Origin of the sequence: Paraburkholderia kirstenboschensis (assembly GCF_904848585.1) — a bacterium.
Lineage (GTDB): Bacteria > Pseudomonadota > Gammaproteobacteria > Burkholderiales > Burkholderiaceae > Paraburkholderia > Paraburkholderia kirstenboschensis.
Genome location: NZ_CAJHCR010000012.1, coordinates 1 through 115343 on the forward strand (window position 1 = coordinate 1; position 115343 = coordinate 115343).

Here is a 115343-nt window from a genome sequence, read left to right on the forward strand (position 1 = left end):
TTCCCATCCCGAACAGGACCGTGAAACGACTCCACGCCGATGATAGTGCGGATTGCCCGTGTGAAAGTAGGTAATCGTCAGGCTCCCCAGCAGCATCAGAAACCCCACCCCACAAAGGGTGGGGTTTCTGCGTTTACGCGCGGACAAAACCCCGGCACACCGGCGGCAGGAACAGGCCGGGTTCAGTCGGGGCCTGGTCAAGGCCCAGGCCCAGGCCCAGGCCACATATCACCCCTTACTACCTGCCGGTCCGCAGCGCGTTCGCGTACCCCGTCAACTCCAGATAAGCTCGCCCGAGATCAGCGCCATCGCGGCTCACCCGCGCAGCGCCTTCCCAGTACACCGCGCCGGTAGACTGCCGCGAGTCCAGTTCCTGGTCGTCCATCAGCGGATCGAGCTGCCATGTCAGTGCGCCGGTTCGCACTGTCATCGACACAGGGTACGACGCGTTCGTGCGCGGTGAGCGCCACGTGCGACGAGGCGTAAAGTCGACTTCGCTCGGAGGGAACGTCGTGACTCGTCCGTCGCGATCTCTCAATGCAGCATGCGCCCACATCGCATGTCCGTCGCGGCTGCGCACCTTGAAGGCCATCAGAGCCGAACCGTCGGAGAGATTCGCGCCCAGCCAGTCCCATCCCACGGCATTCGCGTCGAGCAACGTGCTCGACCACTCATGATCGAGCCATGCAACGCCCGTCACGGCAGTGTCGCCTTGCGACGAATCGCTTTTGGCGCCCGGTCGCCTCACGCTGCCCGACACGCGCAATTGCGGCTCGCTATAGTAGTAACTGGCCTGTTCCGGCCGCGGACCTTTGCGTGAGTAGCCATGTTCGCCCTGAATCAAAGGCGCCTGCGTCGGCGTTAGCTCGAGATGCAACGCGAACTCGCCGGCATCGGCGGTGACATCGTAGCGGCCATCGGCGGCACGAACGATTTTCCACGCGTCGAGCCTGACGTCGGTATTCGCGGGCTTCGCATAGGCGAGGCCGAGTCCCTCGCGGCCAATCCGCTGATCGTGCACGAGGTGGCCGAGTGCAGGATCGCTCAACGCGGCATGCGCGATGATCAATTGAGAAGGCGCGAAAGCACTCGGATCGGCGGCATCGTGTCCCGTTGCAGAACGGAAGAATGTGATCTGAAAACCGAGCGGCCGATTATCGGGCGTAGTCAGCCAGCCGGTTGCGTACCACCACTCGGTGCGAAAATCGGCGTGAGCGCCGGTGTCCATCGGCAGCACGATTGAATGGTCTTTCGTGACAACGGCGAATTCCGGCGCTGCCGCAAAGACCGGGTTGGCTGACAAAGCGAACGCGCCGGCAACGAACCAGTGCGAGACCCTCGGGCGTGTCCGCTGAAAACGCGCGGCCGAAACCCCAACCCCCGTTTTCGCCCGACACATCGAATGAGGCGCCAATAGCCGCCACAAAGCTCGCATCACCAGTCCTCCTTGACCGCGCGCACGGCATCCACGGAAACGGCGCCGCGTCCCGCAATCACGGCTGTCGAACACGATGACGCGAGCATCACCAACGCAACTGTGGCCAGCATCGTCCACGGAACATGCAGCGACATGCTCCAGTGAAACGACTGCGGATTGACGACGAATACAAGAATCAGACTGATCGCGAAGCCGAGAACGAAGCCCATTGCGATACCGCACGCGGTGAGCATGCCGCCTTCGAGTGCGAGGATCGCGAGGATTTGCGAGCGCGTCACCCCGACGTGCCGCAGCATGCCGAACTCGCGAGCGCGTGCGAGCGTCTGCGCCGAAAATGTCGCGGCCACGCCGAACAATCCAATGACGATGGCGACCGCCTCCAGAAGATACGTGACCGCAAAGCTCCGGTCGAATATCACGAGCGTGCGCGCGCGAATGGCGCCCGGTTGCGACACGTCCAACGTCGCGCCAAAGGGCAGTGCACGCAATCCGGCTATCACGCGCTCAATGCTCGAACCTCGTTCGACGGTCACCGCGACATCGGTAGCGCCCGTGTCGGCGGTGAGGCGACGGTAGTCGGCAAGCCGTATCTGGATCGCGCCGGTCTGCCGCACGTAATCGCGCCATACGCCGGCCACCACGAACACGTGTGCGCGCTCGCCGAGCGGCAAGCGGATACGCTGTCCGAGCTTGTAACCATATAGATCCACCATTGCTTCGGACACCCAAACAGGTGTTTCGTCGCTTCGCAGATCGCGAGGCGATAGCACAGGTCCCGTCATTTGCAGATTTGCGCCCGGATCGGTTGCGTCGATCTCTCGTGCGAGTATCGCGAGGTCCGGACGCGCCGGGTCGAGCGTGATATGTGAAGTGCGTGCGAACGCCGCCCTTGCAATGCCCGGCACGGCTGCAAGCCGCGTCTGCTCAGCAGGGCTCAAGCCGCCCGTGTCGCCGTTTTCCGCGACGCGCACATAAAGATCGGCCGATAGCAGATGAACCAGCCAGTCCTCGACGGACACGCGGAAGCTGGCCACCATGATCGCCATTGCCACGATCAGCGCGAAACTCGACAACACTCCGCCCATTGCAATCGACGCATGACCCGGCGCATTCGCGAGACGGGCGAGCGCAAGCGTACTGGCCGCACCGGCCCGTGAGCGCGCTGCGAACCACCGGCTCGCTACGCCGAATATGAAAGCGGTGACGCGCGGCATCAATGCAATTCCGCCGATCAGCAGCAGTGCGACGGCCAGATAACCGCCAATCGGCGCGTCGAACCATGGCGGCGCTTGCGTGAGAAGCGCGGCGATCACGAGGCACAGCAGGGCGGGCCACGGCGTGGCGAGCCGCGCGAGCGCGCCTTCTTCGGCACCGGCCTTGAGTGCGGAAGCGGGCCGTGCACGCGCCGCTTCCAGTGCGGGCGCAAGGCTGCCGAGAACCGCCACGGCGATGCCGAGCGTCAGGAAAATCGCGCTTGCGATCGGTTCGAAGCCGACCTGCGGCTGCACGCCGGGAAAGTAGCCGCCGCCGAGATCGCTGCCGAAAAAACGCAACGCGCCGGCAGCGAGTGCATAACCGAGCGCGAGGCCGCATAGCGAACCGAGCAAGCCGAGCAACGCACCTTCCAGCAGAATCTGACGCAACAGTTGGCCGCGTGTCAGTCCGAGCACACGCAGCATCGCAAACTGCGCGCGACGGCGCACCACACTCAATGCCTGCGTCGAAAACACGAGGAACGCCCCGGTGAAAAGCGCGACCAGCGCGAGCACGTTCATGTTGATTCGATAGGCGCGCGAGAGCCGGTCTGTGCGGCTCTCGACGTCGCGCGGTTCGGCGACGACCCATTGGCTCCCCAACTCTCGTTGCAGATCTTGTTTGAAGCGCTCGCGGTCGACGCCGCGCTCGAGCTGCACGTCGACGCGCGAAAGCTTGCCGACCTTGCCGAACTTCCACTGAACCGCGGCAATATCCATGATCGCAAGCCGTTGACCCGGCCTCGTTCTCACGATGCCGCCGGCTGCCCGCAAATGCACGATCGACGTGCCGCTTTGCAACGCCACGTCATCGCCCGTTTTGACGTGCAGCCATTGTTGCGCCGCGGTGGAGAGAAACACGGTGTCGGAGGCGAGCGCGTCGAACGGCCGTTCGGCGGACGGCACACCGATCAGATCCGGCGCAATACGGCTTGCCCTGAACACGTCGATGCCGAGAACAGGCAAAGCCGCGTTCTGGCCCGGCACCGTGACGTCCAGCGCGAGAACGGGACTCGCGAGCGCGACACCCTTTTGCGCGGCGAGGCGCGGATAGATCGACTCGTCGAGTAGAGGCTGAGCGCCGCGCACCTGGAGATCGGCCTGGCCGGAGAGGCTGCGCGCCGCAGCGGAGAACTCGTTGAAGGCCGCGCTGTTGATCAGTTGCACAGCGTAGCCGAGGGCCACCCCCAGCGCGATGGTTGTAATCGCAACGAGCGCGCGTGCCCGATGACTGCGCCATTCGGCGCCCAGCAGCCAGCGCGCAAGAGTGCGATGTCCGCGTGTGGCTGCGGGCCGGTGCGAGTCAGCGGGCGTCATCGGTTGAACGGGCTGTGGTTCGCGGGTCGTGTTGCACCCGTGAAGGCGCCGACGCTTCCGATGCGGCATGCAAGCCGCCATCGCTGAGAATCATGATGCGGTCGGCGACGGCGGCAGCGGCCTCCGAGTGCGTCACCATCATCGTGGCCGCGCCGGTCGCCTTGCTTTGCGCGCGAAAGAGTGCGAGCACGCCGTGTGCGGTATCGGGATCGAGGTTGCCCGTCGGTTCGTCGGCGAGGATCAGAGTAGGGTGATGTACCAGGGCCCGCGCTATCGCAACGCGTTGCAACTCGCCGCCCGACAGTTGCCGCGGAAAGTCGTCACCGCGGCCTTCGAGTCCGACTGCGGCGAGCATGTCGAGCGCTGCGGAAGTCGGCAACTCGTTTAGCAGCAGTGGCAGCGCGACGTTCTGCGCAAGCGTCAAATGCGGCAGCACGTGAAAGGCCTGAAATACAAAGCCAAGTTTCTGCCGACGTAATCGCGTCGCGGCATTGTCGTCGAGACGCGACACGGCATGGCCGCCGATCATCACATCGCCGCTGTCCGCCTGATCGAGACCGGCGATCAGATTGAGCAGCGTGGATTTGCCCACGCCTGAGTCGCCCATGATCGCGACGAACTCCCCGGGCGCAAGCGTGAAATCGAGGTTTGCAAGCACGACGCGGCCGGCGCCGTAGGTCTTGCTAAGCCCGCGGCATTCGAGTGCGGGAACGACACCTTCATGAGAAAACACCATGCATGGTCCGGAGAATGAGGTCGACGCGGCGGCATCCGCTCGCTGAACGCGCGGCCTTTGATGTGTTGACCGCCGAAGTATATTCGGCTTCTGTAAGGTGCGTCGGCGCATCGGCACTTCGTGTGAAGCCAGCGTCCGGCGAAGGTTTTCCCGGCACGGCACCTCGTTTCGCGACTGCACCCGCACAAAAAATATTTCTGTCCAATACAGCGCCGGTTGCAGTTCCGTACTCGAAAAACCGGCGTGCGGCGCTGTCCGGCGCATCTTCTATGCCTCGTATGAGGATCTCTCAATCGCGCGCGTTATGAACTTCACGTAAATAGTCGCAAAAAGCGCGCTTTTCCGGGCAATGCGCAGAGCAGTGAACGATCAACGCGCCGTTTGTGCAAGTGCACATTTTCTCGTCGTCCGCAAGCGTCGCGGCGGTAACGACTCATTGTCTAGGGCGTTGGCGCAATGTTGCGCTGCAAAAGTATTCTTATCTTGGTAATCTCCCACCTCGTCGTTCGACTGCGGGTAAACGTGAAGTCGACCGAAGTCTTCTCACGTAGTCCGGCTGGCCCTAAGCCCTACATATTCGTTTCAATGCTTTCTAAACAGAAAGTATTGGTGCGGCGTTTTGTACTTCAAGTTTCCGACAGCGCACATGCCATTGCCTCTTCTTAGCCTACTTATCTGGATCCCTATTGTTGCCGGCCTCGTAGTTTTGCGAGCCGGGTCGGACACGGCACGCGGCCGCACGCGGTGGCTCGCATTGATCGGCGCGGTTGCGGGCTTCGTACCGGTGATTCCGCTGGTGGCGAATTTCCGCAACGAAGCGACGTCGATGCAATTTGTCGAGAACGTCAGATGGTCGCCGACTTTCGATATCGCGTGGCACGTGGGCGTCGACGGCATTTCGCTGTGGCTCGTCGCATTGACCGCGCTGACGACGATCATCATCGTGGTCGCGTCGTGGGAGTCGATTACCGAGCGCACTGCACAGTACTTCGGCGCATTCCTGATGTTGTCGGGTTTCATGCAGGGCGTGTTTACGTCGCTCGACGGCATGATGTTCTTCGTCTCGTTCGAAGCAACGTTGATTCCGCTTTATTTGCTGATCGGCACATGGGGGCACTCCAATCGCTCATATGCCGCAGTGAAGTTCTTTTTCGTGTCGTTCCTTGGCTCGCTGATGATGCTGATGTCGATGCTGTATCTGTACAGTCAGACGCACAGTTTCGACCTCGCGCTGTGGCGGGAAACGCGCCTCGGCACAATGCCGCAAGTACTGATCTTTCTCGGCTTTCTCGCGGCATTCGGCGTGAAGGTGCCGATGTGGCCGCTGCATACATGGTTGCCCGACGTTCACCTCGACGGCCCCACTGGCGCGGCCGTTATGATCGGCATGCTCAAGATCGGCGGCTACGGCCTGCTGCGCTTCGCATTGCCGATTGCACCGCAGGCAAGCCACTTTTTCGCGCCGATGATGATTACGCTCTCGCTCGTCGCGGTGATCTATTCGAGTCTTCTCGCGCTCGTGCAGACCGACATGCGCCGCCTGCTCGCGTATTCGACGGTGGCCCACATGGGCCTCGTCACGCTCGGTCTGTTCGTCTTCAACCGCATCGGTCAGGCCGGCGCGATCGTGCAGATGCTGTCGTACGGCGTAGTGTCCGGTGCGATGCTCTTGTGCACGGGCATGCTCTACGATCGCACGAAAACGGCTTCGATTGCCGAGTACGGCGGCGTCGCCAACACCATGCCGCGGTTCGCCGCTTTCGTGATGTTGTTTTCGATGGCCAATATCGGCCTGCCGGGTACGTCGGGTTTCGTCGGCGAATTCATGGTGCTGATGGGCGCGATTCGCTTTAACTTCTGGATCGGCGCGATGGCGGCGTCGACGCTGATTCTGAGCGCGGCCTACACGTTGTGGATGTATAAGCGCGTGATTTTTGGTGCGATTGCGAATGCGCGAGTCGCCAGCCTCAAGGATGTCGGCAAGCGCGAATTCGTGTTGCTTGGCGCGATGGCGCTGCTGGTGCTCGCGATCGGACTGGATCCCAAGCCTTTCACCGATGCCATCGACCCGTCGGTCGGTACGCTGCTGGCGCAGTCGGAGCGCTCCACGCGTCCGGAACCGACGCCCCGCGATGGCGGCGAACACCTGCAAGCGGCTGCGCCCGCAGCGGTTGTTGCTGTGACGCGTACGCCAGGGTGATAGGCCAGTGTGAGTGCCGGAATAGACGATTCCAGTTCGGCAAAATGCGCGCACAATAGGCGCCAGATGCCGCATATGCCGCATATGCAGCGTATGCGGCAATGCCGAACTGAGCGCGAATCGCGCTTTTCATGCAGTCACACAAAGGAGAGCCCATGAGTCAGCAGAATGCGGTGGAGTATTCCGCAGCGTCGCCCGAAGTCAAAGCCGTGTACGACGATATCAAGGAGACGCGTCAGGTCGACGACGTCAACAACTTCTGGAAGTACATCGCGCAGCATCCGCCGACTCTCGCGCGCACGTGGGACAGCCTGAAAGAAGTGATGGCGCCCGGCGCGCTCGATCCGTTAATGAAAGAACTGCTCTACGTGGCCGTGAGCGCGACGAACAACTGCGGCTATTGCGTTGCGAGTCACACGGCCGCCGCTCGTCGTGCGGGTATGACCGACGAGATGTTTGGCGAACTGCTCGCAGTAGTTGGCATGGCTAATGAAACGAACCGGCTCGCGGTGGGATACCGCGTGCCGATCGACGCAGCATTCGAGTAGGCGGAGTCACGCCTCGACGCGCCACGAGGCAAGCAAACCGGGCAAGTCGTTCATGTCCCTAAACACCTGAGCCACGCCGACTGCCTGCAATGCGGCTGCGCTACTATGCCCGAACTCATCGGGACAATAGCCGAACACCGTCGCGCCGGCTGCTACGCCGGCAGTCGCGCCCGTCACCGTGTCTTCGACAATCGCGCAGTGCGCCGGGTCCACATCCAGCGCCGCCGCCGCGGCGAGATACACATCGGGGAACGGCTTGCTGCGCGGTGTTTCGTGACCGCTGAAGATACGCCCCTCGAAGCAGTCCAGAATCCTCGCCTTGGTCAATTGCAATTCGACCTTGATCCGGTCCGCACCGGACGCAACGGCAATTTGTCCGTTCAACGTTGCGTGAAGCGAGCGTACCGCTGTCGCGGCGCCCGGGATCGCCGTCAGTTCCTGTTCGAGCGCTGCGTTGCGGCGCGCGCGAAATTGCATCAGCCAGTCGGTCGTGATGGCAACGCCAGTGCGCGCTTCGATGAGCGGCGCTTCGTCCTTCACCGCCTTGCCGACGAAAATACGCATCGTCTCTTCAATGCTCAAGTGCCAGCCCAGCTCGCCGAGCATCTCGGTGAGTACGCGGTTGGTGATTGGCTCCGAGTCGACGAGCACGCCGTCGCAGTCGAAAAGTACGGCGTGAAAGGGGAAATCGGCCATCGGGAAGAGTTGGGAAGAGATCGCGGAACGGGAGAGCATACAACAACGCGCCGCGTGGCGCTGCGCGCTTGCGTGAACACGCGCAGCGCAAAGAGTCACGATCCCCCGGCGTCGAACCCATCGCTCAACGTCTTCATGAACGCAATAATGTCCTGAATATCCTGATCGGTCATTGCGGGCTGATCTCCGGGTTTGCGATCGAACGGCGCGTCGGAAGCATCTACGTTCGCGTGGAACTGCGGCGGCAGATCGTTGTACTTTTGCACCTTGCCCGATGCATCGCGCGGATAGATCTTTTCCGGCGACGTATTACGCAGATTGTAGAAGTCCATCACCTGCTTCAGGTCGTGGTACACGCCGTTGTGGAAGAACACCTTGCGGTTCGCGACATTGCGCAACGTCGGCGTGAGGAACATGCCGCAATACTGCGTCTGTTTCGCGAGATCGTCGCGAAACGGCCCGCATACCCCCATGTCGAAGAACCTCGGATCCTTATTCGCGGGAATGGCTGGATTGCGCGGCACACCCAGCGCTTCGTATTGTGTATCGGTAAACACCGGCGGCAGACCGTCCTTGCTCGGCTGACTCAGGTGACAGCCCGCGCAGTTCGCTTTGTCCTTGTCGTTGAACAATTGCAGGCCGTGGAGTTCGGCATGCGTGAGGCGGGCTTTGCCTTCCAGCCAGTAGTCATACTTGCTCGTGAACGCGTGGAATGACGGATCTTCGATCTGATAACGCCCCACCGCGAACATTGCCTCCGAGATCAGCAGGCTCGGATTGCCGACAATGGCCGGCCCGAACATCTGCTTGAACTGGTCGATGTACTTCGTCTGCAGCAGCTTGTGCGCGACGTCTTGCGGCGTCTTGTTGGCCATTTCGACGGGATTCGTCAGCGGACCGATTGCCTGGTCCTGCAAAGTATCGGCGCGGCCGTCCCAGAAGAGGCCGCCTTGCGGCACCATCGCCGGAGCGGCAGGAGTAGCGAGAGCGGTCTTTTGCGCGCGCTCCACGCCGGCTGCCTGCGAAGCGAGTTGCGTCAGGTCCACCGGCACATCCGTGTCGCCCTGATCGGGGCCGATGCTGAACGGCGCCTGACGATACAGATACGTGAGCGATGGCGGCGGACGATAACCCGCTTCGCTCATATGCGCGCCGCCGAGCTGAACGGGAAACGCATTATCCGGCGCGTAGGAATTCTTCGGCGAGTGGCACGACGCGCAAGACTGTGTGCCGGATGCCGACAATGACTGATCGAAAAAGATCTCCTTGCCGAGCAGCGCCACCGCGCTCAATGGCGCACGCGCCGGACGCAAGAGACGCACCGGTCGAGGGTTCGTGCCGGTGATCTGTTCGACGATCGCGCCGACCGCGGCCGGCATGCGCTCAGGATTAACAAGTGCATACGCGCCGAGCGCGACGGCCGCAATGACGATGCAGGCGGCGCTTCGTGCAAGCACCCTGAGCGCTGAGCGGCGGGTGAGAACGGGACCCGGTTCGCCGCCAGCGGGAAGAGTCGGCGGCAGGGCGGCGTCTGAAGCTTGGTTCATGGCGGTCGTGACAATAGTTCTTCGGATGCGATAAAAAAGGCGAATCGAGCCAGCACATAAGCACTGGCTCGACCCCGACTACGCTTTGCTGCAAGCCGTGCCCTGCGTCACGCCACCGCGTTCGTCAGCGATGCGCGAAAGACACTCGCGCATCGCATGAACGCCGGCTGCTCGATGGCGGGTTTTTGCACGGCTCTTGACCAAATCCTCGTCAGATTGCCGGCGCTTCCGCCAGTTTCGTACCGAGGTTCTGGTCCAGATACAGCGGCGCATTGTTGCCCGAGCCCGAGAAGTCGAACATGTTCATGATGCTGCCCGCAGTGGCATCGAACGAACCGCCGCCAATGCGTTGACCGCTGAGCCAGTTATCCTCGATGAACTTCACGACCGATGCTTGAGTGATCGGCGTGTCGTCGACGAAATTGGCCTTCGCCCACGGCGACACCACGATAAACGGCGTGCGCGTACCCGGACCGCAACGGCCGTTCACCGCGCCGCCGTTCACGCCCTGCGGCTGCACTGCGCCTGCTGCCGTGCACTGGCCGGCTGCGCTCAGGTTGTCGCTGCCCGCCACCGTCTTGCCGCCTGCCGATTGCGGCGTCGTCGAGTCGAACGACGAACTCGTAGGCGCCTTGTAGCGATGGTCGTACCAGCCGTCCGAATCGTCATAGGCGATGATCACGGCGGTGTTCTTCCAGTCAGGCTGCTGCTGCAGGAAGTTGATCACCTTCGTGACGAAAGCCTGTTCGTCGATCGGGTCCGAGTTGCCCGGATGGCCGTCCTGGACCGCCGGCGCCTTCAGGAAGCTGACCGACGGATAGTTGCCCGCCTTCACCGCGGCAAAGAAGTCGTCGGTGTCGTACTGGTGATGAACCGGCGTTGCGGTGTTGTCGAGCGGATCGGCCGCGCCGATCACGGCCGTCGACGACGGACGCGTATGCGCAAAGTTCGCCGTGCTCGCGTAGTACTGGAACCACGCGTGATGCTGAACGTAGTCGGTCTTCGTCGCGTTGAGCACCTGCGAGAAGGTCGAGCGAGCGCAGCCCGTTGTGCCGTTCGCGTTGACCGTCTGCAGATTGAAGCCGCCCATGAAGCCGCCCCACGTGATGTTCTTCGCGTTGAGCAGGTCGCCGATGTTCTTGTTGTTCGACGACATCGTGCCCGTCACCGTGCTGCCCGCCGCGCTCGTGCAGACGTCGCCGGTCGGGTCGAGGTCGCCGACCATCGTGAAGCCGCCGGCCGAATCCGGAATCGCGTTGCCCGAGGTGCCGCCCGAAACGATCACGCCGTTGTTCTGGCCGGAAACGACTGCAAGCGCGCCCGGCGTCGACGGACCATACGTGTCGGTGTACGCGTTCTGGTTCATCGCGAAGTGCTGCGCGTAGTTCCACAGCGCAGTGACGGTGTTGCCGTCGAAGTAGCCGAGCACCTGGCCCTTGGTCGCGAATGCCCCGGTGCTGCCGGCTATCGTCGAACCGGCTGCGGTGAAGAGCGGGAACGAATCCATCGCGCCGTTGTTATAGGCGAGCTGTTCGGCGGCGTACGCGTGGTTTTGACTCGACGTGTTCGCCTGCGAGCGGTCGAGGCGGAACGGCAACAGATCCGCTGCGGGCAGACCGAGCCCGGCGATGGTCACGAGACCGACCGTGCGGCCTGCCGTATTCGGCGACGTAGGTAGCGCATTGGGATTGGTCGCGATCAGGTTGTTGCTCGCGAGGTTATTGACCGTCGGCGTGCCTGCGGCCGCCGTGAATTGCGGTTCGCCCACCGGATTCGACGCTTGCGGATAAGTCGCGAAGTAGTGATCGAACGAGACGTTCTCGCCGAAGATCACGACGACGTGCTTGATCGGCGTGGCGGTGGCAACGGCATCCTGTGCCGACACTGACGGTGCCGGCGATGAGGCCGGACTGGTGCTGTGGTTGCCGCAAGCGGCGAGCGTCAGCAGCGCGGCAAAAGGAATAGGTAAGAGGGTTCTGCGGAACATGTGACTGGCTCCAGATTCGACTTCGCCATTCAGCGCTTCCATTAATGTACGTGTGGAGTTCGCTGGGGATAGTGTTTATTGGAAATGATGCGGCGCTTGTCGATGCTGCACGCTGCGGCAACCACAAGCTGCGCGCATTGAAGCATTCGATGATTAAGATTTAAGGGCGCGCATATTACGTTGGCTCTCGGCCACCATTCATTTTGGTAACCGTTGCTGTCGTTGTGCTGACGGTTGCACGGCGCGCGGCGGCCCCGAGCGCTGTTCGCCCACGGCGACGCGGCACGATGGATGCTGCACCATCCAGACGTAGTTCGCCGGACAGGCCTCCTCAAAGGTGCGCTGCCGTAGGTGCGCTGCCGTGATCCCGTAATCTCTTTTCGAGGATTCGCCATGACTGTGAAGCTCAAACCGGTCGGTCAGCAGGTCATCGTCATTACCGGGGCGACGAGCGGCATTGGCCTTGCTACTGCGCGTCTTGCCGCGAGCAAAGGAGCGCGGCTCATGCTGGTCGCTCGCGACGAGGAAGCGCTGACCGCCCTCTCCAGACAACTTGGCGACCAGGGCGCGCTCGTCGACTATACCGTTGCCGACGTGAGCAATGCCGAGCAATTGCAGGCTGCCGCCGACAAGGCCATTGCGCGCTTCGGCGGCTTCGACACGTGGGTCAACAACGCCGGCGCGTCGATCTTCGGCCGTTGCGCCGACGTGCCCATCGACGAGCAGAAAGAGTTGTTCGAGACGAACTTCTGGGGCGTCGTGCAGGGGTCGATGATTGCGCTCGCACACCTGAGGCAGCGCGGCGGTGCGCTGATCAATCTGGGCAGCGAACTGTCGGACATCGCGCTGCCGCTGCAGGCCGCGTATGTCGCGTCCAAACACGCAGTGAAGGGTTATACCGACGCATTGCGCATGGAACTGCTGGAGGAACGCGCGCCGGTTTCAGTTACGCTGATCAAGCCGTCGGGCATTCATACGCAGTTTGTCGAGCATGCACGCAATCATCTCGACGTGCAGCCAAAACTGCCGGCGCCGGTCTATGCACCGGACATCGTCGCCAAGGCTATTCTGCATGCCGCCGCTACGCCGGTGCGCGATTTGTATGTCGGCGGCGCATCGGCGGCAATGGTCACGTTCGCGCGGCGGGCGCCCAATCTGTATGACCGCGTGATGGGCCGTCTTGGCATATTGTCGCAACGGACCCAGGAGCCGCCGCACACGGCAGCCGGCAATAGCGGCGGCGATGGCGCATTGCGTGAGCGTTCCGAACAGAAGCGCCGGGTGTTGGAGTCGAGCCTGTACACGCAGGCGTCGATGTATCCGCGGCAGACCGCATTGCTCGCCGCGGGCGCAGCCGCGGTGTGGATGCTCGCGCGTTATGCGCGGTCGTCGCATGGGGGACGCGTGTAGCCGATGGGCCGCGCGTGTGGTTCACTTACCAGGACAAAGGGTAGCGCCTCATAGGTGAAGCAGTGCGAGAGCAGTGCAGGGCGCAACCCTTCGTCGTCCGATGCAATCAGGCGTAATGCCACTGAACAACTCGGGCGATCAGCCTCCGCCGCCGCTCGGAACGCCTATCGTGAGCTTGTTCGACACGGACTTCACGCCAGCGACGCTTTTTGCCACGTCCTCGGCCTGCGGAATCTGAGCGCCGTCAGGCACCGATCCTGTTAGCGTCACTGCGCCGCCGCGCGCCCGCACGAACACGTTCGACACGTCGAAGCCCTGCGCTTTTGCCAACGCCTTGCGCACGTCGAGACCGAGCTTGCGGTCCGTCTTTTTCACCGCTTTTGTGCGCGCAGTCGTGGAGTCCGTCATGTCGGACGGCGCCGCATCGCTCGATTGCGCATACGCACTCGATGCAGTTGCCAGACACAATGCGATGCCGAGCGTCTTCAAAAGATTGACTGTTTTCACGTTTTCTCCATCCTTGAAAAAGTTAATGTCGCTTCGTTGCATGCAAAATAATATGCGCCTGTGAGCGGTGTTCTTCTCACCGGGAGCATCCTGTCTTGTAGAAACGCGATGCCGTGGCGCTCCCGGCGCGCTTAAACAATAGTTCAGCATGCGCGCTCATGCTGGAAAAACTGGCGGTGGCGCGAAACGGCATGCTCCGGCCTGGGGATGCCCTCCGGTCTATGCGTGCGTTTCTTTGCGGTCGTCGCGGTTGTCAAACGCGGTCATTCCGTGTCGAGAAAGATCTGCACTGGCAGGCATCAGTGCGTCATACGCAGTTTGGCATTAAGCTCTCAACGGGCGAAGCGTGCGTGACATTGCGCGATCCGCCAAAGAACGATGAGTCGCAAATAACCTTGAATGCACTTGCCAACTTGAGAGGGAGTCAGCCATGAAGCGCGTTGCCATCAAACAGATCATGCTCGGCCTTGCGGTTACCGCGATGGTCGCGGCCGGCATGCCACTCGCCGCCGCGCAAACCACGACCGACACAGACGCACAGACCGCGCAGCCCGGTGTTGCCAGCGCCGCCAAGCCGACCAAGGCCGAGCGTAAAGAGGCACGCAAACAGGCTCGCGCGAAGAAGAATGCGGAGCTCAAGAAGCTGGAGGACGCAGGCTATCAGCCGTCGCGGAACGACCCGAACTATCCGACCGATCTGCAAAATGCGCAGAAGAAGGCGGGCATCGGCACAGGCGCGAGCCAGTAGGCATTAACCCGTAATCCGGGCCGCCGGGCAGCGTGACTTTGATGCAGCCCGGCGCAATGCTTTTTCAAACGGCGCGCGTGGCGCTCTGCAATGATCGCTGCAAGTCCGCTGTTGGAACACGGCCTCTCGTTGCCAGTGTCCGCTGCGCCGAAACCGCGAGCGCCAATCATCGCGTGGACTCTCGTTTCGGCTGACGAATAGCACGCGAATAACCGTTTGAAAAGGTCGTTATTGCGCAGTGGCACCGGCGCATCTGATCGTCCCGCAGCGTATTTTCTGCTTCGCAAACCCTTCATTTGGCTTGGAGCGACATCTTCGCCCAACGCCTCTAGCCTCGGCGAAACCCTTACCCATAAAGGCTTCGACGGCGGCGAAACAGCGCCCATGCGACACGGGTGTCGTATTTCCACATGTGGTTGTCGCAAATAGTCGGCTAGGCGTACTTTTTTCTGGCAACTATGTATGGACAGCGCGGACGACGTCCGCTCACAGCTTTGCATGGGACCAGCGTAAGTGTTTTGCACTATCTCTGGCCGACATAGGAGAGCATTCAATGAATTCCCCCAAGGTCGTGGTCGAAGGGCTGTGCAAGGTATTCGGCACCAACCCGAAACAGGCGCTCGGCATGCTGGCGGGCGGCGCGACGAAAGAAGAAGTCTTTGCGCGAACCGGTCAGATCGTCGGCGTTCACAACGTATCGTTCGAAGTCAAGGAAGGCGAGATCTTCGTGCTAATGGGGCTTTCCGGCTCCGGCAAGTCGACGCTCATTCGCCTGATCAACCGGCTCGTGGAACCGTCGGCGGGCAAGGTGCTGATCGATGGGCGCGACGTGGCCAGCGTGCCGCGCGCCGAATTGACCGCGCTGCGCCGCAAGGACATGAGCATGGTCTTCCAGTCGTTTGCGCTGATGCCGCAACGCACTGTGCTGTCGAACGCAGCCTTTGGACTCGAAGTGGCGGGCGTTAGCCGCAAGGAACGCGAAGCGCGCGCGATGACCGTGCTCGAGCAGGTCGGCCTCGCGCCGTTCGCGGCGAAGCTGCCCGCGCAACTGTCGGGAGGGATGCAGCAGCGCGTCGGTCTTGCGCGGGCGCTCGCAGTCAACCCGTCGTTGATGATCATGGACGAAGCGTTCTCCGCGCTCGATCCGTTAAAGCGCAAGGAAATGCAGAACGTGCTGCTCGATCTGCAACGCGAGCAGCAGCGCACGATCCTGTTCGTGTCGCACGATCTTGAAGAAGCCATGCGCATCGGCACACGCATCGCGATCATGGAAGGTGGCAAGGTGGTGCAGATCGGCACGCCGCAGGAAATCATCACGAATCCCGCTGACGATTACGTGCGCGCTTTCTTCGAAGGCATCGACACCAGCCGTTATCTGACGGCCGGCGATCTGATGCAGACCGATGCCGTGCCGCTGATGCATTCGCATTCGCCGCAGATCGACGTGTCCAGTGTGGCCGCCACGTTGAACGGCAGCGCCGACTATGCGTTCGTGCTCGACAGCGAACGCAAGATTCGCGGCTTCGTGTGTCGCGACGAAACAGGCAGCGCGTCGGCGAAACTCAACTACGTCGAGTGCATTCGACGCACCACACCGCTAGACGATGTGGTCGAACGCGTGGTCGCGAGCCGCGCGCCTTTGCCGGTCGTCGAAGCAGACGGCTCCTACTGTGGTTCGGTCAACAAGACGAACGTGTTGAACGTTCTCACGCGCCATCGAGGTTCCCATGTCTGAAATCATTCCACTTGGCGCCTGGGTCGATCACGGCGTTCACTATCTGCTCGACCACGACGCAAAGACTTTCGATTCCATCGGCAAAGTCATCGAGGGTTTTGCGGCGCTGATCGAACAAGGTCTGCAAGCCGTTCCCATGTGGGCGCTGATGGCGTTCTTTGTCGGCATCGGATTGTGGCGGGTTGGCTGGCGTTTCGCGCTCTTCACCTTGCTTGCGATGCTGCTGATCTACGGCACCGGGTTCTGGGATCAGATGGTGATCACGCTCGGCCTCACGTTGTCGTCCACGTTGATCAGTCTCTTGCTCGGCGTACCTCTTGGCATCTGGACTGCCAAAAGCCGCACCGTCGAAATGATCGTGCGTCCGGTGCTCGACCTGATGCAGACCATGCCCGCCTTCGTCTATCTGATTCCGGCCGCGATGCTGTTCGGCCTCGGCCGCGTGCCCGGCATTCTTTCCACGGTGATCTTCGCAATGCCGCCCGCGGTGCGTCTCACGTCGCTCGGCATCAAGCACGTGAATCGCGAGATCGTCGAAGCGGGGCAGGCGTTCGGCTGCACGCCGTGGCAATTGCTCTACAAGGTGCAGTTTCCGAATGCGCTGCCGTCGATCATGACGGGCGTGAATCAGACCATCATGATGGCGCTGTCGATGGTGATCATCGCGTCGATGGTCGGCGCGGGCGGTCTCGGCAACGACGTGCTCGCCAGTATTCAGCGGCTCGACATCGGGCTCGGCTTCGAAAGCGGACTCTCGGTCGTGATGCTCGCGATCATTCTGGACCGCATCACGGAGAGCTTTGGCCGCTCGCCGGGCATGGCGCGCGCGCCGCTTCTCTCGGGCTTGCGCAGTCTGATGAAGGTGCGCCGGGCGCCGGCGGCGCAGCACAGCTGAGCCGCCCATGAAGCGCGACGCGATCACCCAGGTCGAGGCCCCTTCAGATTCGCCGCTTTCCCGGCTCGCGCACGTCGGCTTTCTGACGCTGCCAAACTTTTCGATGATCGCGTTCACGAGCGCGGTCGAAGTGCTGCGCATGGCCAACTATGTGGGCCGCGCGGAGCACTACAGGTGGTCTGTAATCACGCCAGACGGCGAACCGGCGCGGGCGAGCAACGGTATTACGGTGAAGCCCACCACGACGCTCGCGCAAGCCGGCATGCCCGACGTGCTGATCGTCTGCGCGGGCTGGCATGTGCGCGATTACGTCAACGAAACGGTGATCGGCCTGCTGCGCGACGTGGCGGCTGAGGGCGTACCGCTCGGCGGCATTTGCACGGGACCGTATGCGCTACTAGCAGCCGGGCTGCTCGACGGCTATCGCTGCACTGTGCATTGGGAAGACATGTCGCCGCTGCACAAGAGTTACCCAGATGTGCGTTTCGCCGACGAGCTCTTCGTGATCGACCGCGACCGCATGACCTGCACGGGCGGCACCGCGCCGCTCGATCTGATGCTGAAACTGGTTGCCATGCGGCTCGGTCATCCGGTCGCGGCGCAGGTGTCCGAGCAGTTCATCGTGGAAAGGATACGAGGCTCGACGGATTATCAGCATATTCCCGTCGACGCCCGTGTCGGTTTCTCGCGCGCCGAACTGATAGAGGTCGTGCGATTGATGGAGGCGAATATCGAAGAGCCCTTATCGCTCGACGAACTAGCGCGGCTCGTGCGTCTGTCGCAACGCCATTTGCAGCGCATGTTCAAGATGTTCCTGAGCGTATCGCCGACGCACTATTACCTGACGCTGCGCCTGCGGCGCGCGCGTGAACTGCTGCGCAACACCGACGCTTCCATCGCGCGCGTCACGGCCGTTTGCGGGTTTCATTCGCCGTGCCATTTCAGCAAGGCGTACCGCGCGCAATTCGGTCACGCACCGAGCGTCGAGCGGCGGCTGTCGGCGTAGGACGTTTGTGCTTCGAGTTCGGTGGCGTGCGTTCGCGCATGCTTCGATGCGCAACAGGCAGTGTCGAAGAACTTCGCGGAATAAACCAGTCAAGCATTCAATCACCCTGAGGAAACGCCATGAAACGTTTGTGGGCTGCGTCGTTGTGCGTGCTGTCTGTGTCGTCTGTTCCTTCGGCATTCGCCGCCGAACCTGCTACATGCCGCGCCGTCCGCTTCGCCGACGTCGGTTGGACCGATATCGCCGCTACGACAGGGCTTGCATCGACGGTGCTCGAAGGACTCGGCTACAAGCCGACCAAGACGATCGCCTCTGTGCCGATCACCTTTGCCGGTGTGAAGAGCAAGCAGATCGACGTATTCCTCGGCTACTGGTCGCCGACCATGGACCCGATGATCGACCCGTTCAAAAAGGCCGGTCAGCTGAGCGTGCTGCCTACGCCGAACCTGACAGGCGCAAAGTACACGCTTGCGGTGCCGGACTACGCGTATCAGGCGGGTATCAAAACGTTTACCGACATCGCGAAGAACTACGACAAGCTCGGCGGCAAGATCTATGGCATCGAGCCGGGTAACGACGGCAATGCTTTGATCAAGAAGATGATCGACAGCAATCAGTACGGGCTCGGCAAGTTCAAGCTCGTGGAGTCGAGCGAGGCGGGCATGCTCGTCGAGGTGAACCGTGCGATCCGCGACAAGAAGCCGATTGTGTTCCTCGGCTGGGAACCGCATCCGATGAACGTGCAGATGAAGATCGATTACCTGTCCGGCGGCGACGACGTATTCGGTCCGAACTACGGCGAAGCCAAGGTCATGACGGTCACGCCGACCGATTACTCGACGCGTTGCCCGAACGTCGCGAAACTCGTGTCGAACCTGCATTTCACGACCGACATCGAGAACCACGTGATGCTGCCGATCATGAACAAAACGGACCCCAACAAGGCTGCGCGCGAGTGGTTGAAGGCGAATCCGGCAGTGCTCGACCAGTGGCTCGCGGGCGTGAAGACGTTCGACGGCAAGGATGGTTTGCCGGCAGTGAAGGCGTATGTAGCAGGGAAGTGATATCTGCGTTTCGCGCCGCGTAAAGCGGCGCGGAAACTTGTGTTGCGCGGTTTCAGGCTGTCAATCAAGGGCTAAAATCAAACGGCATCGACAAAGAGCCTTGAATCAGGGCCTCAAATCGCCTGCGCCCGCCCCGGAAACGTCTCATCAAAATCCGCACCGTATTCAGCTTCGGCCGCCGTGCCGCGCTGCTCGCGATACATCATCGGCGGTAAGCCAAATTGCTTGCGGAATTCGCGGCCCAGATGCGACGCATCGGAAAAGCCGCAACTCGATGCAATGTCGGCCACGGTCTTGTCCGAACTGGTCAACAGCCAGGCAGCCGTGCGCAGGCGCACCTGCTTCGCATAAGCCTGCGGCGCCTTGCCGGTTTGTGCCTTGAAAAGCCTTTCCAATTGACGCGGCGACAGGTCGAGCTTGCGTGCGAGTTCATCGAGTGAAAGCGAACGTCCCACGTGCTGTTCCATCAGCAGAATCGCGCGCTTCACTTTCGGGTGCGCTGCAGGCGCGAGTCCCGGTGGATGCGGCTGCGGCGCGTTGCCTTTCTGCATGTCGTCCACGAGCAGAATGCGCAGTGCTTTTTGCACCGTTGCGGTTTCGAAGTGGCGCAGAAGAATGGCTGCGGCCACATCGATGGAAGCCCGCCCGCCTGAACACGTAATGCGCCGGCGATCGATCACGAACAGCCGGTCCGCCACCAGCGCCTCTTCATTCACAGACGGAAAGCGCTCGATGAAATCCCAGTAGTGAAACCAGCTCACGCAAATGCGATGACCGTCGAGCACGCCCGCGCGCATCAGCGAGAACACGCCGGTACACATGCCGACGAGCGTTGCATCGGTCGCCGCGGCGCGGCGTATGAACGCAAGCGTCGCGTCGTTCGCGGCCGGTCCCGAATGCAGCAGGCCGCCCACCACGACGACGTAATCGAATGGCTCGGCGTTGTCGAAGGTTTCCCACGGCGTGATCTGGATCCCGCAACTCGCGCGTACCGGAGCAAGGGTTTCCCCTATCACGCTCCATGAACAGCGCACGGGCTTGCTGAAGTCGCCTTCGTCCGCGGATAGACGCAACAGGTCGACGAACCCCGAAAACGCCGTCAGCGTGAAGTTCGGCAGCAGGATGATGCCAAAGCGGATGCGCTGCTTCGGCGTGCCGTCGATAGATTGAAGGGGAAGCGGTTCAGCGGAGTTCATGCATGCAGCCAGAGCGGAAAAGGTTTGAGTCAAGCATAGCACCGGGATTCATCGCGGCATTGATCACTAGTGCCGTCAGCATCGCGAGCCGCAAGGTCGGCGCCTGTCGCAAATGCGTCAGAAGCCTTCGTAAATACGCCGTGGCGCTTGGCGGGCAGTGCGCTTGACGCCACTATCCCACTGTCATGCCGTTTTTATTCTATCGGTCCAATTTGACGTGCGGTGCAATAGGGCCTGTTTCGAGGTAAATCCCGCAACCCAGGCATTGCAACGCACAAGGCACGCCATGAACGTCAGCGTATTCGATCTGTTCAAGATCGGTATCGGCCCCTCCAGCTCGCACACCGTCGGGCCGATGATCGCTGCTTGCCGCTTCGCGTCGCATATCGAAGACGCAAACCTGCTTGCCTTCGTGCGCCGCGTGAAGGTCGAACTGTTCGGCTCGCTCGGCGCGACCGGCAAGGGCCATGGCACGGACAAAGCGGTGCTGCTCGGCCTGGAAGGCAATCTTCCCGAACTGATCGATCCAGACACGATCGAGCCGCGTTTGCAGGCGATTCGCGAGACGAAGCAACTCGCGCTGCTCGGCAAGCATCCGGTTAAATTCGACGAGCGCGAGCATCTTGGCTTTTTCCGCAAGCTGATGCCGGGTGCGCCCGGCTCGGGCATCGTGCATCCGAACGGCATGCGTTTTCAGGCATTCGACGAGTACGGGCAACTGCTGGTTGAAAAAGAGTATTACTCGATTGGCGGCGGCTTCGTCGTGAATCGGGAGGGTGATCGCGTGAACGGCGTACGTGCCGGCGCCGAGGTGCCGTATCCGTTTCGCACCGGCGACGATCTGATGCGCGTGTGCCGCGAAACGGGCCTGTCGATCGCGCAGGTGACGCTGCGCAACGAATGCGCGGCGCGCTCCGAACAGGAAGTGCGCGAAGGCCTGCTCGCGATCTGGCGCGCGATGTCGGCTTGCGTCGAACGCGGTTGCAAGGTGCGCGGCGAATTACCAGGACCCATGCATGTGAAGCGCCGCGCTGCGGACCTGTGTGGGCAATTGCGCTCGCGCTCGGAGGAGTCGCTGCGCGATCCGCTTTCCATGCTCGACTGGATCAACCTGTACGCGATGGCCGTGAACGAAGAGAACGCGGCAGGCGGGCGCGTCGTGACCGCCCCGACCAACGGCGCGGCCGGTGTGATTCCGGCTGTGCTGCACTACTACGTGAAGTTCATGCATGCATCGAATGACGAAGGCATCGTCAACTTCCTGCTGACCGCTGCGGCTATCGGCATTATCTATAAGGAAACGGCGTCGATTTCCGGCGCCGAAGTGGGCTGCCAGGGCGAAGTGGGCGTGGCCTGCTCGATGGCCGCCGCGGCGCTCGCCGCCGTGATGGGCGGCACGCCGACGCAAGTCGAAAACGCCGCGGAAATCGGCATGGAACACAACCTCGGCATGACCTGCGATCCCGTCGGCGGGCTCGTGCAGATTCCGTGTATCGAGCGCAATGCGATGGGCGCGATCAAGGCGCTGAACGCCGCGCGCATGGCGATGAAGGGCGACGGCCAGCACTACGTATCGCTCGACAATGTGATCAAGACGATGCGCGAGACCGGCGCGGACATGAAGACGAAATACAAGGAGACGTCGCGCGGCGGATTGGCCGTGAACGTCATCGAGTGCTGAACAACGCTCTATTCAGGACGTTGTGAAGCACCACGCATCAAGCACCAAAAGTACCGACAGCACCGACAGCACCGACAGCACCCACAAGGACCAACGATGAGCCGCTATTCGATATTCAGCCTCTTGCGCAACGGGATGTCGTATCACGAGAACTGGGAACGACAGTGGAAGAGTCCCGAGCCCAAACGCGAGTACGACGTGGTGATCGTCGGCGGCGGCGGACACGGTCTCGCCACCGCGTATTACCTCGCAAAAGAACATGGCGTGCGCAATATCGCCGTGCTCGAAAAAGGCTGGATCGGCGGCGGTAACACGGCGCGCAACACGACCATCGTCCGCTCGAATTATCTGTGGGACGAGTCGGCCGCGCTCTACGAAAAGGCCATGAAACTGTGGGAAGGTCTCTCGCAGGATCTGAATTACAACGTGATGTTCAGCCAGCGCGGCGTGATGAATCTCGCGCACACGTTGCAGGACGTGCGCGACACCGAGCGGCGCGTGAATGCGAACCGGCTGAACGGTGTGGACGCCGAATTCCTCACACCCGCGCAGATCAAGGAACTCGAGCCGACCATCAATCTGAATAGCCGCTACCCGGTGCTGGGCGCGTCGATTCAGCGGCGCGGCGGCGTCGCGCGTCACGATGCGGTGGCCTGGGGCTTCGCGCGCGGCGCGGACCAGGCCGGCGTCGACATCGTGCAAAACTGCCAGGTAACCGGCATTCGCCGTAACGGCAGCCAGGTGACGGGCGTGGATACGACGAAGGGTTTCATCAAGGCGAAGAAAGTCGCAGTCGTGGCGGCGGGCAATACGTCCACGCTCGCCGACATGGCCGGCGTGCGCCTGCCGCTCGAAAGCCATCCGTTGCAGGCGCTGGTGTCCGAGCCGATCAAGCCGGTGGTGAACACGGTGGTGATGTCGAACGCCGTGCACGCGTATATCAGCCAGTCCGACAAGGGCGATCTGGTGATTGGCGCGGGCGTGGACCAGTACACGGGTTTCGGGCAGCGCGGCAGCTTCCAGATTATCGAAGGCACGCTCGAAGCCATCGTCGAAATGTTCCCGGTGTTTTCGCGCGTACGCATGAACCGGCAGTGGGGCGGCATCGTGGACGTCTCGCCGGACGCATGCCCGATCATCAGCAAGACCGACGTGAAGGGGCTCTATTTCAATTGCGGCTGGGGCACGGGCGGCTTCAAGGCGACCCCCGGTTCCGGTTGGGCCTATGCGTACACCATCGCGAAAGACGAGCCGCATGAACTGAACGCGCCTTTCTCGCTGGATCGTTTCTACACCGGCCATCTCATCGACGAACACGGCGCCGCCGCCGTCGCCCACTAACGCACTAGAGCTGGATAGAGAGACAAACATGCTGATGATCGAATGCCCCTGGTGCGGGCCACGCGCCGAAACCGAATTTTCTTGCGGCGGCGAAGCGGACATTGCGCGTCCGCTCGATACCGAGAAGCTCACCGACAAGGAGTGGGGCGACTACCTGTTCATGCGCAAGAATCCGCGCGGCGTGCATCGTGAGCAATGGATGCATACGCAAGGCTGCCGCCGCTGGTTCAAGGCGCAGCGCGATACGGTGAGCTACGAGATCCAGGGCTATGAGACGTTCGACCGTCCGCTGCTCAAGATGGACAGCAACGACGGCCAGGCACAAGAGGGCAAGACGCAATGAGCCAGAAAGACCGACTCCCGAATGGCGGGCGCATCAATCGCGCTTTGCCGCTTACATTCACGTTCAACGGCCGTCAGTATCAGGGTTATCAGGGTGATACGCTGGCTTCGGCATTGCTCGCCAACGGGCTGCATTTCGTTGCGCGTAGCTGGAAATATCACCGGCCGCGCGGCATCGTCACGGCGGGTGTGGAAGAGCCGAACGCCGTCGTGCAACTCGAAACCGGCGCTTACACGGTGCCGAATGCGCGCGCAACCGAAGTCGAGCTGTATCAGGGGCTCGTCGCGAACAGCGTAAATGCGAAGCCGAGCATCGAGAAAGATCGCATGGCGGTCAATCAGAAGTTCGCGCGCTTCATTCCGGCGGGCTTCTACTACAAGACCTTCATGTGGCCGCGCAAATTCTGGCCGAAGTACGAAGAAGTGATTCGCGACGCCGCGGGTCTCGGCAAGGCGCCCGAGCAACTCGACGCCGACCGCTACGACAAGTGCTTTGCACATTGTGACGTGCTGGTGGTGGGCGGCGGGCCGACCGGTCTTGCGGCCGCGCACGCAGCAGCATTGTCGGGCGCACGCGTGACATTGGTCGAGGATCAGCCGGAACTCGGCGGCTCGTTGCTGTCGTGCCGCGCGGAGATCGACGGCAAGCCTGCGTTGCAGTGGGTGCACAAGATCGAAGACGAACTGCGGCAGATGCCCGAGGTGAAGATTCTCACGCGCAGCACCGCGTTTGGTTATCAGGACCACAATCTCGTCACGGTTACTCAGCGTTTGACCGATCATCTGCCAGTGTCGCAACGCAAGGGCACGCGTGAACTGATGTGGAAGATCCGCGCAAAACGCGTGATTCTCGCGACCGGCGCGCATGAACGGCCCATCGTGTTCGGCAACAACGATCTGCCGGGCGTGATGCTGGCTTCAGCGGTATCGACGTATCTGCATCGCTATGCAGTATTGCCGGGCCGCGACGCAGTAGTCTTCACGAACAACGACGACGGCTATCAATGCGCACTCGACCTGAAAGCGGCCGGCGCGCAGGTGACGGTGATCGATCCGCGCGCGGGTGAATCGAAGGGCACGCTGCCCGCGCTTGCCCGCCGCTATGGCGTGAAGGTGATCAGCGGCGCCGTCGTCACGGCGGCGTACGGCAAACTGCGCGTGGGGTCGGTGGATATCGCTTCATATGCAAGCGGCCAGGTCGGCGCGAAGCAAAGCGAATTGTCCTGCGATCTGCTCGCGATGTCCGGCGGCTGGAGCCCTGTGCTGCATCTGTTCGCGCAGTCGGGCGGCAAGGCGCATTGGCATGACCAGAAAGCCTGCTTCGTGCCCGGCAAGGCGATGCAGCCGGAGACGAGCGTCGGCGCCTGCAACGGCGATTTCACGCTCGGCCAGGGCATCCGTTTCGCCGTCGATGCGGGCGTCGAGGCCGCGCGCGCCGCAGGCCATATCGTCGCCCGGCCGAATCCGGTTCAGGTCGCCGAGATCAGCGAAACGAAAATAGAGCCGCTGTGGCTCGTCGGCGGACGCGAGCTCGCAACGCGCGGGCCCAAGCAGTTCGTGGACTTCCAGAACGACGTGTCCGCGGCGGATATTTTCCTTGCCGCGCGCGAAGGCTTCGAGTCGGTCGAACACGTGAAGCGTTATACGGCGATGGGCTTCGGCACCGATCAGGGCAAGCTTGGCAACATCAACGGCATGGCGATTCTCGCGCAGGCGCTCGGCAAGACGATTCCGGAGACGGGCACCACCACGTTCCGCCCGAACTACACGCCGGTCACGTTCGGCACGTTCGCGGGCCGCGAGCTCGGCGAATTTCTCGATCCGGTGCGCAAGACGGCCGTGCATGAATGGCACGTGGAGAACGGCGCTGCTTTCGAGGACGTCGGCAACTGGAAGCGTCCCTGGTATTACCCGAAAGCGGGTGAGGACATGCATGCTGCCGTCGCACGCGAATCGCTCGCGGTGCGCACCAGCGTCGGCATTCTGGATGCTTCGACGCTCGGCAAGATCGACATTCAGGGCCCCGATTCTGCGAAGCTCCTGAATTGGGTCTACACGAATCCATGGAGCAAACTCGAAGTCGGCAAGTGCCGCTATGGCCTGATGCTCGACGAAAACGGCATGATTTTCGACGACGGCGTGACCGTGCGCCTCGCCGACCAGCACTACATGATGACCACCACCACAGGGGGCGCGGCGCGCGTGCTGACGTGGCTCGAACGCTGGCTGCAAACGGAATGGCCGGATATGCGCGTGCGTCTTGCGTCGGTCACGGATCACTGGGCGACTTTCGCCGTGGTCGGCCCCAACAGCCGCAAGGTCTTGCAGAAGGTGTGTCACGACATCGACTTCGCGAACGCCGCGTTTCCGTTCATGAGCTATCGCGAAGGCACAGTCGCGGGCGCGGCCTCGCGTGTTATGCGCATCAGCTTCTCCGGCGAACTCGCGTATGAAGTGAACGTGCCGGCGAATGTGGGGCGCGCGGTGTGGGAAGCGTTGATGGCCGCGGGTGCCGAGTTCGACATCACGCCGTATGGCACGGAAACGATGCACGTGTTGCGGGCGGAGAAGGGCTACATCATCGTCGGTCAGGATACCGATGGTTCGATGACGCCTTACGACCTCGGCATGGGCGGACTCGTCGCGAAGTCGAAAGACTTCCTGGGCAAGCGTTCGCTGACCCGCTCGGACACGGCGAAGGCAGGGCGCAAGCAACTGGTCGGGCTGCTTTCTGACGATCCGTCGTTCGTGATACCCGAAGGCTCACAGATCGTCGCCGGTCCGTTCCAGGGCGACACCGCGCCGATGCTCGGACACGTCACGTCGAGCTATTACAGTCCGATTCTCAAGCGCTCGATTGCGATGGCGGTCGTGAAGGGCGGTCTCGAGAAGATCGGCGAAACGGTCACAGTCCCGCTTTCGAGCGGCAAACAGATTGCAGCGAAGATCACCAGCTCGGTGTTCTACGACAGCGAAGGAGCGCGTCAACATGTGGAATGAAACCAAAACGGCTGCGTCGGTCGTGGATCGTGCTGTCGGCAGGCAAACCGGCGTATGGCAGGAGTCGCCGCTAGTAGGTGTGGATGCGCTGCTGAAAAAGCATCAGGCCACGGCAAGCGCGGCATTCAGATTAAGCGAGCGGCCGTTTCTCGAACTCGTGAACGTGCGAGGCGACACGCGCGACGCCGCGTTTGTGCAGGCGGTGAAAAACGTGCTCGGTTGCCCGCCGCCGGAAAAAGCCAACACGGTCGCGCGCGGCAACGGCTACGACATGCTGTGGCTCGGACCCGACGAATGGCTCGTGCGCTCGGCCACTGCGCATGACGCAACGCGCACCGCGCCGTTGCAGGCGAAGCTCGGTGCGGCGTTTGCGGGCGTGTTCGCGTCGGCGGTGGATATCGGCAGCGGCTATACGGTGCTCGAAATCAGCGGCGCTCGCACTCGTGAAGTGCTCTCGCGCGGCTGTCCGCTCGATCTGCATCCCAAGTTGTTCGGCGACGGGCAGTGCGCTCAAAGCCATTACTTCAAGGCGTCGATGACGCTCGTGCCCACCGGCGCCGACAGTTTCGATATCATCGTGCGTCGCAGCTTTGCGGACTACTTCGTGAAGATCATGCTCGATGCAGCCGAGCCATTGATGTCGTGACTGTCGTGACTGTCGTGACTGTCGTGACTGCCGTGACGCCGCGAGCGCTGTTCCCGTGGACCGCTCGCGGCCTTCGCGCTGCCAGACTCACATGACGTCGACCCGAGTCGTCACCGCGCGCCTCACCGAGCGCGCATTTCAACAAGGCGATGCCGATGCCGCACTCGCGCTGCTCGATCAGAGCATGCTGCTGCGGCACCGGCGCATCGCGCTGATCCGCTACCTGCTCGCCCAGCAACTGGGCGCGCCGTTGCAGGCGTGGCATCACGAATACGTGCACAAAATCGCCGCACATTTGAGCGCGGAAACGCTCGCAAGCATTGCAGGCGCCGCTCGTGCGCGGCTGCGTGCGTAGCTTTCATAGCGTTCCTAACTAGTTGGCGGTTGGCGCGTGTGTGTGGGCGCAGTCGCAAACGATGAGCCCACGCGCCGTTCCCTTCGCATCATGAGGCCGATTCCGAGACCGGCCGCGTCACTCATACGCCGGCCATTCCGGACGTTGAATGCTTGCTGCTCAGCTGCCCGCGGCTTCAATTGCGGCAATCGCGCGCTGCGCAGACGGCGACAGCGTCCGCTGGGCCAGATTCACAATGGCGAATTGAGCGGACAGATTGAAGACTGCCGGTACCGTCAATTGCACCAGCCTGCCTGACTCCAGTTCTTCCGCCAACGCGCGCGTGGGCGCGAGCAGGACGAGGTCGGAGTGACGCGTGATGTGAATCAGCGAATGAAAATCGTTGGTGGTGACCTGAAAATGCAGATTCTCGCCGGGCAGGCAACCGAGGACCTCGCGCATCCTTGCCAGCGCGCTTTGCGGTGCGCGCACGCAAGCCAGCGGGGATTGCCGCAGACGCTCTACTGTCATCTCGTCCGCAAGCAGCGGGTGGTGCGGGCGGACGAAGCAGCCAGCCGGCTCGACGGGCAGACGGGTGACTTTCAATTCGGCGGAGAGCGGGACGTAGCGATGTTCGACCACGACGAAGTCGAGCCGCTCGGCCCTTAGCGATTCGACCAGCGCCTCGCCTTCATTGACTTCCGCATTCACGCGCAAGCCGGGCCAGTCGCGATTGAGCGCGCAGAGCACCTCACGCAGCATGATCGCGGCCGGCAGCGGCCCGAGCCCGAAGTCCGCGCTTCCCACCTCATGCTGCTGAAGAAGAACCAGATCGCGCGCAAGGCTGTTCGTCTCGAACAGGATTCGCCGTGCCCGTTCGGCCACCATCTGCCCCGCCGCGTTCAGCGTGACGCCGCGTGGGCCTCGTTCGCACAGAGGCAATCCCGCTTCGGCTTCCAGCGCCTGAATGCTGCGCGTCAACGCCGGTTGCGACAGATGAACGCGGCGTGCCGCGGCGGCGAGCGACCCCGCTTCGACGACAGCGATCAGATGTTCAAGCCGTTTGAGGTTCAAGCTATGCGCCCTATGCAGAGATGCGATGACAAACTTGCAATTGAATTATATCTGTCGCCAGGCTCCAATAGAGCACGCCAGATCCCGGCACATTCAATACATTCGGCACATCGGGCGGCCCGCATGGCTACACGCCAAGACGCACGCGCGCGACGAAGCGCGTGCGTGCGATCCAATCGTCGTAACGCATCTGGAATCCACCATGTCGTCTGTTCAATCATCGGAAGCCCCGACGCAGCCGGCCGCGCAGCGCGTCGCCACAGCTGCCACCATCGCTGCCCAGCAGCAGGCGCTGCGCGAGTTGCCCGTCGAGGACCACCTCGACGAAGAGGAAGCGCGGCGTGGTTTCATCGCCACCATTCCGAACGCGGAAGTGCGCGACGCCTATGGCCGCCTGGTCTGGACCCTTGCCGATTACGACTTCCTCGACGACCCCGAGGCGCCGGCGACCGCGCACCCCGCGTTATGGCGTCAGGCCCGGTTGAATGCTATCCACGGATTGTTCAAGGTGGCCGAGCAGATCTACCAGGTTCGCGGCTTCGATTTGTCGAACCTGACAATCGTCGAAGGGAAGACGGGGCTCATCATCATCGATCCGTTGTCCACGCAGGAAACGGCACAGGCCGCGTTTCAGCTTTATCTGGCGCATCGTCCCGCACGGCCGGTTGTGGCGGTGATCTACAGTCACAGCCATGCCGATCACTTCGGCGGCGTGAAGGGCATCGTCTCGGAGGCGGATGTGCGCGAGGGTCGGGTCGTCGTCATTGCGCCGAACGGCTTCATGGAAGAGGCCCTCTCCGAGAATGTCCTCGCCGGCACCGTGATGGCACGCCGCGCGCAATTCCAGTTCGGGCATACGCTCGCACGCAGCGCCTGCTGTCAGATCGATTCGGGGCTCGGCAAAAATGGGCCGCGCGGAACCCTGACGCTCATCGAGCCAACACGACTGATCTGCAATGAGACGGAGACGCACACAATCGACGGCGTGGAGATCGTTTTCCAGTTGACTCCGGATAGCGAAGCGCCGGCGGAAATGCACTTTTTCTTCCCGCAACTGCGCGCGCTCAACCTCGCGGAAAACGGCACGCGTACCATGCACAATCTCTGCCCGTTGCGCGGCGCGCAGGTTCGCAACGCACAGTTGTGGTCGCGCTATCTGTCAAGGTCGCTCGAGCGCTATGCGCCGCACGCCGATGTCGTGTTCGCCCAGCATCACTGGCCCACGTGGGGCAGCGAACGAATCACGGCCTTTCTCGAAGAGCAGCGAGACCTGTACAAGTTCCTGCACGATCAGACAGTCCGCATGATGAATCACGGCATGACCGCGCTGGAGATCGCGGAGTGCATGCGGCTTCCGGCGACCCTGAGCGGCCAGTGGCATACGCACGGCTATTACGGAACGGTCTCGCACAACGTGAAGGCAATCTACCAGTACTACCTGAGCTGGTACGACGGCAACCCAAGCAATCTTCACGCGCTGCCGCCGGAGCAGGCGGCTGTGCGCTACGTGGAGTACATGGGCGGTGCGCAGACGCTGCTGGAGCGCGCGCGGCGCGATTTCGAGCTCGGCGAATACCGCTGGGTTGCGCAGGTGATGAACCACCTGGTGTTTGCACAACCGGACCTGCGCGAAGCGCGTGAACTCGGAGCGGCGGCGCTCGAGCAGATGGGCTTTCAGGCCGAATCCGCGACGTGGCGCAATGCGTTCCTGCTCGGCTCCCGCGAGCTTCGCGAGGGGCTGGGTTTGGCGCCCGCCTACGGCAAACGTAGTGCCGACATGGTGTGCGCAATGAACGATCAGATGTTCTTCGACTATCTTGCCGTGCGCGTGGACGGGCTGAAAGCCCAAGCGCTGGAGTTGCGAATCGACTGGCAGTTCACGGATACGGGCAGCCGCTATGCGCTGAACCTCCAGCACGGCGCGCTCACCAGTTGGCCGGGGGTGCACCGGAAAACGCCGCAGGTCACGGTGGCCATGAGCCGCGCGACCCTCAATCGTATTCTGATGGGCGAGACAGGCTTTCGCGAGGCGATCCAGCAAGGGGAAATCGAGCTCGCCGGTGAGGAGCAGCAGTTCCTCGCAATGCTTGCCACTCTCGACACCTTCAATGGCCATTTCAACGTCGTTGAACCCTGAATGGGATTCGCTGATACCAACGATCGACGCGACCCGCTACCGTTCGGCGCAACGACAACGCGTCCCTGCGACCGGGGCCATTCGTTTGCGCGATACATCGAGGGATGAAATGAATATGCAATACGAGCCCCGGACCGCATGGCGCATTGCGCTTCTGTTACTAGCTTTCATGATGGCCAACTTTGTCGACAAGATCGTCGTCGGTATGCTGGCCGTGCCCATCATGAACGAACTGAAGATTTCACCCGCGCAGTTCGGCGTGATCGGCAGCAGTTTCTTCTGGTTGTTTTCATTCGGCGGCATCGCCGGAGGCTTTTTGTCTAACCGGGTCGCCGCTCGCTGGCTGCTGCTCGTAATGGCGCTGTCCTGGGCGGTGTGCCAGATTCCGTTGGTGTTCTCCACGTCGGTAGCCGTGTTCGTCGCCGCGCGTATCGCGTTGGGTCTTACCGAGGGGCCGGCTTATCCAGTGGCCATTCATGCGGTCTATAAGTGGTTCCCGCCTGGCAAGCGCATCCTGCCGGTTTCGCTGATCGGCGCGGGCGCAGCGTTGGGGCTGCTGATTGCCGGCGTGACAGTTCCGTTGATCACGCTGCATTGGGGATGGCGCGCGAACTTCCTGGTACTGCTCGTGGCGGGCCTGACATGGTCCGCCGTATGGCTGATGTTCGGCAGGGAGGGCACCATCGACGATACGCCCGCGACTGCCGTTGCGCGCGCTCACGTGCCTTACCGTCGCTTGCTGACGGATCCAACCGTCCTCGCGAGCATGCTGATGCAGTTCGTCTCGTATTGGGCAATCGTGCTCATCTTCACCTGGCTGCCTGCGTATTTCCAGAACGGCCTCGGCTATGACGCGCTGACCTCCGGCCGCCTCTACGCGCTCGCGATCATGTTCGGAATACCCGTGTCGCTGACGGTTTCGCTCGTCGTTCAACGGCTCATCGCGCGCGGCGTGCCGTCGCGCTTTGCGCGAGGCTGGACAGCCGCCGCGTGTCAGGTGCTCGGCGGCACGATGTTCATCTGTCTTGTCATACCCGGCATTTCGCTCGTGGTCCGCGAAGTGGCCGTCATTTGCGTGATTGCGTTTGGCACCTTCAGCTACGCGATGTGCCCTGCGATTCTCGACGAGGTCACGCCTTTTGGGCAACGCGGCGCCATGCTCGCGATCGGTAATTCGATTGCCTCGCTGGCAGGTGTGATTGCTCCGATCTTGACCGGCCGCCTGGTCGAAGCAGGCAGTGCCTCAAGCGGCTACGAACAGGGTTTCGTATTGTGCGGCGCGCTGCTAGTGGCTGGCAGTGCAGTGGGCGTCGCGTTCATCAACCCGGCGCGCTCGCTTCGGCGGCTGGGCGGTGAGTCCGCGAATGACGCGACGGGCGCCATGCCCGCCGGTGGATCTACGACTCGGTGACTGCGCAAATCCGCTGGAGTCGATACTGATCGACGAAACAAAACGCTTCGGCCTGCCTGCAGGCCCGAAGCGGATGGAGACCGGCGTCAGCCGATATGACGGGAGATGATCATCTTCTGGATGTGGCTGGTGCCTTCATAAATCTTGCACACCCGCGCATCGCGCAGATAGCGCTCGACAGGGAAGTCGCACAAATAGCCGTAGCCGCCGTGAATCTGCAGAGCGTTCGAGCAGACCTTCTCGGCAATCTCGCTTGCAAACAGCTTCGCGATCGATGCTTCCTTCATGCAATCGACGCCCGCGTCGCGCAGGCGCGCTGCATGGATGCAGTACTGAAAGGCGACATCGACTTGTGCGGCCATGTCGGCGAGATCGAACGCCACACCCTGAAGGCGCGCAATAGGCGCGCCGTACGCCTCGCGCTCATTCGCGTATTTCACGGCCGCTTCGAGCGCGGCGCGCGCTGCTCCGGCGGCAATGAACGCGATGCCGATGCGGCCGTCCGACAATCCGCCCATGACCGTACGGTAGCCGTCGCCCTCGGCGCCCAACCGATCCGACACCGGCGCCCGATAGTTTTCCAAGCTGATCTGCGCGGTGTGAGCCGTGTGCTGCCCGAGCTTGCTTTCCACGCGTGTCGTGAGATAGCCCGGCTTCGATGTATCGACGATGAATGTGGTCGCGCCGCGTTTGCCGGCGCTCTTGTCCGTGATTGCAAACGCGACGGCTACGCCGGCCTCGCTACCGTTCGAAATGAACTGCTTCGTGCCGTTGAGCACGTAGTGGTCGCCGTCGCGTACCGCGCTCGCGCGCAACGCTGCTGTGTCCGATCCGGCATGCGGCTCCGACAACAGGAATGCGCCGATCGCCTCGCCGCTGGCCATGGCTGGCAGAAAGCGGCGTTTCTGATCTTCGGTGCCGTTCTCGGCGATACACATTGCCGTGAAGTTGTGAACGTGGAGGATCGTCGCAAGCCCTGCGTCCGCGGCCGCGAATTCGTGCTGCGCAAGGCAGAAATCGAGCACGCCCGCTTGCGTTCCGCCATACGCCTCCGGAACAAGCATGCCCAGAAAGCCGAGTTCGCCAAGTTCCTTCAGTTCCTTATGCGGCCACGCGGATTCGAGATCGCGCTGCGCCGCCGTCGGCGCGATGATTTCGGTTGCTACGCGCCGTGCACTATCGCGAATCAGGATTTGCTGTTCGCTCAGGAACAGGCTCGATAGGTCTTTATTCATCAGTCATCCTTGGTATTGGAAGCGTGTACGAAGGCGAGAACGGCCGCCGCAATCAGCGCGCGGACCAGTCTTTCAGGACCGTGCCTGTGTGTTCGCCGCGGCGGGGAACCGCGCGCGGACCGTGCGCGGGCGTCGCCGAAAAGCGCGGCGCGGGATTGGGCTGCAAAACGCCGCCTTCTCGTGTGTAGATGTTTCGCGCCTGCATATGCGGATGCGCGGCGGCTTCCTCGGGGCTGAGAACGGGCGCAAAGCATGCGTCCGTGCCCTCCAGCAGCGCGCACCATTCATTGCGCGGACGGCTCGCGAAAAGCGCCGTGAACCGCTCGCGCAAGGCAGGCCAGGCGTGCTTGTTGTTGGCGTCGTTGCAGGCGGGGTCGTCGGCAAGTCCGAGCTTCTCGCACAACTGCCGATAGAACTTCGGTTCGACGGAGCCGACTGAAATCATGCCGCCGTCGGCGCAGCGATAGGTGTTGTACCAGTGCGGGCCGTCCAGCAGGCTTTGTCCGCGTGCCGTAGTGAACTGGCCGGATGCGTGAAGCGCGAGGAGGAGCGACATCATGTGCGCGCTGCCGTCGACGATGGCCGCGTCGACAACCTGTCCTTGACCGGTGACGCGTGCATGCATGATGCCGGCGAGCAGGCCGATTGCAAGATAGAGCGCTCCACCGCCCATGTCCCCGACGAGACTCGGCGGTGTCATGGGTGTCTCGCCCGGCTGCCCGGAATACCAGAGCGCGCCCGACAGTGCGATGTAGTTCAGATCGTGGCCCGCAGCGTGAGCAAGCGGACCGGTCTGCCCCCATCCCGTCATGCGCCCATAGACCAGCCGCGAATTACGCTGCAGACACGCGTCCGGCCCGAGGCCCAGCCGCTCCATCACGCCAGGGCGCATGCCTTCGATAAGCGCATCGCAATGTTCAACGAGGTCGAGTACCGTTTGAACGCCCGCGGGCGTTTTCAGATCCGCAACGATAGAGCGCTTGCCGCGATTCGGAATGTCGTGCTGCGCGAGGTCGAGTCGGTCGGCACCGGGATCCACGCGGTCGACCACCACCACGTCTGCGCCCAGGTCGGCGAGCAGCATGCCGCAAAACGGCCCGGGACCGATGCCCGCGATCTCGAGTACACGGATCCCGGTCAACGGGCCTTGTCTCTGCGACGTCATGGTGTGCCTCATGATGAATGAATGCACCCAATGATAGGGAGCGCAACGTGCGTCCACACCCCTCGGAGGGGAAGGGTGGCGTGCTATGTAACGTGGTAATGCGACGGACGCGGCCCCCTATTTAGGACAGGGGTGCGCGGAGCGCGGTGTATGCCTGCGGCGGGCCTATGCGATGTAGCCGTGTTCGCGCGCCCACACCATCGCGTCATAACGCGTCGAGACGTCGAGCTTGTTCAGGATGTTGCGCACGTTCCATTTGGTCGTGCCGACAGAGATGTTCAAGGTCAGCGCGATACGCTTGTTCGACATGGCCTGCGAGATCAACAGGAGAATCTCGCGTTCGCGCGGCGTGAGGTTCACGCTTTCGTGTTGCAACGATTGCGCGGCGGATGATTTGCCCGACCGTACAGCGCTCGCAGTCGACACGTAGAGCTTGTCCAGCACCGTTTCCAGCAGCGACGCTGCGGATGGCGTCAGCCCCTGTGCTCCACGCAGTGCAGCGAGACCGGCGACGACAGGCTCGCCGTCGTCGATGAATGTGCGTAAGAGTCCGAGATCGGCGCCTGCATTGAGCGCTTCGATCAGGCTTCGGTGAGCCTCGTCGCGTTCCTGCAGCGAGTCCCATGCCGCCGCGGCGAGCAGGTTCGCCCGCACGAGAAGTCTTGCGCGGCCGGCCGCGTGCGCGAACGCGCGGACCTGGTCGAGTGCTGCCAGCGCCTCTTTTGCGTTGCAGTCTACGAGGGCAAGCCGCGCGCACGTCGAGAGGGTAATGGCGCCAATCTCGGCTGCCGTGCCGGCGGCGCGTTGCGGGGTGTCGGCGAGCGCCTTCAGCCTTGCCAACACGCCTTGCGCCCGGACGTGATCGCCGTCGCGAAGCAGCATGCACACCTGTTCCGCCAGCATGACGGCGGCCGGCCGCAGCAGGTTCATGCTGTGGAAATGGTCGGCTTGTTCCTGCAAAAATGCCAGAGCTGCGCCCGATCCTGCATCCAGTCGATCGAGCCGCGCATGGCAGACCGAAGCATCGACCATCACGTCGGGCCAGGATGCGCATAGCAGCCCTGTGCGGTTGGCGAGCACGTCGCGGGCGTCGTCGATGCGGTCGAGTTCATAGTACGCACCGCTCAGCATCGCGGCGCATAGGCCAGCCGGCACCGAGTGACGACCATAGCCCGCTTCTGCCTGTTCAAGCAGCGCAGATGCGAGGCGCGCCGTCTCGCGGACCTGTCCATGCACGAGAAGCGCCGCAGGCAGCGTCGCTTCGAACATCAGTGCGATTTCGCTGCCCTGGTCGGCGCCCGGCACGGCATGCTCGTCGTGCAGTTTCAACGCTTCCTGCAAGCGGCCCACATGCGCATAACCGGTCACAAGCGCGGCGACGTGGATATAGCGCAGCGTGCGGTTCGCAGGCCACGACTCGGGCTCGCGCCCGAGCAGTTCGATGACCCGTTCGCTTTCGTCGCGCTGCATCGCGATGGTCGCTTCGGCCAGCGCAAGCTGGGTGTGCATATCGGCATGAAGCCTGGACTCGCTACGTCCTAGCTGCTCCAGCCAGCGTTGCGCCTCGGCGGTGCGTGCGCTCAGCGCACAACTCAGGCAGGCAAGGAACGAGAGCTGCGGATGCGCGACGAGGGCATCCTCGGGCATATGGTCGAGTAGCTGGACCATCGCGGCAACGGCACTGAAGCGCCAATCCGGCGGCATCGACTGCTCGATGATCTGCACTGCGAGTTCGAGATCGCCGCCGAGATTCGCATGGCGCACGGCGTCGGCCGGCATCTGATGCTTTGCAAACCACACGCTGGCGCGCCGGTGCAGCGTCTGCAAGCTCTCATCGCCGCGTTGTGCGAGCCGGTTGCAGAGAAACTCGCCAAGCAGCGGATGAAAGCGATACCACGGCGCGCGATCGCCGGTATGCACGCGCTGAATCAGCAGCAACTCCTCGTCGGCGCGGCGCAGCAGATCGCCCGCTTGAACGTGCTGCGTAACGTGTGCCGCGAGCGCGGCATTGAAGCGCCGCAGCGGCGCGAGCATTTCGAGGAACTGGATCATTGCGGCCGGCGCCGGCGCAATCACGTTTTCCGCGAGGTAGTTGTGCAGGTCGCCGGAACGACGCAACAGCGCCGTCACCTGGCCGCGCGCGGCCGGGCGGTTTCGCAGCATGAGCGCGACAAGCTGGAGGCTCGCAGGCCAGCCGCGCGTGACGTCCTGGATCAGCTGCACTTCGTTGGCGGTGAGCTTCATTGTCGCGAGGTTCTGCTCGAAGAACGCCTGCGTTTCGTCGAGGCTAAAAGGCAAGTCTTCGAGGCCCACCTCGGCGAGTTGCCCATACACGCGCAAGCGGCTCAGGCCGAGCGGCGCCGTGGTGCGCGAGGCGATCACCATATGCAGATTCGCAGGGCTGTGAGTGACGAGTTTGTGCACTAGCTCGTGTACCCAGGAATCGTCAACGTGCTGAAAGTCGTCGATGAACAGATAGAGGTCTTTCCCGACGCGCTGCACGCCCGCGATGATCGCCGCTGCCACCGGCTCGACCGGCCACGCGCGATCGTCGCGGCCCACCAATGGCGCGGCCTCGGACTCCACGCCAAGAGGCGCGAGCGCGCCGAGCAGATCGCGGCAGAATACGTCGCTGTGACGATGATCCGCCGTGAGCGCGAGCCATGCTACTTCTGCGCCCGCCTTCATGAGTTCCTGACGCCACTGCACGAGCAGAATCGTTTTGCCGAAGCCCGCATTGCCGGTGACGAGCGTGAGCGCGCAATGCTGCGCGTCCCGCAGGCTATCGAGCAGTTTTTTACGCACGATATGGCGAGGACTGACACGCGGCGGCGCGAATTTCGCCGGTACGTTGAGTTCGTCGAGTGGCGGGTTCTGGAACGTCATGATTTCACTTCTACGGTGACGGGATGCTAGCACGTTCGTCGCGCGCGCAAACCTCGTCTTCTCCCTGGCCAAACGGCCATTTTTTTCGAACGCCCCCCCCCCCGCAAATGCAGGGGAATCCGCGCGGCGACCGCTCTATCGTTTCAATGCATGAACGGCCTTCCGGCGTAGCGTCAAGTCACTTGCAGCACGCGAACTTCCAACAGAACTGGCACGGATTGGGGAGCAGACAGATGAGCGTCACATTCGAACTGAAAGGCCCCGTGGCCTGGGTCACACTCGCGCGTCCCGACGCGATGAACGCGCTGTCGCGCGACATGGTTCAGGGCATCACCGCGAAGCTGATGCAATGGCGGGAAGACCCGCAGGTGCGTGTCGTCGTCGTGACGGGCACGGGCCGGGCGTTCAGCGCGGGCGCCGATCTGAAGACCGCCGGGGCGCCCGCTCAACCGGGCGAAAAAGACTTTCTCGACGAGATCATTCAACTGTTCGATACGTTGCGCGCGTTTCCGCGCCCTGTCATCGCGGCGGTCAATGGCCTCGCGCTCGCGGGCGGACTCGAAGCTGTGATGACCTGTGATTTCGTGATTGCGGCACAGAGCGCGCGCTTTGGCGACGCTCACTCGAACTTCGGCGTGTTTCCGGGTGGCGGCGGCGCAGCCGTGCTGCCACGCAAGATCCCGGTGAACATCGCGAAGTATCTGCTGTTCACTGGCGATTCCGTGTCCGCGCAGGAGATGAAGCAGTATGGCCTCGTCGCCGAGGTGGTCGCAGACGCGGAACTGATCGAGCGCGTGCAGGCAATCGGCGAGAAACTGGCGGCTAAAAGTCCCCTGGTACTCGCGAAGATGAAACGCGTCGCCGACGAATCGGCAGACAAGCCGGTCGCGGACGCGCTGCGGCACGAGGTGCTCGAACTGCGCAATCACCAGCGCTCATACGACATACAGGAAGGGCTGCGCGCGTTTGTCGAAAAGCGCAAGCCGGAATTCAAGGGCTACTGATCGTTGCGGGACCGGGCAACGGCGGCCCGCTCCCCAGGCATGGTGCGCGGCCGCTTGTGAGACGAACGGCATTATTCGAACTGGAGAAGACATGGAAGACATCTATATCGTCGGCGTGAGCATGACGCCGTTTGGCCGCCACATGGACAAGAGCGTCAAGCAGCTTACCGCGTGGGCTGTTGAGGACGCGCTGAAGGACGCGGCCTGCGACCGCAAATGGATCAGGGCTGCATTCTTCGGCAACACGGCACAAGGTCATTTCGACGGCCAGCACATGATTCGCGGCCAGGTCGCACTCTTGCCGATCGGGCTGGGCGGCATTCCGATCTACAACGTGGAGGGCGCGTGCGCGTCGTCGAGCGCGGCTTTCAATCTGGCTGTGATGCAGCTGCGCGCGGGCGCGGCGGACGTGGTACTCGCGGTCGGCGCTGAGAAAATGTACTCGGACGACAAGGCGAAGATGTTCTCGTGCTTCGAATCGGCCTGGGATATTGAAACGCTGGAGGACAACAAGAGTTGCCTCGCGGGCATGGGCAAGGACATCGTGCCGCCGCCGGGTTCGCAGTCGGACAAGCCGTATAGCCCGTTCATGGACGTGTATGCGGCGCTCGGACGTGCGTTCATGTCGCGCTTTGGCATCACGCAGCGGCAGATCGCGGCCGTCGCGGCAAAGAATCACAATCATTCGGTGCACAACGAGCGCTCGCAATACCGTAGGCCGATGACAATCGACGAAGTGCTGGCCGCGCCGCCCATTACCTATCCGATGACGTTGCCGATGTGCTCGCCGATTTCCGACGGCGCGGCTACCGCCATCCTCTGTACGGAAAGCGCGCTGAAAAAGTACGGTTTCGATCGCAAGCGTGCGATCAAGGTGATGGCAAGCGTGCTGCGCTCGGGCTCCGCGCGCGCGGCGGACGACTATGCGAACGCCTGCACCCCGCAAGCCGCTAAGGACGCGTTCGAGCAGGCGGGCATCGGCCCGTCGCAAATCAACGTTGCCGAGCTGCACGACGCGACCGCGATCGGGGAGCTGATTACGTTCGAAGGGCTGGGTCTGCGTGAGCCGGGCGCGAGCGGCGTTCTCGCGGAGCGGGGCGAGACATCGCTCGGCGGCTCGATCGTGGTCAATCCGTCGGGTGGGCTCGAGTCGAAAGGACACCCGATCGGCGCCACCGGTCTCGGGCAGATTTTCGAGCTGGTCGAGCAACTGCGCGGAAATTGCGGAGCGCGTCAGGTCGAAGGCGCCCGCTTCGCGATCCAGGGCAACGGCGGCGGTCTGTGGCGCGTGGAAGAGGCGCTCGAGCATATCGCCATTCTCGGTAAGGCTTAACGTCGGCAGACGCGGCGCGGCGCCGCACTTCAGTGCACGACGTGACGAAGGACGCTGGCAATTGCTGCGGCGTCCTGTTGTCGTTGGTCAACGGTCGCACGCCGCGTTGCTTACGCATACTCATTTGCTGGCCGGCCAATTCGGCGGGGGAGTCGTTCAATGGTTGAAATCAGTTGGGAGCAGAGCGTCGCAATCCTCACGATGAAGGGTGCAACGCCGTGGAACGTGATGGACCGTGCAATGCTCGAGCAACTGGGCGCAGCGCTTCCCGAAGTCGTTGCGCAAGGTGCGCGTGCCATCGTACTGACCGGGGCGGGGCGTGTGTTCTCGGCAGGTGGGGACGTTCATGCATTCAACGCGCTTGCGCAGGAAGGTGCCGACGCATTGTCGAGCGGCATCGGCATGCTCATGGAGGAATTCGGTAACCCGATTGCGCGCTTCATCGCCGGGTCGCCGGTGCCTGTTATCAGCGCGGTGAACGGACCGTGCGCAGGCGGTGCAATGGGCTACGCGCTTGCTGCGGACATCGTGCTCTGCGCGCGCTCGGCGTACTTTCTCGTCGCTCAGGTCGCGCAGCTCGGCGTGGTGCCGGATCTCGGCATCAACTGGGTAATCGCGCGCTCGCTCGGGCGTCCACGCGCGCTGGGCATGGCGTTGCTCGGCGATCGCATCGGCGGTGAGCAGGCGGAGCAGTGGGGCTTGGTATGGCGCTGCGTCGACGACACAGAATTGCTGCCGCAGGCGCTCGCGTTCGCACATAAGCTCGCTGCATTGCCGAAAGACGCGATAGCAGAGTGCCGGCGCCTCGTGGACGACGCCGCGCACATGTCGATCAAGGAGTCACTTGCCGCCGAGCGCGAAGTGCAGCGCGGCCTCGTTCGCTCGTCTTTCTTTCGGGAGGCGTGCGCGAAGTTCGCGGCGAAGTAGCGGCCACTGCGATTGCGATTGTGGCTGCGGCTGCGGTAGAGCGCGTTGCCAGCTTGCACCTGCCGCTTCACGCCCCGCCTCGTCACGTTACCTGAAGTGTGCGCATGAAAAGCCCCGGTCGTAATACCGGGGCTTTGCTCGTACCGGGCGCAATAAAAACTCGTTGCACACCGTTCAAAGATTGCGCGAGATGATCAGCTTCTGGATATGGCTCGTGCCTTCGTAAATCTTCGTGACACGCACGTCGCGGTAAAAGCGCTCGACGGGGAAGTCGTTCAGGTATCCATAGCCGCCGTGGATCTGCAGCGCATCCGAGCAAACCTTCTCAGCCATCTCGGAGGCGAATAGCTTGGCCATCGACGGCTCCTTCGCGCACGGCAGGTCCGCCGCACACAGCCGCGCCGCATGGATCACGAACTGGTGTGCGATCTCGACCTGAGTCGCCATGTCGGCAAGATCGAACGCGACGCCCTGCAAGTTGATGATCGGCGCGCCATAGGCTTCGCGCTCCCTGGCGTAGCGCACAGCGGCGTCGAGCGCGGCGCGCGCGGTCCCGACTGCAATCGCCGCGATCGCTATGCGGCCCTCGGACATGCCGCGCAGCATCTTCTTATACGCGCTGCCTTCCTCGCCGAGGATGTTGCCGGCGGGCACGCGGCAGTCGATCAACTGGATCTGCGCGAGATGTGCCGACCGCTGGCCCAGTTTGTTTTCGACGCGTGCGACATGATAGCCGGGCTCGGACGTGTCGATGATGAACATGCTGGCGCCATTCTTGCCCGCGCTCTGACCGGTGATTGCAAGCGCGACGGCTACGCCGGCCTTGTTGCCGTTCGAGATGAACTGCTTGGTGCCGTTGAGAACGTAATGGTCGCCGTCGCGCCGTGCGGACGTGCTGAACGCCGTGGTGTCCGAACCTGCTTGGGGTTCGGAAAAAAGCCCGGCCGCATAGGTTTCGCCCGCTATGAGGCGAGGTAGAAAGCGCCGCTTCTGCTCTTCGGTGCCTTGTGCCGCGATCAGTCCGATGATCGTGTTATGCACGTGGACGACCGTGGCGAAGCCCGCGTCGGCAACTGCCAGTTCCTCGATAGCGAGGCAGTACTCGACGAAAGTGGCGCCCGAGCCGCCGTGCGCCTCCGGCGCAAGCATGCCGAGGAAGCCCAGTTTCGCGACAGCGTCGAGCTCGTCTCCCGGCCACGCGTGAGTGCGGTCGCGCTCGGCTGCGGTCTTGGCGACGATCTCTGTTGCGACGGTGCGCGCGGAATCGCGGATCATCACTTCCTGTTCGCTCAGGAATGCTGCTGATACGTCGGTCATTTTCTCTCTCTAATAGGTGTGGTTTGCGTTCACTATGAACGCGGCGCCGCGCTCGCGCCCCTCTCCTCGTGGGGGGAGGGCGCTCGCGGTATGCACATGCCCCCCAATCTGGACGGGGGCCGGTCGCACCACGTCGTCTTATGCTGAACCCGTAGCATCTAAATACACGGCGTGACGCCTGTCGCGAGTGAGATATCGCGCCGCGCCAGACCGGTTCATTCATCTATTCAAGACTTTGGAGAGACGTCCATGGGTATCCGCTTCGACGGAAAAGTTGCGCTGATCACAGGTGCGGGCGCCGGCCTCGGTCGCGCACATGCGCTTGCATTCGCCGCGCGCGGCGCGAAGGTCGTGATCAACGATTTCGGCGGCAGCCGTGACGGCACCGGCAGTTCGAGCACGGCCGCACAGACCGTGGTCGACGAGATCCGCAAGGCCGGCGGCACCGCGATCGCCAATGGCGCGAACGTCGCGGACCCCGTGCAGGTGCAGGCAATGGTCGAGCAGGCCATGACCGAGTTCGGTCGCGTCGACATCCTCGTGAACAACGCCGGCATTCTGCGCGACAAGAGCTTCGCGAAGCTGCAGGCCGAGGACTTCAAGCTGGTGCTCGACGTTCATCTGCACGGCTCGATCAATTGCACGAAGGCGGTGTGGGACGTCATGCGCGCCCAGCAATATGGCCGCATTCTGATGACCACCTCCGCAGCTGGCATGTACGGCAACTTCGGCCAGGCGAACTACGGCGCGGCGAAAATGGCGCTGATCGGCCTGATGAACGTGCTGAGCGTGGAAGGCCGCAAGAACGACATCAGGGTGAACACGATCGCGCCGGTCGCGGCCACGCGTATGACCGAAGACGTGATGCCCGCCGAGGCGCTGCAACGCATCCAGCCGGAGCGCGTGACGCCGGGCGTACTGTATCTGTGCAGCGAGCAGGCACCTTCGAAGGTGATTCTGGGCGCCGGCGGCGGCACGTTCTCGACCGCGACGATCATGGAGACCGCACCGGTTCGCCTCACGGACGCGGAGCTAACGCCGGAGGGCGTGGCCGCGCGTTTCGCGGAGATCGCTGACTGGACGACAGCGCGCGCCTATGCGGAAGTACTGGAGCAGGTGCAGGTTTTCCTCGCGCCCGCAGCCTGATTCGCCACGCAAGCGGGTGAAGTTCGCGCGCGGAGTCCGGTGCGTGCGCTGTGGACGAATGTCCAACGTGAAATTCATCGAGCCGCAGCAATTGGCGCGTGGGCCGGCATCCGGCTCGCGCGGTTCGCGGCCTCATTGAACGGGTTTACCGGACACGTATCGCAGATGACTCTCATGCGATACGTTTGCCGCCTCGACGGTCAACCGGCGAGGCGGCTTTTTTGGCGTGCGGTTCAGCTGCGCAGATGAAGTGAGACGGGACAAGGCCACGCCGTGCTGCACGACGCGCCCAACACCGCAACGCCGGGCACATCTAGACGGAAGTGTTACCCAATGGTTACCCAAGCGCTACCCAACGCGGCGCGACTGACCTTTCCAGTACTTCTCGCGCACATGACGGCGCAGTACTTTGCCAACCGCACTGAGCGGCAAGGTCTCCACGAAGCTGACACTTTTGGGCGCCTTGAAGCGGCCGACAGAGCGCTTGACGTGCTCGATCAGTTCCTCGGCACTCACCTGCATGTCCTGCCTGAGTACGACTTCGGCATGCACGGTTTCGCCCCATTCCGGGTGTGGAATGCCGATCGCCGTCGACATGCTGACCGCCGGGTGCGAGTTCAGCGCGGCTTCTACTTCGATCGCGTAAACGTTGAAGCCGCCGCTGATGATCACGTCCTTCTTGCGATCGACAATGAACAGATAGCCGGCTTCGTCGAGATAGCCGAGATCGCCCGATTTCCAGAACCCGTTGACGAACTCGGCGGCCGTGCCTTGCGGGTTGTTGAAGTATCCGCAGATTGTGCCTCTGCAGCGTACGCAGATTTCCCCCGTCTCGCCAGGTGCGACGTCTGTGCCTGCGTCGTCCACGATTCTGAGTTCAATGCCTGTGCCGACGCGGCCCGCCGACGCCAGACGCCCCGATTCGACTGCGCTCAGATGGTCGGCCTTCGACAGGATACCGACAATCTGCAGGCACTCCGTCGCGCCGTAAATTTGCGTGAAGACATTGCCGAAACGTTGCTGCGCGAGCTGGAGCTTTGCCGGGCTCATCGGCGCGCCACCGTAGTAGATCGTGTCGAGCGACGAGAGATCGTAGGCGGCCGTCTCCTTCACTTCGAGCAGCCGGTAGATCAACGTTGGCACGAGAAGGGCGTTGGTGATCCGCTCCGTCTGGACATTGATACACCATTGCCGCAAGTCCGGGACGTTCTGTGTCACGTTGCAGCCGCCGCGAAAATAGGTGGGCAGCACGCTGAAGCCTGAAGCGTGGCTGATGGGCGCCATGTGCAGGTTGCGCGTCGTGTCATGGAACGTTTGTTCGTTCTCGAAGTACGACGCGTCGCGCATGGCCATCCAGTTGTCGATGGTGTATTGCGCGCACTTGCTCTTGCCTGTAGTGCCGCCCGTGAAGCGATAGATCAGGATGTCGTTCAGCGTATCGCTTTCGACCTCCGGGTTCGCGTCGCTGCTGCCCTCGACCAGATCCCAGAAATAGTGGAGACCGTCGCGCGGCATGTCGGGCGGGTCCATGCAAACCACGGTAACGCCGCGTTCGATCAGGATGTCGAAGTAGGCCGGGAGCAGTGTGTTTTCTATGAACACCACCTTGGGCTTGATGAAGTCCACCTGCCAGCAGTGCTCCTCCAGCGAGTCGCGGAAGTTGGTGTACACCGCGCCGGCTTCGCCCTTGAGCACGGTCCACGCATGCAGCAGCGACATGTTGTCGTTGTCGAGCAGGCACATGAATGCGTCGCCACGGCACAGGCCCAGGCGCTCGCGCATCATGTTGACGATCCTGTTGGTCACCAGATGCAGTTCTTTGAACGTGTAGCGTCTTTGCCGCTCGATGTTCACGAGCGCTTCGTTGCTGGCGTACCGCATCGCGGTGTAGCCGAACGTGCGTGCAAAGTTCATTTTCATCTCATGTCTCCAGAGTCTTATCGTCGGCTCAACCAGTGCGCGCCGCGCCTGCGCGCTCCAGCACTGCGCCGATTTTAGGCGCTCGCATATGGCGCGGCCCCTTTCTTTTCGCGGGGTGCCGATGCAATAGCCTCGCTAGATATTTTACGCACCGAACTCCGTGCCGAACGCCGAGACCGCCCCGATCGTGTAAACCCACCCCCCTCCTTTTTACAGGGGAGGCAGGGGCGGCGTGCTGGCACCTTATGGCATGGCTATCCGGCATCGAGCAATGACTGAGCGGCTCGCTCGGCTTCTGAAGCAGCGTGAGGATGACGGCGCCGGAGTGCGGATCGCGGGAGCGTCAACCGGGGAGGATCGAGCACATAGAAATGCTGAGCAATGAAAACAAAAGGAGACAAGCAGATGTATCGGAAAGACAAAAAAGATTGCCGGGCTATGACCCTGCCGCGCCTCACCGTGTTGGCGAGCGTGATCGCCGCCACCATCCCGTTGCATGCATACGCATTCAAGTTCAGTACCGATTCGTCCGATTGGGACGTGAACTGGGACAACACCATCAGCTACAACCTCGGAGTGCGCGCGCACGGCATCGATCCGATGATCGGCAATAACCCGAGCTACGACGACGGCGACTACAAGTTCCGCCATGCCGGCGACGTCGTCACCAACCGTGTCGCGATTCTCTCCGAGTTCACGGCTGCCTACCAGGGGTACGTGGGCGTGCGCGTTTCGGCGTCCGCATGGAAGGATTTTGCATACGGCAGCGGAAACGTCACCAATCCTGGCCTCTATGCGCCGGGAGTCACGTATCAGTCGCTGCGTTCGTATCCGAACGGCACCTACAGTTCTTACACAAATCGCTTCTACGTGCAGGGCGCGCAGCTGCTCGACGCGTTTGCGTTCTACAACACGCAGATTGGCGGCCGTGCGGTCTATCTGAAGGCCGGCCAGTTCACCGAGTACTGGGGCAATTCGATGCTGTCGCCGACCCAGGGCATCTCGTACGCTCAAGGGGCGACGGACGGCATCAAGGCTTACAACTCGCCTGGCACGCAGACGAAAGAACTGCTGCTGCCGCGCCCGCAGATCAGCTTGACCGCGCAGGTCACGCCTGAAGTGTCCGTGTCCGGCCAGTACGAACTCGGCTGGGCGCCAAACCGGCTGCCGACAGGCGGAACGTATATCGAAGCAAACGACGCGGTGGCCCAGGGACCCTCGGGCCTTTTCATCACCACATTGCCGGGCGCGGTGCGGCCGATCCTCGGGCTACCGCCCGGTGGGCCATTCGGCTACGTGATCCCGCAAGGCCCGTCGATCAGGCCGCCGCAAGTGGACAACAATTTCGGCGTGAAGATCGGCTGGACGCCGGAGTTCCTGAATGGCGGCATGGGCTTCTATTTCCGGCGGCTCGACGAAACGCAGCCGTGGGTGCTCGCGAACTGGAAGACCATTCCCGCGTTGAACCGGGCGCTGCCGACCGACTATCACCTCGCCTACAACCGCGGCGTGCAGCTTTTCGGCTTCAGCCTGGACACGACGATTGCCAGCACAGCAGTGGGCGTAGAAATATCGTATCGGCACAACACCGCGCTCAATACCGCGCTCAGCCCGGCCATCGCAAACCAGACGACGGGGGCCAAGGGCGACATCCTCAACGTCGTCACGAACGCCATCGTGCCGCTGCCGCGCACGCCGCTGTGGCAAACGGGCACGCTGACGGCTGAACTTGGCTACACACGTCTGCTCTCCGTCACGCAGAACGCGTCGCTCTACAACGGCGTGGGCTACGCCGGATGCCCGAGCAACAACAAGTGGAACGGCTGCTCGACGAAAGACTACGTGGGCGCGGGCCTCGTGTTCGCGCCGCAATGGCTCCAGGTATTCCCGGGCATCGACCTGAGCATGCCCACCTCGTTGTCCGGCGGTCTCTACGGCACGACGCCGATCAATCCCGGCTCATCGGCGGGCGGCCAGGGTTTCTTCACCTATTCGATCGGCGTGCAGGCGCTGATCCGCCAGCGCGCCACGCTCACGCTTTCCTACATCGGCTATCACGCTCACGTGAACACCACCGCGGTCACGCCGAGCGGGTTGCCCTACAACAGCACCGGCAACGGTCTGATCGACCTCAACGACCGTCCATGGGTCTCGCTGACCTTTCAGTCGTCGTTCTGAGGGATTCATCGCAAAAAGGAGAAAGACGTATGAAAACTCTGCTTCATGTGGCCGCGGCCGGCCTCGTGACATTGCACGCCGCCGGCGCATGGGCGGGCGTGTCGGCCGAAGAAGCCAGGCAGCTCGGCACCACGCTCACGGCATTCGGTGCGGAGAAAGCGGCGAGCGCGGACGGTGACATTCCCGCTTACACCGGCGGGTTGACCTCGCCGCCCGCGGGCTATTCGGCCAACAGCGGAAAGTGGCCGGACCCGTTCAAGGGCGAGAAGCCAGTCGCGAGCATTACGGCGGCGAACATGGCGCAGTATGCGGAGCGTCTGACGCCCGGCGTACAGGCGCTGCTCAAGCGCTTCCCGGAATACCGCGTGGACGTCTATCCGACGCATCGCTCGGTGTCATATCCGCAATGGGTGCTCGACAACACGTTGAAGAACGCGACCAATGCGAAGCTCGTCGGCAAAGTGGAGGGCGACGGCGTGGAAGGCGCGTTTGGCGGCGTGCCGTTCCCGATCCCGAAGAACGGCTACGAGGTGATGTGGAACGCGCTCCTCAGCTATCAGCGCACGCAGTTCTCGGTGACCAACTTCGGCGGCTGGCTCGTCGACACGTCGGGTGGCCGCACGCAATTGCCTGTGCTGAACTTCGTCGAATACCGTCCGTATTACGACCCGAAGAACGCGGACAGCAAGCCGGGTTATCCATACGACCGTCTGTGGGCGCAGATTCAGACGCCGCCGACCCTGGCGGGGCAGACCGCTCTCGTCAACTACTCGATGAACTATTCCGAGCGTGACCAGGAGAGCTGGGCGTATTTTCCGGCCCAGCGCCGTGTGCGCATGGCGCCCGACTACAAGTACGACACCCCGGCGGCGAACTATGGCGGCGTCGAGTTCTGGGACGAAGCAGGCCTTTTCCGCGGCCGTATGGATCGCTTCGACTTCAAGCTGATCGGCAAGAAGGAGATGATCATCCCGTACAACAACTATCGCCTTTCGCAGCTTGCTCCGGACGATGTGCTGGGCCAGAAGAACATCAAGCCCGATGCGATGCGCTGGGAACGTCATCGCGTGTGGGTGGTGGAAGCGACGTTGAAAGCGGGCGCGCGCCACGCCTACGCCAAACGCATGCTGTACGTCGATGAGGACGCATGGGCGTTCGTGGAAGCGGACGGCTATGGCCATGACGGCAAACTGTGGCGCGTCGGCCTCACGCATACGTTCCCGTTCTACGACGGCGGCGGTGTGTACACCTTCCAGAACAACTTCTACGACCTCGAGAAAGGCAATTACTTCGTCACGGGCACGACGTCGGAGAACGGCCAGCCGCTCGTGCGCGTGTCGGACAAGTTCGACAAGGCCAATCTCTTCACGCCCGCGGGCATGGCGGGAACCGGCTTGCGCTAAAGCGCGAACCGAGTTGATGAACCGTTGGACCGAGCTTTGTTCGCCCTTCGCCGGCATGCCCCGGCGAAGGGCGGCGCCAGATCGCAAGACAGAGGAAGACGATGCCGCAAATGAAATATCGAAGGGCGCTGTGCACAGCTTCGCTGTTGCTCGCGCTTGCTGCGTGCGCTTTCAACGTGCAGGCCGCTCCCGCTGCGGCGCCCGCACAGAAAAGCGCATTCGTCGATCCGCTGGACGCACCTGCGCTGATGCACGGCAATGTCGCCGGCCGGCCCGTCATGGCGGTCGCGCGAGCCGGCGCCCGTCTCATCGCAGTCGGCATGCGTGGCCTGGTCATTGTTTCGGACGACGCAGGAAAAAACTGGCGGCAATCGGCCGCACCGGTTCGCAGCGACCTGCTCGCGCTCAGCTTCCCGACTGAGCGGGACGGGTGGGCGGTCGGCCACGACGGCGTGGTGCTGCATACCGCGGACGCCGGCAACACGTGGACACGCCAGTTCGACGGACGCATGGCGGCCGCTGCGCTGACGGCCTCGTATAAAACAAGAATCGCAAACGGCGACGCCACGTTGCAGCCTTATCTGGAGCAGCTCGCGCTGAACTACAAGCAGGGGCCGTCGCTGCCGTTGCTAAGCGTGTGGTTCGACGACGCGCAACACGGCATGGCGGTCGGGCCGTTCGGGTCGGCGATCGCCACGAGCGACGGCGGCAAGACGTGGCTGCCGATGCTCGAACGCATCGACAATCCGCACTTTCTGCATCTGAACGCGATTCGCGGCATAGCGGGCCACGTTTTCATTGCGGGTGAAAAAGGCATGGTGTACCGCCTCGACCGAACCACAGGAAAATTCTCGGCGACCCCGACCGGCTACGTGGGGAGCTTCTTCGGAATTGAGGGCGGCGAGCGCGCGTTGTTCGCCTACGGCTTGCGCGGCACGATTTACCGCAGCACCGATCTCGGCATGAACTGGGTCGCCCTGAAGAGTCCGCTGCATGGCGGGGTGACGAGCGCGGCGCCCATCGAAGCGCGTCACGCGATGGTGTTTGTCACATCGAGCGGCGAAGCAACGCTGTATGACAGCGCCACCGACTCGTTCAGCCCGCTCAAATTGCGCCATGCGGCGGCATTGACAGGCGTCGTGCCGATTTCCGCCGACATGCTCGCGCTCACGTCGCTGAGCGGCGCGAGCCTCGCATCGGCGCGATAACCGTCCGCTGAACCAGCAAAGAGAGTATTGCCATGCATCCCCAATCTCATCGTGGCGACGCCACGCCGGTCGTGCGCTCCCGGGCGGAATTCGAAGCGAAGTCCGGATCGCGGCTGGAATGCCTGATCTTCAACAACCGTCTGTGGATCGTGTCGGTTTGCATCGTGCTGACCGCGTTGTTGGGCTTCGCGGCGGCAAGATCGAACGTCAGCGCGAGCTATGAACGGATGATGCCGCAATCGAGTCCGTTCATCCGCAACTATCTGGCGAACCTCGACTCGCTTCGTTCGCTCGGCAATTCGGTGCGCGTGGTGGTCGAAAATCGCCACGGCAGCATCTATGACCCGAAGTACCTCAGCGCGCTGCGTGACATCAACGATCGCGCGTATCTGCTGCCCGGCGTCGACCGCGCTTTCGTGAAATCGCTATGGATGCCGGTGGTGCGCTGGGCCGAAGTGACGGAGACAGGCTTCCAGGGCGGCCCGGTGATGCCCGACGACTACGACGGCTCGCCGGAGAGCATCGCGAAGCTGCGCCAGAACGTGACGCGTGCGGGCATTGTCGGATCGCTCATCGGTGACGACCAGCAGTCGAGCACAATCTTCCTGCCGCTGCTCGACCACTACGCGGATAGCGGCAAGCCGCTCGATTCACGTGCACTGCACGACGCGCTCAACCGGATACGTCAGGACCACGCACGCGACGGCATCGCGATTCACGTCATCGGTTTCGCGCAGCTCGTGGGAGACCTTATAGAAGGGCTGTTGCAGGTCGCACTGTATTTCGCCGCCGCGGCGGCGCTCGCTACGGCGGTGATCTATGGGTACACGCGCTGCGCGCGCAGCACCGCGCTCGTGATCGGCTGCTCGCTTGCGGCCGTGGTCTGGCAACTCGGCATCGTGCATCTGCTCGGTGTGGATCTGGATCCGTACTCGATCCTCGTGCCGTTCCTGATTTTCGCGATCGGCGTGTCACACGGCGCGCAGAAAATGAACGGGATCATGCAGGACATTGGCCGCGGCACCGACCGCTACGTCGCCGCGCGCTATACGTTCCGGCGTCTCTTTCTCGCCGGCCTGACCGCGCTGCTGGCCGACGCGGTCGGATTCGCCGTGCTGATGCTGATCGACATTCCGGTCATACGCGGGCTGGCGGTGGCGGCCAGCGCAGGCGTGGCGGTTCTGATCTTCACGAATCTGGTGTTCCTGCCGGTCATGCTGTCGTACACGGGCGTAAGCGCTGCCGCCGCATCGCGCAGTTTGCGCGCGGGCACCCGGCATCCGCTTGCCACGTTGCTCGTGCCGTTCACGCGGCGGGTACCGGCCTGTATCGCCGTCTGCATCGCAGCGGCGCTGCTCGCGGGCGGCCTCGTGGTCGCACGGCATCTGAAGATTGGCGACCTCGACCCCGGCGCACCGGAATTGCGCGCCACCTCGCGCTACAACCGCGACAATGCCTATATCACGAGCCATTACGGATTGTCGACGGATCAGTTCGCCGTGATCGTCAAGACGCGCGCGGGCGGCGTCAACGACTACCGGACACTGATGGAGATGGACAACCTCGAACAGGTCCTGCGCGATGTCGACGGCGTGCAAACCACGCAGTCGATCAGCGGCGTGAGCCGCCGCAATACGGCTGCGGGTTTCGAAGGCGATCCGCGCTGGATGACGATCAGCCGCGATCCGTTCGTCTCGACGGATGCGGTGAACAACGGCTACGTGGCCAATCCGGAACTCGTGAACGGCGCCCGCTCGGTGGCACCGGTCATCGCGTATCTGGCCGATCACAAGGCGAAGACGCTCGAGCAGGTAGTGAAAGCCGTCCAGGGCTTTGCCGCGCAGCACGACACGGCGACGCTGCAGTTCCTGCCCGCAGCCGGCAGCGCGGGCATCGAGGCGGCGACCAATATTGCGGTCGAAAAGGCCAACAGGATGATGCTCGTGCTCGTCTATGCGGCAGTGATCGCGCTGTGTTTCGTCACGTTCAGAAATTGGCGCGCGGTGGTGGTCGCCGTGGTGCCGCTCGTAATCACGTCGATTCTGTGCGAGGCGCTAATGGTCGCCCTCGGCATTGGCGTGAAGGTCGCGACGTTGCCCGTCACGGCGCTCGGAGTGGGCATCGGCGTGGACTACGCGCTCTATCTCGTGAGCATCCAGCTGGCGCTGCAACGACAGGGCGCGACGCTCGAAGCCGCTTATCGCGAGGCGCTGGGCTTCACCGGCAAGGTGATCGCATTGATCGGCGTGACGCTGGCGGCATCCGTCGTCACGTGGGCGTGGTCGCCAATCAAGTTCCAGGCCGACATGGGTGTGCTGCTGACTTTCATGTTCATCTGGAACATGGTCGGGGCTCTGGTGCTGATTCCCGCGCTGTCGCACTTTCTGCTGCAACGTGCGCCAGTGGGACGCGCGAGTTGTGCGCATGCGATGGCCGAATAGCGGACGAAAGGCGGCACGAGCACGAGGAAGCGCCGATCTTCAGCGTGGCCGATTGCAGACTTGTCGGAGATCGGTTCTCTGTCGTGCCCGAACTCGCGACGCGGTTTGAGAACGAGCGGCTCAGTCGATGAGCTTCTGATTGCGCGCCCAAACCATCGCATCGTAGCGGCGGGAGACGCCGAGCTTGGAGAAGATATTGCGCAGATTCCACTTGACCGTTTCGACAGTGATGTCGAGCGCAAGCGCAATGCGCTTGTTCGACATTGCTTGCGCGACGAGCCCGAGGACCTGTATCTCTCGTTGCGTGAGCGTGGCGTGGCCATTGCGGGCACCGCTGGCTTTCCTCGGCAATGGAGCGAGGTGTCCCGTTGTTGTCCCGGCCGGGTACGTGGCAAGCAGACCTTGCGCGAACTGTAGCGCGGGACCGTGAAGCACTTGCGCCTGCACGACGAGCGCCAGTTCGTCGCGCGCGAGTGCGCCTTCGTCGAGGAACGTGCGCGTGAGGCCATAGCGGCAACCGCATTGCACCGCGCGGCTGCGCAATGCCATTGCCTCGTCGGCACGGCCGAGGCTTGCGAAGGCACGCGCGGAAAGCAAGTCGATCAGCGTGAGGAGACGGCCGCGTCCTATCGAGAGCGCGTGCTGGCGCGCGGTCTCCAATGCTTTGCGTGCGCGCTGTGGGTTAGTCGACAGATCCACACGGGCGTGGGACAGCGCGGCGGCAATTCGGACCTCGACGAGGAACCCCTGGCTATGCTCGTGTTGCGCTGCGAGCGTGTCGAGCGTTTGCAGAAGCGCATCGGTCTCGGCACGATTGCCGCGGTTCACATGAATGCGGATCTGCTCGGCCAGCATTAACGCGAACGGCCGATCATATCCGAGGCCGCGAAAGCGCGCGGCCTGTTGGCGCAGAAAGGTGAGCGCCGCGCCCGCGCCCTCCTGCAGAAGATCGAGGCGCGCCCGGCACAGCGACGCGCGGACAGTTACCTCGACGCCCGACGACTCCAGCAGGCCATGCCGATTGGCGAGCGTCTCGCGCGCGTCGTCGGTCTGGTTCAACTCATAAAGCGCGTCGGCGAGAAATGCCGCGCAAACATTCGCGCAAACGGACCGCTCGCCGAACCGCTTGAGCGCACGCGCGTGAAGCGTGGCCGCGATGCGGGCCGCCTCGCGGGCGTCGCCTTCGAGCAGCAATGCCAGCGCGTGCGTGCTCTCCGCGATGATCGTCATGTCGTTGTTGCGATCGGCGGCGGGGACGGGCTGGCTTTCGAGCAGCGCCCGCGCATCCGCGTACCGTCCCGACCCGGCGTAGGCCACCGACAACACCGACAGCATCAGATAGCGCAGGAACGGATTGTCGGCGGTGTCGACGCGATGCGATTCGAGAAGACAGATCGTCTGCTGCGTGTCGTCACGCTGTAGCGCGATAACGGCGCGCACGAGCGGCAGACTGCGCGCCGCACTCGGCCAGCGTGCTGGATCGTTGACGCCCAGTCGATCGAGCTGGGCCTCGGCTTGCGCCGGCAGTGCCGTCAGCGAAATAGCAAGACACATCAGCTCCGCCAGATGCGGATGCTCAAGCAGCGTTTCGTGTGGCAGCCGTTCCAGCAACTGAAGCAGCGGGCCGACGTAGCCGAGCGTCCACGTGGCCGGACCCGCTTGCTCGATGACCTGTGCGGCAAGCTCGACATCGCCGGCCAGATTCGCGTGACGCACGGCCTCGGTTACCAGCTTGTGTCTGGCGAACCATTGACTTGCGCGCTGGTGCAGTTGCGCAAGTGCCGCCGCGCCGCGCCGCTGGACGCGCGTGTCGAGGAACTCGCCGAATAGCCGATGAAAGCGGAACCACGGCAGTTCGTCGTCCAGATCGACGCGCTGAAGCGGCAGGTTCTCGAGTTCCATGCGCGCGAGGAGATCGGCGGCGTTCGGATGCCCCGTGACGAAGGCCGCAAGAGGTGCATTGAAGCGCCGAAAAAGCGACATGTCCTCGCAAAACGCGACCAGATCCGGCGGAAGCGTGGCGATTACTTCCTCGCTGAGCCACGTTTGCAAATCGTTCGAGCGCCAGACGAGATCGCTCAGCTGGTTGCGCGCGCCCGGCCGGTTGCGCAGCATGATGACGATCAGTTGCAGGCACGAAGGCCAGCCGCCCGTCAGGTCGTGAATCATGCCGGTGTCGTCGGCGCTGAGTTGGCCCGGGCCGAGGTTGCCTTCGAGAAAACTGCGCGTTTCGGCGGACGAGAAGGGCAGCTTCGCACTGTCGAGCTCGACCATCTGATCCATCACTCGAAGGCGGCTCAGGCCGAGCGGAGGCACCGCGCGCGAGGCGATCAGCAGATGCAGATTTGCCGGGCACCGCTCGATCAGCCGCTGGATCAGCCGATGCGCGCCCGGATCTTCGACGTGATGGTAATCGTCGAGGATCAGATACAGCTCGTCTGTCAGCGGCTCGATTGCGCTCAGTATGGACGACACCGTCTCGTCGATCGACGCAGCGCTCACGCGATCGACCGGTAACGCCAGTTCGACCGCGACGCCCAGGTTCTGCAACGCCGCGAAGAAGGCGAAGCAGAAGTCCGCGAAGCCTTTGTCGTCGGTAGTCAGGGAGAGCCACGCCACGCGCGCGTTGTCTTGCATGCACCGCTGACGCCATTGCGCGAGCAACGTGGTCTTGCCGTAGCCCGCGCTTCCCGTGATCAACGCCAGCTTGCGTTGCTGGACCTGCGCAAGCTGCGCTAGAAGATCGGCGCGCGCGACGTGTTGCGCGCCGATGCGCGGTGGTGCGAACCGTGTCTCGATCAACAGTTTGGGGAATGGCATTGTCGGAACGTCGCAGGACACAAGTGGCGTTAAGGCGTGGGGCAGGCGGGATAGTGGGATAGCGGGACGGTCGGCTTCGCCTTGCGCGCCGCCAGCTTATGAGCGGAGCACCCCGTCAGGATGTGGCGAGTGTACGGCTCTGGCCGGTATCACCCATCCCCCTCGTTTGGAGGGGGGGATTCGCTATCCCGCGCATTATCCCGGCGCGGTATGCCTACACAAAAAGGAGGGGGCGGCGTGCGCGCTGACGGCACTAGACTCCAGATCCTGCTGGCTTGATCAGGCAACCAGTGTCACGTGAGGAAGAGCCATGAACCAGCGTATCAACCTGCTGTGTACTGTCGCGCTTTGGACGATTTTGGGCGCGATCGTGCCTTCCGCGGCGCACGCGGGTCCCGCTGTGCCGGGCGCGCTCGCCGTCACTGTCGACAACTTCGAGCGGGCCGAGTCCGATATGTACTTCGGGGCGCTAGCGAAGCATGGAGCCTTCGGCAAACTCTTCCATTACCGCGAGCTGATGCCGGTCGAGCGGCAGGCGGTTGTGCGCGCGAACCGCGATACCCTGTATTCGGTAGGCGTTTTCGATCTCGATGCAGGCCCCGTGACAATCACGCTGCCCGACGCAGAGAATCGCTTTCGCTCGGTCGCGGCTATCAGCGAGGACAACTATGTGCCCATGGTCGCGTACGGCAGCGGACCCTACACGTTCACGCGCACGCAGATCGGCACGCGCTACCTGCTGATCGGCGTGCGAACGCTGGCCGATGTGCGCGATCCCGCGGACATGCAGGCGGTCCATGCGTTGCAGGACGGCACCAAAGTGCAACAGGCCGCGCCGGGCAAGTTCGAGGTGCCGCACTGGGACGAAGCCAGTCAGAAGCGCGTCCGCGATGCGTTGGTCACGCTGGGGGCGACGCTGCCCGACCTCAACGGAGCGTTCGGCATGCGCGGCGAGGTCTCGCCGGTGCGTCACCTTATCGGTACGGCCATCGCGATGGGCGGCAATCCGGAGAAGGACACGGTCTACCTCAACGACACGCCGTCACACAACGACGGGAATACCGTCTATCGACTAAGAGTAGCGGACGTTCCCGTCGACGGATTCTGGTCGATCAGTGTTTACAACGAGAAAGGCTTCTTCGAGCCGAATGGCCAGAGCGCTTACACGGTCAATAACGTCGTAGCAAAAAAGGACGCCGACGGCGCGATTTCCGTGCAATTCGGCGACTGTGACGGCAAGGTGCCGAACTGCCTGCCTATCACGCCCAACTGGAACTACATGGTCCGCATGTATCGTCCACGTGCCGAGGTCCTGGATGGCCGCTGGAAGTTTCCGGAGGCGCAGGCGCGCTGACAAGACGCTCAGATAGTCCACGCGCGTCGGCAATCTTGATGGCACTTCAATCGTTCGTGACTGCATTGCGAGGAAATCCGATGAATCGAACATTGCGGGCATGGCATGTATGCGGGGTGTTCGCCCTTGGCAGTTTGCTGCTCCAACCCGCCATCGCGCAGGTTGCAGATACAACGGGTTCGGCCGCGATAATCGCCCAGGCGCCCGTCGACGAACCGCATAGCCGCGACGCCTTCGACGCCGCCGTCTGGGGCATGCCGATCGTCAGCGTCGACGCCATGCGCGACGCGTACTTGCGCGACGCCGGGGCGCACTACAACGATATCGTCTACTGGTCGCGGCCGGCAGACTGGAAGAACCAGACAACCACACCCAATTCGTCGTCGCTTTACGTCTACTTCAACTACAACCTCAAGGACGGCCCGGTGGTTATAGATATCCCAGCGGCGGAGGGCATCGGCGTATTCGGCAGCGTGCTGAACAGCTGGCAAGTGCCGCTGGCCGATGTGGGGCGGGAAGGCGAAGACATGGGAAATGGCGCACGCTACCTGCTGCTGCCGCCGGGTTTCGAGGGCGAGCCGCCGGCGGGTTACGTTGCTCTGCAGTCGGACACGTACAACGGTTATGCGCTGATTCGCGTGACACCCGGCACATTGTTGCCGGACGACCTCCGCAAGGCGAACGCCTTTGTCCATAAGATGCATGTGTCGAGTCTCGCCAACGCATCCGGCAACGCGCCACAGCGCCTCATCGAGATGGACGGCAAGGTGTTCGACGGGATTGTCCAGTTCGACGACACGTATTTCGTTCGTCTCGCGCGCATGGTAAGCGAGGAGCCGGCGCTGCCGCGCGACGCCGGTGCGTACGTGCGACTGCGCGCGCTCGGCATCGAGCCGGGCAAACCTTTTATGCCGGACGCAGCCATGCGCGCGCGTATGCACGCCGCCGCGCTGGAGGCGCGAGCTAGCTTTCGCCAGACGCTTCAGTCCGGCGCACGTCCCTGGTGGCCCGGTTTGCAGTGGGGCATCGTCTCGCCGGTCCCCTTGGCCGTCAAAACGCATTTCACTTTCGACGATGGTCAAGGCGTGGACACCCGACTGCGCGGCGCGCTCTATTTCCTTGCCTACGCACCACCGCAAAAGCTCGGCAAGGCGACTTTCTATCTGACGAGTTGGCGGGACCAGCAGGGCGAATTGCTCGACGGATCGACTCACTATCGTCTCCGCGTGCCGCCGCATGTACCTGCGTGGCAGTTCTGGGCGGTCAACGTCTACGACAGCGAGACAAGCGGATTCATTCGTCATGCGCCGCGCGTTGGCATTGATTCCTACGACAAGGGTCTGCAACGCAACCCGGACGGATCGATCGACATCTATTTCGGACCGGTGCCGCCGGCGGGCAAAACGGAGAACTGGATTTATACCGCGCCCGGCAAGCCGTGGTTTGCGGCCTTCCGGCTGTATGGACCAGAGCCGGCGATTTTCGACCGATCCTGGACCATGGCAGATATCACGAGACAGTAGGCTCGATTGAAGAAACGGGATCGTGAGTAATGCAGGAACCGTCGTCACAACCGGTGGAGCGTTTCTAACACGGGCTGGGTCTTAGCGTCGCTCGACCGGACGACGCTCGACATGCACGTCGCGTGGTTTCGATCGGGTGAACACATCAACGGAAGATGAGCATGCGCACTGCACGGCAACCTTCGATCTCAACGGCAAGACGGCTCTCGTTACCGGCGGTTCCAGCGGGCTCGGCCTGCAGATCGCCGAAGCGCTCGGCGAGCAGGGCGCGCGCGTCATGTTGTCGGCCCGCAAAGTCGACGAACTGGAAGAAATACTCGCCGCGGATGGCGGCGTAAGCGCGGTATGAGCGTTCAATAAAGTTCGCCTATGCGCAACTTGGCGGCGTTCTCGACCCCTAAAAAAGGAAGGGGCGTCCACCGGCGCACGGCCCCTATCATCAATCGTCGTCAGTTCGCCAATGTGGCGCAAACAATGCGAAACGAAACAGGAGCAGTTATGACGCGCAAAGTGGTAGTGGCCGGAGTGGGAATGGTTCCCTTCACCAAACCCGGCGCCAGCGAGACCTACGATCTGATGGGCGCGGCCGCGGCACGGCTCGCGCTCGACGACGCAGGCGTCGCATACGAGGCGATCGAGCAGGCGTATGCCGGTTTCGTCTATGGCGATTCGACCGCGGGCCAGCGCGCGCTGTATCACGTTGGCATGACGGGCCTGCCCATCATCAACGTCAACAACAATTGCTCGACGGGGTCAACGGGCCTCTACCTCGCTCGCCAGGCGATCGAGTCCGGCGCGCTGGACGTCGTGCTCGTCGTCGGCTTCGAGCAGATGAACGCCGGCGCGCTGAACAGCTGTTTCACCGACCGCCCGCTGCCGCTCGACCTGTTCTTCGATCAGTGCGACCGTCTGGGCGTGCCGCCCGAAGTGCCGCCGGCGCTGCGCATCTTTGGCGGAGCGGGCATGGAGCACATGAAGCGCTTCGGCACGCCGCTCGAATCGTTTGCGAAAATTCGCGCGAAGGCGAGCCGCCATGCGTCCAACAATCCGCTCGCGGTATTTCGCCAGGTTCTCAGCCCCGAAGATGTGCTTGTCGACAAGGTAATGTGGCCTGGCGTGATGACCCGTCTGATGGCTTGTCCGCCGACCTGCGGCGCGGCGGCGGCGGTGCTGTGCAGCGAAGAATACGCACAGAAGCACAAGCTCGACTCCCGCGTATGGATTGCCGCCCAGGAATTGACCACGGATCGCCCGATCGCACTCGAAGGCGACGATCTGCGATACGTGGCTGGTTACGGTCTTGCAAAAGAGGCCGCTGAGAAAGTGTATGAAGCGGCTGGCGTCGGCGCGGAAGATGTCGACGTAGTCGAACTGCACGACTGTTTCGCGCACAACGAACTCATCATGTACGAAGCACTGGGCCTGTGCCCGGAGGGAGAAGCCGCGAAATTCATCGACGACGGCGACAACACCTACGGCGGCCGCTATGTCGTCAATCCGTCCGGTGGCCTGCTGTCGAAAGGACACCCGATCGGCGCTACCGGCCTCGCGCAATGTACGGAACTCGTCAAGCAACTGCGCGGCGACGCCGACAAGCGCCAGGTCGAGGGCGCCCGCGTCGCGTTGCAACATAACGTCGGGCTCGGCGGTGCGTGCGTCGTCACGATGTACCGCATCTAACCCGGAGACGTCGATGGACTTCCAGTCGGACCCAGGGCAGGACGCGTTTCGCGAGGAAGTGCGGGCGTTCCTGCGTGAGCATCTGCCCAACGAGCTTCGCGGTAATGCGATAGGCGAAGTGCGCTCGGTACGCGAACGCATCAAGCGCTGGCAAGGCATTCTGAACGCGCGCGGATGGGGCGGCCCGTATTGGGCGCGTGAGCATGGCGGCACGGGTTGGACGGTGTTACAGCGCCTCGCATTCGACGAAGAATGCGCCGCCGCCGGCGCTCCGACGCAAGACTTCCTTGCGCAGAAGCTGTTGGGTCCCGCGCTCAACGCGTTCGCGTCGCAGGAGCAGAGGGACGAGCACGTGACACGCATCCTGAGCGGCGAGCGTCTTTGGTGCCAGGGCTTTTCGGAGCCGGGTGCAGGTTCGGATCTCGCGTCGCTGCGTACGAGCGCGGAGCACAGTGGCGGTCACTACGTCCTGAACGGTCAGAAGATCTGGACTAGCTATGCCCACGAAGCGGACTGGATCTTTCTGCTCGTGCGCACGGACAGCACGGTCAGGAAGCAGGCCGGCATCAGCTTTCTGCTCGCCGACATGAAGACTCCGGGCATTACGGTGCGGCCGATTCGCAGTATCGACGGTTGTCATCATCTGAACGAGGTCTTTTTCGACAACGTGCATGTACCTGTGGGCAATCTCGTGGGCGCAGAGGGCGACGGCTGGAAGATCACCAAATTCCTGCTGAACAACGAACATGCGGGGGCTGCGGACTTGCCGCTTCTGCGCAAGTGCGTGAGCCGGCTGAGAGCGCTGGCGGTGAGCCAGCGTGTCGAAGGGCGGCGCCTCATCGACGATCGCGGGTTTGCATTGAAGCTCGCGCGCCTCGAAGCGGAGGTGAACGCCATCGTCATGATGGTCCAGCGCGTCGCGGCAATGGAGCAGGACCACAGCCCCGCTGCGCACGCGCTCGGTTCGATGCTCAAGGTGCGCGGTACCGAGCTGCAGCAGAAGATCACCGGGCACCTCGTGGAAGCGCTCGGCGGCGATGGCGCTGTGGCTTATGCAGAGCCGCACGATACGACCGGCGGCGCTCCGTTGCCGCGCGAGAACACCGGTCGCGGCATTGCCACGGAGATGTTCTTCCGCCGCGCGGCAACCATCTACGGCGGCGCAAGCGAGGTTCAGCGCGGGATCATCGCCAAAACGCTGTTTCAACTCTGAGAGCGCAACCTGTCATGAATTTCAATCTCAACTCAGAGCAGCAGATGCTGCAGGACAGCGTGCGCCGCTTCGTCGCGCGGGACTACAGCTTCGAGGCACGCAACGCGGCGCTTGCGACCGGCTTGGCTTGCAGCGAGTCGCACTGGCGTGCATTTGCCGACAACGGCTGGCTCGCGGCGGCAGTACCGGAAGCTTATGGCGGCTCCGACGGCACGGTGATCGAGACGGTCTTGATAGCACAGGAATTCGGCCGCGCGCTGGTTGTCGAGCCCTACATGGGCTGCGCGGTGCTGGGCGCGCAGACCATCGTCGCGGCCGGCACGCACGCGCAACGCGAGCATCTGTTGCCGCTTGTCGCCGACGGCACGCGAAAAGTTGCGCTCGCCCATGGCGAGGGGCAGGCAAGCGGCAACGTGGCGTCGGTCGAAGCGCGCGCGGTGCGGTCGGACGAGGGCTACCGGTTATTCGGCAACAAAACGCTCGTGCCGGGAGGCGCCGACGCGCACACGTTCATCGTGTCGGCGGTGACACCGGACGCCGACGGCCTCACGCTGTTTATGGTCGATGCGAACATGCCCGGACTGCAGCGCCACGTGCTGCCGCTTCACGACGGCAGCCGGGCCGCCGAACTCACACTGGACGGCGTAGCCGTGACGCGCGCGGCGGTTCTGGGCGCGCACGGTCAGGGCCTGCCCGCCGTACAGCATGCGCTCGCGCACGCCACCGCTACGCTATGCGCCGAACTGGTTGGCGGAATGGAGCAGGCCATCGCCATGACCGCGGATTATCTCAAGGTCCGCAAGCAGTTCGGCGTGCCGCTTGGCAGCTTCCAGGCCTTGCAGCATCGCCTCGCCGACATGGCAGCTGAACTCGAAGTGGCGCGCTCGATGTTGTACGCGCTGCTCGCGTCGATCGCGAACGATACAGCGGAGCAACGCGACTACGTCGTTTCGCAGACGGCGTCGCTCACGAGCGCGGCCGCGAAGTATGTGTGCGGCCAGGCGATCCAGTTACATGGCGGCATCGGCATGACCGAGGAGTACCAGGTTGGCCACTACTACAAACGCGCGATCGTTGCCGAAGCGCTGCTAGGCGGCGGCGACAGGCACGACGCACGATGCGCGCAATACTTGCAGCGAACCCTGGTTCACGGAGACACACGAAAATGACAGAGTTTGAAAAGATTACGGATCTCCAAGCTATGTTGGGCGAGGCGATCGGCACGAGCGACTGGCTGCTGATCGACCAGGCGCGTGTGAACCAGTTCGCTGATGCGACTGGCGACCATCAATGGATTCACGTGGATGTGGAGCGCGCGAAAAATGGCCCGTTCGGTAACACGATCGCGCATGGCTTTCTGACACTCAGCCTGCTGCCCGCGTTTCTCGCGACAGCGTTCAGTATCGCCGACGTGCGCAGCGGCCTGAACTATGGCCTCGACAAGGTGCGCTTCATTGCGCCGGTGCCGGTGGGCAGCCGCCTGCGCGCGCATTTCCGCCTGATCGGCTTCGAGCCGATCAGCAATGAAGGCGCTCAGGTCAAGTTCGAGATGACCGTCGAATGCGAGGGCGTCGGTAAGCCCGCATGCATCGCGGAGTCGATCATGCGCCTCTTTCCGCAATAGCCGGTTAGTGCCTTGAAGGCGTCGGCTTTACTCGATGAAGCCGTTCTTGCGTGCCCACAGCATCGCGTCGTAGCGGCTCGAAACGCTGAGCTTGGCGAACACATTGCGTAGATTCCACTTAACGGTTTCGAGCGTGATGTTAAGCGCAAGTGCAATCCGTTTGTTCGACATCGCTTGCGCGACCAGTGCGAGTATTTCCAGTTCACGCTGGGTCAACGTGGGCTGCGCCCTGTCGCTGTTATCGCGACGCTTCGCGGCCAGCTGATTGTCTATGGTGCGAATGTCCGTGAACCGCTCCAGCAAAGCAGCCACGTAGCCCGACTGCGCCCCGTCGAGCCATTTTTCCGCGAGTACACGCTCGAAGAGGGCGGCAGCGGCGGTTCCTTCGTCAATGAATGTGCGCACGAGCCCTAATCGGGCACCCGCTTCAACAGCTTCAGCGAGAACCGGTTTCGCCTCTTCGGTCCGCCCGAGTTCCACCAGAAGGGTTGCCGATAAAAGGTTGGCCAGCGCGTGCAGCCGGCCGCGCCCTAAAGCCTTTGCGCGCTCACGTACGAAAAGCAACGCGTCGAGCGCCGACTCGGGCTGCGTCGCGCGCAGCACCCGCGCCCGCGCGAGCGCGGCAACGACCGGAATTTCCGCCTTGACGCCTTGATCCGCGTAGTGAGCTTGGGCAAGCTCGTCGAGCAACGCGCCGAGTTCGGCGGCGCGAGCGCTGTTGTTCTTCAGCAGCAGTATCCGGATCTGTTCCGCCAGCATGTGGGCGACGGCGCGGGACTGCTGAAGGTTTCGCAGATGGGCGGTCTGCTGGTCGAGAAACGCCAACGCGACATCGGCGCTCACCTGCAGCAGGTCGAGCCGTGCGCGGCAAAGCGATGCGCGTATCGTGATATCGGGCCCCGACGCTCGCAGCAGGCCAGGGCGATTTGCGATGGTCTCGCGTGCGTCGTCGATGCGGTCGAGTTCGTAATAAGCATCGACCAGCACGCTCGCGCAAATGTTCGCGCCGATCGAATGACGTCCGGCGGCATTGACCGAGCGTGCAAGCAGCGGCGTGCCGAGACGCTCGGCCTCGCGCACGTCGCCCTCGCCAAGCAACGCGGCAACACGGGCGGATTCGACGACGAGCGCCATGTCGTTATCCCGGTCCGCAGGCGATACGGCGCGCAAATCGAGCTGGCGTCGTGCGTCCGCGTATCGCCCGCAGGCCGCATAGGCGACGCACAATTCCGCGACCAGCAGATAGCGCAGAAACGGGTTCTGGATGACCATATCGCGGAGTGGCTCGAGCAGTTCAAGCATCCGCGGCGTGTCGTCGTTCTGGAACGCAATGGCTGCGTGGATCAACGGAATGCAATTCGTGAGCTCGGCGTCTTCGGACATGACGCCGGACTCCAGGTGCGCGAGCCATGCCGTCGCCTTGGCGGTGCGGGTGGTTAGCGCAATTGTCAGACAGGCAATAAAGAGCAGACGTCGGTGCCGTACAAGCGTTGCTTCCGGAAGCCGCTCCAGAAGATGCAGCATCGGGCTGAGGTATTCGAGGCTCCATGTCGCGGGCTCCGCGCGCTCGATGACCGTGGCCGCGAACTCGTGGTCGCCGCCCACACTGGCGTGGCGCAACGCCTCGGCGAGATAGCCGTGATCGGCGAACCAGTGGCTTGCGCGCAGATGGAAGGCCAGTGCGCCGGCTGGATCGGCTGAGGTGAGCCGTGCAGCAAGAAACTCGCCGAACAAAGGGTGAAAGCGATACCAGGCAAGGCGCTCATCCGAATCAACCCGGCTGATCAGCAGGTATTCGTCCTCCATGCGCTTTAGCAGATCACCTGCGTTCGGATTGCGCGTGACGTGCCTTGCGAGCGGCGCGCTGAAGCGGCGAAACAGTGACAACGCCTCGGCGAACGCCACAAGTCCGGGAGGCAGATTCGCCATGACCTCTTCGCTCAGGTAGGTCTGCAGATCGCCATGGCGCCAGGCGAGATCGCGCAGCGTGCCGAGCGATTGTGGTCGGTTCTTCAGCATGACGACGATAAGCTGCACGCAAGACGGCCAGCCGCCCGTGACATCGTGAATCAGACGTAGATCGTCCGCGGGCAGCTTGTCCTTTCCCAGGTTCTCTTCGACGAAGATTCGGGTTTCGGCCATGACGAACGGCAAAGACGTGCTATCCAGTTCCGCGAGCTGATTCATCATTCGCAGCCGGCTCAGCGCGAACGGCGGCGCGCTGCGCGATGCGATCACCAGATGAAGCGTGCCCGGCGCCTGGTCGAGGAGCTTTTGCATGAACCGGTGTACGAGCGCTGCATCGACAAAATGATAGTCGTCAATGAAGACGTAGATTTCTTTGGCCAGGTCGAGCACGCCATCCACCAGCAACGCCACCAGAGCGTCCGCGCCGGCAGGGCTTGCATCCTCGAACAACAGATCCGGCCCGGCGCGCAGCCCCACGCGCTGCATGGCCATGAATAATGCGGAGCAGAACCCGGAGTAGCTGTTCTCGTCGGCACTGAGCGATAACCATGCGACTTCCGCGCCCGCCTTTACGCAGGTCTCGCGCCATTGGGCGAGCAGGGTGGTCTTGCCATAGCCAGCGCTTGCCGTAACGAGCGCGAGCGTAGCGTGCGGCGCGCGCTGGAGTTGCGTCAGGAGATCGGTGCGCCGTATGGTCTTCGAACCAATACGCGGTGGTGCGAACCTCGTGGATGCCACAGGTTTGGGGAATGCGGTTCTCAAGTCGTAGCCAGGTCGGTGCCCAAGGAAACTAACTTAACACAACGCCCGGCCGGTCACGCCCATCCGCGACAACGCAACGTATCAGCGCGCGACACTCCTGAACGACGCCCCCGTTCCATCCCGATGACGTATTTCTTCTATGTCGCCGATTTATGTCGGCGTCTACTGAATGTGCTGATCGGAACATCACTCGCGGCCGCGCCGCAATATTCAGGGGATGCCATGCTTACCGCTTCTCAGTCTCGCGCGAGCGCCGCCGCGCGGCTCGAACGGCTGCCGTTCTCCGGCTACCACCGGACCATCTTCATCATTATCGCGATTGCGTTCTTCTTCGATTCGGTCGACCTGGGCACGATGACCTTCGTACTCGGTTCGATCAAGACGGAGTTCGGTTTGTCGACCGCGACCGCTGGCCTCGTCGCGAGTGCGAGCTTCTTCGGCATGGTAGGCGGTGCGGCGGTAGCGGGCTTGCTCGCCGATCGCTTCGGGCGCCGACCGGTGTTTCAATGGAGCATGGTGCTGTGGGGTCTCGCTTCCTATCTGTGCTCGACCGCACAGAGCGTCGAAGCGCTGATCTTCTATCGCGTGCTGCTGGGCTTCGGCATGGGCATGGAGTTCCCGATTGCGCAAACGCTCTTGTCGGAATTCGTTCCGGCTTCTTCGCGCGGGCGTCTGATCGCGCTGATGGACGGCTTCTGGCCGCTCGGCTTCATCACTGCAGGCGTGGTGTCGTACTTCGTGCTGCCGACCTTCGGCTGGCGCACGGAGTTCGCGTTGCTCGCGATTCCCGCCGTGTTCGTGCTCGTCGTGCGACGCATCGTGCCGGAATCGCCGCGTTGGCTAGAACATCGCGGACGTCTCGCCGATGCGGACACAGTCCTCGCCGACATCGAAGCAAAAGTCATGAAGTCCGCGGGGCTGAGCCAATTGCGCGCGCCGGTCATGCTCGCCGAGCCTGTGGCCGCCAAAGGCGCCGGCGCATTTCGCGAGATATGGAGCGCGGCTTACCGGCGTCGCACGATCATGGTGTGGACGTTGTGGTTCTTCGCGTTGCTCGGCTTTTACGGTCTGACGTCATGGCTCGGCGCGCTGATGCAGCAGGCCGGCTTCGCGGTGACGAAGTCGGTGTTGTATACAGTGCTGATCTCTCTCGGCGGTATTCCGGGCTTTATCTGCGCGGCCTGGCTCGTTGAACGCTGGGGACGCAAGCCGACCTGTATCGCGTCGCTCGCGGGCAGCGCGGTAATGGCCTATGTGTACGGGCAAACCGCGCTCCACGCGCAAACGCCCACGTTGCTGATCTGCGCGGGCCTTGCAATGCAGTTCTTTCTGTTTGCAATGTGGGCGGTGCTTTACACCTATACGCCGGAACTCTACGGCACCGGTGCGCGCGCCACGGGTTCGGGCTTCGCCTCGGCGATTGGCCGCGTCGGCTCGCTGATCGGGCCGTATGTGGTCGGCGTCGTGTTGCCGGTGTTCGGCCAGGGCGGCGTGTTCTCGCTCGGCGCGATGTGCTTCGTGGTAGCGGCAGCGGCCGTGTGGATACTGGGCATCGAAACACGTGGACTCGCGCTCGAGACGCTCGTGTCGGAAGCCGTGGAGAGCGACGCGCATGGCGTGCTCAGTCCGGCGCGCGAGTAGACGGGTTCGCCACGGTGCAGCGGTTGCCTGTCTGCTGCACCGTTGGCGCGATCGCGCCTCTCCGGCCTACTGTGCGCTCGCGGCGAGTGCCGACATGATCCGATACGCCGCGCTTACACGCTCCTCGATGGGGAAGTTCTTATTGGCGAGCAACACGACGCCCACGCGTTTCTGCGGAACGAAGGCGACGTAGGTGCCGAAACCATTCGTCGAACCGGTCTTGTTGATCCACACATTCTGCTGCGGCGGCAGCGGCGGATCGATCACAGCGGCCGGTGTCGGAGTGACCGCCATGGCGGGCGAGTTGCCTTCATGCAGGGTTGAGAGCGCGACCGGATACGCGTATTGCTCCCATATGAGGTCTTGTGTCAGCACACCGGCCTTGAAGTAGCCAGTGTGCGTGGCCGTAATCGCGTGCTGAAGCTTGCTGTCCACGTCGATCGGGTTCATGTTCGCCTGAACGAAACGGACCATGTCGGCGGCGGTGGTTCTTACGCCATACGCTTCGTCGGCGAGAACGCCGCCTTTCATGCGGACCGGTGCGCCGTCCCTGGTGTAGCCCTGCGCGTAGTCGCGCATTTTCGCCGCGGGAACGTGGATATAGCTGCTCGTCATGCCGAGCGCGGGAAACATGTGCCTCTCGATCAGCGACGCAAAGTCCTGGCCCATGCTCTTCGCGGTAATCAGACCAAGCGTGCCGATGCCGGGATTCGCATACGTGCGGTAAGTGCCGGGCGCGTAGGCGGGCTTCCATGCGTTGAAGTACTGCAATAACTGCGCGTTGTCGTGAATATCGTCGGGCACCTGAAGCGGTAGGCCGCCGGGCGTGTGCGTGCCCAGGTTCAAAAGGCTCACCTTGCCGAACGCGCTGCCCTGCAATGACGGCAAATATTTCTGCGTCTCGTCCGACAGTTTCAGTTGACCGTTGAGTTGCGCATAGGCGGCGAGCGTCGCGGTAAATGTCTTGCTGACAGAACCGATTTCGAACAGCGTGCGTTGCGTGACAGGCTTGCCTGTCTGCAGTGACGCCACGCCGTAGTCGAACACATACGTTTTGCCGTTCGCGATCACGCCGACCGCCATGCCCGGCACATGGTATTTCGTCATCAGCGGTTCGATTGCCGAGTCCACTACAATTTTGATCGCGCCTTCGGTGTCGTCGGCCGCATGGCTTGTCGGTGCGATCGCGCTCAGCGCGAAGACGACGGTCGCCATCACGCACACGGCTTTTAGCTTCATATCCAGCGTTTCCTTGAATTGTTGTCGACGGGTGTGCTGACGCAGCACTATCCGGCTTTCGCGGAGCGCTGACAATCGAGGATAACTTGCGAGAGGGTCAAGAAAAAGTTATGGGCGGGAAGAGTTCCCCGCCCGGACAGCAACCGAAATCCGGAAGTCAGACGGTCGCTCGTTCACGCTTCCTGGCAGGCGCGCCATTCGCAACGAAGTAAGGTGTGTCCACGCGCGCCAACGGCTCGCGCACACGAATGCGGTCCGCGATTTTTTCGGCCAGCATGATGGTCGGCGCGTTCAGATTGCCCGTGGTGATGAGCGGCATGATCGACGCATCGACCACGCGCAGCGCTTGCATACCGTGCACGCGGCCCTCGTTGTCCACCACGGCCATGTCGTCATAACCCATCTTGCACGAGCACGAAGGATGAAACGCCGTCTCGGCCCGCGACCGCACGAAGGTGTCGAGTTGCGCGTCGGTGGTCAACTCGGCGCCCGGATTCAACTCACGTCCGCGATAACGCTCCAGCGCCGGCTGCCGCATGATCTCGCGCGTAATGCGGATGCCGTCGCGGAACTCGCGCCAGTCAAGCGGATCGGCCATGTAGTTGAAGAGAATGCTCGGGTGTGCGGCCGGATCGCGCGAGGTGAGCTTCACGCGGCCGCGGCTCGGCGAACGCATTGAGCCGACGTGCGCCTGGAAGCCATGCATTTTGATCGCATTCGAGCCGTTGTAATTGATCGCAACCGGCAGAAAGTGATACTGGATGTTGGGCCACAAATCGTCGTCGCGTGTACGGATGAAGCCGCCTGCTTCGAACTGATTGCTCGCGCCGATGCCCGTGCCGTTGAACATCCATTCGAGTCCGATGGCCGGCTGGTTCCACCATTGCAGCGCAGGGTAAAGCGAGACGGGCTCCTTGCACTCATACTGGATGTACATCTCCAGATGGTCCTGCAGGTTTTCGCCGACGCCCGGCAGATCGTGAACAACGGGAATGTCGAGTTCACGCAGCCACGTGGAGCGGCCCACCCCGGAGCGTTGCAACAATTGCGGCGATGCGATCGCGCCGCTGCATACCAGTACTTCGCGGCGCGCATGGGCATGCACCGTCGCGCCGTTGTGCAAATACGCGACGCCAACCGCGCGTTTGCCCGAGAACAGCACGCGATCGCTCAACGCATGCGTGACGATAGTCAGGTTCGCGCGCCCCTTGGCGCGATCCAGATAGCCGCGCGCGGTGCTCGCGCGCCGGCCGTTGGGCGTGACCGTGCGATCCATCGGACCAAAGCCTTCCTGCTGATAGCCGTTCAGATCGTCGGTGCGCGGAAAACCGGCTTGGACGCCGGCCTCGACCATCGCCGCGAAAAGCGGGTTATTGCCGGGCTTGCTGGTGGTCACGTGCACGGGACCGTCGCCGCCGTGATAGGCGTTCGGACCCGCGTCGCGTGTTTCGGCTTTGCGAAAATAGGGCAGGCAGTCCAGATAGGCCCAGTTTTCCAGACCGCGGCGCGTGGCCCAACCATCGTAGTCGAGCGCATTGCCGCGGATATAGCACATGCCGTTGATCAGCGACGACCCGCCAAGTCCCTTGCCGCGGCCGCACTCCATGCGACGGTTGTTCATATGCGGCTCGGGGTCCGTCTCATACGCCCAGTTGTAGCGGCGCCCTTGCAACGGATAGGCGAGCGCGGCGGGCATCTGCGTGCGGAAATCGAAGCGGTAGTCGGGGCCGCCTGCTTCGAGCAGCAGCACCGTAACGTCGGCGTCTTCGGTGAGACGCGACGCCAGCACGTTGCCCGCCGAACCCGCGCCGACGACGATATAGTCGTATTCGTTCGAAGTCATGGCTGCGCTCCTCAAAACACCGGTTGATATGGACCGAGCTCGACCTGCACGGACTTGATGCGCGTGTAATGCTCGAGCGTGGTAATGCCGTTCTCGCGGCCCACGCCCGATTGCTTGTAGCCGCCCACGGGCATTTCGGCGGGCGACTCGCCCCATGTGTTGATCCAGCAAATGCCGGCTTCGAGCCGGTGAATCACGCGATGCGCGCGCGCCAGATGTTCGGTGACGACACCGGCGGCGAGCCCGTAGGCGGTGCGGTTCGCGCGCTCGACGGCTTCGTCCTCGTCGTCGAATACCAGAATGCTCATGACCGGGCCGAAGATTTCCTCGCGCACGATGCGCATGTCGTCATGGCAACCGGTGAACACAGTTGGCTCGACGTATTGACCCTGGCCGAAATGACCTTCGCTGAGGCGCTTGCCGCCCGCGATCAGCCGGGCGCCTTCCTGCACGCCGCTATCGATATAGCTGAGCACCTTGCGCAATTGCGCGGCGCTAACGAGCGGGCCGAAATTGGTGGAGGCGTCGCCAGGCGCACCCACGCGGATGCGCTTCACGCGCTCCAGCACCAACGCTTCAAAGCGTTCGAGCACACTGCGTTGCACGAACACGCGCGTGCCGTTCGTGCAGACCTGGCCCGAGCTGAAGAAGTTGGCGCTCATTGCGATGTCGGCGGCGCGTTCCAGATTCGCGTCGTCGAAAACGAGCAGTGGAGATTTGCCGCCGAGTTCCATCGTCACTTCTTTCAACGACGACGCGCCCGCCATCGACATCACCTTCTTGCCGGTTTCCACGCCGCCCGTGAACGAGATCTTCTCGATGTCCGGATGCGCGGCGAGCATCGCACCCACGCGGCCGTCGCCTTGCACGACGTTGAATACGCCGGCCGGCACGCCGGCCTCGGTATAGATTTCGGCGAGTTTCAAAGCCGACAGCGGCGTGACTTCGCTCGGCTTGAAGATCATCGCGTTGCCCGCGGCTAGCGCGGGCGCCGACTTCCAGCACGCGATCTGAATCGGATAATTCCATGCGCCAATGCCCGCGCATACGCCGAGCGGCTCGCGTCGCGTGTACACGAACGACGACGGCCGCAACGGAATCTGCTGACCTTCTATAGCGGTCGCAAGGCCCGCGTAATACTCGATCACGTCCGCGCCGGTGACGATGTCCACGGCCTGCGTTTCCGCAATCGGCTTGCCTGTGTCGCGCGTTTCGAGCGCGGCGAGTTCGTCGTTGCGCTCGCGCAGAATGTCGACCGCGCGACGCAGAATCCGTGAACGTTGCATGCCCGTGAGCGCAGCCCACTCGCGCTGACCGTCACGCGCGGATTGCACGGCGCGGTCCACGTCCGCGGCACTCGCCTCCTGGACAGTGGCGAGCGTTTCGCCGTTGGCGGGATCGACGGTGTCGAAAGTTTCTCCGCCGGTCGCGTCCGTATAGGCGCCGCCGATATAGAGACGTTGCGTTGCGAATACCGCCATGACTTGCTCCTTTGTAAAGATATCGCTGGCTCCTGCGTGGCAGACATACGCTTATTCGCGCGCCGCCAGCACCAGGTCGATGTATTCGTTTGCCACACGTAGCGCCGCTTTGGTGTCGAACGGTTCGCCCGACAGCGCCCCGCGCAGCCACAGTCCGTCGATCAGCGCAGCGAGCCCACTCGCCGCCCGCCGCGCGGCAGCGCGTGGCATCGCTTTCGCAAAATCGGCGCACAGGTTCGAGTTCAGGCGCCGCGTGTTCACGTATTGCAGCCGGCGCAGTTGCGGCTTGTGCATGCTCTCGGACCAGAACGCGAGCCACGTCTTCATGACGGGCGCGCTGGTTTGCTCGGCATCGAAGTTGGCGGCGACCACCGCTCGCAGCTTCGAACGCGGGTCGGCCTTTGCCGCGCGGCGCCGGCGTGAAGTGGCTTGCCACAAATCGCGCAGCACGTGCCGCATGGTGGCTTCGAGCAAGCCGTCCTTGTCGCCGAAATAGTGGCTGACGATGCCGGTGGAAATGCTTGCGCGCTGGGCGACCGATGCCAGCGTGGCGCCCGCGAGACCGGTCTGGTCGATGGTGAGCAACGTGGCGTCGATCAATTGGGCGCGGCGAATTTCGCGCATTCCGAGCTTGGGCATGGTGATGGTGTGAAGATTGGACGACTCGCAGCGAGCGCTTTTACCGCACGTTCAGTCGGCGCATGGTAGTTTTTTTATATTGAACGGTCAATCAATAAAACCCTGCGGTTCCGGCAATGTCGGTTACAGCCAAACCCATGTCGCGTTCCATGCGGGTGATTGCTTGCAGCGGGCGCTACGCTCGTTGAACGGCGCGTGGCGCACAAGCCGCGCGTCCCTCACAAGACACGGAGACATTCAATGAGCAGCAATCGCGGCGTCGTATATCTCGGGCAGGGCAAGGTGGAAGTGCAATCGATCGACTATCCGAAGATGGTCGATCCACGTGGCCGCGCGATCGGCCATGGCGTGATCCTGAAGGTGGTCAGCACGAATATTTGCGGCTCCGACCAGCACATGGTGCGCGGCCGCACGACTGCGGAGGTGGGCCTCGTGCTCGGCCACGAGATTACCGGCGAGGTGATCGAAGTGGGTCGCGACGTCGAGACGCTGAGCATCGGCGATCTGGTCTCGGTACCGTTCAACGTGGCTTGCGGACGCTGCCCGACCTGCAAGTCGCAGCACACGGGCGTATGCCTGAACGTCAATCCGTCACGCGCGGGCGGCGCTTACGGATATGTGGACATGGGCGGCTGGATCGGCGGACAGGCCGAGTACGTGCTGGTGCCGTACGCCGACTTCAACCTGCTGAAATTCCCCGATCGCGCGCAGGCCATGTCGAAGATCCGCGACCTCACCTGTCTGTCCGACATTCTGCCGACCGGTTATCACGGCGCAGTCATGGCGGGCGTGAAGCCGGGTGCGACCGTCTACATTGCAGGCGCCGGGCCGGTCGGCATGGCGGCGGCCGCGTCGGCGCGTCTCCTGGGCGCGGCCTGCACGATTGTCGGCGACATGAACGAGGAGCGCCTCGCGCATGCGCGCAAGATGGGCTTCGAGACTGTCGACCTGTCGAAAGACGCGACGCTTGGCGAGCAGATCGAACAGATTCTCGGCACGCCGGAAGTGGATTGCGCGGTGGACTGCGTAGGCTTCGAGGCGCACGGCCATGGAAGCAGCGGCTCGCACGAGGAAGCGCCGGCCACGGTACTGAACTCGCTGATGGAGATCACGCGCGCAGCAGGCGCGATCGGCATTCCGGGCCTCTACGTGACCGACGATCCGGGTGCCGTCGACGCGGCCGCTCGCAAGGGTAGTTTGAGCATCCGCTTCGGGCTCGGTTGGGCCAAGTCGCACTCGTTCCATACGGGCCAGACGCCGGTGATGAAGTACAACCACAACCTCATGCAGGCTATTTTGTGGGACCGCTTGCCGATTGCCGACATCGTCAACGTGACCGTGGTGTCACTCGATCAGGCGCCTGATGGTTACCGTCAATTCGATGGTGGCGCACCGCGCAAATTCGTTATCGATCCGCACGGCTTGCTGAAGGCGGCGTGAGCATCGCAGAAAATTAGAGGCTGCCAATAGAGAAACGCGTTGAACGGATTTCCGTTCAACGCGTTTTTATTTGACGCTGGCGAGTACTGGCTCTTCTCAGGCCACCATGACCGGTGACGGAGACAGCGAAGGAGATTGCTTGCGACGTTCGCGCGTGGGCGCAGTGCCGAATGCATCGCGATAGCTTTTCGAGAAATGGCAGGCGGACTGAAAACCGCAAGCCATCGTGATGTTCATGATCGACATATCGGTTTGCAACAGCAGTTCGCGCGCGCGCCGCAAACGCAGCGTCAGATAGTAATGCGTGGGCGTCATGCCGAGATGCTCACGGAAAAGGCGCTGCAACTGCCGTTGGGACATGCCGGCGAGTCTTGCCAGTTCCTCGCGTGACAGCGGTTCCTCGATGTTGTTCTCCATCAGCGAGATGACTTCAAACAGCGACTTGTTGGCCGAACCGAGCCGCGCGACCAGCGGCATTTTCTGTTGCGCGCTCGTATCGCGCACATGTTCGACGATGAACTGCTCGGCGATCTGCGTCACACGCGCGGTGCCGACGCGCGGAGCGATCAGGTTCAGCATCATGTCGAGCGGCGCGACACCGCCTGTGCATGTCACACGGTCGCGATCGATCACGAACAGTTCTTTCAGAAAACGGGTATCGGGGAATTCTTCTTTGAGCGCCGACATGTTCTCCCAATGAATCGCACAGGCGTAGCCCGCGAGCAACCCTGCACGCGCGAGCGCATATGTGCCCGTGCACAGGCTGCCGAGTACGCAGCCCATGCGGGCGAAGCGGCGCAATGCGGACAAGTGGGCCGACGTGGTCGCGTGTTGCACGTCGATGCCGCCGATCACGAACACGATATCCGGCTGGCCGACGCATTCGACGGGACCCGTATCGACCGACAAGCCATTGCTTGCCGCCACCGGTCCGCCCTCGGGACTCACGATCGACCAGCGATAAAGCGTCTGTCCCGTCAGGTAGTTCGCCATGCGCAGCACTTCGATCGCATTGGTGAACGCGATCATCGTGAAGTTCGGAACGGGCATGAAGGCGAAATGCGACAGTGACGCCGTGCGATCGGTGGACATGTGAGGAGTGATTCCTTGGAATCTATAGTGTCGCGTCGCCGTGGGGAGCGGCGACTTCTTCAATTTTGCGGACTAGCGCAACTACCATGCCATCAGGCTAAACCCTTGGTTGTCAACGTCGATGCCCGGAACGCTCGGGAAACAGCACCACAAAGGCACCGCAGCGGCACCACCGACGCTAGAAACCCGCACCTTAACCGCGCACTGCGTTCAGCTGCAGTGCAGGATTCCATGCGCAACGAACGATCGTTCGACGTGTCCATGCCCGCGCGAGCGTCCTTACCCAGGGTACTCACCGACGCGCCCGTCACGACATTGGCAGGCTCGCCCGGGCGACTTGTCGAAAAAGGTCGCTCATGGCGGAAAAGGCAAAGAACGCGTCTGAATTCATAAATTGACGCGCGATGCAAGCGTCAAGAATAGACGCAATGCAAGCCGGTAGCAGCAGGGCGCAAGCGCCGCACAAGCTAAGCCTCAGCGCGGCTTCCGGGCCTTCCCGTCAACGATTCCACGGACCTTCCATGTCGAACCCGAATCCTTTCTTCGAAGAATCGCTCGCCGCGCGCGATCAGGCGGTGCGCGGCGCTATTTTGAAAGAGCTCGAGCGCCAGCAGTCGCAAGTCGAACTGATCGCGTCGGAAAACATCGTGTCGCGCGCGGTGCTCGAAGCGCAAGGCTCGGTGCTGACCAACAAATACGCGGAAGGTTATCCGGGCAAGCGTTACTACGGCGGCTGCGAATACGTCGACGAAATCGAGACCCTCGCGCTCGAACGCATCAAGCAATTGTTCAACGCCAAATTCGCCAACGTGCAGCCGCATTCCGGCGCGCAGGCAAACGGTGCGGTCATGCTCGCGCTGGTGAAGCCGGGCGACACGGTGCTCGGCATGTCGCTCGACGCGGGCGGGCACCTCACGCATGGCGCCAAGCCGGCCATGTCGGGCAAGTGGTTCAACGCGGTGCAGTACGGCGTCAGCCGCGACACTCTGCTGATCGACTACGAGCAGATCGAGGAACTTGCAAAGCAGCATAAACCCGCGCTGCTGATCGCTGGCTTCTCGGCGTATCCGCGCGCGCTGGATTTCAAGCGGCTGCGCGCGATTGCCGACAGCGTCGGTGCAAAGCTGATGGTGGATATGGCGCACATCGCCGGCGTGATCGCGGCGGGACGTCACGCAAACCCCGTCGAGCATGCGCATGTAGTGACGTCCACCACGCACAAGACCTTACGCGGTCCGCGCGGCGGCTTTGTGCTGACCAATGACGAAGACATCGCGAAGAAGATCAACTCCGCTGTGTTCCCAGGCTTGCAAGGCGGCCCGCTGATGCATGTGATCGCGGGCAAGGCCGTCGCGTTCGGCGAGGCGTTGCAGCCCGGCTTCAAGACCTACATCGACAACGTGCTCGGCAACGCACAGGCACTCGGCGAAGTGCTGAAGGCCGGCGGCGTGGATCTCGTGACGGGCGGCACCGACAACCATCTGCTGCTGGTCGATTTGCGGCCGAAGGGCCTCAAGGGCAATCAGGTCGAGCAGGCGCTGGAGCGCGCAGGCATCACGTGCAACAAGAACGGCATTCCTTTCGACACTGAGAAGCCGACGATCACCTCGGGCGTGCGCCTCGGCACACCGGCGGGCACGACGCGCGGCTTCGGCGTCAACGAGTTCCGCGACGTGGGCCGGTTGATCGTCGAAGTGCTCGATTCGCTGCGCGACCACCCCGAAGGCCATGCGGCCACAGAACAACGCGTGCGCCGCGAGATTTTCGCGCTGTGCGAGCGCTTCCCCATCTACTGAGAACACCTGGAGCACACGATGAGCAATCTGCACGAAAACAGCATCATCATCGACGGTCTGAACATTTCCAAGTTCGAGCGCTCGGTGTTCGAAGATATGCGCAAGGGTGGTGTGACCGCGGTGAACTGCACGGTGTCGGTGTGGGAGAGCTTCCAGAAAACCGTCGATAACATCGCCGAAATGAAACAGCAGATCCGCGAGTATGGCGAGATCCTCACGCTCGTGCGCACGACCGACGACATCTTCCGCGCGAAGAAAGAGAACAAGACGGGCATCATTTTCGGCTTCCAGAACGCGCACGCATTCGAGGACAACCTCGGCTATATCGAGGCATTCAAAGACCTTGGCGTGAACGTGGTACAGCTTTGCTACAACACGCAGAACCTGGTCGGCACCGGTTGCTATGAGCGCGACGGCGGTCTGTCGGGTTATGGCCGTGAAGTGATCCAGGAGATGAATCGCGTCGGCATCATGGTCGATCTTTCGCATGTCGGCGGAAAAACTTCGTCGGAAGCGATTGCGGCGTCGAAAAAGCCGGTGTGCTATTCGCATTGCTGCCCGTCGGGACTCAAAGAGCACCCGCGCAACAAGAGCGACGAACAACTGAAAGAGATCGCCGACGCCGGCGGTTTTGTCGGCGTGACCATGTTCGCGCCGTTCCTGAAGCGCGGTGCGGACGCGACCGTCGAAGACTATATCGAGGCAATCGAGTACGTGGTGAATCTGATCGGCGAAGATCAGGTCGGCATCGGCACGGACTTCACGCAAGGCTACAGCACGGAGTTCTTCGACTGGATCACGCACGACAAGGGCCGTTATCGCCAGTTGACGAACTTCGGCAAGGTCGTGAATCCGGAAGGCATCCGCACGATCGGCGAGTTCCCGAACCTGACCGCCGCGATGGAGCGCGCGGGCTGGAGCGAGACGCGCATCAAGAAGATCATGGGTGAAAACTGGGTCCGCGTGTTCGGCGAAGTGTGGAAGGTCTGAGCGTCACGCGCGTAGAGCCTGCAGATTCGCCCCATAAAACAAGGAGTCTTCCACATGCAACCCCAACTGCCTATCGACGTCGATGCGAACACTGGCGTCTGGACCACCGACGCGCTGCCGATGCTGTACGTGCCGCGCCATTTCTTCACGAACAACCATACCGCCGTTGAAGAAGCGCTCGGCATCGACACCTACGCCGAGATTCTCTACAAGGCGGGCTACAAGTCCGCGTACTTCTGGTGCGACAAGGAAGCCAAGCAGCACGGCATTGCCGGCATGGCCGTGTTCGAGCACTACCTGAAGCGGCTTTCGCAACGCGGCTGGGGCATCTTCACGATCACGGAAAGCGATCCGTCCACGTCGCATGCACGTATAGAACTCCATCACTCGTCGTTCGTACTCGCGCAGCCGGGCAAGGTCGGAAAGCTCTGCTACATGTTCGCCGGCTGGTTCGCGGGCGCAATGGACTGGGTCAATGATACGGCGCCCGATTCACAACGCAAGGGTCCGCCTTCGCAATCGAAAGAAGCGCGATGCGCGGCGGAAGGCCACGACCATTGCGTGTTCGAAGTGTCGCCACTCGCGGCATAGCACTAGAAGTCATATTATTCCGAGGTCGATCGCGATGCGTTACCCGAACCTTTTTAAGCCTCTCACGCTGAACAAGCTGACTTTGCGCAACCGCATTGTCAGCACTGCGCATGCTGAGGTGTATGCGGAACCTGGCGGGCTGCCCGGCGACCGGTATATCCGTTACTACGAAGAAAAGGCCAAGGGTGGTGTGGGCCTCGCCGTATGCGGCGGTTCGAGCCCGGTCTCGATCGACAGTCCGCAAGGCTGGTGGAAGTCGGTGAATCTGTCGACCGACAAGATCATCGATCCGCTCTCGCGGCTCGCGGAAGCCATGCACACGCACGGCGCGAAGATCATGATTCAGGCCACGCACATGGGACGCCGCTCGGCGTTTCATGGCGAGCACTGGCCGCATCTGATGTCGCCTTCGGGCGTGCGTGAGCCGGTGCATCGCGGCAACGCAAAGATCATTGAAGTGGAAGAGATTCGCCGCATTATCACTGACTTCGCGGCTGCCGCGAAACGCGTGAAGGATGCGGGCATGGACGGCGTTGAAATCTCCGCGGCGCACCAGCATCTGATCGACCAGTTCTGGAGCCCGCGCACCAATTTCCGTACCGACGAATGGGGCGGCTCGCTTGAAAACCGCCTGCGCTTCGGCGTTGAAGTATTAAAGGCAGTGCGTGAAGCAGTGGGCCCCGATTTCTGCGTGGGCTTGCGCATGTGCGGCGACGAGTTCCATGAAGACGGGCTCGATCACGAGCAACTGAAAGAGATCGCGCAGGCAATGAGCGAAAGCGGCCTGATCGATTATCTCGGCGTGATCGGCTCCGGTGCGGATACGCACAACACGCTCGCCAACTGCATGCCGCCGATGGCGCTGCCGCCCGAGCCTTTCGTGCATCTCGCGGCCGGCATCAAGTCGGTGGTGAAAGTCCCGGTCATGCATGCGCAAAGTATTCGCGACGCGGGTCAGGCCGAGCGTCTGCTCGCGAGCGGCATGGTCGATCTGGTCGGCATGACACGCGCGCAGATTGCCGACCCGCATATGGTCATCAAGATTCGCGATGGCCGCGAGGACGAAATCAAGCAATGCGTCGGCGCGAACTATTGCATCGACCGTCAGTACAACGGCCTCGACGTGCTGTGCGTGCAGAACGCCGCGACCTCGCGCGAAGCGACCATGCCGCATGTGATCGCGCGCACGAACGGGCCGAAGCGCAAGGTCGTCGTGGTCGGCGCGGGTCCTGCGGGACTCGAAGCGGCGCGGGTCGCGAAGTCGCGCGGTCATGACGTGGTGCTGTTCGAGAAGAACGACTATGTGGGCGGCCAGATCATGCTCGCGGCAAAGGCGCCGCAGCGTGAGCAGATGGCGGGCATCGTCCGCTGGTTCGATATGGAGACGAAGCGCCTGGGCGTGGACCGCCGTCTCGGAGTCGCGGCCGACGATAAAACCATCATGGCCGAGAAACCGGACATCGTCGTGCTTGCCACGGGTGGCTCCTCCTTCACGTCGCAAGTCGCGGCATGGGGTGTCGACGAAGGTCTCGCGGTGAGTTCGTGGGACGTGCTCTCGGGCAAGGTCGAACCCGGCAAGAACGTACTCGTGTACGACGGCGTCAGCACGCACGCCGGCGCCGGAGTCGCCGATTTCATTTCTAGCCGCGGCTCGAATGTGGAGATCGTCACGCCCGACGTGAAAGTGGCCGACGACGTAGGCGGCACCACGTTCCCGATTTTCTATCGACGCCTTTATGCGCAGGGCGTGGTCCACACACCGAATTACTGGCTCGACAAAGTGTACGAGGAAGACGGCAAGAAGATCGCCGTAATCCGCAACGAGTACACGGAGGAGCAGGAAGAGCGCGCAGTCGATCAGGTCGTGATCGAGAACGGCAGCACGCCGAACGACGAGTTGTACTGGAAGCTCAAGCCGGAGTCGATCAATCGCGGGCAGGTCGACGTGCATAAGCTCTTTGCGTCCGAGCCGCAGCCTTCGCTTTCCGAAGAACTCGGCAATGGCCGCTTCCTGCTGTTTCGCGTCGGCGACTGCATCTCCATGCACAACATTCACGGCGCGATTTACGACGCGCTGCGCCTTTGCAAGGACTTCTGACGATGAGCCCCGTGTCTGTCATCACCGTGCTGTTGTGGTTGTCGATGGCGGGTCTGGCTTTCGCGCTCGCGAAGCGCGCCGCATACTGGCGCGTGGGTCGCGCAACGGCGGCGGGCGCGTACGGCTGGGCGAATCTGCTGTCGATTCCGAAACGCTACTTCGTCGATCTGCATCATGTGGTCGCGCGCGATCCGTACATTGCGAAAACGCACGTTGCGACTGCCGGCGGGGCGATCCTCGCGATGGCCCTCGTGTTCGTCAACTACGGTCTCGCGATCTACTCGCCGTGGCTCGACAAGCTGATCTTTCTGGCCGCGCTCGTGATGCTGGTCGGCGCAGTATTCGTATGGCGTCGCCGGCATGGTGCGAAGGCGGTACCCGCGCGACTTTCGCGCGGACCCTGGGATCATCTGCCGCTGCTGCTTGGGTCGTTCGCGCTCGGTCTCGTGTTGTTCATCGCACTGCCGGCCGCTGCAATGTCGGGCGCGCTCGCGATCATCGTCGCGCTGCTGATCGCAGTGGGCGCGTTCACGATGACATTCGGCGCCGCACGTGGCGGTCCAATGAAACATGCGCTCGCGGGTCTGTTGCATCTCGCGTTTCATCCGCGTCAGGAGCGCTTTGCCGAGCGTAACGATCGCGACGTGGTGCCGCCGACCGCATTGAAGGCGCCGCTGCTCGACGCGAAAGAATACGGCGTGGGCAAGCCCGTGGAGTTTCGCTGGAACCAGTTGCTCAGTTTCGACGCATGCGTGCAGTGCGGCAAATGCGAGGCAGCGTGTCCCGCATTCGCCGCCGGCCAGCCGCTCAATCCGAAGAAGCTCATTCAGGATCTGGTGACGGGCATGGTGGGCGGCACGGACGCCGAATACGCAGGCAGTCCCACGCCGGGCATTCCCGTAGGCAAGCATGGCGGTGCGCCCGGCAAGCCGCTAATTTCAAGCCTGATCGAGGCAGAAACGCTGTGGTCGTGCACGACCTGCCGCGCTTGCGTGCAGGAGTGCCCGATGCTGATCGAGCACGTGGACGCCATCGTGGATATGCGCCGCAATCAGACGCTCGTCGAAGGCGTGGTGCCGGGCAAGGGGCCGATCACGCTCGCGAATCTGCGCGAAACGGGTAGCTCGAATGGTTACGACATCGGCGCGCGTTATGACTGGGCGGTCGATTTGCAAGTGCAGGTCGCGCAGCCTGGACGTCGCGTGGATGTGCTGCTGATCGCGGGCGAAGGCGCATTCGACATGCGCTATCAACGCACGCTGCGCGCGCTCGTCAAGGTGCTCAACCGCGCGGGTGTCGACTATGCGGTGCTTGGCGGCGTCGAAACCGATACGGGCGACACGGCCCGGCGTCTCGGCGACGAAGCCACGTTCCAGCAACTCGCGAAGAAGTTGATCGGCACGCTCTCGCAGTACTCGTTCGGCAAGATCGTCACCTCCGACCCGCACGTGCTGCACAGCTTGCGCAACGAGTATCGCGCGTTGGGCGGCTTCTATGAAGTGCAGCATCACACCGCGCTGATCGATGAACTGGTTGCGAGCGGCAAGCTGTCGCCGCGCGCGCTCGCCGCCTACGCGGATAGCAAGATCACGTATCACGATCCGTGCTACCTGGGCCGCTACAACGGCGAGACTGAGGCGCCGCGCCGAGTGCTGAAGAGTATTGGCATCAAGGTTGTCGAAATGGAGCGCCACGGCATGCGTGGACGTTGCTGCGGTGGCGGCGGCGGTGCCCCGTTGACCGACATTCCGGGCAAGCGGCGCATTCCCGACATTCGTATCGACGACGCACGCGGCATCGGCGCCGAGATTGTCGCCGTGGGCTGCCCGAATTGCACCGCGATGCTCGAAGGCGTGGTCGGGCCGCGTCCTGAAGTGCTGGACGTCGCTGAACTGGTTGCAGCAGCGCTGGAGTAACGCGATGAACACAATCAAACGAATCGATCCGCGCCGGCCGTTCACGATTACAGTAGACGGACTCAGACGCATCACCCTGGGCGCGACTGGCGTGGCGGGCGCAATAGATTTCACTGCTGCGGGCGCCGCGCATCGTGAACAGCCAAAGCCGCGCCGTACGAGCGCCACGCCGCAGCACGTGATGCTGGTGGCGGCGCACGCGGACCGCGGCGCGCTCGACGATCACGCGCGCCAGACGCTGGCCGCCGCCGCATTGATCGCCGATGCCACCACCGAGGTCGTGCTGCTGGTATTCGGCGAATTCACGGGCGACGCCGCCGCACTCGGCGCTGACAAGCTGATCGAGTTGCCTACGTTCGATCGACGCCATTTCGCGCCGGCCGACGAATTGAATGCGCTCGCCGCGTGCGTCGCCGCTTATGCGCCTGCGCACCTGTTCCTGCCCGACAACGCGATCGGCGACGGCGATCTGGGCCGCCGCTATGCGGCGGCGGCCAATGCAAGCGTCGCGACACACGTCGTCGAAATCGATGCGTCTCACGTGGCCGCTTATGTGCACGCGAACACCGCGTTCGCTTCATGTGCGCTGCCGGAAGTGATATTGATTGCGCCGAACGCAGTCGATCCGAAGCTGCCGTTCGTCGGCGCAGGAGAGCGAGTCGCGTGGCGTTTCGATGCCGAACCTACTGCTACCAAAGGCATCGTGCGTGACCTCGGCATCGAGGACATGGACGCGGCGCAGCTCGCGCTCGAAGAGGCTGACTTCATCGTGTCCGCAGGCAACGGCGTCAGCGATGTGCCTGCGTTCGAGCGTCTCGCGGCCACGCTCGGCGCGGCGATCGGTGCAAGCCGCGTTGCAGTCGACGACGGCAAGTTCACTCGCGACAAGCAGATTGGCGCGACCGGCAAGACCGTTGAAGCGAGCGTGTATATCGCGTTCGGCATATCCGGCGCCGTGCAGCATTTGCAAGGCATCAAGGATTGCCGGCATGTGATCGCGGTGAACCTCGACGCGAGCGCGCCGATCGCAAAGCGCGCGAACCTGACTGTGATCGCGGATGCGCAGGAAACTATCGCGGCACTCAATGACGCGGCTGCCGCGGCGCGCACGGCGCGCGGCACGAGTGCAGCATTACTGAATTCGAAGGCTGTAGCGGAAGGAGCGCTCGCATGAAAATCGCCGTACTGGTTTCCGTGGGCCGGCATCCGGTGAGCGGTGTCGCGCGCTATAGCCGCAACGACGCCGCCGCACTGACGCTCGCTTTGACGCTTGCAAAGCAGCACGCTGCGACGCTCGATGTGCTGCATGCGGGCGACCCTGCGAATCCCGCGCTGCAGGAATATCTCGCGCTCGGCGCGCGCTCGGTCGAAGTGCTTGCCGTTCCCGACGCAGACGGATCGCAAGCCGATGGCGCAGCGCTGCTTGCCGCGCGTCTGCCCGGCTACGATCTCGTGCTGACCGGCACGCGCGCCGAAGGTGCTTTCGACAGCGGCATGTTGCCGTATCGGGTGGCGAATGCGCTGGACATTCCGCTCGTCGGCGCGGCTGTCGATATTGTCTTGAAGGACGGTTGCGCACAAGTCCGGCAATTCATGCCCAAGGGTTTGCGCCGCCGTGTCGAAGTGCAGTTGCCCGCACTGATCGCCGTGCACCCGATGGCAAACGCAACGCCGACCTATGCCTATGCACGACAGCGCGAAGGGACCATTCACGCGCTTGCCTGTGGGGCTGCCGGCCACGCGACGGATATGGCCTGGACCATTCGCCCGGCGAGCGCCAAGCCCGTGCGTCTCGCCGCGGCCGAGAAGCGCTCGGGCCACGCCCGGATGCTCTCCGCAACCACGACGGAAAGCCGCGGCGGAAGCGTCGTAATTGAAGGGAGTTCCGTCGAAAAAGCACAAGTGATTCTGGCGTATTTGCGCGAGCATCAACTCGTGGATTACTGATTTCCGGTTCAGGCGAACAAGCGGCCAGGAGGGCCTGGCGCGGCGCCAGACGTGACACGCAACGGAGCACACAATGAAAGTTTCCGCAGACGTTCGCGCAATGATCGAACGCCGCAAAAAGAATTACACGCTGGAAGCGCCGTTCTATACGAGCGAGGAAATCTTCGCGCTCGACATGGACGCGATCTTCCGTCATCACTGGATTCAGGTCGCGGTTGAACCGGATGTGCCCGAGCCGGGCGATTACATCACGGTGGAAATCGGCCACGATTCCATTCTGATCGTACGCGACGACGACATGCAGGTGCGGGCGTTTCACAACGTGTGCCGCCATCGCGGCGCACGCCTGTGCAATACCGACAAGGGTTCGCTCGGCAATATCGTCTGCCCGTATCACAGCTGGACGTATAACCTGAACGGCGATCTGATGTTCGCCGAGCACATGGGCGACCAGTTCGACCGCTGCAAGCACAGCTTGAAGAGAGTCCACGTCGAGAACCTCGCGGGACTCATTTTCATCTGTCTCGCCGACAACCCGCCCGCTGACTTTTCCGTCATGCGCGCGGCAATGGAGCCGTACCTCGCGCCGCATCAGCTGGCGGGCTGCAAGATCGCGGCGTCAATCGACATCATCGAGGAAGGCAACTGGAAGCTTACGATGGAGAACAATCGCGAGTGCTATCACTGCGTCGCGAATCATCCTGAGCTGACCATTTCGCTTTACGAATACGGTTTCGGCTATCAGCGCACACCGGCTAACGAAGAGGGCATGGCCGCTTTCGAAGAGACGGTTGCGCGCCGTACCGCGCAATGGGAAGCAATGAAGCTGCCGTCGGCGGAAATCGACCGGCTCGCGGATCTCGTTACCGGTTTTCGCACGCAACGTCTGCCGCTCGATCGCGACGGCGAATCGCAGACCCTGGACGCGAAGGTGGCCTCGAAGAAATTGCTCGGCGGCTTTGAGCAGGCCGATCTTGGCGGTTTGTCTTTCTGGACGCAGCCAAATTCATGGCATCACTTCATGAGCGATCACATTGTGAGTTTCTCGGTGATTCCGCTTTCGGCAGGCAAAACGCTGGTGCGCACGAAATGGCTCGTTCACAAGGACGCGCGCGAAGGCATCGACTACGACGTCAACAACCTGACGGCCGTATGGCGCGCAACCAACGATCAGGACCGCGCGCTCGTTGAATACTCGCAGCGCGGCGCAACCAGCAGCGCCTATGAGCCGGGTCCGTATTCGCCGTTCACAGAGGGTCTCGTGGAGAAGTTCTGCGACTGGTACATCGGCCGTATTGCAGATTACAGCAATGCGCCGCAGACGCACGATGCCGAACCGTCCGCATTCGGCGAAAAAGTCGTGTCCTTCAAGCGCTGAGCGCACTAGCGCAACCAGGAGCGGGAGAAAACAATGATGCGCGATCATGCGACGTTTCAGCTCGGCACCGAGCCGGCATCGCAATTTGCAACAAGCCGTGTTACGCAGCCGCGCTTCTGGGACACGCTGCCCGCGCGGTGGGACAGCGATGTCGACGACACACTGGTGTGCTGCCATGTGCGTCAGGAAACGCATGACGTGAAGAGTTTTTTCTTCCGCGCGCCGGGGGAACGAAGCTTCGTATTCGAGCCGGGACAGTTCATCACGCTCGAACTGGATATCGATGGCGAGTCGATCAACCGTTGCTATACGATCTCCTCGCCGCCTACGCGTCCGCACACCATCTCCATTACGGTGAAGCGCGTGCCGGGCGGCAAAGTGTCGAACTGGCTGCACGACAATCTGCAGGCGGGCGGCGAAGTTCGCGTGCTGGGGCCCGCGGGCGAATTCACGTGTGCCCGTCATCCCGCGCGCAAATTGCTGTTTCTGTCGGCAGGTTCAGGCATTACGCCGTTGATGTCGATGAGTCGCGCGCATCACGAACTCGGCGAGGATAGCGACATTGTCTTCGTGCACAGCGCCCGCACGCCCGACGACATTATCTTCGCGCGCGAACTCGACCTGATCGCGTCAAATCACGCGCATTTTCGTACTGCATTCGTTTGCGAACGGGTCGGCGCGCGCACGAACTGGCCAGGCGTGACGGGTTTTCTGACGTTGCCCTTACTCAAGCTGATTGCACCGGACTTTCTCGAACGCGAGATCTTCACCTGCGGGCCCGCGCCGTACATGCAAGCAGTGCGCAATCTACTCGACGAGGGCGGTTTCGACCGTGGCCATTATCATGAGGAAAGCTTTTCGTTCGGCACGGTCAGCGAGCTCGCCGCTCAACTGACTACCGTGCATGTCGCGGAGGTGTTGCAAAACGCGGCCGAGCCTGCGACAGTCGAGAGCTTCGTGGAAGCCCGCGAACAGGCACCGGCTTTCGAGCCGGCTACCGCGCCCGGTATGGCAGAAGTGGAAACGCGCTACAAAGTCAGCTTCACTAAAAGCAACCGTGAGATCGAATGCGGCAGCGGCCAGCATGTGCTGGATGCCGCGAAAAAAGCGGGTGTGCGCCTGCCGGCATCGTGCACACAGGGCATGTGCGGAACCTGCAAGGTGAAGCTGGTATCGGGCGAGGTGGCGATGAAGCATGCGGGCGGCATTCGTCAGCGGGAAATCGATCAAGGCATGGTGCTGCTCTGTTGCAGCAAGCCGCTCACCGATCTCGTCGTCGAGAAGTGACTGGCGCCAACGGTCAGGAAGAAACTGTCGTGAGTCGCGGCAGGAAGCACATGGGCCAGGTCGCGTGCGGACAACTACTTGTCGCAAAACAACGTTACCGGGCAATTCTGGCTGGCGATTCTAAATGCTCATTGGGTTGTTTTTAGACGGCGAAAGGGAGAACGGCGATGAGACTGATCAAAAAGATACTGGTGTTGAGCACCCTGAGCGCGGCGCTGGCGGCAACCAGCGTAAGCGCCCCGGCGGATACGAAGCCGACCATCAAGATCGGCTACGTGGAAGGCTGGGACGATAGCGTCGCGACATCCAACGTCGCCGCCCGCGTGATCGAAAAACGCCTGGGCTATCAGGTACAACTCGTACCGGTTGCAGCGGGTGTGATGTGGCAAGGTGTGGCGCGGGGCGATCTCGACGCGACGCTGTCCGCGTGGCTGCCGGTCACGCACGGCGCGTACTGGAACAACTTCAAGGACAAAGTGGTCGATCTCGGTCCTAATTTCAACGATGCGAAGATCGGTCTTATCGTGCCCGACAATCTCGACGTGAAAACGGTCGGCGACCTGGAAGCGAAAAAAGCGGAGTTCGGCTCGCGCATCGTCGGTATCGACGCAGGCGCGGGCGTGATGCAGAAAACCAGCGAGGCAATCAAGGCTTACGGACTCGACTACAAGCTGATGCCGAGCTCGGGCAGCGCGATGACCGCGGAGCTCGCGCGCTCGGAAGCGGCGAGCAAGCCGATCATCGTGACCGGCTGGAAGCCGCACTGGATGTTCGCGAAGTACAAGCTCAAGTTCCTTGAAGACCCGAAGAAAGTGTTCGGTGAGGCGGAGCACGTGGACAGCGTCGTCAATCCTGAACTGGAAAAGAAGGCGCCGCCCGTTGTCGCGTTCCTGAAGAAGTTTCAGTGGAAGCCGGGTGAGATCGACAGCGTGATGCTCGCCACGCAAAACGGCGAGAAGCCGACCGCCGCCGCGGACGCGTGGATTAGTGCACACGGCGATCGGGTGGATAGCTGGGTTAAGTAGTCCCGCTTTGGCTGTCTATGCTTCAAGTTCAAGAAACGCCGCTTATTAAAGCGGCGTTTTTTTCGCTTATTGCAGCACGACAGTTCTATCGCCGTTGATAAAAACCCGTCGCTCGATAAACGCCTTGACCGCGCGAGCGAGCGTAATGCACTCGACGTCGCGTCCGGTGGCGAGCAGGCGCTCCGGACTGTACGAATGATCGACACGCTCGACAACCTGCTCGATGATCGGACCTTCGTCGAGATCGTCGGTGACAAAGTGCGCTGTCGCGCCGATCAGTTTGACGCCGCGCGCATGCGCCTGGTGATAGGGCTTCGCGCCCTTGAAGCCCGGCAAAAACGAATGGTGAATGTTGATCGCGCGCGCAGCGAGTGCACGGCTCGTCTCGCCCGAAAGAATCTGCATGTAGCGCGCGAGGATCATCAATTCGGCGCCGGACGTCTCGAATAGATCGAGCAAACGCGCTTCCTGCTGCGGTTTCGTATCGGCGGTGATCGGCAGATGGTGAAACGGCAACCCGTGTTGCTGCGCGAGCGGTTCGAGATCGCGGTGATTCGAGCCGATGCCGACAATGTCCATCTTGAGCTCGCCCATTCGCCACCGAAATAGCAGGTCCGCGAGACAGTGCTCGAGCTTCGACACCATGATGAGTACTTTGGGACGAGTGCTAACGTCGTGCATCGCCCATGTCATACGGAAACGCTCGGCAATCGGCTCGAACTCGCGTTTGAGCGCCGCGATATTTCGGGTCTCGTTCGCATCCACGCCGTGAAAAACGCAGCGCACGAAGAAGCGCTCGCTGAGGTCGTCGTCGAAAACGGTGAGTTCGTCGATATAACAATGATGCCGGTCGAGAAAGCCGACAACGGCGGCAACCTGGCCCGCGGCGCTCGGACACGCGACGGTGAGAACCAGTTGATCAGGACGGGAATCGGCGGACATGCGCTCTCCACATAAACGAAGGGGGATGCCGCGGGGCGCGGCATGCATCGTCGCAGTAGAGCAAATTCACGCGCGACGCGGATAGAAGCGAATCGCCGTGGCAATGGAACCGGAACGCCAGATAGTTATTCCGCGTCGAGCCCACATTCGCCGAGCAGCCATTGGCGGAAGGCGTCGACTGCTGCCGTGGCCGCGCGCTGCGTGACCAGCATGTAACCGCGCTCGGTAACCACCGGAGTGTCGAATAGCTCGACGAGTTGGCCGGTCGCAAGCAGTTCATGAATGAGCGGCGCCCAGCCGAGCGCCACGCCTTGGCCCATGATCGCCGCATGGGCGACGAGGGTGAAGCTGTTGAACGTGATGCCGCGATGCGCTGCGGGCGCAACGAGGCCGTGCGCCGCGAACCAGTCGGCCCACGACACCCAGCGCGCGGGCTGCGTCGGTTCAAGGTGCAGAAGCGGCAGCGCGAGCAGCTCGGACGGCGACATCAGCGGTGGATGTGCTGCGAGAAACGCCGGGCTGCACACCGGCGTCACACGCTCCGGAAAGAGTTTGACCACGCTGCGCGCGTTCCAGTCCGCATGTTCGTCGCCGAATGCAATCGCCACGTCCGCCTGATCGTGCGACGGATCGAACACACTCTGCGACGTGATGATCTTCACGTCGACATCGGGCATCAGCGCCTTGAATTGCGAAAGCCGCGGCATCAGCCAGTAAGTGGCGAAACCGAAGTCGGTGGACAGCGTGAGCGTTTGCGGCGTGCGGCGCGCGCGGATTTCGGCGGTGGCATGACGGATGGTGTCGAGCGCATGACGCACCGCATCGAAAAGCCGCTCGCCGTCTTCGGTGAGCCTGACGCCCCGATGACCACGCTCGAAAAGCGGCGCGCCCAGCGTCTCTTCAAGTTGCACGATGCGCTGGCTCACTGCCGGCTGCGTAGAGCCTAACTCTCGCGCGGCCGCGGTGAAACTTGCGAGACGCGCGGCGGATTCGAACATCGTCAACGCCTGCATTGGCGGCAAGCGGTCCTGCCTCGACATAACGCCCCCTTATAGGCACATAACGAATTGCCGTCTTCACAGCGCCGAATTGACCGGCAATAGTGGTGTAGATGCCGCACGCGGACCGCCACCGTCGCTTCGAGTTGTATCTGCGATCGCACCGGCATAGGTAGTTGCACTGACATCCATGATTTTATTCAAGGCGCGCTCCATGCTTGACAGCAAAAAGAATATTCTCATTCTGATGGCCGATCAGATGACTCCATTTGCGCTCGCCGCTTATGGACATCCGCTTACCAGAACACCTAACCTCGACCGCCTTGCAAAAGAGGGCGTGGTATTCGATTCTGCATATTGCGCAAGCCCGCTGTGTGCGCCTTCGCGCTTTTCTTTTCTGTCCGGCAAACTTCCGTCTGCAATCGGCGCGTACGACAATGCCGCGGAATTTCCGTCGCAAACACTGACATTCGCACATTACCTTCGCGTTGAAGGATATCGCACGATTCTCTCGGGAAAAATGCATTTCTGCGGCGCGGATCAGTTGCACGGTTTCGAAGAGCGCCTCACCACCGACATTTACCCGGCCGACTTCGGCTGGACGCCGAACTGGGACGATTTCCAGGCGCGTCCAACGTGGTATCACAACATGAGTTCCGTTATCGAAGCCGGACCGTGCGTGCGCACGAATCAGCTCGATTTCGACGATGAAGTCACGTTCACGACGCGCCAGAAGCTCTTCGACATTGCCCGTGAGCGGCACGCCGGAAAAGACGCGAGGCCTTTCTGCATGGTTGCCTCGCTGACACATCCTCATGACCCTTACGCGATTCCGCAAAAGTACTGGGACATGTATCAGGACGAAGATATCGACATGCCCGCGCATCGCGATTCATTCGACGAAGCCGATCCTCACTCCAGGCGCTTGCGTCACGTTTGCGAAACCGATCGCACGCCGCCGACCGACCAGCAGATCCGCAACGCACGGCGCGCCTATTACGGCGCGATTTCCTATGTCGACGATCAGTTCGGTGCGATTCTCGAAGCGCTCGAACAGGCTGGGCTGGCCGAGGACACGATCATCGTCGTCACTTCCGATCATGGCGAGATGCTCGGCGAGCGGGGCCTCTGGTACAAGATGACGTTTTTTGAAGGCGGCTGCCGCGTGCCGCTGATCGTGCACGCGCCGCAGCACTTCGACGCGCATCGCGTGCACGCTTCTGTGTCGCATCTCGATCTGCTCCCCACGCTAGTCGAGCTGGCGCGCGGCGAACAACCGGCGGCATGGCCCGATTCGCTCGACGGACACAGTCTCGTGCCGCACCTTCGAGCGGAGCGGGGCGGTCATGATGAAGCAATCGGCGAATATCTTGCTGAAGGCGCTATTGCGCCGATCGTGATGCTGCGGCGCGGGCGCTTCAAGTTCATACACACGCCTGCCGACCCCGACCAGCTGTACGACGTCAAAGCGGATCCGCTCGAGCGTGAGAACCTCGCGCAGAAAGCCGAATACGCCGCCCAGATCGACGCGTTGCGCAACGAGATTGCCACGCGCTGGGACCTCGCCGCGCTGCACGAGGAAGTGCTGCAAAGCCAGCGTCGCCGCCGGTTTCATTTCACCGCCACGACCCAGGGCACAGTTGCTTCCTGGGACTGGCAACCCCGGGTCGATGCAAGTCAGCGTTATATGCGCAATCACATCGATCTGGACACGCTGGAGGCAATGGCGCGCTTCCCCGCGGTCGCGCACTGATTGGTCGCTGCATGCTTACTTCTCACTCACTCACAGGAAAGCCGCGATGATGAACAAGCTATTCAAACAGGCGATGTCCGGCGTTGCGCTGCTATGCGCGGCAGCCAGTTTCGCCTCCGCCGCCGAGCCGCAATCGTGCATGCAGGTGAACATGGCGGGGCCGGGATGGACCGACATCGACGCAACCAATGCGATGACCGGCGTCGTGCTGAAGGCGCTCGGTTATAAACAGAAGGTGGCAAACCTTTCGGTGCCGATCACGTATCAGGGCCTGAAAAAAGGGCAAATCGACGTGTTTCTCGGCAACTGGATGCCCGCGCAAGCGCCGGTCGTCAAACCCTTCGAAGAAGAAAAGTCGATCGTGGTCGTTCATCCGAACCTGAGCAATGCGAAGTTCACGCTTGCAGTGCCCGACTACGTGGCGGCAGCAGGCGTTCACTCGTTCGCGGACCTTGCCAGGAATGCCGACAAGTTCGACAGCAGGATCTACGGCATCGAACCCGGCGCGCCGGCCAATCAGAACATCAAGAAGATGGTCGATGACAAAGCGTTCGGCCTCGACAGCTGGAAGGTCGTCGAATCCAGTGAGACGGGCATGCTCACACAAGTCGAGCGTGCAGTACGCGAGAAGAAGTGGATCGTGTTTCTTGCGTGGGAGCCGCATGTGATGAACACGAAGTTCAAGCTGAGTTATCTTGACGGAGGCGATAAGTACTTCGGCCCGAACTACGGCGGCGCCACGGTCAACACCGTTGCGCGCAGCGGCTACGCGGAACAATGCCCTAACGTGGGCCGTCTTTTCAGGCAGCTGACATTCAACGTCGACCTCGAAAACGGAGTGATCACCGAAGTACTCGAAAAGAAGACCGGTGTCGACGTAGCCGCGACCGAAGCGCTCAAGCGCCACCCCGAACTGCTCAAGTCATGGCTGGATGGCGTGAATACCGCGAGCGGTACGAATGGCTTGCAAGCCGTTCAGACGGCGCTTGGCGTGAAGTAGAAGAGGCAATGCCAATTGTGTGCTTGATTGAGCGCTTATAAGGTCGCAAGGCGACAGATTCATGTCGCATCCGATCGACTCGCCGTAAATCTGGAACCGTATTCTTGACGCGTCGACGCGGGCCTGGCGGAATTTTCATGCTGGACAAATAACAGCCAGGCCATATCGACCGGTCTCAACCAGTTTCGAACTGCCCGTCATGCGAGAAGTGCTGCGCGCCTGTTATTGGCCGTTGCAGGGATCGCTTTATCCAACGAATTGCGCAGGTACAGATCAGGGGAGAATTCAATGAAGAAGAAAAATGCCGTCAGTCTTTCGGGACTCGCTATTGCAGCAAGCGCCGTATGCGCGCCAACGGCTGTCCACGCGCAAAGCAGCGTCACGCTGTATGGCGTTCTGGACGCCGGCATCACGTACGTGAGCAACGCCGGTGGCTCCCACCAGGTCAAGTTCGACGACGGCATTTCGTACGGCAACCGTATCGGCTTCAAGGGCGTCGAAGATCTGGGCGGCGGCTTGCAGGCCATATTCGTGCTCGAGTCGGGTTTCCACTTGGGCAATGGACAGCTTGGATTTGGCGGTGCCCAATTCGGCCGCCAGGCGTATGTCGGCCTGAAGAACAACTGGGGCACGCTGTCGTTTGGTAACCAGCTCGACATGACCGAAGAATTCGCCTACCTGTACAACATATCGGCGTGGGCAAGCGGTTACGCGATTCACCAGGGCGACTTCGACCGGATGAACGGCGACCGGCTGCCGAACTCGATCAAGTATCTCTCCAACGATATTTCCGGTTTCTCTTTTGGCGGCATGTACTCGTTCGGCAATACGGCGGGCGACTTCCACCAGAAGAGCGCATGGAGCGTGGGCGCGCGCTATGAACACGGCGCGTTCAACATGGGCGCCGCGTACACGCAGTTGAACAATCCTTTTGGCATCTACGCATTCGATCCGTATGCGATGATCGGCACGCATACTTTCCTCGGCAGGCCCACCGTCTCGGTCGATCCTGCAACCGGCGCAGTAACAGATCTGTACAGTTCCTCTGCATTCCCCGTCGACAAGCAAGGCGCCTTTGCAGTCGGCGCCGCCTACACGATCGGCAATGTGATGTTGAGCGGCAACTTCACCTACACGACTATCAAGGGGGTCGGGCAAACGTCGCATATGCAGGTGTACGAGGGCGGCGCTTCGTATACTTTCACGCCGGCGTTGATGCTATACGGCGGTTATCAGCACACGCGATTTGAAGGAAACCACTGGAACCAGGGATCGCTCGGGCTTCACTACCTGCTGTCCAAACGCACAGACGTCTATATCTCCGGCGATTATCTGCGCGCTTCCGATGGCGTGAACGCGGTAATCGGCTATAGCTTCACGCCGTCGTCAACCAGCACGCAGGCGGACGTGCGTATCGGCATGCGCCATTCTTTCTGAAGCACGGGCGGCGGGTTTCCGGCAGCGGAAATCCGCCGTGGCTATTTGTCTGCTTTATCAGTATTTGTCGCTTCTTCTTTATATCCGCTCTACAATCCCGTCCCGCGCATGAGTCGCAGTTCAGTCCGGTGTGCCGTTATGGCATATACGGACGTCGCACTCCATGTCTTCCTTTCCGAATTGCAATGAGCGGTGCTGCCGCGATCTCCGCATCGTGACGCACTGTATCAACACCTTGGCGGGACCGAGGATGCCGAATGCCGATAAAGCTTTCTTTTGAAGCGCTTGAAGTACTGGATGTAATAGACAGAACAGGTACATTTGCCGAGGCAGCCGAATTGCTGCACAGAGTACCGTCGGCGCTGACATATCTCGTGCAGAAGATCGAAAGCGATCTGGGCGTCGAACTGTTCGACCGCAGCGGAAGACGCGCGAAACTCACGCAAGCCGGCCGCGTACTCGTGGAAGAAGGGCGTCAGTTGCTCAAAGCGGCGCGACAGCTCGAAATGAAAGCGCAGGGTATCCAGCGAGGTTGGGAATCGGAACTGCGCATCTGTCTGGATGAAATCCTGCCGTTCGGATCGTTGTGGCCATATGTTCACAGCTTCTACGAGATGGAAACGATCACGCGGCTGCGCCTGTCCACCGAAGTGCTTGGCGGCGTCTGGGATGCGCTGATCACGGGGCGCGCGGATCTCGCCGTGGGCGCGGTCGGTGAGCCGCCTCACGCGGCGAATATCGCGGCGCGGCCGATCGGAGCGCTGCGGCATCTATTCGTGGTGGCGCCGGGTCATCCGCTTGCCGCGATACCCGAGCCGTTGGACCGCGGCACGATTGCCGGATATCGCGGCGCAGTCATAAGCGACACGTCACGCGAGCTACAGCCTCAATCGGTCGCGACGTACGACGGCCAACCCGTTATCGTCGTGCCCACGCTGGCGGCCAAGGTCGGCGCGTTGTGCGAAGGTATCGCGGTGGGCATGCTGCCCGAGCGCGTGGCCGAAGGCCTCATACGTGAAGGGAAACTCGTCGCGAGACGTATTGCCGGCGTGCGTGAGCACACGCGGTGCTATCTCGCGTGGCGCGAAGACAAAGGCGGACATGCGCTCGATTGGTGGGTCGGGCAGCTGGACAAGGGCGATCTCGTCGACAGGTTGTTCAATGCTCGCATGTAGTTGGGCACTTCGGGTCAACAACGCCGCCGGCAGATTAAATTCTTGTTGACGAATGTTTTGACGGTGACAGATAGTCACTGCCGGAAGATCTGTTAATCCCAGGCTCGTGCGTGAAAGACACAACCCGCTCTCCCTCGTCGCGCGCTGACCACGTGTACTTCAGCGTGCGAGACGATATCTTCGACATGCGCCTGCTTCCGGGCGACCGTATGACCGAAGGCAGCATCGCCGATCGATTCGGCGTTTCGCGCACACCGGCGCGCGAGGCGCTGCAACGTCTTCAAAGTGACGGTCTGATGCGCGGCTATGTGCGCGGCGGCTGGGAAGTCGTGCCGATCGACTTCAAGCGCTTCGAAGATCTGTACGAAATGCGCAAGCTCATAGAAACGTTTTCTGTGACCCGGCTCTTTGGCGCTGACGGCGCTCTGTCCGCCACCGCGTCGCAGATGCTCGAGCGGCTCGACCGCATATGGAACGTCCCCCGCGCACAACGCATTCGCGACGGCCGGGAGATGGTGGCGCTCGACGAGGCGTTCCACGAGGCGCTCGTCGTCGCCGCCGGCAATGCAGAGTTGAGCGCCGCAATGCAGCGCGTGACCGACCGCATCCGCGTGGTGCGGCGGCTCGACCTCGTATACGGCGATTGCATCGACGATACATATAACGAACACATTGCGATTCTCGCTGCCATCCGCGATCTTGCGGCTGACCGCGCAGTCGAGTTATTGGGGCGGCACATAGAAGGAAGCAGGGCGGAAGTGCGCACACTGACCACCGAGCGCCTGCAGCGCGCCCGCACCGCCTCGGAGCCTCACAGTGCGCCTTATGCACCACCGAGGTTGCGAGGCACCATCTAGCAACACGCATTGGGCGCCCCAATTTGTTAAGCGCCTTCTGCAATCGGCCTTTGCGCGCATTACGGGCGTTGGCACGGTATTCGCATATGCACCGGGTATGTATACAAGCAAAAACCCCGTGCACCGATGACCTCCGAATTCCTGAACCCGGCCCGCGGAACCCGCGGCATGGCGGTCGCGCCTCATGCGCTTGCCGCGCAGAGCGCGCTCGCAATCTTGCGCGAAGGCGGCAACGCCGTCGAAGCGATGATCTCGGCCGCCGCGACGATCGCCGTCGTCTATCCGCATATGAACAGTATTGGCGGGGACGGGTTCTGGCTGATCTCGCGTCCCGGCGCCGAGCCTGTCGGCATCGAGGCGTGCGGTGCGGCGGCGTTGGCGGCGAGCGTCGACGAGTACCGCTCGCGAGGACTGTCGGCCATACCCACGCGCGGCCCGCTCGCAGCCAACACGGTGGCCGGCACGGTGTCCGGCTGGCAGCGCGCGCATCGCTGGTCGGCTGAAACGCTCGGCGGCAGGCTGCCGGTCGAGCGCCTGCTCGAAGACGCGATCCATTACGCGAAGCACGGCGTGCCGGTCACGCGCAGTCAGTCGCAGTGTGTCGAAAGCCGCCTTGCCGAACTGCGCCCGATCGCGGGTTTTGCTGAAAGCTTCCTGCACGATGGTCGCGTGCCGGCTACGGGCGAGCGTTTCGTCGCGCCGCGTCTTGCCGCCACGCTCGAACGGCTTGCCCACGCAGGCCTCGACGACTTCTATCGCGGCGACCTTGCACGCAGCATCGCGAGCGATCTTCAGTCGGCCGGCTCGCTGCTGACTCTCGCAGATCTGCAACGACATGAGGCGCGTCTGCGAACGCCGCTCGCGCTCGAGCACTCGCTCGGCACGATCTACAACATGCCGCCGCCGACGCAAGGGCTCGTGTCGTTGCTGATTCTAGGCATTCTTGATCGCGTGGTGACGAAAGAGATAGACCCGCTGGGTCCCGAGTTCGTGCATGCCTGCGTCGAAGCAACCAAGCTCGCGTTTGCGGTGCGCGATGCCGAGATCACCGATCCGGATCACATGCGCGTCGATCCGCGCGAACTGTTGAAGCCTGCCGCGCTCGACGCAATGGCCGCGCAAGTGTCGCCTACTAAAGCCGCGCCGTGGGGCGCCGGTCGCGGGCCCGGCGATACGGTATGGCTCGGCGTGACCGACAGCAACGGCGTTGCGGTGAGCTTCATCCAGAGCATCTATCACGAGTTCGGCAGCGGCGTGGTGCTGGCGGGGACGGGCATCAACTGGCAGAACCGCGGGTGCAGTTTCTCGCTCGACGAGCGCGCGCGCAATCCGCTAATGCCGCTGCGCCGGCCTTTTCATACGCTGAACCCGGCGCTCGCGCGTTTCGCCGATGGCCGCACGATGGTCTACGGCAACATGGGCGGCGACGGTCAGCCGCAGTCGCAAAGCGCGGTGTTCTCGCGCATTGCGACGTTCGGCTGGAATCCCCAGGCCGCAATCGACGCGCCGCGCTGGCTGCTCGGCCGCACGTGGGGTCAATCGACCGACACGCTCAAGCTCGAAGCGCGTTTCGCACCGGACACCGTCGCGCGGCTCGCAGCGCTCGGCCACGAAGTCGAGACGATGCAAGCCTATGACGAAGCAATGGGACATGCCGGCGCAATCGTTCGGTATCCAGATGGATTGATCGAAGCGGGCTACGACCCGCGCAGTGACGGGGCAGCCGCGGGCTGGTAGACGCACACGCGCGCTATTTTTCAATCGGATTGCAGGTCCGGCCTTCCAGGCTCGGAGGACGCTGCACGTCTGCCGATCGCCGGCAGACATTCGCTCAGTAAATGGAGTCACCATGACCACACGTTTGCAATCTTCGTTGCCACCCATCGCGTCCACGGAAGCCGGCGCCGCTTCGTCGAGCGCGACCCACAACCGTTGGCTTCAACTCGGGCTCGGTCTCGTCTGCATGATGGCGATTTCGAGTCCGCAATATGTATGGACGCTGATGACCAAACCGCTCGCCGCGAAACTCGGCGTTGCGCTGCCTGAACTGCAGGTCACGTTTTCACTGCTGATCATATTGCAGACGTTTTTCTCGCCGTTTCAGGGCAAGCTGATCGACCGCTTCGGACCGCGCACGCTGATTTCGATAGGCACCGTCATGTCGGGCCTGAGCTGGGTGCTGGCCTCACAGGTGCATAGCGCGCCGATGCTCTATCTGACCTATGGACTGGTCGGCGGTCTGGGCACGGGCATTGTGTATGTCGGCGTGGTGGGGCTGATGGTGCGCTGGTTCCCGACCAACCGAGGCTTCGCGGCGGGTGCGGTCGCGGCGGGCTACGGCATGGGCGCGATCGTCACGACGTTTCCGATCGCAACGTCGCTGCAGGCGCGCGGCATCGATGCGACGCTCTGGATGTTCGGCATCGGGTTTGCGGTGGTGGGCCTGCTCGCTTCGCAGGGTTTGCGCGTGCCGCCTGCGCACGATGCCGCGGCTCTTCCGGGTTCTGCTTCCACGCCTGCCGTCACGAATTTTCGCCCGTCGCAGACCTTGAAGACGCCGCTCTTCTGGCTGATGTTCGCGATGATGACCATGATGTCCACGTCCGGCCTCATGGTCACCTCGCAGATGGCCACCTTCGCCGCTGACTTCGGCGTGACCAAGGTACTCGTGTTCGGTATGGCGGCGTTGCCGCTGGCGTTGACGATCGACCGCTTCACGAACGGGCTCACGCGACCGTTGTTCGGCTGGGTGTCGGACAGGGTCGGGCGCGAGAACACGATGTTTTTTGCCTTCGCGCTCGAAGGCGTGGCCATGGCGCTATGGCTGCTCACGCGCGATAACGCCGTGCTGTTCGTGCTGCTGTCGGGCGTGGTGTTCTTCGGCTGGGGCGAGATCTTTTCGCTGTTTCCGTCGACGCTCACCGACACTTTCGGCACGCGGCACGCCACCGAGAACTACGGCTGGCTCTATATCTCGCAAGGGATCGGTTCGATCTTCGGCGGCCCGCTCGCGGCGTTGATGCATCAGCATGCGGGAAGCTGGGTGCCGGTGTTTTCGACCGCGATCACGCTCGACATCGTTACCGCGCTGCTCGCCATTGCCGTGCTCAAGCCGATGCGCCGGCGCTTTCTTGCGGCACAGCAGGCCGCGTGATTTCAATCGCGTTGGTCGCGATGCACTCCGAAAACGTCGTCGAGGAACAGACATGTCCGTTCAGCTTGCGTTACGCAATATCCGTAAATCGTTTTCGAACAAACTCGGTTCCGTCGACGTGCTCGGCGGTCTGACGTTCGATATTCATGAGCGCGATTTCGTCAGCATCATCGGGCCTTCGGGCTGCGGCAAAACTACGGTGTTCAACGTGATCGCCGGGCTGCTCGAAGCGGATAGCGGCGATATCGTCTATCGCGGGCAAAGCGTCGATGGCTTGCGCGGCAAGGTCGGCTACATGATGCAGCGCGACTTGCTGCTGCCGTGGCGCACCGTGCTGCAAAACGTGCTGATCGGCCCGGAGCTCTCGAAGATGCCGGCCGCGCAAGCACACGACATGGCGATGGAATACCTCAATACGTATGGGCTCGCCGGCTTCGAGAACGCATATCCGCGCATGCTGTCGGGCGGCATGCGTCAGCGCGTGGCGCTGATCCGCACGCTCATTAACGACCCCGACATCATTTTGCTGGACGAGCCTTTTTCGGCGCTCGACTACCAGACGCGTCTGTATCTGGAAGGCGTGCTGATGGAGGCCGTAGAGACGTTTCACAAGACCGTGGTACTCGTCACGCACGACATCGACGAGGCGGTCGCTTTATCGAAGCGCGTCGTCGTACTTGGCGGCCGGCCTTCGCAGGTGAAGAAGATCTACGACATCGACATAGCCGCTCGCTCGCCGATCGGCGCACGCAGCGACCCCAACTTCGCTGGTTACTTTCACGCATTATGCGGCGAACTGGATATTCAGACGGAGGTGAAAGCAGCATGACGCAATCCGCTTCCATCGATAAACCGGCGCCGGAGCAACGCACAGTGAAGCCTCGCGCGCTCTTTGTGCTCGACAGCGGCTGGGGCCGTTCGCTGTTGCAACTGGCGGCCGTAGTAGCGTTCTTCGCGATATGGGAAGGCGCGGCGCGGGTAGGCTGGGTATCGAATTTCCTCGTCGGCTCGCCGTCGAAAATTCTCGCGGCGCTCCTGCGCGACGTGCAATCGCATCAGCTTTTCATCGACACCGGCTATACGCTCTTCGAAGCGATTCTCGGCTTCGTGTTCGGCACGGCAGTCGGTTCGTTGTGCGGACTCGCGCTGTGGTATTCGCCCTTCGTCGCGCGGCTGATCGAGCCGTTCATCGTCGCGATCAATAGTGTGCCGAAGATCGCTTTTGCACCCATCGTGATTCTGTGGTTCGGCACCGGGCTCATCTCGAAGGTTGCGCTGGCCATTTCGCTTACCGCGATCGTCGCGCTGATTGCCGCCTATGAAGCGGCCAAGGACGCCGATCCCGACCTGCAGGCGTTGCTCGTCACGCTCGGCGCGAACAAGAACGACGTGTTCATGAAAGTGGTGGTGCCGTTCACGCTGCCCTACGTGATCTCCACGTTTCGCATCAACGTCGGCTTCGGTCTGGTGGGCGCGGTGGTGGGCGAGTTCATCTCATCGGAGAAAGGCCTCGGACACATGATCTTCACGGCGTCCAGCCTGTACGACCTCAATACCGTGTGGGAGGGGCTCTTCGTGCTAATGGCGATTGGCTTCGTCCTGTACTTTCTGATCGACATGCTCGAACGCAAGCTGCTGCCGTGGCGGCAGGCGTCGAATACCACCACCCTCAAGGTTTAACGCATTCCGGCAGTCCAACCACTTCAATATAGGACAGACGATGGCACTAACCGCAAGAAAGGCGCTCGTGGCGCTTACGACCGCTTTGGCACTGAGCGTTGCAGGCGTTTCAACACCGGCACTGGCCGCCGGAAAGAAAGTGACTATTTCACAGGCGTTCCAGTCGATGCTCTATCTGCCGCTCTATGTGGCGATAGACGGCGGCTTCTTCGAGAAGGAGGGACTCGACGTCAACAAGCAGACGGCGGGCAGTCCGAGCGCGGCGCTTTCGGCTGTGCTGTCCGGCAGCGCCGACTTCTCGCTACACGGGCCGGAGTGGACGGCCGTGGCCGCGGAGAAGGGCGCCGATGTCGATGTGATCGCTAATGTCGTGAACGGTGCGGCGGTGTGGATCGCCGTTGCGCCGGATGTGAAGTTCAGCGGCATCAAGGACGTGAAAGATCAGGTGATCGTGTCGGGACAGATGCCTACCACCAGCACGTCGCTGTTCTTCAAGCTGTTGAAGGAGAACGGCATGTCGCAAAGCGACGTGAAGCTGGTTCAGGTGCCGCTCGGTTCGGAGATCGGACCGCTCGTTGCAGGCCAGGCGAAGATCGCGGTGATGTATGAGCCGGGGCTGGATCAGGCTGTCGCGAAGGGCATGAAAGTCGTGCTCGGCTTTCCGAAGCTCTATGGCGAATACGCGTTTTCGTCAATCTCCGCGAAGCGCAGCGTCGATCCGGATGCGGCCGCGCGGTTCGTGAAGGGGCTGCAAAACGCGCTGCTGTACATGCAAAGCCATCCTGCGGAAACGGCCGCCATCGCGCGCAAGGAATTTCCGACACTCGACGCCGCAGTGGTCGACGCAGCGGTGAAGCGTATGCTGGACGAAGGCGTGTATCCGAAGAACGTGGGCATCACGCCTAAAGCGCTGACTGTCGCGATGGACACGCAGATCGCGCTCGGCAACCTGAAGCAGCAGCCGAACTACGATAAGTTCATCGTTCAGAATTACATCCAGCCGGCGCTTGCCGCAAAATGACACCGTTTGCGACGCTTACATGACCATGTTCTCTGCTTCTTCCAACACTGCGCCGATTCCGCCCATCGGCCGGATTCGCGCTGAAGTCGCCTCCGGCGAGGCCGGGCTCGAGCAGTACGTCACGCAGGCTTACGATGCGGCGTGCAAATCGCAGGCGTCGTTGCGTGCGTTCTGTTATTTGCCGGACGCCGCGCCCGTCAATGCCGTCGATGTGGCCTCGCCGCTGGCCGGCGTGCCGGTCGCGGTGAAGGACGTGATCGATACCGCCGACATGCCGACCGAATTCAACTCGCCCGCCTACAAGGGACGGCGCCCCGAGCGGGATGCGTGGGTGGTCGCGCGTTTGCGTGCGGCGGGCGCGTCGATCATCGGCAAGACGGTGACGACCGAATTCGCGTGGCGCAAGCCGGGCGCGACCGTCAACCCGTGGAACGACGCGTTCACGCCGGGCGGTTCGTCGAGTGGCTCAGCGGCGGCGGTCGCGGCAGGGATCGTGCCACTCGCGCTCGGCACGCAGACGCAGGGATCGGTGATCCGGCCGGCGGCGTACTGCGGCGTCGTCGGCTTCAAGCCGACTTACGGTGCGATTGCGCGCACTGGCGTGTTGCCGCTGGCGTGGTCGCTGGACCACGTCGGCATGTTTGCGACACGCGTGGCGGATGTGGCTTACGCTTTCGCGCTCGTCACTGGCGAGGATGCCGACGATCCGCACGTCTCGCACATCGGGCCCGCTGCGCAGGTTACGGCGCGCGGCACGGGGTCGCGGCGCATCGGCGTGCTGTCGAAACAGGCCGGCGGGGAAATCGAGCCGGCGCAGCAAGCCGCGCTCGACAGGCTCGCGGCTCGGCTTGCGCGAGACGGCGTCGAGATCGTCACGGTCGATCTGCCGCCCGAGATCTTTGAAACGCCTGCGCATGCGTTGAAACTGATGTCGGTTGAAGCGGCCATCACGCATGGCGAACTGGTCGATCGCACACCCGAACTCGTGAGCGAGGCAATGCGCGATCTCGTCGAAGAAGGCCGCAAGCTGCCCGCGACCGCCTACGCGCGCATCAAGGCGGCGCAGATGCCGATGGCGCACCGTTTTCACGACTGGCTGACCAAGGCGATGGCGCTCGATGCGCTGCTGGTCGCGCCGGCCACGGGCGAACCGCCGCGCGGGCTCGACTATACGGGCGACGCGTCATTCTGTGCGCCGTGGACGTTTCTCGGCGTGCCGGCCGTGACCGTGCCCGTGGGATTTGGGCCGCAGGGCTTGCCTCTTGGCGCGCAACTGGTAGGCGCTGCTCACGGTGACGCCGGTTTGCTGATGCTGGCCGAATGGGTCGAAGCGCGCACAGGGTGGCAAGCGGCGGTGGCGCAGCGGTAGATAGCGGACGCGCCCGCAGGGCCGCCAATTCGCTTCGGCCGCTTTGTGTGGGCACGCGTTGTGCGTCCTACTAAAGTTCCTGGCCCGTAGCTACCTACCAATATGGATGCAACCAGCCGCAAGCCCCGTTCGTCCTCGACATCCTCCCGCACAGACACGGGGTTCGTCAGCGTGCGGGGCGCGCGAGAACATAATCTGAAAAACGTCGACGTGCAGATCCCACGGGACGCGCTGGTCGTATTTACAGGTGTGTCCGGCTCGGGCAAGTCGTCGCTCGCGTTCGGCACGCTGTACGCGGAGGCCCAGCGGCGCTACTTCGAGTCGGTTGCGCCTTACGCGCGGCGTTTGATCGAGCAGGTCGGCGTGCCCGAAGTCGATGCGATCGAAGGTTTGCCGCCCGCCGTCGCGCTGCAACAGCAACGCGGCACACCGTCCGCGCGCTCGTCGGTAGGAAGCGTCACTACGCTATCCACCCTCGTGCGCATGCTGTATTCGCGTACCGGAACTTACCCGCCCAAACAGCCCATGCTGTTCGCCGAGCACTTTTCGCCGAACACGGTGCAAGGCGCCTGTCCGACATGTCATGGGCTAGGGCGCGTGTATGAAGTCACCGAAAAATCGATGGTGCCCGACGACTCGCTGAGCATTCGCGAGCGCGCGATCGCTGCGTGGCCGCCCGCATGGCATGGACAGAACCTGCGCGACATCCTCGTCACGCTGGGCTATGACGTCGACACGCCGTGGCGGGATCTGCCGAAGAAAGATCGCGACTGGATTCTCTTTACCGACGAGCAGCCGACCGTGCCCGTCTACGCCGGTCTCACGCCCAAAGAGACGCGCGCAGCGCTGAAACGGAAAGACGAGCCGAGCTACCAGGGGACGTTCACCGGCGCCCGCAGGTACGTCTTGCATACCTTTGCAAACACTCAAAGCGCGCTGATGAAAAAGCGCGTATCGCAGTACATGGTCTCGCGCGACTGCCCGGAGTGCGGCGGAAAACGGCTCACGAAAGAAGCGCTATCGGTGAAATTCGCCGGACTCGATATCGCCGAATTTTCGCAGTTGCCTCTCGCGGGACTCGCCGCGCTTCTGGAACCGATCGCGCGCGGGGAGTGGCAGGAGCCGGTCGCAGCCACACAGGGCAAAGGCGACGTGCTCAGCAGGAGCGCTATGCGCGATGCCGTCGAGCGGCGCGTGGCCGCTGGCGGCTCGGCGCACAAGGCTTCGCCTGACGTGCGACGCACACCGAACCTTTCGGGCGAGAAGCGCCTCGCCGCGCAGCGCATTGCGGCCGAACTTCAGGAACGGTTGATTACGCTCATCGACCTGGGCCTCGGTTATCTCGCCCTGGATCGCAGTACGCCGACGCTGTCTTCGGGTGAATTGCAGCGCTTGCGGCTTGCCACGCAATTGTCGTCGCAGCTCTTCGGAGTCGTGTATGTGCTCGACGAGCCATCGGCCGGCTTGCATCCTGCGGATGGCGAAGCGCTTTTCAGCGCGCTTCAGGCGCTGAAGGCAGCGGGCAATTCGATCTTTGTCGTCGAGCACGATCTGCAGATGATGCGGCGCGCCGACTGGCTGGTCGACGTGGGTCCCGCTGCAGGCGAGGAGGGCGGCCACATTGTGTATAGCGGACCGCCCGACGGACTCGCGGCAGTTAAAGCGTCACAGACTCGCCGACATCTGTTCGCCCCGCCGGCAAGCGTTGAGCGCACGTTGCGCGAAGCGAGAGGCTGGCTGCGGCTTGCCAATATCACGCGAAATAACCTGCATGGGCTGAACGTCGCGTTTGCGCTCGGTTGCCTGACGACGGTGACGGGCATATCCGGCTCGGGCAAATCGAGCCTTGTGAGCCAAGCCTTGCCGGAACTGGTCGCGAGCCGGCTGGGGAAAACAATCGAAAGCCCGGACGATGACGAACAGGACCCGCTGCTCGCCAACGGTAGCATGCCGACGAGCGGCCACATCATCGACGGGATGGACGCGATCAGACGGCTCGTACGGGTCGACCAGAAACCGATTGGACGCACGCCGCGTTCCAATCTGGCCACCTACACGGGCCTTTTCGACCAGGTGCGCAAGCTTTTCGCGGACACGCCCGCCGCCCGCAAGCGGCGCTATAGCGCCGGCCGCTTTTCGTTCAATGTTGCGCAGGGCCGCTGCCCGACCTGCGAAGGCGAAGGGTTCGTCAGCGTCGAACTGCTCTTTTTGCCGAGCGTCTATGCGCCGTGCACGACATGCCACGGCACACGTTATAACGAATCGACGCTGGAAATCACCTGGCGGGACAAGAACATTGCGGAAGTGCTGGGCCTTACGGTCGACGCCGCGTGCAGTTTCTTTGCAGACCAGGCTGGCGTGATGCGCTCGCTAACGGCGCTGCGCGACATTGGCCTCGGCTATCTGCGACTCGGCCAGCCGGCCACGGAGTTATCCGGTGGCGAAGCGCAGCGCATCAAGCTCGCGACCGAGCTGCAACGGGCACAACGCGGCGACACTCTATACATTCTGGACGAGCCTACGACCGGCCTTCATCCCGCCGACGTCGACCGGCTGATGGTGCAACTGCAAGGACTTGTCGATGCGGGCAACACCGTCGTGACGGTCGAGCACGATATGCGAGTGGCCGCACAAAGCGACTGGGTCATCGATGTAGGACCGGGGGCGGGAGACGCTGGCGGAACGATCGTGGTGAGCGGAAGACCCGCTGAGGTGGCGCTCGAAGAGGGTAGCCGCACCGCTGCGTATATCAGGGAACAGCTGGCGGCGTGATTCAGGGGCGCGGCTATTCAAACGACTTTGCTCGAAGTTCGCTGTGTCGTGAGAGCGAGCCGTTGCGCCGCGCCACGCTATGAACCCCGCGAACTTCTCACGTGCCAGCGTCGTCCCGAAGAAGGCGTAGCGCTCGCGCACTAGGGCAATTGCCTCGTCTGATACGACACCAAAGGTCAATTGCGTTTCAATCGCGCGACTACTTATATTGGCTTGACCTTCTGAAAGACACTGGCCAGATTGCAGGTGGCTCATCGGGCGCAATCTGCAGTCGAGGGTGTGCAGCCTGGTCGGTGCAAGCCCTATGCCATGTTTGTCCACGATAACCGGTGCCAAAGCGCCAGCGACTCTCATTCAGGTGCGCAGCGTATCGGCAGAGACTTATAGGACTTTAAGCCATGCATCGGAACGTGTTCGTGTTCTTCGGCGCCTGCACGCCAGTGTAGTCCGGGGTGTGGCCATCATGACCAGCCGCGCGGCCCGGGAGAACCACGGCGGGCTGCTCGTGTTGGGGCTCCTGTCACTCATCGTGGGAGCGGTGTCAGGGTCGCTAGGAGTGCTGTTTCGAAGCTCGCTTGAACAGGCCGACAGGTTTCGTACCTTGTTCCTCGCATGGGCGCAGGCCGAGAGCGTTATCGGCCTACTCATGGTGGTTTTCGCCACTGCGGGCTCGACAGCTTTTTCGGTTTGGCTCGTCCGTCGCTTCGCACCGCAGGCGAGCGGCAGCGGGATTCCTCACGTAGAAGCCGTTCTGCACGGAAACCAGCCACCTGCTCACTTTGTTCTCATCCCGGTGAAATTCGTCGGCGGTGTGCTGGCTATCGGTTGCGGTCTAGCTCTTGGCCGCGAGGGGCCGACTGTTCAGATGGGCGCCTCGATCGCTCATGCCATCGGGACGCTCTTTCGCCGGGACCCGGACGATTGCCGGGTTTTGCTGCCTGCCGGCGCCGGTGCCGGACTGGCTGCCGCATTCAACTCGCCGATCGCAGGCGCGGTGTTCGTGCTTGAAGAACTGGTTAGAAGGTTCGAGACCCGTACGGCAATTTCGGCACTCGGCGCGTCTGCGGGCGCGATTGCGGTAGCCCGCCTGTTTTATCGCGATTCGCCCGACTTCCGCCTGATAGCGCTACCTTTCCCCGCTTTCGGAACGATGCCAATGTACCTGGCGCTCGGCGTGTTTGTGGGTGTGCTCGGGGTCGCGTACAGCCGGGCCATACTCGGCGCGCTTGCCGTCGCCGACCGATTGTCGCGTTGGCCCGCCGAAGCGCGAGCCTTGGTGGTGGGTGCCGCGGTAGGCGTGCTGGCGTGGATATCGCCCGATATGGTGGGTGGCGGCGACGCCATTACACAGCGTGCGCTGGAAGGCACTGGCTCCTTGGGCGCCATCGCGCTCATTTTTATAGTGCGCTTCGCACTTGGCGCGGTCTCGTACGCGGCCGGCACGCCGGGCGGACTGTTTGCGCCGATGCTCGTTCTCGGCGCGCAAGCCGGCCTCGGCTTCGGAAAACTTTGCGTCGGCTGGTTCCCTGGCGTCGCCGTGGATTCCACTGCATTCGCGGTCGTCGCTCTGGCTGCCTTTTTCACGGCCGTCGTGCGCGCGCCGATAACGGGCATCATCCTCGCCACCGAGATGACAGGAAGCTTCACTCTGCTTCTGCCGATGCTCACATCGTGCTTCGCCGCCATGATCGTTCCCGCCATGCTGCGTTGTCCGCCGATCTACGATTCGTTGCGTGATCGCATGCCGCAAACGAAACGCGACCCGGCACGCTGACGCCGGATTCAAGCATTCGTTGACCGCTTGCATCTGGCTCCGCAGCCGGGGTAAGCGTGGGCGAAAGCATGTTAGACCAAGGTTGAATATCGGCGTGGTTAGTGGTTGCGTAGTCTATCCGCTATCGGAACCGGCTCGATCATGCGCTTAGATTCGATCATGCAACACGCTCGCGTGCATTGCGTCGAGTCGAGTCCATCGACCCGTAACGGAGAACAGGCATGGATCCCGCAATCGTCGACGTAACAGAGCAAAAGCGGCTGAACGACGCTCGCGAGAAGCAGGTTCCGTGGAAAAAGTGGGGCCCTTACGTGAGCGAGCGGCAGTGGGGGACGGTGCGGGAGGACTACAGCGAAAATGGCGACGCCTGGAACTACTTCACTCATGACCAGGCGCGCTCACGCGCGTACAAGTGGGGCGAGGACGGGCTCGGCGGATTATGTGACGACAAGCAACGATTGTGCTTCGCGTTGGCCTTGTGGAACGAGCAGGACCCGATCTTGAAGGAGCGCCTCTTCGGACTCACCAACAGCGAGGGCAACCATGGTGAGGACGTCAAGGAATACTACTTTTATATCGACAGTACGCCCACTCATTCGTACATGAAGTACCTCTATAAGTACCCCCAACGGGAGTACCCGTATCTGGACCTCGTCGAGAGCAATGCGAAACGATCGCGGGAGGAGTTGGAATACGAACTGCTCGACACCGGGATTTTCGATGACGACCGCTACTTCGATGTTTTCGTCGAATACGCCAAAGCGGACCCGGAAGACATCCTTGTCCGCATTTCGGTGCACAACCGGGCAGCGGAAGCGGCGCCGCTGCGGGTCTTGCCGACACTATGGTTTCGCAATACGTGGTCTTGGGGTAAGGACCCTCGCAAGCCCATGCTGTGCGATGCGGGACCTGGCGCGATTCGGGCCGTGCACCCCGAGTTGGGTGAGTACTGGTTGTATTGCGATGGCGCCCCGGAGTCGCTCTTCACCGAAAACGAGAGCAATACCCAACGCCTGTGGGGCGAAGCCAACGCGTCTCCCTACGTCAAGGATGCTTTCCATGCCTATGTCGTCTCGGGACAACGCGACGCGGTGAATCCCGCCAGGTCAGGCACCAAGGCCGCAGCCCACTATGTCCTCGACGTCCCTTCCTGCGGCAGCAAGACCATCCGCCTGCGCCTCACATCGACCAGGGTCGACAATGCGTTCAGCGACTTCGAAAGCGTGTTCAATAGCCGGATTGCCGATGCTGACGAGTTCTATCAGCGGATTGCTCCCAGATCGCTGACCGAAGATCAGCGCCGCGTTCACCGTCAGGCGTTGGCGGGCATGTTGTGGAGCAAACAGTACTATTTCTTCGACGTGCAACACTGGCTGCGCGAGCACGGCAGTCATCCATTGCTGGAGTCCGCGCGCCGCGAAGTGAGGAATACAGAATGGTTCCACATGCTGAATGCGGACATCATCTCCATGCCGGACAAATGGGAGTACCCGTGGTACGCGGCCTGGGACCTTGCCTTCCATACCGTCTCGCTCGCGCTGGTGGATTTCGATTTCGCCAAGGACCAACTGCTGCTGATGCTGCGTAGCCTGTACGTCCACCCAAGCGGGCAGATTCCAGCCTACGAATGGAACTTCAGCGACGTCAATCCACCCGTGCACGCCGCTGCCACGCTCTGGCTTTACAAATACGAAAAAGGGCTTGGACGGGCCGACCCGCGTTTCCTGGAGCGTTCGTTCCAGGGGTTGATGCTCAATTTCAACTGGTGGGTCAACCGTAAGGACCCAGAGGGGCGGAATGTCTTTGCCGGTGGTTTCCTGGGTCTGGACAATATCGGTGTATTCGACCGTAGTGCACAGCTTCCGACGGGTGGGACGCTGGAGCAGGCGGACGGGACGGCATGGATGGCGTTTTACTGTCAGTCCATGCTGGAGATGGCTATTATTTTGACCGAATACGACCCGATCTACGAGGAGGTCGCGTTCAAGTTCGTACAGCATTTCATGTGGATCGCCTATGCGATGGACCGTGTCGGCGAGCATGAGGACGAAATGTGGGACGAGCACGACGGGTTCTTCTACGATCTGCTGCGGCTCCCCGACGGCCAGACGATGCGTTTGAAGGTAAGGTCGATGGTGGGGCTGTTGCCGCTATGCGCTTCGTCCGTGTTCGAAGGGGATTCCGCCCACCGCTATCCGAAGCTGATGGCGCTGGTTGCACAGTTTCGGGAACGCTACCCCGAGCTGGTTGCTCATATCGCCCCTACCGACGCGGGCTTCATTGGTTATAAGGAACGAAGGCTTCTATCGATCCTCAACAGGCGGAAACTCGAACGCGTATTGGGCTACCTGCTCGACGAGAACGAATTTCTGGGTCCACACGGCATTCGTTCACTGTCCCGGCACCACCTCGAGAATCCGTTCGTGCTTCACGTCGATGGACAGGAGTTCAAGGTGCAGTACCTTCCTGCCGAATCGAACACCGGTATGTTCGGCGGCAACTCCAATTGGCGGGGTCCGGTGTGGATGCCCGTCAATCTGCTGATCGTGCGGGCTCTGGTGCAGCTTCACAGTTTTTTCGGCGATGAGTTCAAGGTTCAATGCCCGACCGGTTCGGGGCCGCACATGACGCTTTTCGAGGTGGCGCAGGAAATTGTCCGCCGGCTGACCGGTACGTTTTTGCGCGATGCCAATGGACGACGGCCGGTCTACGGAGGGGCAACGAAGTTTCAGGATGATCCGCATTGGCGCGACCTGATCCTGTTTTACGAGTACTTCCATGGCGACAATGGTGCAGGCCTCGGGGCCAGCCACCAGACAGGGTGGACGGGTCTCGTCGCGCCTTTGCTCGACCTGTTCGAGCGTGTCGACGCCAAAACCGTGCTTGAGACCGACCGCTGGAGCGTGATGGCCCAGGTCGTAAAAGAGCAGGTGGGTGGCGAAGAGGTGGGCGAGAAGTGAAGAAGATTGCCGCACAGGTAGTATGTGCCGCCTTGAACCTTGGGCGAGATACAGCCTGCGGGCAACGCCGCGCACATTCAAACATCTCGCCCGCAACGATATTCATGACCGGGTATTGAGCGCATGCCGTGCCGTGATGAGAAGCGCAAGTCCGATCGCGAACCTTAGAAGACCGTGGTTCAAGAGGTCGCCATCACTGCGATAAGAGCCGTATTGATTGCGCCGACCGAAACGCCGACGATCCCGTCGTGGGCGGCCCGGCTCCCCTTGAGGCCCGCATGAACGCCGGCCCGACAGGCACAAAGGAGCCTCTCGCAACGCTAAAGCCGCGAACCCCAATGTGTTACCACGTTCAGACTACATGCATATTCGCGCGAGACCAATTGCCCTTTGGTCCTATTGCCGAAAATCGGCCATCGCAGTCAGACTTCTCTCAATTAATAGCTTTAAGAATTGACGAGCTCGACATTTACTATTGCGTGTATCAGGACTACGATAGTTTGGCGACTTAACATGCGCGTGTCGCATCGACACTCGGGTGTAGTACCTTGTTTCAAGGCGCATTTTCCTCGACTTCCAAAGTCAGCTTTTGTATCAGTCCATCTCCTGGCGCGAGCCTTGAGGGGGAACCTTGGCCATGAGCATGGTTATGCCCGCGATCATTGTTCTGGAAACGGCCATCATTCTATGGTTATGGATGACGTTTGCCAGGCGACGGCGAATGGCGTCCACGGTTCCAAGTATTAATACGCCAGGTTTCGCGGATTATGTCGAGCACGCGATGACAGGTCCGAGGGGCATACACGCGGGAACGTCGGCGCTATCCGCGGGCATTGGTTTGCACGACGCAGCCGCGCGAGCCGGTTCGTCAGGAGACACGCGTGATGACGTATACACGGAAAAAAATACGGTCGTGCAGGACGAAAGTCAACCTGCGCCATGTGGGGAGCGTCCGATGATGGAGAGAATTCCCGCAACGGCTTCGGCGCGATTTGCGCGGCGGCAGTCTCGCGACGGCGGCATTCGGCCCATGGGAATGAACGATATTCCTGCGGATGCTCTGGCGAGCATAAGCGGTGAAGCCTACGTGCGCGAGGCGCTCGCCCTCGTTCCCATTTCTATTCTGACGCTCGACGAGCAGGGTCGCATCTTGATGGCCAATCCAGAAACGGCCGGGCTCTTCGGATACAAATGCGACGCGTTGATCGGCAGGCCCGTTGAATTACTTGTGCCCGACCTGCAACTCGATAATCTCGTTCTGCTGAGAGGAGGCGCATTTGCGCCGCCGGGCTTTCATGAGCGAACCGCATTGCATAAATTCTCTGCGCGCCGTAACAACGGCACCGAATTTCAGGCAGAGATCGGGCTCAAGGCGTTTCAGTTCGATGAGAACAACGTGACGCTCGCATTCATCATCGACAGAACCGAGCGCTACGAGCTTGAACGTCACCGTCGCGATCTCGCGCATCTGACGCGTGTTTCCACCATGGGTCAGCTTGCATCGTCGCTGGCGCATGAACTGAACCAGCCGCTTACCGCGATTCTCAGTAACGTACAGGCGGCGCAGAGGTTTCTCGCAGCGGACCCCATCGATCTCGCCGAGGTGAGAGAGATTCTGAACGACATCGTGCAGGATGACTATCGCGCAAGCGAACTGATAAGGCGCATTCGCGCCGTCGTGAAGAAGGGGGATCTGGAGGTCGCATCGCTCGATCTCGCGAGCATCATTCGCGACGTGGTCCTGCTGGTGCGCAGCGATGCCATCGTGCGCGGCATCAAAGTGACACTCGACATCGAAGGGGACCTGCCGCCCGTGTGCGGCGACAAGGTCCAGTTGCAGCAGGTCATACTCAACCTTCTGCTCAACGCGTTCGACGCGATGAACGACGTGCCGCCCACCGATCGCGTGGCAGCCGTGACGCTTACGCGTGAGAGCGATCAGATGATCTGCATCGCTATTCGCGATCGCGGGCATGGACTGACTGCCGACAAGCTGGACAAAATCTTCAAGCCGTTCTTTACGTCAAAACCCCAGGGTCTCGGTTTGGGATTGTCGATAAGCCGCACTATCATCGGCATGCACCGTGGGCGGCTCTGGGCCGAAAACAACATCGAACGAGGCGCGACGTTTTTCGTCGCATTGCCTGTTGGCGATGCGGCGGGACAGGCTGAGTCGCGATAGAGACCATGACAGATTCCGCTTCTCTTGTATTCGTCGTCGACGACGACGAATCCGTGTGCCGCGCGCTCGTTCGACTGATCCAGTCAGCAGGCTATCGGGTGGAAACGTTCGGTTCCGCGCGCGAATTTCTCGACAGAATGCCCGCCGTTTCCTGCCCGGCATGTCTTGTGCTCGATATCCAGATGCCGGACGTCAGTGGACTCGAGCTCGCGCGTGAACTCAATGCGGCCCTACCGATCATCTTTATCACGGGCCATGGCGACATTGCGATGGGTGTGGGCGCGATGAAGGCGGGAGCCACGGACTTTCTGCCCAAACCCGTATGCGATACCGATCTGCTGCGTGCGATCGAGCAGGCGCTCGAACGTGCGGAGCAAATGCGCGCGGTCCGGCGCGAACTCGATTCACTTCACGATCGTGCGGACCGGTTGACTCCGCGGGAGCGTCAAGTCATGGCGCTTGTCGTGACGGGGCTGCTGAACAAACAGGTGGCGAGCGAACTCGGAACGGTCGAACAGACAATCAAGGCTCATCGGCGACGGGTGATGGCGAAGATGGAGGCGACATCGCTCGCCCAACTCATCCGTATTGCAGACAAGATCGGCCTGTCCGGCGCCGTGGGGGCGCACGCGCAGCGGTAGGGCTGTGGTGGTCGGGTTTGAACGGCTCTGGCTCCGGGCTGCAGAGACAACCGCGGGGCAGTTCCACCTCGACATAGCACCAAGGTCCACTATCGGCTTGTCCTCCTGGATCGTAGTCTAGCGTCAGGGGGAATGCAGCCATCGTGCGTTCCCGGATACCGGGCCACATCAATGGGAAAACTCAAACCGTTCGTTGTCATCGTCGATGATGATGAATCGGTGTGCCGCGCGATCAAACGGCTCCTGCGCTCAGTCGGCATCGCCGCTGAAACGTTCGCGAGCGGCGACGCCTTTCTCAACACATTGTTGTCCATACCGTCATATCACCCGGACTGCGTCATTCTCGACGTGCAGATGCCGGGGATCAACGGGCTGGAGGTTCAGCGTCGTCTGTCCGGCAGCGGCGCACCCGTCATTTTCATCACCGCTCACGACGACATCAGCGTGCGCGAGCAGGCTTTCGCGAGCGGCGCTGTCGCCTATATTCGCAAGCCGTTCAGCGATGACCTGTTTGTCCGAACCGTGCGCGCCGCGCTGGAAAGTAGCCAGGCGCCGCCGTAGCACACGCGCAACGTACGCTGAATCGGTATTACCCCAAAGTTCAATTGTCATCGGAAGGGTCCGCTGCCAATACTAAGGATACCTGAGGCGCCGCGCACGCCGCTCCGGGACCCGGTCACGCAGTGATTCCCTTTGAATGGAGCGTCCGATCATGTTCAAGCTGATGCCGGTGGCGGAACGCTCAGTGGCCGCCCAGCAATCTTTCCAGCAGCAGACATCCCAACAACTGGCCACTTTCAACCGCACGGTGGGGGTATGTATGCCCGAGCCGCGCATACACCGTTCAGTATCCTCCATCTAGCGGGAAACGCGGCCATGAAAAAGAACTCCCTTCGTATCGCTCTCGCGGCGATCTTCTGTTTCGCTTCGGCTGCGTTATCCGCAGCCGAATTCGACGGCAGCAAGCCGTTGCTGTGCGCCACCATCGACGCACACGCGTGCGACCCAGGGCAGGTCTGCGAGCGCGCGTTGCCGGCGGATCTCGGTGCGCCGCAATTCCTGCGCATCGACTTTGCAAAGAAGACCGTGAGCGGTCCTCAGCGTACAACGCAGATCCGCTTCATGCAGACCGACCAGAACCAGATTCTCCTGCAAGGAACCGAATTCAGTTTCGGGTGGACGATGGTGCTCGACAGGGAAGACGGCTCGATAACGCTGACGCTTGTCAATCGTGAAGATGCCCTGGTGCTGTTCGGTGCTTGCACTGCCATGTAGCTGCGATGGATGATCCGATGAAACACACCACGTTTGACGCATTCCTGCAACGGCAGACGACGCGCGGTCTGAGGTGCGTGCTCGTCTTCGCCACGCTGGCACTCTGCGCCGGGTGCCACAAGCCGGCTGCGACGCCGCCGGCGCCGACGGCCGAAGTAACCGTGATGAAGGTCGAACCGCACGATACGGCTGTCGATTTCGAATTCACCGCGCAGACGCAGAGTTCTCGCGAAGTCGAGATTCGCGCGCGCGTCGACGGCTTTCTCGACAAGCGCGTGTACACGGAGGGTCAACTGGTTCATACCGGGCAGACGCTCTTCCTGATGGACCCGAAGCCGTTCGAAGCCGCGCTGCAAACTGCCAAGGGCCAGCTCGCGCAGCAGCAGGCGAGGCTCTATGTGACCAAGGCCAACCTGGACCGCGTGATACCCCTTGCCGCGCAGAACGCTTTGAGCAAGAAGGATCTGGACGACGCGACCGGCAACGAAAAGAGCGCGCTAGCGGCCGTGGTCGCCGCCCAGGGGCAGGTGCAGACGGCAGAACTGAACCTCAGCTATACGACGATCAAATCGCCGCTCAACGGTTTGTCGAGCT

Annotated in this window: 86 protein-coding genes and 1 pseudogene (1 of these 87 running past the window's edge); 63 read left to right on the forward strand and 24 right to left on the reverse strand. The window is 62.2% G+C overall.

Annotation, left to right across the window (positions count from 1 at the left end; translation table 11 throughout):
• Positions 1-238: 238 nt before the first annotated feature.
• Genes JMY24_RS25540 through JMY24_RS25550 form a run of 3 tightly spaced genes read right to left on the reverse strand, consistent with a single transcriptional unit; the run spans position 239 to position 4744 of the window.
• Positions 239-1435: a lipocalin-like domain-containing protein gene (locus JMY24_RS25540; protein ID WP_164853706.1), complete on the reverse strand. Its 1197-nt coding sequence runs from the start codon at positions 1433-1435 to the stop codon at positions 239-241.
• The gene (locus tag JMY24_RS25545) at positions 1435-4008 is read right to left on the reverse strand and encodes an FtsX-like permease family protein (protein WP_128596752.1); all 2574 of its coding nucleotides are present in this window, start codon (positions 4006-4008) and stop codon (positions 1435-1437) included. Before JMY24_RS25545 ends, JMY24_RS25540 begins: the two co-directional genes overlap by 1 nt.
• On the reverse strand, positions 3995-4744 hold the full coding sequence (locus JMY24_RS25550; protein ID WP_128596753.1) for an ABC transporter ATP-binding protein: 750 nt from the start codon (positions 4742-4744) through the stop codon (positions 3995-3997). Before JMY24_RS25550 ends, JMY24_RS25545 begins: the two co-directional genes overlap by 14 nt.
• Positions 4745-5390: 646 nt before the next feature.
• On the opposite strand from JMY24_RS25550, the gene JMY24_RS25555 reads away from it, so the two are divergent.
• Positions 5391-6944, forward strand: a complete 1554-nt coding sequence (locus JMY24_RS25555; protein WP_128596754.1) for a complex I subunit 4 family protein — start codon at positions 5391-5393, stop codon at positions 6942-6944.
• A 155-nt stretch (positions 6945-7099) separates the two neighbouring features.
• A complete protein-coding gene (locus JMY24_RS25560) occupies positions 7100-7492 on the forward strand; it encodes a carboxymuconolactone decarboxylase family protein (protein ID WP_128596755.1) in 393 nt (130 codons plus the stop codon).
• A gap of 6 nt (positions 7493-7498) precedes the next feature.
• Here JMY24_RS25560 and JMY24_RS25565 read toward each other — a convergent pair whose 3' ends face one another.
• From JMY24_RS25565 to JMY24_RS25575, 3 genes are all read right to left on the reverse strand, one after another.
• Positions 7499-8188, reverse strand: coding sequence for an HAD family hydrolase (locus JMY24_RS25565; protein ID WP_201703210.1), 690 nt, complete (start codon positions 8186-8188; stop codon positions 7499-7501).
• 95 nt (positions 8189-8283) lie between these two features.
• The gene (locus JMY24_RS25570; protein WP_128596756.1) at positions 8284-9735 is read right to left on the reverse strand and encodes a cytochrome-c peroxidase; all 1452 of its coding nucleotides are present in this window, start codon (positions 9733-9735) and stop codon (positions 8284-8286) included.
• 211 nt (positions 9736-9946) lie between these two features.
• Positions 9947-11722 carry a phospholipase C gene (locus tag JMY24_RS25575; RefSeq protein ID WP_128596757.1) on the reverse strand — a complete coding sequence of 592 codons (1776 nt, stop codon included), beginning with the start codon at positions 11720-11722 and terminating at the stop codon, positions 9947-9949.
• A gap of 393 nt (positions 11723-12115) precedes the next feature.
• On the opposite strand from JMY24_RS25575, the gene JMY24_RS25580 reads away from it, so the two are divergent.
• The gene (locus tag JMY24_RS25580) at positions 12116-13132 is read left to right on the forward strand and encodes an SDR family oxidoreductase (protein ID WP_128596758.1); all 1017 of its coding nucleotides are present in this window, start codon (positions 12116-12118) and stop codon (positions 13130-13132) included.
• Positions 13133-13270: 138 nt separating this feature from the next.
• Here the strand turns inward: JMY24_RS25580 and JMY24_RS25585 are convergent, their stop codons facing one another.
• On the reverse strand, positions 13271-13639 hold the full coding sequence (locus tag JMY24_RS25585) for a BON domain-containing protein (RefSeq protein WP_128583954.1): 369 nt from the start codon (positions 13637-13639) through the stop codon (positions 13271-13273).
• A 430-nt stretch (positions 13640-14069) separates the two neighbouring features.
• Between JMY24_RS25585 and JMY24_RS25590 the strand changes: the two genes are divergently transcribed.
• From JMY24_RS25590 to JMY24_RS25610, 5 genes are all read left to right on the forward strand, one after another.
• Positions 14070-14387: a hypothetical protein gene (locus JMY24_RS25590; protein ID WP_128583953.1), complete on the forward strand. Its 318-nt coding sequence runs from the start codon at positions 14070-14072 to the stop codon at positions 14385-14387.
• A 553-nt stretch (positions 14388-14940) separates the two neighbouring features.
• Positions 14941-16122 carry a quaternary amine ABC transporter ATP-binding protein gene (locus JMY24_RS25595; protein ID WP_128596759.1) on the forward strand — a complete coding sequence of 394 codons (1182 nt, stop codon included), beginning with the start codon at positions 14941-14943 and terminating at the stop codon, positions 16120-16122.
• Complete coding sequence (gene choW / locus JMY24_RS25600) at positions 16115-17017, forward strand: choline ABC transporter permease subunit (RefSeq protein WP_128596760.1); 903 nt, start codon at positions 16115-16117, stop codon at positions 17015-17017. Before JMY24_RS25595 ends, choW begins: the two co-directional genes overlap by 8 nt.
• Before the next feature lie 7 nt (positions 17018-17024).
• Positions 17025-18023: a GlxA family transcriptional regulator gene (locus JMY24_RS25605; protein ID WP_128583951.1), complete on the forward strand. Its 999-nt coding sequence runs from the start codon at positions 17025-17027 to the stop codon at positions 18021-18023.
• Positions 18024-18142: 119 nt separating this feature from the next.
• Entirely contained in the window at positions 18143-19087 is a 945-nt protein-coding gene (locus JMY24_RS25610; protein WP_128596761.1) for a choline ABC transporter substrate-binding protein, read from the forward strand.
• A gap of 113 nt (positions 19088-19200) precedes the next feature.
• Here the strand turns inward: JMY24_RS25610 and JMY24_RS25615 are convergent, their stop codons facing one another.
• The gene (locus JMY24_RS25615; RefSeq protein ID WP_128596762.1) at positions 19201-20283 is read right to left on the reverse strand and encodes a GlxA family transcriptional regulator; all 1083 of its coding nucleotides are present in this window, start codon (positions 20281-20283) and stop codon (positions 19201-19203) included.
• A gap of 286 nt (positions 20284-20569) precedes the next feature.
• Here JMY24_RS25615 and JMY24_RS25620 point away from each other — a divergent pair, with 286 nt between their 5' ends.
• From JMY24_RS25620 to JMY24_RS25645, 6 genes are all read left to right on the forward strand, one after another.
• Positions 20570-21964 carry an L-serine ammonia-lyase gene (locus JMY24_RS25620; protein WP_128596763.1) on the forward strand — a complete coding sequence of 465 codons (1395 nt, stop codon included), beginning with the start codon at positions 20570-20572 and terminating at the stop codon, positions 21962-21964.
• Between the two features lie 96 nt (positions 21965-22060).
• Positions 22061-23305, forward strand: a complete 1245-nt coding sequence (locus tag JMY24_RS25625) for a sarcosine oxidase subunit beta family protein (protein ID WP_020067487.1) — start codon at positions 22061-22063, stop codon at positions 23303-23305.
• Between the two features lie 28 nt (positions 23306-23333).
• Positions 23334-23648 carry a sarcosine oxidase subunit delta gene (locus tag JMY24_RS25630; RefSeq protein ID WP_128583947.1) on the forward strand — a complete coding sequence of 105 codons (315 nt, stop codon included), beginning with the start codon at positions 23334-23336 and terminating at the stop codon, positions 23646-23648.
• Positions 23645-26647 (forward strand): sarcosine oxidase subunit alpha family protein, encoded by a 3003-nt coding sequence (locus tag JMY24_RS25635; protein ID WP_128596766.1) that lies wholly within the window; start codon positions 23645-23647, stop codon positions 26645-26647. Before JMY24_RS25630 ends, JMY24_RS25635 begins: the two co-directional genes overlap by 4 nt.
• On the forward strand, positions 26637-27293 hold the full coding sequence (locus tag JMY24_RS25640) for a sarcosine oxidase subunit gamma (protein WP_128596767.1): 657 nt from the start codon (positions 26637-26639) through the stop codon (positions 27291-27293). Before JMY24_RS25635 ends, JMY24_RS25640 begins: the two co-directional genes overlap by 11 nt.
• 91 nt (positions 27294-27384) lie before the next feature.
• Positions 27385-27648: a hypothetical protein gene (locus JMY24_RS25645; protein ID WP_128596768.1), complete on the forward strand. Its 264-nt coding sequence runs from the start codon at positions 27385-27387 to the stop codon at positions 27646-27648.
• Between the two features lie 159 nt (positions 27649-27807).
• Here the strand turns inward: JMY24_RS25645 and JMY24_RS25650 are convergent, their stop codons facing one another.
• Positions 27808-28701 carry a LysR family transcriptional regulator gene (locus tag JMY24_RS25650; RefSeq protein WP_201703165.1) on the reverse strand — a complete coding sequence of 298 codons (894 nt, stop codon included), beginning with the start codon at positions 28699-28701 and terminating at the stop codon, positions 27808-27810.
• Between the two features lie 202 nt (positions 28702-28903).
• On the opposite strand from JMY24_RS25650, the gene JMY24_RS25655 reads away from it, so the two are divergent.
• Positions 28904-30838 carry an alkyl/aryl-sulfatase gene (locus JMY24_RS25655; RefSeq protein WP_128596769.1) on the forward strand — a complete coding sequence of 645 codons (1935 nt, stop codon included), beginning with the start codon at positions 28904-28906 and terminating at the stop codon, positions 30836-30838.
• Positions 30839-30947: 109 nt separating this feature from the next.
• Complete coding sequence (locus JMY24_RS25660; protein WP_128596770.1) at positions 30948-32249, forward strand: MFS transporter; 1302 nt, start codon at positions 30948-30950, stop codon at positions 32247-32249.
• Positions 32250-32335: 86 nt separating this feature from the next.
• Here the strand turns inward: JMY24_RS25660 and JMY24_RS25665 are convergent, their stop codons facing one another.
• From JMY24_RS25665 to JMY24_RS25675, 3 genes are all read right to left on the reverse strand, one after another.
• A complete protein-coding gene (locus JMY24_RS25665; protein ID WP_128596771.1) occupies positions 32336-33484 on the reverse strand; it encodes an acyl-CoA dehydrogenase family protein in 1149 nt (382 codons plus the stop codon).
• 52 nt (positions 33485-33536) lie between these two features.
• The gene (locus JMY24_RS25670; RefSeq protein WP_128596772.1) at positions 33537-34649 is read right to left on the reverse strand and encodes a CaiB/BaiF CoA transferase family protein; all 1113 of its coding nucleotides are present in this window, start codon (positions 34647-34649) and stop codon (positions 33537-33539) included.
• 165 nt (positions 34650-34814) lie between these two features.
• Entirely contained in the window at positions 34815-37535 is a 2721-nt protein-coding gene (locus tag JMY24_RS25675; protein WP_201703166.1) for a LuxR C-terminal-related transcriptional regulator, read from the reverse strand.
• A gap of 233 nt (positions 37536-37768) precedes the next feature.
• Here JMY24_RS25675 and JMY24_RS25680 point away from each other — a divergent pair, with 233 nt between their 5' ends.
• The 3 genes from JMY24_RS25680 to JMY24_RS25690 all read left to right on the forward strand — a co-directional run bounded on the left by JMY24_RS25680 (position 37769) and on the right by JMY24_RS25690 (position 40799).
• On the forward strand, positions 37769-38539 hold the full coding sequence (locus tag JMY24_RS25680) for an enoyl-CoA hydratase/isomerase family protein (protein WP_128596774.1): 771 nt from the start codon (positions 37769-37771) through the stop codon (positions 38537-38539).
• 91 nt (positions 38540-38630) lie between these two features.
• Positions 38631-39872, forward strand: coding sequence for a thiolase family protein (locus tag JMY24_RS25685; protein WP_128596775.1), 1242 nt, complete (start codon positions 38631-38633; stop codon positions 39870-39872).
• Between the two features lie 159 nt (positions 39873-40031).
• The gene (locus JMY24_RS25690) at positions 40032-40799 is read left to right on the forward strand and encodes an enoyl-CoA hydratase-related protein (RefSeq protein WP_128596776.1); all 768 of its coding nucleotides are present in this window, start codon (positions 40032-40034) and stop codon (positions 40797-40799) included.
• Between the two features lie 174 nt (positions 40800-40973).
• On the opposite strand, the gene JMY24_RS25695 is transcribed toward JMY24_RS25690, so the two are convergent.
• Positions 40974-42116, reverse strand: coding sequence for an acyl-CoA dehydrogenase family protein (locus JMY24_RS25695; RefSeq protein WP_201703167.1), 1143 nt, complete (start codon positions 42114-42116; stop codon positions 40974-40976).
• Positions 42117-42365: 249 nt separating this feature from the next.
• Between JMY24_RS25695 and JMY24_RS25700 the strand changes: the two genes are divergently transcribed.
• Positions 42366-43262 carry an SDR family oxidoreductase gene (locus JMY24_RS25700; RefSeq protein ID WP_128596777.1) on the forward strand — a complete coding sequence of 299 codons (897 nt, stop codon included), beginning with the start codon at positions 42366-42368 and terminating at the stop codon, positions 43260-43262.
• 348 nt (positions 43263-43610) lie between these two features.
• Here JMY24_RS25700 and JMY24_RS25705 read toward each other — a convergent pair whose 3' ends face one another.
• Positions 43611-45182, reverse strand: coding sequence for an AMP-binding protein (locus JMY24_RS25705; RefSeq protein WP_128596778.1), 1572 nt, complete (start codon positions 45180-45182; stop codon positions 43611-43613).
• 438 nt (positions 45183-45620) lie between these two features.
• On the opposite strand from JMY24_RS25705, the gene JMY24_RS25710 reads away from it, so the two are divergent.
• The 4 genes from JMY24_RS25710 to JMY24_RS25725 all read left to right on the forward strand — a co-directional run bounded on the left by JMY24_RS25710 (position 45621) and on the right by JMY24_RS25725 (position 52412).
• The gene (locus tag JMY24_RS25710) at positions 45621-47360 is read left to right on the forward strand and encodes a DUF1302 domain-containing protein (RefSeq protein ID WP_164853708.1); all 1740 of its coding nucleotides are present in this window, start codon (positions 45621-45623) and stop codon (positions 47358-47360) included.
• A 29-nt stretch (positions 47361-47389) separates the two neighbouring features.
• The gene (locus tag JMY24_RS25715; protein ID WP_164853709.1) at positions 47390-48763 is read left to right on the forward strand and encodes a DUF1329 domain-containing protein; all 1374 of its coding nucleotides are present in this window, start codon (positions 47390-47392) and stop codon (positions 48761-48763) included.
• A gap of 110 nt (positions 48764-48873) precedes the next feature.
• The gene (locus JMY24_RS25720) at positions 48874-49971 is read left to right on the forward strand and encodes a WD40/YVTN/BNR-like repeat-containing protein (RefSeq protein WP_201703168.1); all 1098 of its coding nucleotides are present in this window, start codon (positions 48874-48876) and stop codon (positions 49969-49971) included.
• 32 nt (positions 49972-50003) lie between these two features.
• Positions 50004-52412, forward strand: coding sequence for an efflux RND transporter permease subunit (locus tag JMY24_RS25725; RefSeq protein WP_128596783.1), 2409 nt, complete (start codon positions 50004-50006; stop codon positions 52410-52412).
• A 120-nt stretch (positions 52413-52532) separates the two neighbouring features.
• On the opposite strand, the gene JMY24_RS25730 is transcribed toward JMY24_RS25725, so the two are convergent.
• On the reverse strand, positions 52533-55232 hold the full coding sequence (locus JMY24_RS25730; RefSeq protein ID WP_201703169.1) for a LuxR C-terminal-related transcriptional regulator: 2700 nt from the start codon (positions 55230-55232) through the stop codon (positions 52533-52535).
• Between the two features lie 310 nt (positions 55233-55542).
• On the opposite strand from JMY24_RS25730, the gene JMY24_RS25735 reads away from it, so the two are divergent.
• The 7 genes and pseudogenes from JMY24_RS25735 (at position 55543) to JMY24_RS25765 (ending at position 62626) form a co-directional block, all read left to right on the forward strand.
• On the forward strand, positions 55543-56586 hold the full coding sequence (locus JMY24_RS25735; protein WP_128596784.1) for a DUF1254 domain-containing protein: 1044 nt from the start codon (positions 55543-55545) through the stop codon (positions 56584-56586).
• Between the two features lie 80 nt (positions 56587-56666).
• The gene (locus tag JMY24_RS25740) at positions 56667-58109 is read left to right on the forward strand and encodes a DUF1214 domain-containing protein (RefSeq protein WP_164853711.1); all 1443 of its coding nucleotides are present in this window, start codon (positions 56667-56669) and stop codon (positions 58107-58109) included.
• A 161-nt stretch (positions 58110-58270) separates the two neighbouring features.
• A pseudogene (locus tag JMY24_RS25745) lies at positions 58271-58452 on the forward strand (SDR family NAD(P)-dependent oxidoreductase); the annotation flags it as partial.
• Positions 58453-58607: 155 nt separating this feature from the next.
• Positions 58608-59789, forward strand: a complete 1182-nt coding sequence (locus JMY24_RS25750) for a lipid-transfer protein (protein WP_128596786.1) — start codon at positions 58608-58610, stop codon at positions 59787-59789.
• Between the two features lie 13 nt (positions 59790-59802).
• Positions 59803-61002, forward strand: coding sequence for an acyl-CoA dehydrogenase family protein (locus tag JMY24_RS25755; protein ID WP_128596787.1), 1200 nt, complete (start codon positions 59803-59805; stop codon positions 61000-61002).
• Between the two features lie 14 nt (positions 61003-61016).
• A complete protein-coding gene (locus tag JMY24_RS25760; protein WP_128596788.1) occupies positions 61017-62171 on the forward strand; it encodes an acyl-CoA dehydrogenase family protein in 1155 nt (384 codons plus the stop codon).
• Positions 62168-62626: a MaoC family dehydratase gene (locus tag JMY24_RS25765; RefSeq protein ID WP_128596789.1), complete on the forward strand. Its 459-nt coding sequence runs from the start codon at positions 62168-62170 to the stop codon at positions 62624-62626. The genes JMY24_RS25760 and JMY24_RS25765 overlap by 4 nt, the downstream gene beginning before the upstream one ends.
• 27 nt (positions 62627-62653) lie before the next feature.
• Here the strand turns inward: JMY24_RS25765 and JMY24_RS25770 are convergent, their stop codons facing one another.
• The gene (locus JMY24_RS25770; protein ID WP_128596790.1) at positions 62654-65356 is read right to left on the reverse strand and encodes a LuxR C-terminal-related transcriptional regulator; all 2703 of its coding nucleotides are present in this window, start codon (positions 65354-65356) and stop codon (positions 62654-62656) included.
• A gap of 222 nt (positions 65357-65578) precedes the next feature.
• Here JMY24_RS25770 and JMY24_RS25775 point away from each other — a divergent pair, with 222 nt between their 5' ends.
• Complete coding sequence (locus JMY24_RS25775) at positions 65579-66997, forward strand: MFS transporter (protein WP_128596791.1); 1419 nt, start codon at positions 65579-65581, stop codon at positions 66995-66997.
• Between the two features lie 66 nt (positions 66998-67063).
• Here the strand turns inward: JMY24_RS25775 and ampC are convergent, their stop codons facing one another.
• From ampC to betI, 4 genes are all read right to left on the reverse strand, one after another.
• On the reverse strand, positions 67064-68236 hold the full coding sequence (ampC, locus tag JMY24_RS25780; RefSeq protein WP_128596792.1) for a class C beta-lactamase: 1173 nt from the start codon (positions 68234-68236) through the stop codon (positions 67064-67066).
• Between the two features lie 157 nt (positions 68237-68393).
• Positions 68394-70079 carry a choline dehydrogenase gene (gene betA / locus JMY24_RS25785; RefSeq protein WP_201703171.1) on the reverse strand — a complete coding sequence of 562 codons (1686 nt, stop codon included), beginning with the start codon at positions 70077-70079 and terminating at the stop codon, positions 68394-68396.
• A gap of 11 nt (positions 70080-70090) precedes the next feature.
• Positions 70091-71560, reverse strand: a complete 1470-nt coding sequence (gene betB, locus JMY24_RS25790) for a betaine-aldehyde dehydrogenase (RefSeq protein ID WP_128596793.1) — start codon at positions 71558-71560, stop codon at positions 70091-70093.
• 51 nt (positions 71561-71611) lie between these two features.
• Positions 71612-72199: a transcriptional regulator BetI gene (gene betI, locus JMY24_RS25795; RefSeq protein ID WP_128596794.1), complete on the reverse strand. Its 588-nt coding sequence runs from the start codon at positions 72197-72199 to the stop codon at positions 71612-71614.
• 240 nt (positions 72200-72439) lie between these two features.
• Between betI and fdhA the strand changes: the two genes are divergently transcribed.
• Complete coding sequence (gene fdhA / locus JMY24_RS25800; RefSeq protein ID WP_128583902.1) at positions 72440-73639, forward strand: formaldehyde dehydrogenase, glutathione-independent; 1200 nt, start codon at positions 72440-72442, stop codon at positions 73637-73639.
• A 96-nt stretch (positions 73640-73735) separates the two neighbouring features.
• On the opposite strand, the gene JMY24_RS25805 is transcribed toward fdhA, so the two are convergent.
• Entirely contained in the window at positions 73736-74731 is a 996-nt protein-coding gene (locus JMY24_RS25805; RefSeq protein WP_128583900.1) for a GlxA family transcriptional regulator, read from the reverse strand.
• A 521-nt stretch (positions 74732-75252) separates the two neighbouring features.
• Between JMY24_RS25805 and JMY24_RS25810 the strand changes: the two genes are divergently transcribed.
• From JMY24_RS25810 to JMY24_RS25855, 10 genes are all read left to right on the forward strand, one after another.
• A complete protein-coding gene (locus JMY24_RS25810; RefSeq protein WP_128596795.1) occupies positions 75253-76527 on the forward strand; it encodes a serine hydroxymethyltransferase in 1275 nt (424 codons plus the stop codon).
• Between the two features lie 18 nt (positions 76528-76545).
• Positions 76546-77517, forward strand: a complete 972-nt coding sequence (locus tag JMY24_RS25815; protein ID WP_027798645.1) for a dipeptidase — start codon at positions 76546-76548, stop codon at positions 77515-77517.
• A gap of 54 nt (positions 77518-77571) precedes the next feature.
• Positions 77572-78108 carry a DUF5943 domain-containing protein gene (locus tag JMY24_RS25820; RefSeq protein ID WP_020067501.1) on the forward strand — a complete coding sequence of 179 codons (537 nt, stop codon included), beginning with the start codon at positions 77572-77574 and terminating at the stop codon, positions 78106-78108.
• A 34-nt stretch (positions 78109-78142) separates the two neighbouring features.
• Positions 78143-80206 carry an NADH:flavin oxidoreductase gene (locus tag JMY24_RS25825; protein ID WP_128596796.1) on the forward strand — a complete coding sequence of 688 codons (2064 nt, stop codon included), beginning with the start codon at positions 78143-78145 and terminating at the stop codon, positions 80204-80206.
• A 2-nt stretch (positions 80207-80208) separates the two neighbouring features.
• Positions 80209-82122, forward strand: coding sequence for a (Fe-S)-binding protein (locus JMY24_RS25830; RefSeq protein WP_128596797.1), 1914 nt, complete (start codon positions 80209-80211; stop codon positions 82120-82122).
• A gap of 4 nt (positions 82123-82126) precedes the next feature.
• Positions 82127-83296, forward strand: coding sequence for an electron transfer flavoprotein subunit alpha/FixB family protein (locus JMY24_RS25835; RefSeq protein WP_201703173.1), 1170 nt, complete (start codon positions 82127-82129; stop codon positions 83294-83296).
• On the forward strand, positions 83293-84069 hold the full coding sequence (locus JMY24_RS25840) for an electron transfer flavoprotein subunit beta/FixA family protein (protein ID WP_128596798.1): 777 nt from the start codon (positions 83293-83295) through the stop codon (positions 84067-84069). The genes JMY24_RS25835 and JMY24_RS25840 overlap by 4 nt, the downstream gene beginning before the upstream one ends.
• A gap of 73 nt (positions 84070-84142) precedes the next feature.
• Positions 84143-85447, forward strand: coding sequence for an aromatic ring-hydroxylating oxygenase subunit alpha (locus tag JMY24_RS25845; RefSeq protein ID WP_128584472.1), 1305 nt, complete (start codon positions 84143-84145; stop codon positions 85445-85447).
• Positions 85448-85480: 33 nt separating this feature from the next.
• On the forward strand, positions 85481-86734 hold the full coding sequence (locus JMY24_RS25850) for an FAD-binding oxidoreductase (RefSeq protein WP_201703175.1): 1254 nt from the start codon (positions 85481-85483) through the stop codon (positions 86732-86734).
• A gap of 167 nt (positions 86735-86901) precedes the next feature.
• Positions 86902-87759: a glycine betaine ABC transporter substrate-binding protein gene (locus tag JMY24_RS25855; RefSeq protein WP_020067508.1), complete on the forward strand. Its 858-nt coding sequence runs from the start codon at positions 86902-86904 to the stop codon at positions 87757-87759.
• Between the two features lie 66 nt (positions 87760-87825).
• Here the strand turns inward: JMY24_RS25855 and purU are convergent, their stop codons facing one another.
• From purU to JMY24_RS39275, 3 genes are all read right to left on the reverse strand, one after another.
• On the reverse strand, positions 87826-88701 hold the full coding sequence (gene purU / locus JMY24_RS25860; protein WP_020067509.1) for a formyltetrahydrofolate deformylase: 876 nt from the start codon (positions 88699-88701) through the stop codon (positions 87826-87828).
• Positions 88702-88826: 125 nt separating this feature from the next.
• Positions 88827-89741, reverse strand: a complete 915-nt coding sequence (locus JMY24_RS25865) for a choline sulfate utilization transcriptional regulator (protein WP_128596799.1) — start codon at positions 89739-89741, stop codon at positions 88827-88829.
• 36 nt (positions 89742-89777) lie between these two features.
• Complete coding sequence (locus tag JMY24_RS39275; protein WP_268960825.1) at positions 89778-89903, reverse strand: hypothetical protein; 126 nt, start codon at positions 89901-89903, stop codon at positions 89778-89780.
• Positions 89904-89913: 10 nt separating this feature from the next.
• Here JMY24_RS39275 and betC point away from each other — a divergent pair, with 10 nt between their 5' ends.
• The 20 genes from betC to JMY24_RS25965 form a co-directional block, all read left to right on the forward strand.
• Positions 89914-91452 carry a choline-sulfatase gene (gene betC, locus JMY24_RS25870; protein ID WP_128596800.1) on the forward strand — a complete coding sequence of 513 codons (1539 nt, stop codon included), beginning with the start codon at positions 89914-89916 and terminating at the stop codon, positions 91450-91452.
• Between the two features lie 46 nt (positions 91453-91498).
• Positions 91499-92452: a choline ABC transporter substrate-binding protein gene (locus JMY24_RS25875; protein ID WP_128584468.1), complete on the forward strand. Its 954-nt coding sequence runs from the start codon at positions 91499-91501 to the stop codon at positions 92450-92452.
• A 288-nt stretch (positions 92453-92740) separates the two neighbouring features.
• A complete protein-coding gene (locus JMY24_RS25880) occupies positions 92741-93889 on the forward strand; it encodes a porin (RefSeq protein ID WP_128584467.1) in 1149 nt (382 codons plus the stop codon).
• A 257-nt stretch (positions 93890-94146) separates the two neighbouring features.
• Complete coding sequence (locus JMY24_RS25885) at positions 94147-95064, forward strand: LysR substrate-binding domain-containing protein (protein WP_128596802.1); 918 nt, start codon at positions 94147-94149, stop codon at positions 95062-95064.
• 110 nt (positions 95065-95174) lie between these two features.
• Positions 95175-95921, forward strand: coding sequence for a GntR family transcriptional regulator (locus JMY24_RS25890; protein WP_236597503.1), 747 nt, complete (start codon positions 95175-95177; stop codon positions 95919-95921).
• A 126-nt stretch (positions 95922-96047) separates the two neighbouring features.
• Positions 96048-97658, forward strand: coding sequence for a gamma-glutamyltransferase family protein (locus JMY24_RS25895; protein WP_201703177.1), 1611 nt, complete (start codon positions 96048-96050; stop codon positions 97656-97658).
• Positions 97659-97770: 112 nt separating this feature from the next.
• The gene (gene oxlT / locus JMY24_RS25900) at positions 97771-99075 is read left to right on the forward strand and encodes an oxalate/formate MFS antiporter (RefSeq protein ID WP_201703179.1); all 1305 of its coding nucleotides are present in this window, start codon (positions 97771-97773) and stop codon (positions 99073-99075) included.
• A 52-nt stretch (positions 99076-99127) separates the two neighbouring features.
• A complete protein-coding gene (locus JMY24_RS25905; RefSeq protein WP_128584464.1) occupies positions 99128-99904 on the forward strand; it encodes an ABC transporter ATP-binding protein in 777 nt (258 codons plus the stop codon).
• On the forward strand, positions 99901-100755 hold the full coding sequence (locus JMY24_RS25910) for an ABC transporter permease (protein ID WP_128596243.1): 855 nt from the start codon (positions 99901-99903) through the stop codon (positions 100753-100755). The genes JMY24_RS25905 and JMY24_RS25910 overlap by 4 nt, the downstream gene beginning before the upstream one ends.
• Positions 100756-100795: 40 nt before the next feature.
• Positions 100796-101776, forward strand: a complete 981-nt coding sequence (locus JMY24_RS25915; protein WP_128596244.1) for an ABC transporter substrate-binding protein — start codon at positions 100796-100798, stop codon at positions 101774-101776.
• Positions 101777-101795: 19 nt separating this feature from the next.
• Positions 101796-103145: an amidase gene (locus JMY24_RS25920; RefSeq protein WP_128596245.1), complete on the forward strand. Its 1350-nt coding sequence runs from the start codon at positions 101796-101798 to the stop codon at positions 103143-103145.
• Positions 103146-103247: 102 nt separating this feature from the next.
• Positions 103248-105917 carry an excinuclease ABC subunit UvrA gene (locus tag JMY24_RS25925; protein ID WP_201703181.1) on the forward strand — a complete coding sequence of 890 codons (2670 nt, stop codon included), beginning with the start codon at positions 103248-103250 and terminating at the stop codon, positions 105915-105917.
• Between the two features lie 463 nt (positions 105918-106380).
• On the forward strand, positions 106381-107691 hold the full coding sequence (gene clcA / locus JMY24_RS25930) for a H(+)/Cl(-) exchange transporter ClcA (protein ID WP_128596246.1): 1311 nt from the start codon (positions 106381-106383) through the stop codon (positions 107689-107691).
• 221 nt (positions 107692-107912) lie between these two features.
• A complete protein-coding gene (locus JMY24_RS25935; RefSeq protein ID WP_201703183.1) occupies positions 107913-110651 on the forward strand; it encodes an MGH1-like glycoside hydrolase domain-containing protein in 2739 nt (912 codons plus the stop codon).
• A 1036-nt stretch (positions 110652-111687) separates the two neighbouring features.
• Positions 111688-112833, forward strand: a complete 1146-nt coding sequence (locus JMY24_RS25940) for a sensor histidine kinase (protein ID WP_164853647.1) — start codon at positions 111688-111690, stop codon at positions 112831-112833.
• Positions 112834-112838: 5 nt separating this feature from the next.
• Positions 112839-113474, forward strand: coding sequence for a response regulator transcription factor (locus JMY24_RS25945; RefSeq protein WP_128584458.1), 636 nt, complete (start codon positions 112839-112841; stop codon positions 113472-113474).
• A 171-nt stretch (positions 113475-113645) separates the two neighbouring features.
• On the forward strand, positions 113646-114035 hold the full coding sequence (locus tag JMY24_RS25950; RefSeq protein ID WP_128584457.1) for a response regulator transcription factor: 390 nt from the start codon (positions 113646-113648) through the stop codon (positions 114033-114035).
• Between the two features lie 151 nt (positions 114036-114186).
• A complete protein-coding gene (locus JMY24_RS25955; RefSeq protein ID WP_164853648.1) occupies positions 114187-114336 on the forward strand; it encodes a hypothetical protein in 150 nt (49 codons plus the stop codon).
• A 14-nt stretch (positions 114337-114350) separates the two neighbouring features.
• A complete protein-coding gene (locus JMY24_RS25960; protein WP_128596249.1) occupies positions 114351-114749 on the forward strand; it encodes a hypothetical protein in 399 nt (132 codons plus the stop codon).
• 17 nt (positions 114750-114766) lie between these two features.
• Positions 114767-115343, forward strand: partial view of an efflux RND transporter periplasmic adaptor subunit gene (locus JMY24_RS25965; RefSeq protein WP_128596250.1) — the start only. Its footprint extends 668 nt past the window's final position; the window shows 577 of its 1245 coding nt (coding positions 1-577); it begins with the start codon at positions 114767-114769; its stop codon lies off the right edge, out of view.

Excerpts from the sequence above, each read along its gene's own strand:
- JMY24_RS25540 (WP_164853706.1), bottom strand. The coding sequence starts at position 1,435 with ATGCGAGCTTTGTGGCGGCTATTGGCGCCTCATTCGATGTGTCGGGCG.
- JMY24_RS25545 (WP_128596752.1), bottom strand. The coding sequence starts at position 4,008 with ATGACGCCCGCTGACTCGCACCGGCCCGCAGCCACACGCGGACATCGC.
- JMY24_RS25550 (WP_128596753.1), bottom strand. The coding sequence starts at position 4,744 with ATGGTGTTTTCTCATGAAGGTGTCGTTCCCGCACTCGAATGCCGCGGG.
- JMY24_RS25555 (WP_128596754.1), top strand. The coding sequence starts at position 5,391 with ATGCCATTGCCTCTTCTTAGCCTACTTATCTGGATCCCTATTGTTGCC.
- JMY24_RS25560 (WP_128596755.1), top strand. The coding sequence starts at position 7,100 with ATGAGTCAGCAGAATGCGGTGGAGTATTCCGCAGCGTCGCCCGAAGTC.
- JMY24_RS25565 (WP_201703210.1), bottom strand. The coding sequence starts at position 8,188 with ATGGCCGATTTCCCCTTTCACGCCGTACTTTTCGACTGCGACGGCGTG.
- JMY24_RS25570 (WP_128596756.1), bottom strand. The coding sequence starts at position 9,735 with ATGAACCAAGCTTCAGACGCCGCCCTGCCGCCGACTCTTCCCGCTGGC.
- JMY24_RS25575 (WP_128596757.1), bottom strand. The coding sequence starts at position 11,722 with ATGTTCCGCAGAACCCTCTTACCTATTCCTTTTGCCGCGCTGCTGACG.
- JMY24_RS25580 (WP_128596758.1), top strand. The coding sequence starts at position 12,116 with ATGACTGTGAAGCTCAAACCGGTCGGTCAGCAGGTCATCGTCATTACC.
- JMY24_RS25590 (WP_128583953.1), top strand. The coding sequence starts at position 14,070 with ATGAAGCGCGTTGCCATCAAACAGATCATGCTCGGCCTTGCGGTTACC.
- JMY24_RS25595 (WP_128596759.1), top strand. The coding sequence starts at position 14,941 with ATGAATTCCCCCAAGGTCGTGGTCGAAGGGCTGTGCAAGGTATTCGGC.
- choW (WP_128596760.1), top strand. The coding sequence starts at position 16,115 with ATGTCTGAAATCATTCCACTTGGCGCCTGGGTCGATCACGGCGTTCAC.
- JMY24_RS25605 (WP_128583951.1), top strand. The coding sequence starts at position 17,025 with ATGAAGCGCGACGCGATCACCCAGGTCGAGGCCCCTTCAGATTCGCCG.
- JMY24_RS25610 (WP_128596761.1), top strand. The coding sequence starts at position 18,143 with ATGAAACGTTTGTGGGCTGCGTCGTTGTGCGTGCTGTCTGTGTCGTCT.
- JMY24_RS25615 (WP_128596762.1), bottom strand. The coding sequence starts at position 20,283 with ATGAACTCCGCTGAACCGCTTCCCCTTCAATCTATCGACGGCACGCCG.
- JMY24_RS25620 (WP_128596763.1), top strand. The coding sequence starts at position 20,570 with ATGAACGTCAGCGTATTCGATCTGTTCAAGATCGGTATCGGCCCCTCC.
- JMY24_RS25625 (WP_020067487.1), top strand. The coding sequence starts at position 22,061 with ATGAGCCGCTATTCGATATTCAGCCTCTTGCGCAACGGGATGTCGTAT.
- JMY24_RS25630 (WP_128583947.1), top strand. The coding sequence starts at position 23,334 with ATGCTGATGATCGAATGCCCCTGGTGCGGGCCACGCGCCGAAACCGAA.
- JMY24_RS25635 (WP_128596766.1), top strand. The coding sequence starts at position 23,645 with ATGAGCCAGAAAGACCGACTCCCGAATGGCGGGCGCATCAATCGCGCT.
- JMY24_RS25640 (WP_128596767.1), top strand. The coding sequence starts at position 26,637 with ATGTGGAATGAAACCAAAACGGCTGCGTCGGTCGTGGATCGTGCTGTC.
- JMY24_RS25645 (WP_128596768.1), top strand. The coding sequence starts at position 27,385 with ATGACGTCGACCCGAGTCGTCACCGCGCGCCTCACCGAGCGCGCATTT.
- JMY24_RS25655 (WP_128596769.1), top strand. The coding sequence starts at position 28,904 with ATGTCGTCTGTTCAATCATCGGAAGCCCCGACGCAGCCGGCCGCGCAG.
- JMY24_RS25660 (WP_128596770.1), top strand. The coding sequence starts at position 30,948 with ATGAATATGCAATACGAGCCCCGGACCGCATGGCGCATTGCGCTTCTG.
- JMY24_RS25665 (WP_128596771.1), bottom strand. The coding sequence starts at position 33,484 with ATGAATAAAGACCTATCGAGCCTGTTCCTGAGCGAACAGCAAATCCTG.
- JMY24_RS25670 (WP_128596772.1), bottom strand. The coding sequence starts at position 34,649 with ATGACGTCGCAGAGACAAGGCCCGTTGACCGGGATCCGTGTACTCGAG.
- JMY24_RS25675 (WP_201703166.1), bottom strand. The coding sequence starts at position 37,535 with ATGACGTTCCAGAACCCGCCACTCGACGAACTCAACGTACCGGCGAAA.
- JMY24_RS25680 (WP_128596774.1), top strand. The coding sequence starts at position 37,769 with ATGAGCGTCACATTCGAACTGAAAGGCCCCGTGGCCTGGGTCACACTC.
- JMY24_RS25685 (WP_128596775.1), top strand. The coding sequence starts at position 38,631 with ATGGAAGACATCTATATCGTCGGCGTGAGCATGACGCCGTTTGGCCGC.
- JMY24_RS25690 (WP_128596776.1), top strand. The coding sequence starts at position 40,032 with ATGGTTGAAATCAGTTGGGAGCAGAGCGTCGCAATCCTCACGATGAAG.
- JMY24_RS25695 (WP_201703167.1), bottom strand. The coding sequence starts at position 42,116 with ATGACCGACGTATCAGCAGCATTCCTGAGCGAACAGGAAGTGATGATC.
- JMY24_RS25700 (WP_128596777.1), top strand. The coding sequence starts at position 42,366 with ATGGGTATCCGCTTCGACGGAAAAGTTGCGCTGATCACAGGTGCGGGC.
- JMY24_RS25705 (WP_128596778.1), bottom strand. The coding sequence starts at position 45,182 with ATGAAAATGAACTTTGCACGCACGTTCGGCTACACCGCGATGCGGTAC.
- JMY24_RS25710 (WP_164853708.1), top strand. The coding sequence starts at position 45,621 with ATGACCCTGCCGCGCCTCACCGTGTTGGCGAGCGTGATCGCCGCCACC.
- JMY24_RS25715 (WP_164853709.1), top strand. The coding sequence starts at position 47,390 with ATGAAAACTCTGCTTCATGTGGCCGCGGCCGGCCTCGTGACATTGCAC.
- JMY24_RS25720 (WP_201703168.1), top strand. The coding sequence starts at position 48,874 with ATGAAATATCGAAGGGCGCTGTGCACAGCTTCGCTGTTGCTCGCGCTT.
- JMY24_RS25725 (WP_128596783.1), top strand. The coding sequence starts at position 50,004 with ATGCATCCCCAATCTCATCGTGGCGACGCCACGCCGGTCGTGCGCTCC.
- JMY24_RS25730 (WP_201703169.1), bottom strand. The coding sequence starts at position 55,232 with ATGCCATTCCCCAAACTGTTGATCGAGACACGGTTCGCACCACCGCGC.
- JMY24_RS25735 (WP_128596784.1), top strand. The coding sequence starts at position 55,543 with ATGAACCAGCGTATCAACCTGCTGTGTACTGTCGCGCTTTGGACGATT.
- JMY24_RS25740 (WP_164853711.1), top strand. The coding sequence starts at position 56,667 with ATGAATCGAACATTGCGGGCATGGCATGTATGCGGGGTGTTCGCCCTT.
- JMY24_RS25750 (WP_128596786.1), top strand. The coding sequence starts at position 58,608 with ATGACGCGCAAAGTGGTAGTGGCCGGAGTGGGAATGGTTCCCTTCACC.
- JMY24_RS25755 (WP_128596787.1), top strand. The coding sequence starts at position 59,803 with ATGGACTTCCAGTCGGACCCAGGGCAGGACGCGTTTCGCGAGGAAGTG.
- JMY24_RS25760 (WP_128596788.1), top strand. The coding sequence starts at position 61,017 with ATGAATTTCAATCTCAACTCAGAGCAGCAGATGCTGCAGGACAGCGTG.
- JMY24_RS25765 (WP_128596789.1), top strand. The coding sequence starts at position 62,168 with ATGACAGAGTTTGAAAAGATTACGGATCTCCAAGCTATGTTGGGCGAG.
- JMY24_RS25775 (WP_128596791.1), top strand. The coding sequence starts at position 65,579 with ATGCTTACCGCTTCTCAGTCTCGCGCGAGCGCCGCCGCGCGGCTCGAA.
- ampC (WP_128596792.1), bottom strand. The coding sequence starts at position 68,236 with ATGAAGCTAAAAGCCGTGTGCGTGATGGCGACCGTCGTCTTCGCGCTG.
- betA (WP_201703171.1), bottom strand. The coding sequence starts at position 70,079 with ATGACTTCGAACGAATACGACTATATCGTCGTCGGCGCGGGTTCGGCG.
- betB (WP_128596793.1), bottom strand. The coding sequence starts at position 71,560 with ATGGCGGTATTCGCAACGCAACGTCTCTATATCGGCGGCGCCTATACG.
- betI (WP_128596794.1), bottom strand. The coding sequence starts at position 72,199 with ATGCCCAAGCTCGGAATGCGCGAAATTCGCCGCGCCCAATTGATCGAC.
- fdhA (WP_128583902.1), top strand. The coding sequence starts at position 72,440 with ATGAGCAGCAATCGCGGCGTCGTATATCTCGGGCAGGGCAAGGTGGAA.
- JMY24_RS25805 (WP_128583900.1), bottom strand. The coding sequence starts at position 74,731 with ATGTCCACCGATCGCACGGCGTCACTGTCGCATTTCGCCTTCATGCCC.
- JMY24_RS25810 (WP_128596795.1), top strand. The coding sequence starts at position 75,253 with ATGTCGAACCCGAATCCTTTCTTCGAAGAATCGCTCGCCGCGCGCGAT.
- JMY24_RS25815 (WP_027798645.1), top strand. The coding sequence starts at position 76,546 with ATGAGCAATCTGCACGAAAACAGCATCATCATCGACGGTCTGAACATT.
- JMY24_RS25820 (WP_020067501.1), top strand. The coding sequence starts at position 77,572 with ATGCAACCCCAACTGCCTATCGACGTCGATGCGAACACTGGCGTCTGG.
- JMY24_RS25825 (WP_128596796.1), top strand. The coding sequence starts at position 78,143 with ATGCGTTACCCGAACCTTTTTAAGCCTCTCACGCTGAACAAGCTGACT.
- JMY24_RS25830 (WP_128596797.1), top strand. The coding sequence starts at position 80,209 with ATGAGCCCCGTGTCTGTCATCACCGTGCTGTTGTGGTTGTCGATGGCG.
- JMY24_RS25835 (WP_201703173.1), top strand. The coding sequence starts at position 82,127 with ATGAACACAATCAAACGAATCGATCCGCGCCGGCCGTTCACGATTACA.
- JMY24_RS25840 (WP_128596798.1), top strand. The coding sequence starts at position 83,293 with ATGAAAATCGCCGTACTGGTTTCCGTGGGCCGGCATCCGGTGAGCGGT.
- JMY24_RS25845 (WP_128584472.1), top strand. The coding sequence starts at position 84,143 with ATGAAAGTTTCCGCAGACGTTCGCGCAATGATCGAACGCCGCAAAAAG.
- JMY24_RS25850 (WP_201703175.1), top strand. The coding sequence starts at position 85,481 with ATGATGCGCGATCATGCGACGTTTCAGCTCGGCACCGAGCCGGCATCG.
- JMY24_RS25855 (WP_020067508.1), top strand. The coding sequence starts at position 86,902 with ATGAGACTGATCAAAAAGATACTGGTGTTGAGCACCCTGAGCGCGGCG.
- purU (WP_020067509.1), bottom strand. The coding sequence starts at position 88,701 with ATGTCCGCCGATTCCCGTCCTGATCAACTGGTTCTCACCGTCGCGTGT.
- JMY24_RS25865 (WP_128596799.1), bottom strand. The coding sequence starts at position 89,741 with ATGTCGAGGCAGGACCGCTTGCCGCCAATGCAGGCGTTGACGATGTTC.
- betC (WP_128596800.1), top strand. The coding sequence starts at position 89,914 with ATGCTTGACAGCAAAAAGAATATTCTCATTCTGATGGCCGATCAGATG.
- JMY24_RS25875 (WP_128584468.1), top strand. The coding sequence starts at position 91,499 with ATGATGAACAAGCTATTCAAACAGGCGATGTCCGGCGTTGCGCTGCTA.
- JMY24_RS25880 (WP_128584467.1), top strand. The coding sequence starts at position 92,741 with ATGAAGAAGAAAAATGCCGTCAGTCTTTCGGGACTCGCTATTGCAGCA.
- JMY24_RS25885 (WP_128596802.1), top strand. The coding sequence starts at position 94,147 with ATGCCGATAAAGCTTTCTTTTGAAGCGCTTGAAGTACTGGATGTAATA.
- JMY24_RS25895 (WP_201703177.1), top strand. The coding sequence starts at position 96,048 with ATGACCTCCGAATTCCTGAACCCGGCCCGCGGAACCCGCGGCATGGCG.
- oxlT (WP_201703179.1), top strand. The coding sequence starts at position 97,771 with ATGACCACACGTTTGCAATCTTCGTTGCCACCCATCGCGTCCACGGAA.
- JMY24_RS25905 (WP_128584464.1), top strand. The coding sequence starts at position 99,128 with ATGTCCGTTCAGCTTGCGTTACGCAATATCCGTAAATCGTTTTCGAAC.
- JMY24_RS25910 (WP_128596243.1), top strand. The coding sequence starts at position 99,901 with ATGACGCAATCCGCTTCCATCGATAAACCGGCGCCGGAGCAACGCACA.
- JMY24_RS25915 (WP_128596244.1), top strand. The coding sequence starts at position 100,796 with ATGGCACTAACCGCAAGAAAGGCGCTCGTGGCGCTTACGACCGCTTTG.
- JMY24_RS25920 (WP_128596245.1), top strand. The coding sequence starts at position 101,796 with ATGACCATGTTCTCTGCTTCTTCCAACACTGCGCCGATTCCGCCCATC.
- JMY24_RS25925 (WP_201703181.1), top strand. The coding sequence starts at position 103,248 with ATGGATGCAACCAGCCGCAAGCCCCGTTCGTCCTCGACATCCTCCCGC.
- clcA (WP_128596246.1), top strand. The coding sequence starts at position 106,381 with ATGACCAGCCGCGCGGCCCGGGAGAACCACGGCGGGCTGCTCGTGTTG.
- JMY24_RS25935 (WP_201703183.1), top strand. The coding sequence starts at position 107,913 with ATGGATCCCGCAATCGTCGACGTAACAGAGCAAAAGCGGCTGAACGAC.
- JMY24_RS25940 (WP_164853647.1), top strand. The coding sequence starts at position 111,688 with ATGAACGATATTCCTGCGGATGCTCTGGCGAGCATAAGCGGTGAAGCC.
- JMY24_RS25945 (WP_128584458.1), top strand. The coding sequence starts at position 112,839 with ATGACAGATTCCGCTTCTCTTGTATTCGTCGTCGACGACGACGAATCC.
- JMY24_RS25950 (WP_128584457.1), top strand. The coding sequence starts at position 113,646 with ATGGGAAAACTCAAACCGTTCGTTGTCATCGTCGATGATGATGAATCG.
- JMY24_RS25955 (WP_164853648.1), top strand. The coding sequence starts at position 114,187 with ATGTTCAAGCTGATGCCGGTGGCGGAACGCTCAGTGGCCGCCCAGCAA.
- JMY24_RS25960 (WP_128596249.1), top strand. The coding sequence starts at position 114,351 with ATGAAAAAGAACTCCCTTCGTATCGCTCTCGCGGCGATCTTCTGTTTC.